The sequence below is a fragment of the Arenibacter algicola genome, from assembly GCF_018860365.1.
GTDB lineage: Bacteria > Bacteroidota > Bacteroidia > Flavobacteriales > Flavobacteriaceae > Arenibacter > Arenibacter algicola_B.
Genome location: NZ_JAHKPO010000003.1, coordinates 115,343 through 230,685 on the forward strand (window position 1 = coordinate 115,343; position 115,343 = coordinate 230,685).

Genomic DNA, 115,343 nt, shown 5'->3' on the forward strand with positions numbered 1-115,343 from the left:
AACTATCGTTGAAGCTTTCCCCGTCTATTTTGTGTTTCATACCAATGTTGCACAGTTCCATTATGGTTGGATAAATGTCTACAGTCTCAACAATGGATTCTACTTTTTTGGTCTGATGTTCTTCAAAGGGTGACCTTATTATCAATGCACTTTTTAAGGCATTTTCAAACAAGGTGTGTTTTCCCCAAACCCGCTGATCTCCCAAGTGCCAACCGTGGTCTCCCCATATAACGATAATGGTGTTTTTATCCAGCCCCAACACTTTTAGTTCATCCCAAATCAGCCCTATTTGGGCATCAATATAACTTATGGAGGCTAAATAGGCATGTCTTAATTTTTTGGCGTATTCTAGGGAAACCGGTTCGGCGAGACTTGCCTTTTCCTCACCTAGGGCATATTGATTAAACTCACCGCTCTCGTGTAGGCTTTTTAAGCTTATGTTTTCCGGAATATTGGGATTTGGGGAAACAGGTATCTGGTCCCGGTCATAAAGGTCCCAGTACTTCTTGGGTGCATTAAACGGCAGATGTGGTTTAAAAAAACCAACTCCCATAAAGAAAGGTTGTTCCTTATCTTTGAGCTCCCTAAGTTTTGTAAGGGCCAATTTGGTGGTCAATCCATCCGGGTAACCCTCGTCATTTACCTCTCCTGCCTCATATGGTTTTACCTGCTTCTTTAGGCTTTGGCGATTTTCTCCGTTCGCGTACCCGAAAAATGCATTCCAACCAGTACCCCATTTCCCGGCATCGAACAATAGCTCGTTCCAGCTATGCGGCAACTCTTTTTTTGTGGAAACAGGTTCTTCATAACCGTAGACCAAACCATCGGCAGAGTGACTAATTTTACCTATCCCAACAGTGTAGTAACCGTTCCTCTTAAGATGGTGGATAAAACTCTCGGGGACATCTTGTTCTTCCTTGTCCGATAGTAAATGTTCAATGGCACTGTTGTTCAAATGTATGGGTTTGCTGGGCCGCATTCCGGTCAATAGGGCATAACGGGAAGCCCCGCAGGTAGGTACTTGAACAAAATGGTTGGTGAAAATAGATCCTTCGGAAGCTATGGCGTCCATATTTGGCGACTTTACTAAAGGGTGACCATATGCGCCCAATTCGGTTCTTAGGTCATCTACAGCAATAAACAATACATTGGGAGGCCTTTGGGCTTGCTTGCATTGCAGATTGCTCCCTAGGAATGTTAGAATTGCGAAAAGGATAAATGGTCTTTTAAAAATGGTTGGCATAGGAGGATTACATTAAGGTGTTAAAGTGGTTTTAAATATAAAAGGCTAGTCAATATATTAAATCAATTGGCCTGAATCTTTAAGTAAATCAAAAATTAATTTATCAACTTCAGAAACTTTTTCCCTGTCCTTGTAGTGCAGCCAAAATATTTCGCCTACTTCAGGCATAATGGTGAGTGTTCCGGTATACTGGGCGGCATAACAGGTGGACCGCACTAAAATAGTAGGTTTGTTATCATCGGCCCGTGCTTCAAAAATCCCCAAATGTTCAAAGGAGGAGATTTCTAGAATTATTCCCAGCTCATTTTTTATTTCCCGTGAAAGTGTCATTACATCGGACTCTTTTGGTTCTTTTTGTCCCCCTGGAAGTATATACTTGGTGTTTCCTGCTGGTTTAATGGCCAATAGCTTTTGGTCTACAATATGGATCCATTTCAATTGGTCTATGATTTCGGTCGAAGGTTCAATATAGTAATCAATGGAATTAAGGGAGTGGTTCTTATCTATAAGATCCAAGAGTTGATCTATGGCTGATCCAAATTTGGTGAGTGTTCCCAACTTGTTGTTGCGGCCAAGGGCACTGGAAATGGTTTCGTCCCGATTACCAAATTTATAGCCGCCTTTTTTGATCCACAATACGTTTAAAAGATGTTGCATCCCAACATTTCCCAATTGATCTATAGAGATGGCTATTTCTAGAAGATACTCGGACAATCCTACAATACCCTTTTTGAATAAACCATGAAAAATACCATATATAAAACCCAAAGGGAGAGTGAGTGTGAGTAAAAATATAGAGATGAAGAACAGGAGGATCCCAATCAACGGGTTCACCTTTTTGTCTACCTTATAGACTTGTTTTTTTAGAATCATTGGTCTTAGTTGGTAGCTTAAAGGTATAAAATAATTTCTGCCGAAAGGAGGGGTTTTAAAAGTGCTATTGGAAATGGATAAATGAAATCGTATCCATAATTAAAAGTGTAGCTGTAATAATATTAAATAAATGCTATATTTGAGAAATTCTAAAATTTCGGATATTGCCAGTTGTTTGTTTTTTTAATGAGCTAAGTGCTTATGATATTCCTACTTCCAATAATTCTATGTAAAACTTAAGCTTATCCGATAGATCGAAATAATCATTTTAAAATCTTATTGATGAAAAATCACATTGCCCTTGTCCTTGGTCTTTTTATACTGTTTTTTAGTTCTTGTGATAGCAAGAAAAGGGAAGGCGAACCCCGAATTTTGGTCTTTTCCAAGACCATGGGCTTTAAACATGCTTCTATACCCAATGGTTTGGAAGCAATACAGAAGTTGGGGATGGAGAACAAAATTAGTGTAGATACGACCAAGAATGCCGATATCTTTAATGATGACGACTTAAAGAAGTACTCTGCAGTAGTATTTCTTAGTACCACTGGCAATATATTGGATGCTAAACAAGAGGCTGCCTTTGAGAGGTATATTCAGGCCGGCGGAGGTTTTGTTGGTGTTCATGCTGCAACGGATACCGAGTATGATTGGGGTTGGTATGGAAGATTGGTCGGGGCTTATTTTGATAGTCACCCAGCAGGTACTCCGGAGGCGGATTTTGTTATTAAGGACAACACTTTCAGTGCTACAAGTATGTTTAGCGATTCTATCTGGCATCGCACCGATGAACTCTATAATTTTAAGAAATTAAATCTTGAGGTAAACGTTTTAATGACCGTTGACGAAAATACCTATAAAGGTGGTAAAAATGGAGAACATCATCCTATGAGTTGGTATCACGAATACGATGGTGGCCGAGCCTTTTATACTGCCCTGGGCCATACTGCGGAAAGTTTTTCCGAAGATTTGTATTTAAAACATCTTCTTGGGGGCATTCAATATGCCATTGGGAAGAATGAAATCTTGGATTATACAAAGGTTACTACTCAGATTCCTCCAGATTCTGATCGCTTTACCAAAGTTCCTTTGAAATTTGGTGAGTTTTTTGAGCCTACCGAAATGGCTATTTTACCCAATAATGACATTTTGGTTTCCCAAAGACGTGGCGAAATAATGCTTTACAAAGCTGCTACTGAAGAATTGTCCCAGGTGGGATTTTTGGATGTGTATCATAAGACCCTAAACACACCAAATGTAAATGCAGAGGAAGGGTTAATGGGATTGCAAAAGGATCCCAATTTTGAAACCAACCATTGGATTTATGTTTATTATAGTCCAACTGGCGATAAGTGGGTCAATAGATTGTCTAGATTCAAGTTTGAGAACGATGTTTTTGATATGGCCTCCGAGCAGATTATTCTAGAAGTGGATAGTCAGCGTGAAATATGCTGCCATACAGCTGGTTCCATAGCTTTTGGTCCAGATAATATGTTGTATTTGTCAACAGGGGATAATAGTACCCCCTTTAATGAAAAAGGGGCGAAGTATACCAATAAAGGGTATGCGCCTTTAAACGATTTACCGGGAAAGGAACAGTACGATGCCCGTAGATCCTCAGGGAACACCAATGATCTCAGGGGTAAGATATTGCGTATTAAGGTAAATGAGGACGGAAGTTACAGTATCCCCGAAGGAAATTTATTCCCAGTAGGTACGGCCAAGACCAGACCTGAAATATTTACCATGGGCCATCGCAATCCATATCGGATTTCGGTAGACCCCAAGAAGGGTTATGTATATTGGGGAGATGTGGGGCCTGATGCTAGAGTAGATAGTTTGGATACTAGAGGGCCAAGGGGTTACGATGAAATGAATCAGGCCAGGGAAGCGGGCAATTTTGGTTGGCCATTATTCGTTGCCGACAATAAACCTTATCGCGACTATGACTATGCCACAGGCGAAAGTGGAGAAGCTTTTGATCCGCAAAAACCCATCAATGATTCTAAAAACAATACTGGGTTAAGGGAGCTTCCGAAGGCCATGCCAGCCTATGGTTTTTATCCGTACGTAGCATCCCAAGAATTTCCGCAAACCGGTACCGGTGGAAGGAATGCTATGGCGGGACCCGTGTATTATTCGGATCTTTACCATGGACCCAATGCCCTGCCAGAGTATTATGATGGTAAGGTGTTGGTTTACGATTGGATACGTGGCTGGATGATGGCCGTTAGTTTGTTTCCCAATGGGGAATTTAATAAAATGGAGCCTTTTGCCGATCAAATTAAGGTAAATAACCTTATAGATATGGAAGTAGGTCCTGATGGTAGGGTATACCTCTTGGAATACGGCAGTGGCTGGTTTTCTAAAAATGATGATTCTGCATTGAGTTATATTGAATATAATGGAGGCAATAGACCTCCGGTGATCGAGAATATCACTGTAGATAAAACATCGGGAAAAATACCGTTGACCATTACGGCCAAGGTTGAGGCTAGTGATAGGGAGCAAGATGTTATGACCTATCTTTGGGACCTGGGGAACGGTGAGACCAAGGAAACCACTACTCCCCAAATAACCTATACCTATGAAAATGTAGGGGACTATTTTGTTTCCGCTTCTGTTGTGGATGCTAAGAAAGCTTCTGCCAAAAGTGAGGCTTTAAATGTTGTGGCCGGAAATACCAGGCCGGAGGTTTCAATAGATATCAGTGGAGGTAGCTCATCCTTTTTTGTACCGGGAGAAGCAGTGAGCTATAAGGTTTCCGTTGTGGATCCGGATGGTTCTGTAATCGATGCGGACAATATTTTTGTTTCCGTAGATTATCTGGAAGGTATGGATGAGGCCTCACTTTCTTTGGGACATCAAGAAGTTTCAGCGGCCGTTACCGGAAAAGCCCTGACCTTGGCATTGGACTGTAAGACCTGCCATAAGGAAAAGGAAAAATCTGTTGGACCCATGTACCGCGATATTGCTGAAAAGTATAAGAACGATAAAAAGGGGCTTAGCTATCTGCAAGGAAAGATAATTTCCGGGGGTAGTGGCGTTTGGGGAGAGGTAACCATGCCTGCCCATCCCAACCTTACCAAGGATGAATCTAGGCAAATTGGGCTGTATATCCAGTCCCTTGCAAGTACTGCTGTTAAGAAGAAATCCTTACCGGCAGCGGGAAGCATAGTTCCAAACCCTACCAAGGGCGAAACAGTAATGGTTATTACGGCAAGCTATACCGATAATGGGGAAAATAATGTAAAACCCTTGACAGGTTCTAAATCGGTGGTATTGCAAAAAGACGCCAATACCGACAAAGCAGGGGCCAAGTAAGGGTCGTTTTTTGTGAATTATTTACCCCTTATGGTTGCCAATTTTGCAATCATAAGGGGTAAGTTTTGTTAAATTAGATGCCATCCGGCGGATTGATTTTACGGTCCGCAAGCTTGAAATCTATGGCCTTTGATGGATAAATGGTTTTGTCTTAGAAGTAATAATTGTTACTTTAATTTTTGGGTCAGTTATTCATCCAGTTTTTAAATTCGGCGGCTTTGGCCTTACTGACTACTACTCGCTCTTCATAAACCGGGATTACGTTTACGATAAGCTTTCCGTTGAAATATTGTTTGATGCCAGAAATAGAGTCTCTTTGAACAATGAATTGACGGTTAAGGCGGTAAAAAATGCCAGGGTCCAGGTCATTTTCAATATCTTCCAATTTTTGTTCTATGATATAAGTTTGTTTATCCTTGGTTACCGCTTTAACGATTCCGTTATCAATATATAGGTACGCAATTTTTTCTGTCTTTAATGGAATTAATTCATCCCTATGATGGACCAAATACATTGATTTGTAACCTTTTTTCTGATCTTTTAATAAATGCAGTAATCCCTCGACTTGATTGGTAATAAGGCCCTTGCCTTTTTTTTGCTCTTTAAATTGAATCAGGCTTTCTTCCAGCTCATCCTCATCTATGGGTTTTAATAAATAATCGATGCTATTTAGTTTGAAAGCTTTTAAGGCATATTGGTCATAAGCGGTAGTAAAGATTATGGGAGCGTCAATTTTAATGGCGTCAAAAATTTCAAATGACAGCCCATCGGCCAAGTGTATATCCATAAAAACCAGGTCGGCTCCCTGATTTTTCGAAAAATAATCGACAGAGGTTTTTACAGAGTCTAAAACTGCCAATACCTCAATGGTATCCTCTAAGTTTTTTAGCATATAGACAAGATTTTCACTTGCCGCCAATTCATCTTCTACAATTACTACTTTCATGTCATTTTGTTCAAAGGTAACTTTACACGGAATATATCATTTTGTTTATCCACAATAATTTGTTGCTTTCTTATCATGTAATAACGTTTGTACAGATTTAAAAGTCCGGTACCGGTACCTTCCGCCAATGTAGTCCGCGCCCGTACTTTGTTTTCAACATAAATGCATTCACCCTGTGAGTAGATTTGAACTTTTAAAGGATGTGTTTCCGAAATCTCGTTATGTTTTACTGCATTTTCTACCAATAACTGTAATGCCAAAGGTGGAATTTTTCTATCAAGATAACTTTCGTCGATTGCAATATCAATTTGAAAACGGTTCCTGTATCTTGTTTTTATTAAATAGGTATAGCTTTCTAGGAACTTAAGTTCCTCTTTTAAAGAGACCAGATCTCTATCCCCGCTTTGCAATATATAACGGTACATAAAGGAAAGCTTTTTAACAAAAATGGTAGCCTCCTTATTGTCTCGTATAAGGGAATTGAGTGTGTTTAGGGAATTGAAAAGAAAATGCGGGTTGATTTGATTCTTTAGGGCAGAAAGTTCATTTTGTAGGTTTTGTTGTTTTAAATGTTCATTTTCCAGAATACTTTCTCCCTGAATAATTTTTAGCCTTAAAATTCTGGAGATAAAAAGGATGATGATGAGGACAACGATGAATATAAAATCTTGAAAATCCTCTTCCCTGTTAGAAATGTCCTTGTCAATAAAAATAGGGTATACGAAATTTAGGATAGAAATTGTGGCCAATAGAATTCCAATATTGCCCAAGAGCCTCAATCCCCAATCCAGTAAGCGGTACTTTTTAGGGATGCGATAAATAAAATTGGTATTGAACTGCAGTGCAGACCATGAAAAAAGGAAGAAAAACCAGAATTTTAAATCAAGATCTACAAATAGCTCACTGGAAAAAATCTCTTTATTGAGACCTGTTGACCTAAATAGCGATATGGTCAGTGGAAGGGTCACTAAAACAGCAATAAGTAAGGCTATCTTTATTATTTCAAGCTGTTTTACCTGTTTTATAGTTTCCATATTACCTTTGTTGTTTTAAATATACTTCATTACACCTCCCTATCATAGTTCTCAAGATGGATTTTGTAGTTCTCCCGGTTTGGAGTGCAAAAAAGCCCCTGAATAGAGTCAAGGGCTTGTAGGTGATAAATTTATGTATTTATATTATTGTTATTTGGCATAAGCGTTAAATCCCTTGGGCAAATAGTTCATTACTTCAAAGCCAAGGTTGATCTCTTCCTCAATTTCTTCTACTACAATATCGTTAAGGTTCAGTTCCATACCGGCATAGGCATTAAAACCAAGGGGAAGATATTTTGCCGGATCAAATCCCAATACAATTTCTTCATCCAATTCCTCAACAATAATACTGTTAAGATCCAATTCCATCCCAGCATAAGCATTGAATCCAAGAGGGAGGTAGGTTGTAGTCTCAAATCCTAAATTAATTTCTTCCTCCACTTCAATAAGGTTAATTTGATCCAAACTTAAATTTCTTACTTCTTCATCCATAAGCAATCCTTCGGCAAAGGGGTTGTGTGATTCAATATAACAGTTAATGTCATCAGAGTTTAAACATTTGTCCTTTCCTGAAAATGAGAACAGTGAAAGAGATACTAGTATGGTACTTAATAAAAAAGCTGCGTTTTTCATGATATATAATTTTATGAATATTTTGATATGCAATTTATTTCTGGTGCAAAGATAAGGGGCGCATTAGTGCCTTTTAGGTGGTTATTAAGTGAAGTGGACAAAATGGTGGGTGAAGCGACTTTGGATTTAACTGAACCGAACCTGATTTGGAAAATAAAGTAATTAAAATGGTGTCTAATGGCCTATGCGCAACTAGATAAGCCAGTAATATAACCAGCTATTTTAGGTCGGTTTGATGAAGGATATGGCGGGTCTATGCCAGACTATTTTCTTTTTTAATATTTAAACTGCCCGTTGTATTACTTCAAAAACCTTATTGCCATCGCACTTTAATGTCTTGGATGGATATTTAAGAATAAGGGCATAGTCGTGGGTGGCCATAAGGATGGTCCTTCCCGTTTTATTGATGTCCTGAAGTACCTTCATCACTTCTACACTGGTCTGTGGGTCGAGATTCCCGGTAGGCTCGTCCGCCAGAATTAGGTCTGGATCATTTAATAGCGCTCGGGCTATGGCGATACGTTGTTGTTCCCCTCCCGAAAGTTCATGGGGAAATTTAAAGCCTTTTGTTTTCATGCCCACTTTATCCAGGACATCTTCAATCTTGGCGTTCATCTCACTATGGTCTTTCCAGCCGGTGGCCTTTAGTACAAAAAGGAGGTTATTGTTGACGTTGCGATCTGGTAATAATTTAAAATCTTGAAAAACCACCCCTAGTTTTCTTCTCAAATATGGAATTTCTTTTTCTTTCAAGGTGGTGAGATCGAAATCTACAATATGGCCGCTTCCCTGTTTTAATGGAAGATCGCCATATAAAGTTTTCATAAAGCTGCTCTTTCCACTGCCTGTCTTTCCGATAAGGTATACGAATTCCCCTTTTTTGATTTCAAGGCTAATATCGTTCAATACTAAATTTTCACCCTGAAATACGGCTACATCCTTCAATCGCAATATGCTTTCGCCCATAGTTTTTAATGTTGATATAAAAGTAATAAGTTCCTTTGGAATTAAGTCAAATCTTCTTTAAAAATCTTTTTCTTTATCATATACTTAGGGACAATATTTATCGTTATATAATTTAATTACGGTAATTCTTAACTTCTAGAGAACACTATGCTAAGAAAAAAAACCGCTGTAATACTGTGTTTTGTTGGGTCTTTATTTTACGTAAATGCCCAAGAATCCGAGATCTATACTTTTGACCAAAAGGACTACCAAGAAGCTTTGGCCTTGTATAACAATAAACAGTATCAGGCAGCTCAGACTATCTTTGAAAGAGTAAAAAATAATACCAGGGATGAAGAGACCCAGGCCAACAGTGCTTATTATGCCGCTACTGCTGCAATTCGCCTAAATCAGTTGGGGGCCGATAGGTTGATGGAAGACTTTGTTGAAAAGTATCCAACTTCTACCAAACGTAATTCTGCCTATCTCGATGTTGCCGATTATTATTTTGCAACCGGAAAATACCCCTACGCCTTAAAATGGTATACCAAGGTAGATCAAAGTTCCATGTCCAGAAAAGACAAGGAACGCTTCAATTTTAACAATGGTTATGCCTTGTTTTCCTCCAATAAACCAAAAGAGGCCGAACGTTACCTTAACCAGGTGACCACTTCTCCGACCTATGGTTCCCAAGCCAAGTATTACTTGGGGTATATTGCTTATCAGCAGGACGATTATGCCCAGGCCAACCAGCGTTTTGATCAGATTACCGACCAAGAACTGTTGGAAGAAAAGCTGTCCTACTATCAGGCGGATATGAACTTTAAATTGGGCAAGTTTGAAGAGGCTATTGCCTTGGCGAAAAAGCAATTGCCAAAATCTGATCGAAATGAAGTTTCTGAACTCAATAAAATTATTGGGGAGAGTTATTTCAACCTAAAACAATACGCCAATGCCATACCCTATTTGTCCGAATACAAGGGGAAAAGGGGAAAGTGGAGCAATACCGATTATTATCTATTGGGCTATTCCTACTATATGCAGGGCGATTATGCGAATGGGATACAGCAATTCAACAAAATAATCGATGGTAACAATGATGTTTCCCAGAATGCCTATTATCATTTGGCGGAATGCTATCTAAAGCTGGATAAAAAACAAGAGGCCTTGAACGCCTTTAGAAATGCCTCCCAAATGGATTTCAATCCTGAAATTCAAAAGGATGCCTATTTAAATTATGCCAGACTGAGTTATGAAATAGGGAACGCATATGAGCCTGTGCCCAAGGTGTTGACCAATTATTTGGAGAAATATCCCAATGATGCCAATAAAGGGGAGATGCAGGAACTTTTGGTGGATTCTTATATTACTTCCAAAAATTTTGCCGGTGCCATGGAGCTTTTGGAGAAAAACAAAAACTTTGCCAGTAAGGCTACCTATCAGAAAGTGGCGTTTTATCGGGGAGTGGAATTGTTCTTGGAGGGGAATTACGAGGAAGCATCAGCCGTGTTTAAGAAATCCCTGGACAATGCCGAAGATCAATACTTTAAGGCAAGATCTAGCTACTGGAAGGCGGAATCGGATTATAATATGAACCGTTTTGATGATGCCCTGACCGGATATCTTCAATTCAAATCAAATCCGAGTGCCAGAGCAACTCCTGAATTTAAGGACTTGAATTACAATCTGGCATATACCTATTTCAAATTGAGAAATTATAACAATGCCATATCTGCGTTTTCCAGTTATGTGGAGACCAATAACGGGGATAGTGAAAAACTTAACGATGCCTATCTACGCTTAGGGGATAGCTATTTTGTAAGCAGCAAATATTGGCCTGCCATAGAGACTTATAACAAGGCAATAGCACGGAATAGTGCTTCGAGCGATTATGCTGCCTATCAAAAGGCGCTGAGCTATGGGTTTGTGGACAGGAGTGCAACCAAAATAGAGGAGCTTTCCAATTTTGTGTCCAGGTATCCCAATTCAACACTTAAGGACGACGCTTTGTTTGAACTGGCCAATTCCTATGTGAGGGCCAATAATACGGAAAGAGGGTTGCAGTTATACGATCAGCTCACCATGGATTATAAGGGCAGCTCTTTGGTGCCACAGGCCATGTTGCGTCAAGGATTGGTGCATTATAATGCCAATCGCAATGAACAGGCTTTGGCCAAATTTAAAACGGTGGTAAGGGACCACCCAAACACTCAGGAAGCGCTTCAGGCCGTAACTACGGCCAAGCTTATTTATGTAGACCTGGGTAGGGTGAATGAATATGCCCAATGGGTGAAAGGTCTCGATTTTGTTGAGGTGACCGATACAGAACTGGACAATGCTACTTTTGAATCTGCTGACAAACAATATATTGAAGGCAATCAGGATGCGGCCATAAAGGGATATGAGGCCTATGTTAAACAATTTCCAAACGGATTGAATACCTTAAAAGCCAATTTTAATTTGGCACAATTGTATTTTGGAAAAGGTCAGAAGGATAAAGCATTGCCCTACTTTAAAAATGTGGCAGGCAAGGGGACCAATGAATATGCAGAACAGGCACTTACAAGGGTGTGCGAGATTTATGTAGGCAAAAATGATTATGTCACTGCCATTCCCTTTTTGGAAGAACTGGAAGTCAAGGCGGAAATTCAGCAGAATATCACCTTTGCCCAGTCCAATTTAATGAAGGGTTACTATGAGCGGTCAGACTATGCTAAGACCATTCAGTACGCCACTAAAGTGTTATCCAATTCCAACATTGATAACCGTATAAAAAGTGATGCACAAATAATGATCGCAAGATCGGCCATTAAGACCAAGGATGAGAACAGGGCGGAAAAGGCCTATTCGGAAGTGCTTAAAATTGCAACTGGGGAGTTAGCGGCCGAGGCACTTTATTACGATGCTTATTTCAAGAACAAGTCTCAAAATTACGAGGCTTCCAACGCTTCGGTTCAAAAATTGGCCAAGGATTATGCGGGGTATAAGGAGTGGAGCGCCAAAGGCTTGATCATTATGGCCAAGAACTTCTATGCCTTGGGAGATGCTTTCCAAGCAACCTATATTTTGGATAGTGTTATCGCCAATTTCGGGGATTATCCGGAAATAGTGGCCCAGGCCAAACAGGAGTCGTCCATTATTAAGGCAAAAGAAGCTCAAAGTAATTCCTCTATTAATCCAGAGGGAAATTAAAATTTCCTTGCAAAAAGAACACAATATGCACAAGCACATAAAAATATCCATTTTTGCTATTCTAGGTTTTCTACAAATCGGATTGGCACAGGACGATAAAAAAGATTTAGGTACGGAAACGGTGACAGTGGTAAAGGCCTATGCACCTACCATTTCGGACGCGTTTAAGGTGAAGTCGGTCCCCACTTTGAACGATTCCATTGTTTTGCAAAAAAAGCCAATCAAATACAGCATATTTTCTGTACCTGTTGCCTCTACTTTTACTCCTTCCAAGGGTAAAGCTTCAGGTGTGAAGAAACTGCCTCCGGAAAAAATATATAACTCCTATGCATCAATAGGTCTGGGCAACTATAATAACGCTTTGGCTGATTTTTATACCAGTAGTGCCCTAAATAGGGATGAAAGATTGGATGTAAGCCTAAACCACCATTCCTCAAGGGGAGAAATAGACGGAACTGCTTTGGATAATATATTTTATAATACCAAATTGGACGCCAATTATACCAAAAGGGACAGGGATATAAGTTGGGGAGCCAATATAGGGGCACAACATCAATTATATAATTGGTACGGAATTCCCAATGGATATTATACAGAGGAACTAGTGAACGGCATAGATGAAAAACAGAACTATTTTAATGCATTTGCAGGTGGTTTTGTGGAAATGGAAGATTCTTTTTTTAAGAGTGCCAATTTGTACTATAGACGATTTTGGGATTCCACTAAATCAGGTGAAAATAGGGCAGTGCTAAAGCCTGCCTTCGAATTCCCTTTGGGAGATGAGTTATTGACGCTTAAGGCCAAGGTAGATTATTTGGGGGGTAAGTTTAAAAATGGTCAAGTGGCCAATGATTCCAATGTTCCCGGAATAGATTATTCGCATTTACAAGTTGGTATAAATCCCAATATTAATATTTTAGGGGATGATCTTTCGCTTAATCTGGGCGTAAATTTAGTGTATGGCATGGATTTGGAAAACAGTGAGGGCAACTTTTATATTTATCCCACAATAACGGCATCCTATCGTTTGTTGGATGAGGTAGCCATAGCTTACGGTGGGGTAGAGGGTGAGTTAAAGCAAAACTCGTTCTATGGATTTGTAGAAGAGAACCCATACGTTTCCCCAACTTTGGACATGCAACCTACAGACCAACAATATGATGCCTACATAGGCTTAAAAGGACAATTATTACCTAATCTTAGCTATAACCTAAAGGGCTCTTATATGGCGGAAAATAGAAAACCACTATTTTTGCTAAATCCTGAAAATACCTCCAGGACAGACGAAAAAGGGTATTTCTATGGTAATAGCTTCCAGGTGTTTTATGATGATGTAAAGACCTTAGGAGTCTTTGGTGAATTAAACGTAGATATAAACCGTAATTTTAGCCTGGGGATAAATGCCCAAGTATATGATTACGATACGGAAACCGATAATCCTGCTTGGAACCTACCAGGTCTTACTGCCGCTATGTTTATGGATTATCAAATAGGGGAGAAGTGGTTCATGGGTGCCAATTTGTTTTATGTAGGGGAACGCGATGACCTTTATACGGTGGCCTCTCCGGGAACTTTACCGGCAGATTTTGCAATGACTCCAGTTACCTTGGATAGCTATTTTGATGCCAATGCGCATATTGGCTATCGCATAAACGAGCAATTGTCAGTTTTTGCAAAGGCAAATAATATAGCCAACCAGAATTATATGCGTTGGAATAATTATCAAGTACAGGGTTTCCAGGTTTTGGCCGGAGCCACGTACAAATTTGATCTATAGATAAAAAAGAATATTTAGAATTAGCGGTTGCTCATGATCTGCCAAAAACCCCGTGGTATTTTATGATCGCCGTAAATGTACCTTCTGCCTTTAGTTTTCTATCTCGGGAAGCAAAAAAGGCAGTAAGGTATTTTTGTTTTTAGGAGGTTTGCCATTATATGGGTGTTATATAGCGTTGGGACCTCTTGTCCCATTTTTTGAGCTGAAATTCTGCGATACAGCTGCCTGGGTTTAAGATTTTTTTCAAAGTAGTGCTGGTCTGTGTATAACTTTATTTTGTTGTCTAGATAATTATTAATTATAAAATTTTATAAGAATGAAAAATATTGGAAAATTGTTTTGCGCTTGTCTTTTTTTTGTTTCGGGTAGTACGTCGCTTTTGGCAGTAAACTCAGGTCATAGTCATTATTGTCCCAATAATTTAACCGAAGTGCTAGAAGAAGTGTATAAATCTCCAATCGGAACATGGGAATATACAGTGGAGGATGTTCCTTATGAATATAGTGCCGGTTTGTTAATTATTACTAAGGACAAAGAGGGGTATAAGGTAGTGGTAAAGGTAAATTATAATACCTTGACGGCTTCGGAAGTAAAGGTAAATGAGAATAAAGTAAACTTTTCGGTTTATATTGAAGGGGGAGAAGTGCAGGTTTCCTTGCAAGTGAAGGATGATGTTATAAATGGTAAGGCCAATTCTACAGAAGGCTCATTTTCGTTGAAAGGGAAAAGAAATAAATCCTAATAGTTATATAGATCAGACAGTTGTATTTGTCCATAGGTATTACAAACATCCCTGAATATGGGGATGTTTTTTTATTTTTGATAAAATGTACTTAAACTTTTTGTCCGTGAGGGATTCTTTCTGCCAATAAGTTTTACATACAATTTGTTCAGTATGAGGCAAATCGCTGTAGGTTGTAGAAATTGGATAGGGATTTTGTCCGTATTATGCCTCGGTAGGGCCATGTCCCAAAACCTAGTAGAAAATCCAAGTTTTGAATCTTTTTTGGAATGCCCGGATCATTTAGGGAACTTTGGGGAAGACCTTAAATATTGGTCCGTACCTACTAAGGGAACTACTGATTATTTTAATAGCTGTAGTCTTAGCATGGGGGTGCCCACCAATTTTATGGGAGAGCAGACGGCAAAATTTGGGAACGCCTATCTGGGATTCTATATGTATGCCCCTGAAGATTACAGGGAATATATCCAAGGAGAGTTAAAGGAGCCTTTAAAGCAAGGGGTTACCTATACAGTGTCCTTTTATATTAGTTTGGCCGAGAATTCGGATCATGTTGTTCGTGATTTTGATGTCCTTTTGTCTACAAAACCAATAGAGGTTAAAATAAAAAAGGGACTCACTAAATGGCAGCTTTCCAAAATAGAAGGAAATAATTTTACCATAATTGAAATTTTGGGCAACGAATTTATAACTGATGACAATGCATGGACCAAGATTTCTACCAATTTTCTTGCTGCGGGCGGCGAGCAGTTTATTACTATTGGTAATTTTAAGAACAATGCTTCTACAAGGCGACAGAGATTGGTAAAGAAAAAAAATGTGAATGGGGCCTATTATTTTTTGGATATGGTATATGTTGATGAGGGAATGCAGACCTATGCCTTGGACGAGGCCCATATTTTTGAAAATGTTCATTTTAATTTTGATGAGTCCCATCTAGGGGAAAAGGGCGCTCATGAGATAATGCGCGTCTACAATTATTTGCAATCAGACAGTACTTTGAACATTGTAATCAATGGATATACAGACAATTTGGGTACTTCTTCCTACAATACAGACCTTTCTGTTAAACGTGCAATGGCAGTGGCAAATAGGTTGATCCAATTGGGTTTGGCCGGCCAAAGAATTACCTACAATGGTTTTGGAGCAGCGCAACCACTAGGAAATAATGAGGATGAAGAGGGTAGGGCACAGAATAGAAGGGTAGAGTTTATAATTTTCAAAACCCCTGAAAAGTAAGCTTTTAAAGGGCTGAGCGATTTTTTTTTAAATACATGTTAAAATTGTTGGCTATAAATGATTGTGGTTCAAACTTTTGGAACTATATTTGATTCACAATAAGTAATTAATTTAAATTTTAGTAATGAGTAGAGGAACAGTAAAATTTTTCAACGATGCCAAAGGATTTGGGTTCATCACAGAAGAAGGTTCTAACAAAGAACATTTTGTACACATCTCTGGTTTAATCGACGAAATTCGCGAAGGCGATGAAGTTGAGTTTGAACTAAAAGAAGGAAAAAAAGGATTAAACGCAGTAAACGTTAAAGTTATTTAATATATACTTTTTTAATTTCCTAAGACCTAAGGCCTATCGTTTGATAGGCTTTTTTTTGTTCGTGAGACCCGTATTTTAAAAGCCGCAGGCGCATTGGAATACGATAGTCGAACGAACCCCGCCAAAAGGCGGGGTTTTCGGTATAATACCAGATCTTGGGAGGGTTTAATACCCCGAGCTTCGGGTACGTGCCTTATAGGAGTCCAGTGAATGGTTTAGGTTTTAATGCCATTACTGTTTCAATACTGCTTTACCCCCAATGCTATGGCCAATAATGTGATTATATATCTTTATACCTTCAGGTGGCTATGATTTTATTCTTTATATTGGATTTTGGAAACCTTAGTTGGCATTATTGGTAGACGTGCTAGTACATCCCGATAGTAATACATATGGTTTCCTTCAATAACTAAATGTAATTGTTCCTATGTTCGAATATTTGGATAAAATAAAATTACTGATCAATAAAATGTCCACTGAACAGAAGGATCAATTGGTCAGTGCCGCTAATATTGTAGCGGATGTTATCAAGAATGATGGCATAATTCACACCATAGGCACAGGTCATTCCCAAATGATAGGGATGGAAATGTTTGGCAGGGCCTCCAATTTGGCCAACGTAAATGCCATTATGGACGATATGGTGCTTATGGCCAGCGGGGCAAGAAGATCGGCTAAAATGGAACAAATTAGTGGACTTGCCGAAATACTTTGGAATAAGTATCAATTTAATAAAGGGGATGTGTTGATTGTTGTTTCAAATTCGGGAAGAAATGCCTTGCCCTTGGAGATGGCTATGAAGGCAAAGCAGAAAGGGTTAAGTACAATAGCGATCACCTCTTTGGAGCAGTCCAAAAAGTATCCTTCCAGGCATTCTAGCGGAAAGAAATTATATCAGATTGCGGATTTGGTCATTGATAATTGTGTTCCATCCGGGGATGGGGTTATCGCCATAAACGACCTTCTTATAGGTCCTGCTTCCTCGGTACTGGGAATGATCATTGTAAACATAATCTCGACCGAAGCCATAAAAATTAATTTGGACAGAGGTGTGGATGTCTCCGTTTTTCAAAGTCAGAACATAGATGAGGCGGACAATGAGGCGCTCTATCAAAAATATGAATCTAGGGTAAAACATTTATAGCATCTATTAGGGCTCCCTAAAAGAAGTCCAACAGGGCCACAATCCCATTATAAGAGATAATAATTGAAAAAAGAAAAGCGGCATATAATCCTATATTTAGGAAAACACTTGCTTTGTATTTGCCCATTAGCTTTTTATTATTAATCAGTAAAATAATTCCAAGTATTACCAGGGGTAATACAAATACATTAAAAACTTGGGACAAAATTTGCATTTCTATAGGGTTGGCGCCAAAAACAGGAACAATTAGGGCAAATAGACATGCAACGGCCGTAATTATCTTAAACTGTTTGGAAGTGGTGTCCAATTCCCCCGATTGGTAATCGGCCAATAGGATAGGAGCAATCAATAGGCAGGGAAATATAGAGGACAGACCAGCGCTTAAAGTCCCGAAGAAGAACAGGGTCAATGCGAATTTTCCAGCGACCGGTTCCAGGGTGTTTACCATATCCAATACTTTGGTTACCGGTTGACCTTGATGAAACAGAGCTTCGCTGGCTACGGCCATGACCGATGCACTAATAACAAAGACAAGACAGGCGGCTATTATGGAATCCTTTTTTTGTTGCTTAAGGTTGTTGATATTCCATCCTTTGCCCTTAACAAATAAAGGTCGGGATAAAAAAGTAGCAGCAGCCATGGTGGTACCTACAAAGGCGGCCACCATCATTTTACCTCCTTCCACCTTGGGTATGGACGGTATTAATCCTTTAGCGACTTCAATAGGCAAGGGGTAGACCATAAAAAGTGAGATAAAAAAGGAAAGTCCCATAATGGTGACGAAAATGACCAATATTTTTTCAAAGAAGGCATACTTCCCTACCATTAGGAAACCGTACATGATTATAATGACCACTATGGCAATTATTAAAACGGATTCATATTGAAAGCCTTCCAAATTGGGAAAATAGATGAGGAATATCTCGAAGATAATGTTGGCGGAAATCCCTAAAATACCCATTAAAGAATTCCATTGCCCAAATGAAATGCCAATGATTATCATTATGGCAATTAGCTTTCCCCATCTTAGGTGCTTCTTAAAAGCAAATAGGGCTGTTTCTCCGGTGACCAGGGCGAAATTACCATAGGAATACATTAAGATTCCGGAGAATAGGCAGCTCAGCAACAAAACCCATAGCAATTGCATGCCGTAGGTGCTTCCTGCAACGATCATGGAGGTTACACTTCCTGTACCGATAGTATATCCAATGGCAAAAATTCCGGGGCCAAAGGCCAGAACCAAAGCCAATAATTTTTTTAAAAGTGAATTTTTTTTGGTCTGGTTTTCCATCAATTTAGTTTCTTAGCTTTATTATAGACCCTAAAGTTTCGCGAACGGTATTTTCAAGTCCAACGAAATCCTCATTGGTCAATATTTCTTTACTAATAAGTTGGGATCCCAGTCCTACACAGGTTACGCCGGCATTGAACCATGCCTTTAAGTTGGAAACTTCAGTAGTGACCCCTCCGGTGGGCATTATGCTTGTCCAGGGTTGTGGTCCTTTAATGGCCTTTACGAATGAAGGACCATAAGTAGATCCGGGAAACAATTTTACGATTTCGCAACCCAATTCCTCAGCATTGTTAATTTCGGTAAGGGAACCGCATCCAGGAGACCAAAGGACTTTTCTTCTATTACAGGCAATTGCAATATCTTCCCTGAGGGATGGGGTTACTATAAAATTGGCCCCCATTTGCATATATAATGAAGCTGCGGCGGCATCGGTAATGGAACCTACCCCGAGAATCATGCCTGGAAGTTCTTTTATGGCAAATTTGTTCAGTGCTGAGAAAACTTCGAAAGCGAAGTCGCCCCTTGCTGTAAATTCCATTAATCTGGCACCACCATCGTAGCAGGCTTTTAAAACCTTCTTGCCAAGTGCTATGTCCGAATGGTAGAACAAAGGTACCATTCCGGTTTCCTTCATAATAGTTGCTACTTCTATTCTTGTGTATTGTGCCATATATTTTTATTACTATTTGGTAGTCTTCCGGGTACTGTAGCAGACGGTATACTTTGGCCAAGAAAAAAGAATTCAGCGTGCCGTTTGCAAAGACGTGGGCCAAGTATGTGATCTGTAAATACAAATAAATCCGGGAAGAGCCTTTCGGCCTATAAATTCCCGGATTTTAATTACTTTTTTACTTATTGTTTTCTATTTCCTTAAATCCCTAAACCTTGTCCACCACCTATTTGGATAGTTTCGGCAGTAAGGAAAGCGGCATCCTTACCAGCTAAAAACGAAATTACAGAGGCTACTTCCTCAGGTTGTCCTAATCTTCCTAACAAGATATTGTTTTTCCAGGAAGCGAATACTTCTGGTTTGGTAGATTTAATTTCGGTATGGAAAGGGGTGTCAATGGTACCCGGAGATACCGCATTTACTCTAATTCCATATTCGGCAAGGTCTTTTGCCAATGCCCTGGTTATGGCATGGACACCCGCTTTGGATGTTCCATAAATTCCTGCTCCAGGCCCTCCGGCATTCCAGCCTGCAATGGATGTGTAGTTAATGATGGTAGGAAGATCTCCTTTTTTTAGATAAGGTATAGCAGCTCTTGAAGCGAAAAATACTGAATCCAAGTTTAATGCCATCACAAATCTGTAAAATTCAGTGGTCATTTCTTCAAACCTGGATCTTCCGCCCAGTCCACCTGCATTGTTTACTAGAACATCAATTTTTCCATATTTCTTGCCAATTTTATTAATGTTTGCTGTTACTTCGTCTTCCTTGGTAACATCAAATCCGTAATATTCAGCAGTGATACCTTCGGCAGTAAGCTCTTTAATTCTTTTAGCTCCTCCTTCATCATCTATACCGTTCAATACTACTGTGTATCCGTCTTTGCCCAATCTTTTTGCTACTTCGAAACCAATGCCTCCGGTAGCTCCTGTTATTACTGCTACTTTTCCTTTTGAATTACTCATATTTCAATTTTTATATTATTAAATTTTAAATTATTCTACTGATTTTATATTCTTTGCGAAATAATAGATAGATCCTACGCCAAGAGGAACGAAAATGGCTATGGCCACAAAAATGGGTGTATAGGAAACCTTTGCAATTACAGGTACTAAAAAGTTCATGATAATTACAGAAAACACCCCTACCATGCCACCTAGACCGGCCAAAGACCCTACAGATTTACCACTAAAAAAGTCGCTAGGTAAGGTTTGGATATTTCCAATGGCAAACTGAAATCCGAATAACACTATAAATACGATCGCAACGAATTTTTCTGGGGTATCTGCAAACAAAATAGTCGCTATAAGACCCAAGGCCATTATGACGCCACCTATGAAAATAGTGGTTTTCCTACCTTTGTTTATTGAGTTCGTTTTTGAAATAATGACTCCAGAAACATAGCCGCCTGCAATACTCCCAATGGCTGCACCTACGTAAGGAACCCAGGCAAACATTCCCACTTCTTTTACATTAAAGCCATACACGTCAAATAAATATATGGGCATCCAGCCCACAAAGAGCCACCAGATAGGTTCCAAGAAGAATCTACTTGCTACAATGGCCCAAGATTCTTTATAAGAAAGTATTTCTTTTAGGCTAAGTCCTTTTTGGTCTTCAGTGGCATTTTGATCGGCTACACTTTGTCCTTCTGAAATAAATTTTTGTTCTTCTTCTGTTATCCAAGGATGCTTTTTTGGTCCCGCTTTATTGATTAACAGCCAAGGAATAATCCATAAAAGACCTATGGCCCCTACTATGATAAACGTAACTTCCCAACCATAGGCCACAAAAAGGACTGCTATTAGGGGTGGTGCTATAACCGACCCAATGGAGGCACCGGCATTGAACAACCCCTGCGCTATGGCACGTTCTTTTATTGGAAACCATTCCGCATTGCTTTTTACGGCACCTGGCCAGTTTCCTGCTTCAGATAATCCTAATGTTGTTCTGAAAAATGCAAGTGATAAAAACCCTCTTACTGTAGAGTGCAATAAGGTGGATAAACTCCAAATACCAATGCTGATTACATATCCAATCCTGGTACCTACTTTATCGAATAGTTTGCCCGAGAATAATTGTCCCAAGGCATAAGCTACCATGAAAATATTTAGGATATAGCTATAGTGATCTTTGGTTAGGCCCAAAGAATGGGATATGGAGCCTTCAACATTCTCATTGCCCCACATTATGGACAAAGCACTTCTGTCTATATAATTAATAACAGTTGCTAAAAAGATAAGACCGATAATGAACCAACGTAATCCTTTAATTTTCATAGTATTTTGCTTTGGTTTGTATTTCTGTTGCTATGTCATTTTAGGCAATAGAGGGTAAGCGGATGAATTATCCGTGCTTTTTTAATACTTGAATTATAGCTGTAAATTTTAGGAGTATTTAAATATTACTCAATTCCATAGTATTATTTCAAGTATTATTTCCCTTCAGATTATTTTTTTATAAAGCGATAAAAGTGTGCGTTTTTATCACTTAGTGATTTTTATTAATCTTTAATATTGTAACAATATTGATATAGCATTTTAAAATGTACTTTCATTTTTTCCTTGGCCAATTGGGGGTCTTGGTTCTTTATAGCTTCATAAATATCCCTATGCTCTTGAATTCCAATAAAAGCGATATTCTTGTCGCATACATGATATTTGGTAAAGTTGGTAATGATCTCTGGTGTAATAGTCAGCATAAATGTATTTATCGTACTGTTACCGCTTGCCTTGGCAATGGCCAAATGGAACAATAAATCTTCCTGTACGGCATCTTCCCCATTCATTACTTTTGCCGAATAGGCCTCCAAAGCCTCCTCTATTTCTGTCAATTCTTCTTTGGATCTTCTCAAAGCTGCCAATCTAACAGTTTTTAGCTCCAACAGTATTCTAGTCTCCACCAAGGATTTGAAATCTGGCTTTTCTAACCTTAAAATATCCGTTATCATGCCATTCAATGCCACGGAACCAATATCGGCAACAAACGTACCGCTCTGCGGCTTTGATTTTAACAGACCATAGAACTCCAAGGTCTGAATAGCCTCCCTTACGTTGCTTCTGCTTACTTCAAAATTTTCGGAAAGCTTTCTTTCCGAAGGTAATTTGTCCCCTGGCTCCAGGTTCTTGTAATTTATATAATCCCTGATCTTGGATATAATCTCTTTTTGAATGGCGTCGTTTTCGTTTTTCGGGAGAATTTCTATTTTCATGCTAATCTTGTTATGTCGTAAATTGGTTAACCAGTTTGGTGTGTCAAATTTAGGTATAAAAGGCAATCGAGAAAAATATTACTTAATTATAATTCCTGCCTTGTTACATTAACTTTGCGATAATAAAAATTTACTGGCCTGACAACAAGCCAGTAAATTTTAAAACAATAACTAACTAAAACTACCAATCCTTTATGGGTGGGGTCCCACTTGTTTATATACCTTTACTTTTAAGGCTCCACTTCCGACTTTAAAACCACAAGCTGACAAATACTTTGTTGTCCCTAGTCTGAAGATAATTAGCTGCTTTTTAATAACCATCATTTTGGGTAATAACTCCATCGCTAGCAAGAATTTCTGAGTTTGGTATAGGAAACACATAGTAATCACTGCTAATCGTTGCTCCCATTTCCGCATCTACTCTACCTGTCCTTACCAAATCGAACCATCTGTGGCCTTCTAGGGCCAACTCCACTCTTCTTTCGTCAGCAATTGCCTGTCTAACGTCAGCTTGTGAGCTTACTGTTCCAGTTAAACTATTTAAACCCGCTCTTGTTCTTATAGGATCCAATAATGGAAGTACAGTTGATGCAGGAGCGCTATTTTCATTCAGTGCTTCTGCGTACATTAGAATAACATCGGATAACCTCAATTCTATATAGTCCTGTTCCAAAGCTCCAGTATATTTCTTACTGCCATTCATATTATCCGTATCAATAGTAAGCGCCTTTCTTAAATCCGTACCTCCACCACCAGCGCTACTGTCGTCAAAAGCGGCAATTAAGCGTGGGTCTAAAGGCGTAAGGGCTTTTGTATCTGCCCCGGTAAACCATCCTACAAATGTGGTGGCTGAGCCATAGGCGTTTGGAATTGAAGTTGATAATTGGGTTGCAAATATGATTTCCGAATTACCGTCGACTACAACGTTGGCAAAGTCGCTTTCCAGACTTATCCCTGCGGCAGCAGCACCGCTTATAACAGTTCCAAGCGTTGTTGCAGCTTCCGGAAAATTACCTCTGTACATATATACCTTTCCAAGAAAACCCTGAGCTGCGATTTTGGATGCGCGCCCACTTGCCAATCCAGAATTGTCCAAACCAGCTATTGCAGCCTGAAAGTCTGGGATGATCACGTTATTGTACACGTCGGCAGCCGGTTGTCTTGTTAAAATGGACAAATCGGAAGGGCTGGGTGTAGGGGATAAATTCACGGTGACATCACCAAAAACCATCACCAATTTAAAGTAGGACAGAGCTCTTAAGAATTTAGCCTCAGCTATCTCCTTAGGCTTGGTTGAATTTTCAATGACATTATTGGCACTTAAGATTGCCTTGTACATATTGCTATAGAATGGTCTAAAAAATTGTTCCACCAAATCTAAACCTCCTAAATCTGCATTGTAGGTGTCAAATGCCGTATATGGGCTTTCTAACATCAACATATTGTCGGCCCTAAAGTCGCCCATCACACCCATTGGTGTTGAACCACCGGTCTGATAGTAATACGCCGCATTCAAAACGGGTCCAAATTCCTCCAAACCACTGGATTCAAGTAATAAAGGTGGTGTTTGATCCAAATCGTTATCACATGATGTTATCAACAACAAGGAAACTATTACTAAATATATAGATTTCATTTTTTTCATGATTTCTTTATTAAAAATTAACATTTACACCCAAAGTAAAACTTCTCACAATAGGGCTTGCACCTTCTTGGTATCCGTAGGTGGTTGGACCCGCATAACCATCATTTTCGATCTCTACACCTTCAGGGTTAAATGAGGTATAATTATCTGCCATTATATACAACAAATTGGTGGCTGCAACATATACCCTCATAGAACCTATGCCAATTTTATCCGTTAAGTCAGGATCAAGAGTATACCCTAAGGTTATGTTTCTTAGAGCGGTAAAGGAAGCATCTTGAATCCCAGAACCATGTGCATTTCTAGTCTCTTGATAAAACTTGCCACTGGCATCAGCAATACCGTCATTATTGGCATCAAAACTGGACTTTAATCTACCTCCAAATTGTGATTTCCAGTAAATGGGGTCTATATTGTAAAGTTCTGCTCCTTGAGATCCTTGGAATTGGAACGAAAAATCAAAATTCTTTATGCTCATGGAACTAGAAAGTCCCCAATAGAAATCCGGTGTTGCGGATCCTAACTTTACATAATCTCCTTCATAGGTAATTTCTCCGTCACCGTTTTGGTCTACAACATACCATTCTCCGGCACCAAATCCAACGCCTCTGGATGGATCTGACATATGTATCGTTTCAACCTCACCAGTTACTTCATAACCCCACATTTCACCAATTTCACCTCCTACATAGTTTCTAAATTCAGGACCTCTACCACTCGGTCCACCGTAAATTTGCCTGGGCAGTTCGGTCAGTTCACCTAGATTGGTAATTTCTGATTTAGCAGTTGATAAATTGGCGTTGATATTCCAAGAGAAGTTTTGATTGGTAATTATTTTTGTATTAAGTTCAAATTCCAAACCGGAACTGGTCACATCACCGCGATTAAGTTTTATAGCTGGTGTTCCAAGAACTTCAGAAACACTTTGATTGATCAACATATCTTGTACATCGGACGTATAGTAATCTACACTCAATCTAATTCGGTTATTTATAAACCCTGTATCAACCCCATAGTTTGTCTCTTTATTGGTTTGCCATGTTAGATCTGGGTTTGCTATATCCTCAGGAATTAGAAACCCTGTCCCGAAAGCGGTCGGTGAGGTACCTAGAATACTTAAGGAGTTGTATGACCCTAAGAAGGAAGCGGTTCCTAAAGACCCGGTACTAAACCTAAGTTTAAATAGGCTAAACGCATCAGCATTTCCGAAAAAAGATTCATTATGAATATTCCAGCCTAAGGATAGTGCTGGGAATACTGCGTATTTTTCATTGGCTCCAAATCGTGAATCACCATCTCTCCTAATGGATGCCGATAATAGATAACGATCATCAAACGCGTAGGCAATTCTTCCAAAAAAACCATTTCTTGATTGAGTCTCATCTATCTCGTTGGTAATCACATCTGCAGGATCAAAAAAGTCATAATTTAAAGGTAGGCCAAATGGGACGTTCGATCCATTGTTGACAATTCCCTTATAATAGGTATTTACAAACTCCATTCCCGCCACCGCAGAAATATCGTGCTTATCAGCAAATACTTTTGCATAATTTAAAGTAGTTGTACTTAACACGGTAGATTTTTTTATATTGGATATATCCAACTCTGTTTGATTGGAACGTTGTTGGCCATCCGATAATATTCCGTGATATTCGTAGGTCTGGGTATCTTCAAGATCTGCTCCAAAAACGGTTTTAATATTTAAACCCTCTATGATTTCATATTGTAGATAAGAACTTACGTTCCCAAAATATGTCTTTTTCCATCTTTGTGAATTATCAAACTTCGCCGCTACACCTGCATCTCCTGTTCCTCCAATACCATTTTGATTTCTACCGTATTGCCAATCGTGAACTACATCACCTGGTTGCAGATCATAGATACTTGTAGGATCCAGACCTATACCTCTATAATCTTGGTCAAATGATCTGCCTATGTTATTTCCTGTAAATCCAGAATTAAATAATGCCTGTCTTTTTTGATCCAATTGTTGAACGAAATCTATTGAGGCTTGCGTATGGTATATAGGACTTATGCTATATGATCTCAAAAGATCTCTCATTTCCCAAGGAACAATATCTTGCTTGCCATAATATCCGTTCATACTCAATCCGGCCTTTAATTTGGCACCCAAGTTGGCATCTAGGTTCATACGTCCGTTATATCTTTCATAACCTTGCCCTTTTACAATACCTTCAGTGTTCAGATAGCCAAGGGAGGCAAAAGCTTTTATATTTTCAGACCCTCCGCTCACGCTGAAATCATGGCTAGTTGAACTACCATTTTTGAAAAGCCAATCTTCTATACTTACTACATCAGGCGCATTAGCGTATGCATCCAGTCTGTAAGCCAATAAACCTGGGTCGGTTTCGGAAAGATCATAAGCACTAGTTTGTAACTCATTGGCCCATTCCCCTGCAGTCTTAAGCATTTCAATGTCCTTTACATACTTGCTTGAAGTGCTTGTATATGAATTGTAATTAAAATTGACTTTTCCTGCTTTACCTTTTTTGGTGGTTACCAAAATAACACCATTTGCACCCAAAGAACCATAAATAGCAGCTGAAGCAGCATCTTTTAATACCTCTAAGCTTTCTATATCGTTAGGGTTAACGGTTGCTAGATTACCTGAAATTGGATAGCCATCCACAACAATTAACGGCCCTGAGTCACCTGAAACAGATGAAGCTGCCCTTATTTGGATCTTTGGATCGGCACCAGGTTCTCCGCTTTGATTTTGAATCCTTACCCCAGACAACTTACCTGCCAGAGCATCATCCACACGGGCCACTTGAACAGCAGCAACCTCATCCCCGCCTACTTTGGCTACCGCTCCGGTAAGATGTGATTTTTTTATAGTACCATATCCAACTACCACAACCTCATCAAGTTGACTTGCATCTTCTTGCAGGGTGATATTCAATTGTTCTTGATTTGTAATTGGTATAGATTGGCTTACAAAGCCCAAAGACGAGAACTGTAGTACATCCCCATTTTTTACCTCAATTTGGTAATTTCCATCAAAGTCGGTTGCCGTACCGGTAGTAGTATTGGCTATAATTACATTCACTCCAGGCACTGGGATCTGGGCAGCATCCGTTACCGTTCCGGACAGTATTCGTCCATCTTGGGCGAACAGTGCAATATTGAATAACAATACTACTGTTAGAATTAAATTGGTTTTGAATTTCATTAGTGATTTAATTAAGTTAGTAATAAATTCTGGCTCATTTGCCGTGGGTACCTTTAATGTGATATTGTTCACATTTAATCCTTCAACTTACTAAAACACATTGCTGCACTAATATTCAATGAAATTACTTAGTTTTGCAGTAAATATGTAATTAGTATTATTTGCATGTTTTGGTATTACTTCCCTTCAGAATGAAGTAATCTTTTTACAAAAGGATGGGTGTGCGCCCGTCCTTTTTTTTTGTTAAATTCTAGGGTTTATTATTAAGTGTGTTTCTTTTAACATGGTCTTGTTGTTTTAAGTTTTTCTGGTAAACCAAATTGGTTAACCAGTTTGGTTTACCAAATATATGTTATTTAATTGTTAATTAAAAATTTAATTACAATTTTTGTGTGTTAAATTTTTCTATCTGCTAATTGGAGCTTGTAGAAATTATCAAATTCGTATTTGATCTATTCTATGAAAAGGCAAGTCCACCGTTAATATCGATGTTTGCCCCTGTAATAAAGGAAGTTTCAGAAGATGCCAGGCAGGCCACTGCATTGGCAATTTCCTCTGCCGAGCCTTCCCTGCGAAGTGGGGTCATTCCTGCTACTTTCTCCCGTACTTCATCTGTGGTGAAGGTGTCGTGAAAGGTGGTGGCAATCATACCGGGACAAAGGGCATTTACCCGAATATTTTTTGGGCCCACCTCTTTGGCCAGACCTCTAGTAAAGGTCATTATAGCTCCTTTTGATGTTGCATAGGCTATAGATCCACCGCCCCCACCATCCCTACCGGCCTGGGAGGCTATATTTACTATGGAGGCCCCAGATTTCATATGGGGCAAAACTGCCTTGGTGACCAAGAAAGTTGAATTAAGATTTAATTTAATCACCTTGTCAAAAAAAGCTTCGTCCATCTCAGCTACTGTCTTTCGGGCAACCAGGCCACCGGCATTGTTTACCAGTACGTCTATAGTATCACCATAATTGCCAATGGTTTCCTTTATGAGTCTATCTACTTCGGATTTCTTGGTCACATCCGCCTTGACAATGATGGCTTCCCCACCGGCCGATTTAATTGCGTTCAGAGTTTCTTTGGCATTTGCTTCATTGCTATAGTAATTTACTACAACCTTAGCACCTTCCTTGGCCAATTTAATGGAAATGGCCTTTCCAATATCTCTAGTGCCACCTGTAACAATGGCTATTTTTCCTTTTAAATTCATATGTGTTGTTTATGACATAAAGTCTTCCCGAAAAGGGCGTTTTTTTTATTATGACTTCTTATCTCCAAAATACGATACCTCTCCACCGCTCAAGAAATCTTCTCTTACAGGACTAAATGTGTCAATTAGTATCCCTTCTTCCAAACAAACTGCACTATGCAATAGATTAGGTTCAATATAAACTCCATCTCCTGCTTCTACAATTTTCTTTTCTCCATTAATTTCAAATTCAAATTTACCTGAAGCACAATAGGTAGCTTGTGTATGAAAATGTTTATGTGGGGAACCTAATGCTCCTTTTTCAAACTTCACTTTTACCATCATGATTTGGTTATCGTACCCCAAAAACTGTCTTGATACTCCTCCTCCAAGTTCTTCCCATTCCATTTCTTTTGTGGTGATGTACTTTTTACTAAATCGTTTCATTTTTTTATGATTTTAATATGTCTTTACTCTTTTTTAATAGCGATCAACTGCTTTATGTAAATCAATTCCATTTACTTTGGTGGTGTACCCTGACCTACTGTTGCTTCCCTAAACCATACTTCCGTATAACAGCCATTTTCATATTGTTTGGCGATATCACCTCCATAGGTTTCCGCACCTGCAAACCAAACCATATTGGTTTCGGGACTTTTTCCATTGGTCTGGTTGTACGCCCCTTGTTTAAAATAATTCAACTCTCCACTATAAGCAGTGGTACGTTCAGTTCCATCTTGACCTATGGGAACAAATAATTTCTTCATCTGTGCAGGAAAGTCCGAATTTTTTACATATTCAGATGAGATTAGATTTTTGGTAAATGTTTTAGTTTCGTGATCTTCACTTTTGAAGGTTAGATACATGATTCCCTTATAAACATTTACTTCATAACTGAATTCTTCACCCAATTCAATTCCATTTTTAGGCTCAGCGGGATAGTCGTTTTTACCTTTTCCAATGACAGACATATCGTGCCCCCAAACAGCATTGGAATATTCCCACCTTCCGGAATTGTCATCACCTTCTGGATTGATTTCATAATTCCAAAAGACCGAACCTTTAGTGTGACCAGGAAACTTCTTGTAAAATATTTTTAGTGGTTCATTTTCATGTCCTTCACCACTGTGAATTTGCCCGACAACAGTTGAATAAGAGGCAGCAACTCTGGCATCTCCAGAAATGGAGACCTGCATTACCTTGCAGGTACCTGTTAGTTTACCACCATCTTCAGGGAGCCATTCTCTTTTTTCGTGTAGTTCGGTTCTTGTATTACTGGAGTTTTTTGAAGTGACACCAGAATTTGGAGTTTTGTAGACTACCCAACGTCTTGTACCGTCAATCACGGTGTAGAAGAAATCTTTGTGTTCGAACTCCGTGATATCTTCCACCTCCGTGCCGTCACCCAACAATATTTTAAATTTATCCATAAAAGGAATTACCTCATTTGGGTAAACCGTTTTCGAACTTAAGCCATCATTCGCTTCGAAATAACCTGCATTCGAAATGGCATCATCGCTGATTGTGATATCTGCTGATTTAAACCAAACCTCGGCGTAATTGCCATCTGCATATTGTTTTTGTATATCACCACCATGGGTTTCGGCACCAGAACACCAGACTTTATTGATTTTAGGGTCTTTCCCGTTGGTTTGGTTATACGTGCCCAATTTGAAAAATAGGCCCTCGCCGGTATACGCTTCTTTGCGCTCAAGGCCATCCTGCCCTATGGGTACAAATAATTTCTTGGTTTGCTCTGGCATGTCCGAAAGATTTGCATATTCAGAGGAAATAAGATTTTTAGTGAATTTTTTGGTCTCATGGCCTTCACTCGTGAATGTTAGATACATCATACCTTCCTTAATGACTACTTCATAAGTGAATTCTTCACCTAAAGCAATTCCGTCAACCGGTTCAGGGGGATAGGTGTTTTCATCAGTACCGACAACAGAAAAGTCATAGCCCCATATAGGATATGAATAATCCCATCTTTTGGAATTATCATCACCTGCAGTATTTATTTCGTAATGCCAAAAGACAGAGCCTTTTTCATGCCCAGGAAATTTTTTATAAAAGATTTTAAGTGGTTCGTTTTCATGCCCATCTGCACTGTGAATCTGACCAACCACTACTGAATACGTTGAAGCAACGCGGGCATCGCCGGTAGTTGACACGTTCATTACCTTTAGGGTAGCTTTCATAGTAGCTTCTGTCATTGGTGACCACTTCTTTAATTGGGCCAATTCGGTTCTTGTATTGTTCGAGGTACCATGGGTATTTCCTGCATTTGGAGTTTTGAATACGACCCAATCCCCATGATCATCACTCGCAGTATAAAAGAAATTCTTGTTCTCATAGTCAAGTGCTTGGCCTACATTAGAGCCATCACCTAGGATCAAATTCCAATGTTGAAAAAATGGTATGATGTCGTTTGCACTGCGACCTAAGGCTACATTGTCAGTTTTGTCTGTAGATTCTTGTTTTTTGTTTTCTTTACAGCTAATAAATAGCAAAATGGTACTTATCATGAATAAATAATGTACCGAAACCGAATTGAATACTTTAAAGTTCATATTATATGGGTTATGTTTTCTATAAAAACCGTAAAAAGTTATTTTTTTAACGGCAAGGATAATTTCTTCAACAATCTAAAAGAAACCTTCTATCAGATGGTTTTACCTGCACTTCTACGATAACGAAAGCCATTAAAAAACATAGCGAAAGTGATTTTGTAAAAATTGGTTTACCAGATTGGTTTACCAAAAATACGCAAATTTGTGGAACCACCAAATATTTAACATTAAATCCATCTGTTTTATCTTTAATTAATAATATTCTATCTGTGAAATTGCTAATTCGGCAAATATGAATTTTGCTCTAAGAGAGTATTGTATAGGGGGTATTCAAAAAAGAATTTGGGATTAAGGTTCTTTATTCCAAAAGACCGCTAAATAATAGACCTTATAAGATCTAATCAAATTAGAAGCAATGGTATTACATCGCTTGGATAAATTGTGGTTTTTGAATCTTGATTATTGGACCTCTTAGCGGTATTAAGAGAGCTATTTATTACTGCTATATGAGCTGGTACGAATAATTTTGCAATTATGGCGGCCATTTTAATAGGTTTTAATTTTTGTTTATTTCTTTTTAATTAGAAACATTGGATGTGATCCTTGCAAAGTGGCTTAATGAAAGGGGGATTGGTTTAGTACAGTAATTTCATTTCTAAATTCTCTTCAACACGGATTTCCCCTGAATTGCTTATCTCATTGTCCGAATAGGTATTGTTTTTCGCTCCCCAAAGTAAGGCTACCAGTTTTACCGGATTGTTTTTAAAGGTGTTTTTGGAAATATCGACATTTACAATGCCATGGGAGTTGATCAGAATTCCACTTTTTTCTTGTGCCCCACAATTTGTGAAGGTGCTGTTGGTGACCAACAGATTCCCACCAATGGTAGATTCGTCATAACCTCCACGATAGTAGTCGATCACATTGCTTTTTACATTGGAGAACCGGCAATTATTTATAGTTAGGTATTCAGTGTTATAATCTCCTAGATCATTAGTTTCTTCTGATAGTTCCAAACCATTTTCGCAGTTTAAAATTGAAGTGTTTTCAAAGGTGATACGTTCTGCAAAGGACTCTTTATAGACCTTTAAGACATAATTAAAATCATTGATATCACAATCGGCAACCGTTAACCCAAAATGTGTAAACATATTTTCTTTTAAACTGGCAAATGCATGTTGGGCATTATTTCCTTTTAATGTTACATTTTTCAGATTTAAAAAGCCTTTAGGTTGAAGTTGGAATAATGGTGAATTTTCTGCTCCTGAATAATTTAGGACAACTTTTGACTTATCCAAAGATTGAATGGTCAGCTTTTTATTGATTATCAAGGATTTCGGGATATCATAATTTCCCGCTTCCAGTGAAATTATATCTCCATTATCCGCTTCATTTATTTTTGTTTGTAGATTTTCTGTTTTTGCAACAACTAGCATTTTAGGTTGAGGAGCTTCTGCTGTAGCTGAATACCAACTTGGACCATATTTGGACCGGTCCAAAATTTTTGGGTCTTTAAAATCCGTATTCGTGAAGGCTCCAATAGAATTGTTTTTGGCCCTGGAATTTCCAACTAAATCTTTCGAAATTTTTTCAAATTCAAACCCTTGGTAAGGTTCAATAGCTATTTTGGAAGAAGGGATTAGAATATTTTCACCAATTTCTTTAACATCAATATTTACAGCCTCCAATCCGTCATAAGCTTTAAAATCCACGCCTTGATTATTGATGGCGTTGCTTCTAAAGGTCACTCCATCGGCCTTATCGTGTTCCACAACCGGTGAAGCATCACCTTTTTCATTATAAATTACGTTGTTGGCAATTATTGTCCTTATGGGTCTGGCTGAACGAATTTCAGAAGAAGGCAAAACATCTTCCTGACTTAAATTTTGACCAACTCCGAATTGCCAGGGGGAATCGCAATTTATGTAGGTATTATAAGTGACCACTACATCTGTAACCTGATTGTATCTGTTTAGGGGTGATTTTGGAATTCCGTTCATCACGGCCAGGGCACTTCTAAAATTCTTCCCTTTTATATTGTAGAAGTAATTGTTGGTTACCCAATGCCCAGTATTGATTATTCTGATACCTCCTATGTTTTCGTTTTTACCATCGCCAATAAAGTAATTGCCATCAATAGTGCAATAATTACCGTGTCTTGTTACCAAAGAACCTTCGCTTTTGTAGAATACATTATTTCTGAACTCATTGAAGTTGGTTTTACTGGAAATAATTTCAACTTCGCCATTGCACTCTTCAAATAAATTATTTGCAACCTTTGTATAACTTGGGGACATTGATGAATAGCTATTGCCAATTTGAATAGTCTCGCCACTTGCCCCCCCTTTTGGAGGTCTAGGCCCAAAATGGTTGTTAATGATCTGATGGTAATTCTTTATGCTCTCATTGCCTTCCAGATCCACCCTAATAGTTGGGCCACGATTTGTTTTCCCGGCAATATAATTGTTGCTCAGGGTATTGTGTCTTCCCCAAAATTGAACCCAAAGATCCGTATCATCACGATGCATTTTATTAAAATCCTCAATAACGCAATTGGTAACGGTGCAGTGATTGCCTATCATATTTTCGGCCACCCTAAATTCCAATACTGCTTCGCTCGGGGAATGACCATTTCTAAAGTGCAGACCATCGACCACTAAGTACTTCCCTCCAAATTTTAAATCGGATACCCCTTCAATAAAAACTTTTCCAGGTGTTTCAGCTTTAATTGTAATTGGCTTGTCTTCTGTGCCTTCACCTATAAATTTGATTTGGACATCTTTCCATATACCATTGGCCATCACAATGTTATCCCCAGCCTGTGCATTTTTTATGGCTTCTTCCAATTCTTCAGGAGTGCCTACGGTTTTGGTATTAAGATTGGTCTTTTCCCCACAAGCGCCGATAATAAACAAAAAGCAAAATAATGTTACTAGTCTTGTCATAATTAATGAATTTTATGTAGCACTTATAATTATTAATTGGTTAACCAGATTGGTTAACCAAAAATACGTATATTTGTTGGACTAACAAATTTTTAACATAAAAACTGTGTAATAATCTATAAAGCAACCTATAAAATGAAGAAAAGGACAATTTATGAAAGAAGAGATTTTGTTAAACTTGCCGCAATGGCTGGTGCTGCCTTACCATTGATGGGATTTGATGAATCCATTTTTAATCCTATTTCCAAATCGAGCGGGAATCTGGAAGTGCATTTATTTTCCAAACATCTTCAGTTCCTTAACTATAAGGATATGTCCGAGGCGGCGGCGGAAATGGGTTTTGACGGATTGGATTTGACGGTAAGGCCAGAGGGGCACGTATTGCCAGATCGCGTATCGGAGGATTTGCCTAAGGCGGTCGAGGCCATGAAAAAATATGGTCTAAACCCTAGACTGATGACCACCAACGTTATTGATGTTAATAACAAGGAACATAGATCCGTGTTGGAAACAGCCAGCAAAAGTGGATTTTCCCATTATCGTACTGCTTGGCTAAGCTATCCTGAGAACAGGGAGATTTCTGAAAGTCAGACTATCTATGGCGAACAATTGAAGAATTTGGAAGTTCTAAATAAACAGCTGGGTCTTATCGGCTGTTATCAAAATCATGCAGGCAATCACGTAGGGGCGCCCATTTGGGATTTACCGCCTATTCTTCAGGCTACCAAAAATGCAAATATTGGTTGCCAATATGATATAAGACACGCCGTTGTGGAAGGGGGCAGCAGTTGGGAACTCGGGTTGCGACTTATTAGACCTTTTATTAAAACCATAGTCATTAAAGATTTTAAATGGGGAACCGTCAATGGACAATGGAAGCCCATCAATACTCCGTTGGGGGAGGGGATGGTAGATTTTGATCGCTACTTTTCATTGCTCAAAAAATATAAAATAAACGTGCCTGTTTCCCTGCACTTGGAGTACGGGTTGGGTGGTGCTGAACACGGCGCGACTGAAATCACCATAGATAAAAAAGAAGTCTTTGCACAAATGAAAAAGGATTTGACCTTCCTTCAGGAAGCTTGGCAAAGAGCGGAATAAATAGGGATAACCAGAGCATAACAATATGGACTACACAACAAATTCTACAAAAGAGAAATTAAGAAAAGTCAGTACCGCCACTATTGCTACCTGTCTTTTTAAAAAAGGATTGAAAAAACAATTTATTCAGGACATTAAACCCTTAAAATTGGGTAAGCCTACTATGGTAGGGGAGGCCTATACCTTACGTTATATACCGGCCCGTGAAGATTTAAATACTATTGAAGTGTTCAAGGACCCTAAACATCTACAACGGGTAGCGGTTGAAGAGTGTCCCAAAGGCGCTATTTTGGTTATTGATAGCAGAAAGGATGCCCGAGCTGCTTCCGCGGGTTCCATATTGGTCACCCGATTGATGGTAAGAGGGGTCTCGGGAATTGTAACAGATGGCGGTTTCCGGGATTCCGCTGAAATTGCCGAGTTGAATATTCCCTCTTATCACAATAGACCATCGGCACCCACCAATCTTACCTTGCACCAGGCCATTGCCATTAACGAACCCATTGGATGTGGTGATGTGGCTGTCTTTCCAGGAGATATTTTGGTAGGGGACGATGATGGGGTTATGGTAATCCCTGCCGCTATTGCCGATGAGGTGGCCGACGAATGTTTGCAAATGACCCTATTCGAGGAATTCGTGATGGAAAATGTACAAAATGGACGATCAATTGTTGGACTATACCCTTTAGTGGATAAAAAAATTGCTGAAGAATTTGAGGCTTGGAGGGCCAATAAAACTTAAAACAATTAAACTATAACATTCTTGAGAAGTGGTAACTAAGCAATAAAACTGTTGTACTTCTAGTGGGATTTGCTCCATCCCGGAAGTGCAAACTGAGTTTTTTTAATGTCGTGAACCCCCTTGTTCCTATGGCATTGTACTTCCTAGATCCCGAAAATCTGATTTTAGGGCATTGTGCCGGTAACCGTGTCCAGAAAACAGGTTTGCTGGTCACTAATTTAATTGCCCTGAAAAAGGAATGGATTGTTAGCCCTTAGATAATGGAATAATGTTTATTAAGATTCTAGTAAAGACTTTTAGTGGTAATGCGAAATTAAGTAATTTGTACTCCTATTCAGTTTGACTTAAAAAGGAATCAACAAAACTTGAAACTATTTCTTATGATTTTGAAGTATAAACATCGCATTATTCTTTTCCTAATTTTAAGTCTAACCGTTGGTGCAAAGGGTCAATCCAAACAACATCCCAACGTAATCTTGATCATTACGGATGACCAAGGGTACGGAGATTTGGGGATTACGGGGAACCCCCATGTGCAGACACCGGTTATTGATGCCATGGCAAGTGAAAGTGTTAGGTTCAATAATTTTTACGTTTCTCCTGTTTGTGCTCCCACCAGATCCAGTTTAATGACAGGACGATATTCCTTGCGCACAGGAATGCGGGACACCTACAATGGGGGAGCCATTATGGCTTCCAACGAAGTAACCATTGCTGAAATGTTGAAACAGGCCGATTATAGTACCGGGGCTTTTGGTAAATGGCATTTAGGCGATAACTTTCCGAGTAGGCCAAGTGATCAAGGTTTTGATGAATCCGTAATTCATCTTTCTGGGGGTATGGGTCAGGTTGGAGATATTACCACTTATTTTAAAGGGGATAGAAGTTATTTTGACCCTGTACTATGGCATAATAACCAGCAAGAGCCTTATGACGGGTATTGTTCGGATATTTTTACCGATCAAGCCATCAATTTTATTGATAAAAATAAGGAGTCCCCTTTTTTCTGTTATTTGGCATTTAATGCACCTCATACCCCTTTGCAAGTTCCTGATTCCTATTATCAAAAATACAAGGACATAGACCCCTCTTCTGGTTTTGGTAAGGACGGTAAGCCTTTTCCCGAAATGAGCGAGAAGGACAAGGAAGATGCTAGAAAGGTATACGCCATGGTCAACAATATTGATGACAATCTAGGGAAACTCTTCAAAAAATTGAAAGACTTGAAGCTCACTGAAAACACGCTTGTAATTTTTATGACAGACAATGGTCCCCAACAAACCAGATATGTGGGTGGTATGAGGGGACTTAAGGGAGATGTTTACAATGGGGGTGTCCGAGTGCCGTTTTATTTGAAATATCCAGCTCTTTCCAAAGGCAATAAAGATGTGGAAACTATGACTGCGCATTTGGATGTTCTGCCTACCTTATCCGCAATTTGTAATGTGGAAATGCCCAAAGACAGGGTAATAGATGGTAAAAGCTTGGTTCCTTTAATAAAGGGCCAGCAAGTAGAGTGGGCCGATCGTTCCTTATTTTTTTATTGGTCCCGGCGTTATCCCGAGTTGTACAATAATATGGCCATTCAAAAAGCTGGGTATAAACTAGTGGGAAAAACGGACTATAACGCCACTATTGAAGAGTTCGAATTGTTTCAGCTTACCAAGGATCCATATGAACAGTACAATGTGTTAAAGGAGAATAAAGCATTGGCCATAGACCTTAAAAAGGAATTGGATAAAATATACAATGAGTTGATCATTTCTGAAAATCTTGTGAACCCTCCAAAAATTTTGGTCGGTACCCCAAACGAAAACCCTGTCATTTTAAATAGGAATGATGCTGGTGGGGAACGCGGTATTTGGAACCAAGAGGAAATTTATGGTCATTGGGATACTGATATTGAAGAGGGCTATTATGATATTACATTTAAGTTTGTAAAGCCGGTAGCAGCCAATGGTAAAATGGTTTTGGAAGCCAATACCCTGGTAAGACAAATGGAAAACAAAGATGGGAATACCGATATAATTCAGATGGAGAAGGTTTATTTTCCAAAAATGACGGGCAAGCTTTTACCTTTTTATGCAGTGGACAACAAAAATATATTTCCGTTTTGGATGGAAATGGAAAAGGTGGATTAGGAAGCTAACGGATATTTTTATCACTCATTTTCAAGGAAGGGGATGTATTTTTTTGGTCGGAATTTTCCCGAAGAGTTACCTTAAATAATTGTTGCACAATACCTTTATTGGCGTACATTCGCGCAAAATATTTATGTCCATGGAAAGTAGGGTAAAAGCAGTTGAGGCGTTATTCGCCGTTTTGGATCGGGAGATAGCTACTTTTCAATCCGAATCGGGTCTGGGCTGTAAAGCAGGTTGCGGTAAATGTTGCACCCATCCGGATATAGATGCTTCCCCTTTGGAATTTTTGCCATGGGCTTTCCATCTCTTTTTAAATGGGAAGGCAGAAACTACCTTGGAGGAATTAAGGGTAAATAGCAGTTCTCTGTGCCATTTGTACAGGCCACTTTCTGTGCTTGATAGTAATAGCGGAAGCTGCGGCGATTACAAGTATCGTGGATTAATATGCCGACTGTTTGGATATGGGGCAAGCAGGGATAAACTGGGACAACTCCGTTTGGCCACCTGCAAGATCATTAAGGAGAATCAGGCCGAACGTTACGAGTATGCCCAAGCAGCTATGAAGAATGGACTATACGTGCCTATTTTTACGGACTACTATATGAACCTCAATCAAATAGATTTTAGGATGGGCAACAGTATTCTACCTATCAACAAGGCCATGAAGGCTGCCATTGAGGAAGTACTTCAATATTATGCCTACCGTCCCTTTCCGGAAGGGCATAAGGTTATCGCATAATCTCATACTTTATACTTAATTAGGGTATTCCAGGTCTTTTGTGGTGGAAAAATCTATTAATTCCTCCACGGATTCATTTTGTACGGTTAAAGAAGAGTGTTTTGACTTTTTTACTTAGTTTTGAAAATGCCGTATGCTGGAACATTCTTTGGGATAACTAGATATGTTTTTCCTTCATAACCGGCGGATATCAACAAACTATTTATAAGTAAAATAATTAAAAGATAATTGTATGAAAGTGAGACTATTTTTGACTACACTGTTTGTTATTGGTGCCGTACTAAGTGCATTTGCATCCCAGATAGATACCTTGAACGTCAAGAGTAGATCAATGAATAAATCCATAGCCAATCTGGTAATTTTGCCTGATAGCTATACTGAGCAAAAGCAAGGTTATCCGGTGCTTTATCTGTTACACGGAGCAGGAGGCGACCATACGGATTGGGTAACCAAGGTAGGGGCCATTAAAGGGTATGCGGACACATATAACATGATTATAGTCTGTCCTGATGGAAGTAAGACCAGTTGGTACTTTGATAGTCCTGTAGATCCATCCATGCGATATGAGACCTATGTTTCCGAAGAACTTGTTCAGGCCGTGGATAAGAAATACAATACTCTGGCCAATAGAAAATCTAGGGCAATTACGGGCTTAAGTATGGGGGGTCATGGGGCATTTTACCTAGCCTTTAAAAATCAGGAGGTTTGGGGAGCTGCTGGAAGTATGAGCGGGGGACTGGATATACGTCCTTTTCCTGAAAATTGGGACCTCTCCCTACGCTTGGGCGATTATGCCGTAAATCGGGACAATTGGGAAGATAATACGGTAATCAATATGGTGTATTTGTTGAAAAAAGACAACCTAAAGCTCATTTTTGATTGTGGAGTTAATGATTTCTTTTATGAAGCCAATAACAGAATGCACCAAAAATTGATGGAAAGAAATATTCCCCATGATTATATAGAGCGACCTGGAAGCCATAATTGGGATTATTGGGCTAATGCCATTCAATACCAACTATTGTTTTTTGATAATTTTTTTAAATCCTAAAGTGTAGGTTATAGTTCTTGTTGACTTTGATTGGGGTGTCAATTCGCCATTGATATTTTGGGAATTACGCCTTTAAATCTATTTCTTTAAGGTTCTCTATTCTGTTGCGTACCAAGAAGGCATCTATGGTCTCGAAATGTTCTATGACGCGTTTGTTCTTGAATTCGAACACCTTTTGAGAAAGTCCTTGTAGAAAATCCCGGTCGTGGGAGACCAATATAAGTGTGCCATCAAAGGCAAGTAGTGCTTCTTTAAGCACGTCCTTGGATTTTAGGTCCAAATGGTTGGTAGGCTCATCCAAGATCAAAAGATTTACCGGTTCCAATAGCAATTTAACCATGGCCAATCTGGTTTTTTCCCCTCCAGAAAGTACACTTACCTTTTTTTCCAGGTCATCACCGCTAAACATAAACCTGCCTAGAATATTTTTGATCTGTGTACGTACGTCTCCTTCTGCTACTTCATCTACGGTCTGGAAGATGGTAAGTTCAGGGTCTAACAAGGAGGCTTGGTTTTGGGCAAAATAACCAACTTTTACATTGTGTCCCAAACTGCATTTTCCCTCTACTTCAATTTCACCCAAAATGGCCTTGATCATAGTAGATTTTCCTTCGCCGTTTCTCCCTACAAAAGAAACCTTTTCGCCACGCGAAATAGAGAGATTGGCATCTTTGAAAACCACATGGTCGCCATAACTTTTGGAAAGTCCTTCGGCCGTAACCGGATAGTCGCCCGAACGTATGGAAGGAGGAAACCTTAACTTCAAGGCTGTTGTATCCACTTCATCGATTTCTATGATCTGTAATTTTTCCAACATTCTTTCCCTGGAGGTAACCTGGTTGGTTTTGGAATAGGTGCCTTTAAATCGATCAATAAAGGCCTGGTTGTCCGCAATAAACTTTTGCTGTTCCTGATAAGCCTTTATTTGATGGCTTCGTCTGTCTTCCCTCAATTGAAGGTAGTGGGTGTAGTTGGCCTTGTAATCATAGATCCTGCCCATGGTTACTTCTATGGTTCTATTGGTAATATTGTCAATAAAGGTTTTATCATGGGAAATTACAACGACCGCCTTTGCTTTGTTCAAAAGGAAATCCTCCAGCCAAATTACAGATTCGATATCTACATGGTTGGTAGGCTCATCCAAAAGGATCAGGTCCGGCTTTTGCAATAATATCTTGGCAAGTTCTATTCTCATTCGCCACCCACCACTGAATTCACTGGTAAGGCGATGAAAATCTTCACGTTTAAACCCTAGTCCCCTCAGCGCTTTTTCAACCTCTGCCTCATAGTTTATTTCCTCTAGCGCATAGAATTTCTCGCCTAGGTCCGATACTTTTTCAATGATATTCATATAGGCGTCCGATTCATAATCGGTCCGGGTTTCCAATTCCTTGTTCAGGCGTTCAATTTCATCGCGCATGCTAAAGATTTCCTTAAAGGCTTTGGAGGCTTCCTCGAAAACGGTACAGCTGTCATCTGTCAGTAAATGCTGGGGCAAATAGGCAATTACGGCGTCCTTTGGATAACGAATATGACCACGGGTCGCTTTTTGCTCCCCTGCAATTATCTTCATCATGGTGGATTTTCCAGCCCCGTTTTTTCCCATAAGGGCTATCTTATCGTTTTCATTGATAACAAAGGAAACATCACTAAATAAGGTGTCACCACTAAACTCCACCGCTATTGCATCTACAGATATCATATCTCAAATTTAAGTCTGCAAAACTATAAAAAAGGGGGATACCCAGCGCATTTTATTGGGGCATTGGACGAATGTTTTTTATAGACGCTATAAAGAAGCTGTTTAATACTTCGTTCAACCATGAAATACCTATTTTTAAGGAACAACAGCCCCAGGGCCCAAAACTTATCCCTTTGCTGTGTTAAAGCGATGGTAGCAAAGTTTTAAACATTAGGTTTTTCAGGGCTTTTATGGTGAATAGCCAATCTATTTTGGATTATTATTTCGATCTTGTCCTCTTTCGGAGTTTCATGAGTCGGTCTTTGTAGTAAGCCTTCAGTTCGTCCACAAAGCTCATTGGGTTTTTGTACTCCGTCAATACTTTGTAGGTATGCCTGTTTTTAGTCTCAGCCAATTCCTCCTGCAGTTTTTTAAGTTCCATCTTTAAGTACGCAAGTTCGGGACCTTTTGAGGGTTCTTGTATTTGGGGAGGCATTATCAAGGTGTTGCCACTAAAAATGTGCGCGTGATAGGCTTTTAGAGCGGCCAAATCCCCGGATCGGTATATTTCTATGAGCTGGGTTGTAATCTCCGTAGCCAAATCCAATTTATCGGTTTGCATAGAAAATTTATCGGGATGTACATATAACATGGCCTCTCGGTACAATTGTTTCCTTAACTGTTGTTCCCTTGAATTTTTTTCTGGAATCGGTTTCGATTGGTTGGAGGTAAGGATTCCTGTTTGGTCATAGTTTTTTCCGCGTTGTTTTTGTGCCAAACGTTTGGCCTTTTTTGCTTTTTTCTGTTGCTTATAGAGCAGTGAAAGTTCTTGTTCCTCAATTAATTCATCTTCGATTTCGGCACGAAGAAGGTTTTCAAAAACGGATGTTTTATGTATTATTTCATTGATTTCCATTTGCAGGCGGTTAATCTCCGCCTGAAGGAGTTGAATTTGGGTTGGGAGTTCACTGGGAAGGTGATTTTTACTCATGGGTTCCGGGTGATAGCAATCTTATTTTGATGGCAATTTAAACAATAAAAATTGCCTAAACGGAGTTCTTATGGTGTTGTGCCCACCAAAGGAATAAAGTAGTAAAAATATTATGGGCATGCCAGTTGCCCAGTTTTATTATAAATTTTATTGTGTATAAAACAATTTTGATTCAAAAAAATAAAGAGATGAAAAATTTTAAAGGTATTGTGAAGTTTGGATTGGTAGTATGCATCATGTTATTGGGGCATTCTTCCTTTGCTTCTCAAAATGTAAATCAATTAGCTATTGAGGTAAATAAAAGTCCCACACTTTTTGGCGAGGAAAATTTTCTGGGCAATTGGAAGTATTCTGCTGAAAATGTGCCTTACGAGTATGCTAGGGGGATATTGTTTATCTCTAAAAAGGAAGGTATACTTACGGTTATTGTTGCTTTAAGAGGTGGGGAACGCAAGGCACAGGATGTTAAGGTAGAAGAGAATACTTTGACATTTGTGCTTAATTTGGAGGGCCAATTAGTATCCGTGAGTATCACCACGGACGGAGATAAAATAAGTGGAAAGGCAAGTTCTGAGGACGGTATTTTCCAATTAACAGGAGAAAGGCGTTTGGATCCTGAATAGGATTTGGATATTTAACCTTTTTTGGGGAGGCTTAGATTCCCTTAAGTCATAAAAAAAAACCGAAGTTCTTAACTTCGGTTTTTTTCTTTTAAAAAATATTTCCCTTAAAAGGTAATTGGCAAGGAAACTCTAGTATTTCCCCATCCTAAAACCATATGGGTACCATTATCAACATCTTTATAAGCAATGGAAAAGGCGTCCAATGATTCGGATGCGTTGCTCACACTGGCGGGTACACGTACTACGTCCGCATCTTCCTGATAGGAATAGGCACCCCATTGATTTAAATTTTTGTTCAAAATTACGGTCCACTCCTTATCACCTGGGATAGTGAATAGGGAATAAGTACCAGCGGCAACAGATTTACCACCTACAGTAGCATCCTTATAAAAAATAATTTCAGGGGCTTCGTTGGCTCCAGTTCTCCAAACCTTTCCAGCTGGGGCAAGTTCAGAAATTGAACGTCCTTTTAATTGTGGGCGACTATAAGTTACCCGAACCAATTTTTCTGAAACTTTATAATCAGTAGGATAGGAGGCAATGTCCGCTGGACTCTTGTCCAATCCGCTGAATTTCTGTGCCATAGCCTCAGAACTAAAGGCCAAAGCAATAACCATAAGTGTAATCGTAAGTAAATTTTTCATTTTCTTTTGTTTTAGTGATTGTCAAATTTAAGTAGTATTCCTATTAATTTGAATTAAAAGTCGGTAAATTTTGGACACCTTACAAAATAGAGGGTTGGTGTAAGTGAATTCATTTATATTATGACAATATAGTAGTATTTGATCATTAATAGTTTTAAATTATAACTAATTATGGGTTTTGTATTTTATAATATATATATTAACTGGATATTTGCTTTAAAATTGACATAAATATTATTGTATGTGTGGAATTGTATGTGCATTTGATGTAAAGGAGAGTACAGAGGTTTTAAGGCCTCAATTATTGGAGATGTCTAAGAAAATTAGACATAGGGGACCTGACTGGAGTGGGATATATGCTAACGATAAGGCTATTTTAGCGCATGAACGTTTGTCTATTGTGGATCCGGCATCAGGGAAACAACCTTTATTCAGTCCGGATAAGAAATTGGTTTTGGCCGCTAATGGTGAAATTTATAACCATAGGGAGTTGCGTAAGCAGTTTGCAGGAACCTATAATTTTCAGACAGAGTCGGATTGTGAAGTGATCTTGGCCTTGTATCAAAAAAAAGGGGTCGACTTCTTGGATGAAATGAATGGTATCTTTGGTTTTGCAATCTATGATGCTGAAAAAGATGAGTACTTTATTGCTAGAGATCATATGGGAATCATTCCCTTATATATAGGTTGGGATGTTAATGGTACTTTTTATGTGGCTTCCGAATTAAAGGCGTTGGAAGGAACTTGTACCAAAATACAGTTGTTTCCTCCGGGGCATTACCTGCATAGTAAGGATGGGGAATTTAAAAGATGGTATTCCCGTGATTGGATGGAATATGATGCGGTAAAGGATAATGAGACTAGCATACAGGCTATTAAAGAGGCTTTGGAGGCTGCGGTGCATAGACAATTAATGTCCGATGTTCCTTATGGTGTTCTGCTCTCAGGGGGATTGGATTCTTCGGTAACCTCGGCTATTGCAAAGAAATACGCCCAGAAAAGAATTGAATCGGACGATACTACCGATGCTTGGTGGCCACAATTACATTCCTTTTCGGTTGGTTTGGAAGGATCTCCCGATTTGGCAGCGGCACAAAAGGTGGCGGAACATATCGGTACGGTGCACCATGAGATAAAATTTACAATTCAAGAAGGATTGGATGCCATAAAAGATGTCGTTTATAACCTGGAAACCTATGATATAACAACAATTAGGGCATCCACTCCAATGTATCTTATGGCCAGAGTGATAAAATCCATGGGTATTAAAATGGTTTTATCAGGAGAAGGAGCGGACGAATTATTTGGAGGTTATTTGTACTTCCATAAAGCGCCAAATGCTAAGGAATTCCATGAGGAAACGGTCCGTAAATTGGACAAGCTACATATGTACGATTGTCTAAGGGCCAACAAATCTTTGGCAGCTTGGGGTATAGAAGGGCGAGTACCATTTTTGGATAAGGAATTTATGGACGTGGCTATGAGAATCAATCCTCAGGATAAGATGATCAACGGTGAGCGTATGGAGAAATGGGTGGTTCGTAAGGCTTTTGAGGATATGTTGCCAGAAAGTGTTGCCTGGAGACAAAAGGAACAATTTTCGGATGGAGTTGGTTATAGCTGGATAGATACCCTAAAGGAGGTTGTTAAGAACGAAGTTACGGATGATCAATTGGCCAATGCCAAATACAGATTTCCTTTGCAGACACCTACGTCCAAGGAAGAGTTTTATTACCGCTCCATTTTTGAAGAGCATTTCCCATCCGATGCTGCTGCATTATGTGTTCCCCAGGAACCTTCGGTAGCATGTAGTACCAGAATTGCCCTGGAATGGGACGAGGCCTTTAAAAACATGAACGATCCGTCTGGAAGGGCTGTATCCAAAGTGCATTCCGATGCTTATGTAAAATAATGCAGCCGGAATAGGCAATAAGAATTCTATAGATCAAGTTTTTAGTTTATTAGTGTACAAGAGGCATCCTTTAGGGGGTGCCTTTTTTATTTAAGGGGGTTGTTCGGGGGTTGGTGAATTGGCGAATCCAGACCTAAAGGGGCGAAGTCCTGTAAACACTTTATTCGGCTTTCCCGGAATATCTGTGTTAGCTGGGTTCTGTCGATCAAATTTCGTGTTATTTTGTTGATTGTTATCGTTGGAATCGGGTAGGTAGGGGTGGAAGAACGCGCTTCGGTATCTTATATATCGATTGGTATTTTTTCCACAAATTTTGTTGATAACTTAGTAACTTATATTGGCTATCAACCCTATATTTCATGGGGTATTGCGTATATTTGTAGGATTGCTAAAATTATAATGAAATAAGTATTTATTTATGAGCGAAGAAGCAAATAAAGACGAGCAAAAAAAGAACAATTATTCTGCGGATAGTATCCAGGCCCTTGAGGGTATGGAGCATGTGCGCATGAGGCCTTCCATGTATATAGGTGATGTAGGGGTACGTGGTTTGCACCATTTGGTTTATGAAGTGGTGGATAACTCCATAGATGAAGCTATGGGCGGTCATTGTGATGAGATTACTGTGACGATAAATGAAGACAATTCCATTACTACCCAGGATAACGGTAGGGGTATCCCTGTAGACCTTCACAAAAAAGAAGGTGTTTCAGCTTTGGAGGTTGTTATGACCAAAATAGGTGCCGGGGGTAAATTTGACAAGGATTCCTACAAGGTATCGGGTGGTTTGCACGGTGTTGGGGTATCTTGTGTGAATGCGCTTTCTAAACACCTGAAAGCTACTGTACATAGGGATGGAAAAATATGGGAACAGGAATACAGTAAAGGTAAAGCGCTTTATCCAGTAAAAAGTGTTGGGGAAACCGATAAGAGGGGGACCATCGTTACTTTTACACCGGACGATACAATTTTTACCCAGACTGTGGAATACAGTTATGAGACCTTGGCCAATAGAATGCGCGAGCTTTCCTTTTTGAACAAGGGTGTTGCCATTACCCTTATGGATAGGAGGCAAAAGGATAAGGACAGCGAAAGTGGTTTTGTAACCGAACGCTTTTATTCAGAAGAAGGATTAAAAGAGTTTATCAAGTTTCTGGATGGTAATCGCGAGCCTCTTATACGTAGCGTAATTTCTATGGAAGGGGAGAAGAACGATATTCCTGTGGAAGTGGCTATGGTCTACAATACTTCTTATACGGAGAACCTGCATTCCTACGTGAATAATATCAATACCCATGAAGGTGGAACACATTTGGCCGGATTTAGAAGAGGTTTAACATCCACATTGAAGAAGTATGCGGATGCATCCGGAATGTTGGAAAAATTAAAATTCGAAGTTCAGGGAGATGACTTTAGGGAAGGTTTAACGGCTATTATCTCCGTAAAGGTGGCAGAGCCTCAGTTTGAGGGGCAAACCAAAACCAAATTGGGAAACAGGGAAGTATCTGCGGCCGTAAGTCAGGCAGTATCGGAAATGTTGACCAATTACTTGGAAGAGAACCCAGATGATGCCAAAACCATTGTTCAGAAAGTAATTTTGGCGGCCCAGGCCCGTCATGCGGCTACGAAGGCCCGTGAAATGGTTCAGCGTAAAACGGTGATGAGCATAGGTGGCTTGCCCGGAAAACTATCGGATTGTTCGGAGCAAGATCCATCATTGTGCGAAGTGTTTCTGGTAGAGGGAGATTCTGCGGGAGGTACTGCCAAACAGGGGAGGGACAGGGCTTTTCAGGCTATTCTTCCTTTAAGGGGTAAAATCCTTAACGTGGAAAAAGCTATGACCCATAAGGTCTTCGAGAACGAGGAGATAAAAAATATATATACGGCCTTGGGTGTTACCATTGGTACCGAGGACGACAGTAAAGCCTTGAACTTGGATAAGTTGCGCTATCACAAAGTTGTTATTATGTGTGATGCGGATGTGGATGGTAGTCATATTGAGACTTTGATATTGACCTTTTTCTTTAGATATATGCGCGAACTAATTGAGGGAGGGCATGTTTATATTGCAACCCCACCTCTTTATTTAGTGAAAAAAGGTAACAAGAAAAGATATGCCTGGACCGATAAGGAAAGGGATGAGATTGCCGAGAGCTTTAACGGAAGCGTAGGTATTCAGCGTTATAAGGGTCTTGGAGAAATGAATGCCGAACAATTATGGGATACTACCATGAATCCGGAATTTAGAACCTTAAGGCAGATAACCATTGATAACGCAACGGAGACCGATAGAGTATTCTCTATGTTGATGGGAGATGAAGTTCCACCTCGAAGGGAGTTTATCGAGAAAAATGCCGTCTATGCCAACATTGATGCATAAAAAATAGTGTTTACACAACAAAAACTCGCACCACCGGTGCGAGTTTTTTAGTTTTAACAAAAATCTAAGAGTTATGAAATATTTATTTTTAACAGGAATTTTGTTTTTTAGTGTAGCGGGTTTTTCGCAATCCAACGTCAATGAACTATTTGCTGCTGGGATTAATGATGCGGAAAAATTTTCGGATAGTTATTTTGGGCCTGTGTCCGAGGGTGCTATTTACAGTTTGTCCAATGGATGGTACAACTCTGCCGATTCTAAACCCTTGGGTGGTTTTGAGATTTCTATAATCGGTAATATGACCTCTTTTAAAAATAAGGAAGACAAAAAGAGTTTTGTATTAAACACAGCGGATTATGAAAATCTACAGTTCGTAGATGGCAGCACTTCCCAGCCGGTTTCAACTGCTTTGGGGGATATGGAAGGTATTAGGGTGTTTGTGGAAGGAGAGGTTGGCCCCATTACAACTCGGGAGGAATTTGAATTGCCGACCGGACTGGCTTCTGAAAACATTAACTTTATTCCAACGGCCTTTTTGCAACTAAGTGTAGGATTGGTCAAGGGGTTGGAAGTTAAGGCCAGATTTTTGCCTAAAATTGATACGGAGGACGTTGCTGTGGGATTATACGGTTTTGGTCTGCAATATGACTTTTCTAAATTGTTGCCTGCGGATAAAATATTGCCAGTTGCGCTTTCCGCTGTTGCGGGGTATACGCATTTAAATGCCTCCTATGATTTTACGGACAGTAATATTGTGGATGGTAGCGATCAGCAGATAGAAGTGGATATGAATGTTATAACAGTACAGGCCGTGGCCTCCACAAAGCTTCCGGTCATTAATTTTTATGGGGCTATCGGATATGTTTCCGGAAAATCCACAACAGACGTTTTAGGAACCTACCAAGTACAGTCTGGGCCATTTCAAGAAACCTATGTAGATCCTTTTTCTTTGACTAGAAAGGCAAGTGGAGTTTCAGGAACTTTAGGTGCCAAATTAAAACTTGGTTTCTTTAGGTTGCATGCGGATTATTCCTTGGCGGAATTCAATAATCTAACAGTAGGTGTAAATTTTGGATTTAGATAAATCCAAAATTTACATCTTTATTCCCTTATTGCCAATACGTTGCCTTCATTATCGGCCAATATAATTCCATTATCGGACTCTGTCATGAGTACTATATCTTCTTCTTTATCAAGACCGGGATAAGAAATAATGTATACGCTGTCCTTATGGACCCATTTAAAGTCCGAAATAACCGTTAAATTTTTGTTGTGATAGGTGTGGTATCTACCTAGGTAGGCATCATTAAATATCCACTCCTGTCTAACCGTAACATCCTGTTTTTGCGTGGTGCTTCCATCGGTAGAAATATGGGACCATATCCCAATTACCGGATCGTTGTTTTCTGTAATTCTGGTGCAATTACTGGCCAGTAGGATGCCAATTATCGCCAAGAATGAAAATAATTTCTTCATTTTGTAGGAATTTTCTTAGATTTGGGTACTTACTATTGAACGTACAGTTTCAACTTTCTATTATATTAATTCGACGTATGGAACAGTATTTTAACTTTTTTCGATAAAAGGTCTTTTTATTACGTTCAGTATAAAATTGGAATGGGCTCCAATGGCCATTACTTTTTCCAAAGCCGATATAAAAAGACAAATTCTAATTCCCAATAAAATTTAGTTGGTTTCTATGGATGGGGTGGTATTGTTCTGTTAAAAATCAGTACTTTTGAAAGATAAAATTTAACTTAAAATAACCTTATAATGAAAGTTACCGTTGTTGGAGCAGGTGCTGTTGGCGCAAGTTGTGCAGAGTACATTGCTATAAAGAATTTTGCATCTGAAGTAGTTGTGTTGGATATTAAGGAAGGTTTTGCTGAAGGCAAGGCCATGGATTTAATGCAAACAGCTTCATTGAATGGTTTTGATACCAAAATAACAGGAGTTACAAATGATTATAGCAAAACTGCAGGAAGCGATGTCGCTATTATCACTTCAGGTATTCCACGTAAGCCGGGAATGACCCGTGAGGAGTTGATAGGGATAAATGCAGGGATTGTAAAAACGGTTTCTTCCAATTTGTTGGAACATTCTCCGAACGTAATTTTGATCGTAGTTAGTAATCCAATGGATACCATGACTTATTTGGTACACAAAACTACTGGTTTGCCTAAGAATAGAATTATAGGAATGGGTGGTGCTTTGGATAGCGCAAGGTTTAAATACAGATTGGCCGAGGCCTTGGAGGCTCCAATCTCCGATGTGGATGGTATGGTCATTGGTGGTCATAGTGACACAGGTATGGTTCCTTTAACCGCACATGCCACTAGGAATAGTATTAAGGTATCCGAATTTTTGTCCGAAGAGCGCCTTGCTCAAGTGTCGGAGGATACCAAAGTGGGTGGTGCCACTCTCACAAAATTGTTGGGCACTAGTGCTTGGTATGCACCAGGTGCTGCTGTTTCTTCTATGGTACAGGCCATTGCCTGCGATCAGAAGAAGATGTTCCCATGTTCTGCATTTTTGGAAGGTGAGTACGGACTTAACGATATTTGTATTGGTGTTCCGGTACTTTTGGGTAAAAATGGTATCGAGAAAATTGTAAAAATAGATTTGGCCGAGGCTGAAAAAGCAAAAATGAAGGAAAGCGCTGAAGGCGTAAGAAAGACGAATAGCTTATTGACCCTATAGTTTATTGGGGTTCACTAATATTTAGGGCATCCGTCCCATTTGTTTCCGAGTACCATCGGAACGGGGCGGATGCCCTTATTTTATAAAACTGATAAATATATTGTTAGTTCCTATGGGAAATAATATATTTGCACGCTATTTAAGAATACCATTTTTAAATTAATATATAACCAATGCAAAATAAAGGACTTATAAAGCTTTTCGCTTTTTTGTTTGGGCTAGTTAGTATCTATCAACTATCCTATACATTTATTACCAATAAAGTAGAAAAGGATGCAACTGTCTTTGCTACCAATAAAATTTCAGAATCTGAAGAAGATTACCTTGCAAAAAGGGAAGCACTGGAAGCAAGGTATTTAGACTCTATTGGGGGGAATTCCATTTTAGGATTCACCAGTTATGACGAAGCCAAGAAAAAGGAACTTAATAAGGGTCTGGATTTAAAAGGGGGAATCAATGTTACCCTTCAAATTTCTGTAAAGGATATTTTAAAAGGCCTTGCCAATAATACCAAGAATCCTGTTTTCAACAAGGCCTTGGCCGATGCCGATGCCGCTTCTAAAAATAGTGATGCAACTTATATAGACCTGTTCTTTGAGTCTTTTGACAAAATAAAAGGGGATACCAAATTGGCCTCTCCGGATATTTTTGCAAATAAAGGTTTGAGCGATGTCATTAACTTTCAAATGACAGATGATCAGGTTAAACCAATTATTAGGACTAAGATTGATGAGTCTATCGTTTCTGCTTTTGAAGTACTTCGTGAGCGTATAGATGGCTTCGGTGTTACACAGCCCAATATTCAACGTGAAGGTAATTCTGGTCGAATTTTGGTTGAATTGCCTGGTGCAAGAGATATAGGACGTGCGCAGGATTTATTGTCCAGTACGGCCCAATTGGAATTTTGGGAAACATATAAGCAAAGTAACCCTAGTTTAAGTACCTTTTTGCAGGCCGCCAACGAGAGGTTAAAAACTTTGGTAGAGGTTGAAAAGCCGGAAGAAGTTGTTAAGCCAGAATCTGAATTGGATTCTTTGTTGTCTGATGTTGCACAGGATTCATTGGATTTTTCGCAAGATGTAAATCCACTTTTCAGTTTACTTATCCCAGCAAATCCTAACGGAAATGCCTTGGTAAGTGCCGCTATTCAGGATACGGCTAAAATTGGGGAATACCTTAGAATGAAGGAAATTCGCAGATTGATTCCAGCGGATATTCAGTTTGTTAAGTTTGTTTGGGAACGTCCAACCGAAGGTTCGGAAGTTGTTGAGTTATATGCCTTAAAATCCAATAGGGACAATACACCTAGAATTAGTGGGGACGTTGTTTCCGACGCTTCGGATACTTTTGATCAATATAACAAGCCTGCGGTTACCATGACCATGAATACCAAAGGTGCAAAGGAATGGGAAAAACTAACAGGGGATGCCTTTAATAATCAGACCGGAATCGCTATCGTGTTGGATAATAAAGTGTATACTGCGCCTGGCGTTTCTTCAGGACCTATATCTGGTGGTCGTTCAGAAATTACCGGTACCTTTACTATTAATGAGACCAAGGATATTGCCAACGTACTAAGAGCGGGTAAACTGCCTGCTTCTGCAGAAATTATTCAATCGGAAATTGTAGGACCTTCTTTGGGACAGGAAGCTATTAGTAGTGGTTTCTTTTCCTTTATGATCGCTATGGCCATTGTATTGATATGGATGGTGTTTTACTACGGTAAGGCTGGTATTTTTGCCGATATCGCTTTGCTTCTAAACATCCTGTTGATCTTTGGTGTACTGGTTAGTTTAAATGCCGTTCTTACCCTGCCGGGTATAGCAGGTATTGTATTGACCATTGGTATGTCTGTGGATGCGAACGTACTTATTTTTGAACGTATTAAAGAGGAATTGGCAAAAGGTAAAGGACAGAGCCAAGCTATTGCTGATGGTTTTGGAAATGCACTTTCTTCTATCTTGGATGCCAATATTACTACTGGTTTAACGGCCCTTATATTGTTTGTCTTTGGTTCTGGTCCTATTAAAGGATTTGCTACCACCTTATTGATAGGTATAGTAACCTCATTGTTTACGGCCATATTCATCACTAGACTTTTGGTTGACTGGTATGTGAGTGGAAAAGGAAGAAAATTGGATTTCTCAACAGCCGTGACCAAAAACTTGTTCAAGAATATCAATATCGATTTCTTGGCCAAAAGAAAGATTGCCTATATAGCTTCATCCATTTTGGTGGCAATAGGACTATTCTCATTATTTACCCAAGGTCTTCAGCAAGGAGTCGATTTTGTTGGAGGACGTTCTTATACTGTAAGATTTGAGAAGATGGTAAATCCATCGGAAATCGCTTCGGAATTGAATACTGTTTTTGGAAGTGGTACCAATGTTAAAACTTATGGGGAGGCCAATCAAATTAAAATCACTACTCCTTATAAAGTGGATGTTGAAGGAATTGAGGTGGATAATGAAATTCAGAATAAACTGTATACTTCCCTTCAAAAATATTTGCCGGATGGGACCAGTTTTGAGAATTTTACCATAGGTAGTGGTGAAAAGGCCATAGGAATCCTTCAATCTGTAAAAGTGGGTCCAACCATTGCGGATGATATTAAAAAGAATGCCTTCTTGGCTATTATTGGTTCTTTGGCGGTAGTCTTCCTTTATATCTTATTTAGGTTCCGCAAATGGCAGTTCTCTTTGGGTGCAGTTGCGGCTGTATTCCATGATATATTGATTGTATTGGGTGTATTCTCCATTTTTGGTAAGCTTATGCCTTTTAATATGGAGATTGACCAAGCCTTTATCGCTGCAATACTTACGGTTATTGGTTACTCCCTGAATGATACTGTGGTAGTTTTTGACCGTATTAGGGAGATTATAGCTGAAAAGGGATGGAAAGCAGGAGAGAATACCAACTTGGCCCTGAACAGTACCTTAAGTAGGACCTTGAATACGTCCATGACCACCTTGGTAGTGTTGTTGGCAATATTCATATTTGGCGGTGAATCCCTAAGAGGATTTATGTTTGCCATGATTATAGGTATCATTGTGGGTACTTATTCCTCCTTGTTCATTGCAACTCCAGTAATGTTCGATACTTTAAAGAAGAAAACTCAAATAGGAAAGGAAGAGTAGTATTCTCTGACCAACTATAATACAAAAGGCCGCTGATCAGCGGCCTTTTTTTATATTATTTTTCCATGGGATCCTTCGGGAGATGTTTCTAGTTCATAGATAAATTGGGGTTCCAAGCCTGGTTCTTTCCTATGGGATACAAAGACAATGGCAGACTTGCTTTCCTTTGCAATTTTATTGACAAGGGATATAAAAAGCAACGCACTTTCATCATCCAGCCCTGCGGTAGGCTCATCCAAAATTAGCAGGGGAGGGTGTTTTATCATAGCCCTAGCGGTCATGACCATACGCTGTTGCCCTGCAGATAGGTCGGCGAATAGAACGTCCCTAAGATGCCACATATCCAGTATAATTAGCCATTCTTTGGCCAAGGCCTTCTGGTTTTCAGTGGCTCTTAGATAGAGTCCAACAGAATCGTTCATCCCGGAAATGACCATGTTTAGACAAGAGTGTAGGCCCGAAAATTTATCGGTCATGGCAGGGGTGTAGTACCCAATCCTTTTCTTAATGTCCCAAACGCTTTCCCCACTGCCTTTGCGCTGTCCAAAAAGGTACAGTTGTTGTCCGTAGCCTTTGTGGTTGTCTCCGGTAATCATGGAGAGCAGTGTTGATTTTCCACTTCCGTTTGGGCCTATGAGTTGCCAAAACTCCCCTTTTTTAATAGTCCAATTAATATTGTCCAGTATTTTTTTGTCCCCATATATTACGCTTATGTCCTTGCAGTCTATCAAAATGGATTCTTCATAATCCGTAGGTGTAATGGGCATGGGAATTCTACCGGCAAAAGAAGAATCTATGGATGGGTTGTATTCCTTATTTGCTTTGGATCCACTGGTAAGCGGTCGTATTGTAGATCCTTCCAAAATCATCTCTTGGGTTATGAACGGTAAAATATCGGCTTTTCTGCTTATAAGCTGAATAATATAGGTGTTTTTTGAAATATGGTCAAGAGAGGTTTTTAGGTCCTTTTGGGCGTTCTTATCCAAATTGTCGAAGGGATTGTCCAAAACAATATAATCGGGCTTTAAATGAAAGATATATTTCAATAGCGCCTTTTTTTGTTCCCCGCTGGACATCGTCTTAAGCAACTGCTGTGAATTTTTATTGATAATCTGGATTCCGTGCCTTTCCTCTTCGTCTATAAATTGGTTTAGGGTTATTTTGGAGAATAAGGCCCCATCTAAATTCTCCAGGGCGTCAAATCCTTCAGGGAGGGGACCTTCCAATACATTTTTTATGAACTGGTCCTTATGTGAGTTGTTGCTGATAAATACGGCCCAGTGTATTCTTTTGTTCATCATTAATGGCATTTTATACAATTCAACGGAATATATGATCAATTTATTTTTTGCGATTTTTGGCTTTATTTATTGAACCAATAAGTGAATTTTAATGTCAAAGCCCAATTTCTTCCTTCAAGGGGTTCGATAAGGTAGTTGTTGCTGTACACCAAAAATAGGTCGGAGGCGGGCTTATAGCGCCATTGAAACCGCGAATTTAGATTAAAGTTTTTGGATTGCTCATTGTATTGGAACAAGGTCGCAAAGAATAATTTATTGGTAAAGGTAACATCTACCTCCGAGCCAATTAGCCAAAATTCTGTGTTGTTCCATGGCGCCGGTAGATTAATGTGGTTATAACTTAAATTACTGCTTAGACTTACAAATGGCTGAAAGCGGTAACCCAATTCGCTTATAAGGCTCGTTCTATTGCCATCGGAATAATATCCTCCAAAACGTCCGCCAAAGGAATAGGTAAACATACTTTGTGGCTTGGAAATAAAATCGAAGGTATAGGCGTTCCAATGGTGCCGGGTTCCAATATCCAAGGATTCCTTGCCCGATCTTGTTGGGTCAAAAGGGGATAGTAGTTCCACGTATTCATCGGATACGCCAAAGTTTAATTTGGAACGGTCCCTAAAGTCCAACAGGTACTCTAAAAGGTTAATATTGTCGGTACGCTCCAATTTTTCATTAAAAAAATAGCTGGTGCTTAGTTTAGGGCCATGACTTAAAATAGTGCTTTTCTTTGGAAAGAATAAAAGCCCTGCATAAGAGGTTATGTTGATATATCCATTTCGCGGAACAAAGCCAACCTCGGCTGTGTAATTGTCTTCGACGGACTCTTCCTGTATTCGCCAATTCCATTTACGGCTTTTATACTCTAGATGCGCGGCTTGGGTAAATCCGTTTCCATTTTTGTTGGGGGCGAACGACTTCAGGAAAAAGGCTTTCCCTGTCCATTGATTATTGGCGGAGGCCAAATTATATTCCAATCCCAAATTTCGATTAAACCTTGGAAAAACTGTTCTAATGGAATCCGTATCCTGAGGGTAATTAATAGACTCCTTGTTTACAAACATTAGGCCAATGCTGGAACGGGCAAAAACTTTTCTTTGTAAAGAGAGCACCCCAAAATTCTGGCTGGGAAGTCCTGTTTCCTCTATACTGGCGGTTTGCATATCCATTAACCCCATCCGCCATTTGTTACTGAGATTTCCGCTTACCCTTGCACCAGCTCTAATGGGTACACCCAATCCTATTCTCCTGGAGAAGAAGGGGCGTATGGTGGCATATCCAAAGTTGGCAAACAGATCCCCGTTCTCCAAGAAGAATTGTCTTTTTTCTGGGAAAAAAAGTTCAAATCGGTCAAGATTGGTTACCTGTCGATCTACCTCTACCTGGGAGAAATCTGGGTTTACCGTCAAGTCTAAATTCAAGGAGGTACTAAGACTGAATTTAACATCGCCTCCAATTTTTTTGTCATATTGGGTATCCGTGTTATTTTCCATGTCTTCACTAATACCGCCCAATACATATGGAATAATGGAAAAATTTGTTTTTGGGGAGGGAGGAGGGGAGTCCCATACCAAAGTTCCGGTGTAGGCTAACGATGCCGTGGGAAATTGTCGGGGAATTGGTGTCCAACTCGATTTTTCACCCGATTTTAAATCCAGTCTACTAAAGTTAATGCCCCATTCGGTAACGCCATCTTCATAACGTATGGATTTGAAGGGGATGGCCATTTCGAAGACCCATTTTTCATCATCGCTTGTTACTGCGGATACCCATTTGCTGTCCCAGTTGAGATCTACATTTCCGCCACTGTGCATGGTGCCGTCCCATTGGGCGCCTGCCGCGTTGGAGCCAAAAGAATAACCGGTGGTTTGGTTGTTAAAGGGGTCCATAAATAATAAAAAGTTGTCATTTTTTCCAAAAATAAAATCGCGTCGTAATGATTCTACATAGTAAGGGCCTTTGGTGGCGTTGTAAAAAGTAGCTAAAAGGTAGAGGTTATTGTCGTCGTAGGTCATCCGGATTTCAGAGGGTTCATTCGCCATTCCGGTATCCATGGGCAATACCATGTAGAAGTTGGTTGCCACATCGGTATCCTGCCAGGCCAAATCATTCCCAATGCCATCTATTTCTATAGCTGCAGTAGTCTTGTGGATATGGAGTTGAAAGGATTGGTTTTTTTTCTGAGCAGCAAGGGGTAAGGCCAAAACAAGGGCTAAAAGAGTTAGGGGCACTTTTTTATAGGCAGACAAAGGGTTGGTATTTTTGTTGGTTGAACTCACTAAAATAGGCATTTTATGAGGATCTAAACCATTTGGCATGCTTTACTTTCAATCCCAAATACAACAATTTTACTTGCCAATTATGGTGTTTTCCTATATGCAATGGAATCCCCTACGGTTAAAGACCATTTGTCCGACATGCCAGCATTTACTTCCAGAACATATTTTACGGGAACTTTAGAGGGCAAGCTGCTTTCATTAAAGGGCTGTGCATTTTTTTGAAAACTGGCAATTTTCAATTGGTCGTCCACAAAGATAAGGTCCAAGGGAAACTCAGTGTTTTTCATATAAAAGTAATGCATGGCAACATCATCAAAAACAAACAACATGCCCTGGTTCGGCTCCATGGAACTACGGTACATGAGTCCTGTTTCCCTTTCGTAGTCGGTATCTGCTATCTCTATGTCCAAAGTAGTTAAAACGGAATCCGATTCCTTCTTCAGTATGCGGAGATCGCCTTCTTTCTTAAAGGTAACCGGAGCTGTTTTTATAGCTTTTTTCGATTCTTCCTTGCAGGAAAGCTGAATGATAAAACAAACAACAAAAAGTAGATAGATTTTATTATTTCTCATTTTACAATTACTGTTTGGTCCAGGCGCCTTTAATCTTTTCCAGTTTACTATTTTGAGGTGCCCGATTTTGGTCTAAGGATATAATAGAATCCAACTAAAATAAATGGTATGCTCAACCATTGACCGGTAGATAGCAAACCAAGTGACTCTTCAAATCCGCCCTGACTTTTCTTTACGTATTCCACAAAGAAGCGCACCGTCCATAATAGCACCAGGAATACCCCAAAAAGATACCCAAGTTTATCCTTTTTATCGGTTTTCCAATATAAATAATACAAAATGGCAAAGACAAAAATATAGCAAAACCCTTCATAGAGTTGGGCTGGATGCCTATAGGGAATAGCCTCCAAATACTCGGCAAACCTAGGGTCTTTCTCAATTAGATTGTAAGCAGCATTTACCGTTTTTTCTTTGGTAATGGATAATGCTTTGTAAGCAGGCATGTCGTCGGAATCGCGTACGAACCTAGTGGCCAGGGCAAAAGATTTTTCCACAGGTTTACCGTTGATCTCCGAATTGAAGAAATTCCCCAATCGAACACAAAAGGCACCAATGGATACTGGAATTACAATGCGATCCAGGATCCATAGAATTTTAAATTCAGGATATTTTCTGGTGTAGAGGTACATGCCAATGATAATTCCAATGGCTGCTCCGTGACTTGCCAAACCGGTAAATCCTGTAAACTCGTAACCATTAATAAACCCGAAAAGTGTGCTATCGGCACTTTCTCTAATGGGCAGCAAAATTTCCAATAAATGGTTTTGGTAATATGGCCAATCATAAAAGAACACATGGCCTAATCTTGCCCCCAACATGGTAGCCAGAACGGTATAAATAAAAAGGGAGTCTAACTGCTCCAGGGATTTTTTTTCTTTTAAGAATATCTTCTTCATGAGATACCAGCCCAATGCGAAAGCGATTATCCAAAGAAGATTGTAATATTTTATTTGTATTACCCCAATTTTAAAAAGTGTATCGGCGGGATTCCAAGTAAAGCCTAAAAAGTACATCTACGATTTTTTAAGGGACTAAGATAAGTAAATACTGCAAAGAATTGAGGTCGGAAATAGGTTAATTTGGATCTGCGGACAGGAATATATTTAGAAAAGCTTTGCTGCCTCTGTGTGCAATTATGTTAAAATTGGCTTGATAAATTATTATTAAACCAGGAATCCGGAAATAAAAAAACTATGGTACCGGGTCGTAACCACTTCCACCCCAAGGGTGACAACTAAAAATCCTTTTTAAGGCCAACCAGCCACCTTTGAACAGGCCATGTTTTTGTAGGGCTTCCAAAGTGTATTGTGAACAGGTAGGGGAATAGCGGCAAGAGGCCGGGGTAAGTGGGGAGATGAAATTTTGGTAAAACTTCACCAACAGCACAAAAGGGGCAATTAATATTTTTTTCATCTGTTTAGAAATTTCGTATTAATCTGGAAAATGTACTCTATAAAAATTTTCCGCAAAGATTAAACGCTTCACTTTCGTATAAAAGCCAATTCTGTTATGGGTAGATATCTACTTTAGCTGAGACTAAAGGTAGTGCCGTCTTTTCCATCATTCAATTGAATGCCCATCCCTGCAAGTTGGTCCCTTATTTTGTCCGATGTGGAGAAATCTTTATTGGCCCGTGCCTCATTTCGCAACTGAATAAGAAGGCCAACTACACTGCTTAATTTATCGGAATTAAGCATAGCGCTATTTTGATTTTCCAAACCTAATACATCAAAAACAAAACCGTTCATGGCCTCTATGAAAAGTTCCTTGTCCTTTTCGGTTATAGTTTCCTTGCCCTCTTTTATTAAATTGATGCGTTTTACAGCTTCAAACAAATTGGCCGTTAGCATAGGGGTGTTGAAATCATCGTTCATGGCATCGTAACCCTTCTGTTTCCACTCCTCCACATTAAAGCTGGATGACGAACTGGTAGTTAGGTTACCCATGCTGCCAATGGCATCCATCAATTTTTGAAACCCCTTTTCGGATGCGGAAAGCGCTTCGTCGCTTAGGTCCAATATACTGGTATAGTGCGCCTGCATCATAAAAAAGCGTACTACGGATGGTGTGTATGGTTTACTTAGGATTTTATTCTCGCCAGAGAACATCTCATTGGGCAAGATATTGTTTCCGGTAGATTTGGCCATTTTTTTGCCGTTCAAGGTCAGCATGTTGGCATGTAACCAATACTTTACGGGAGCATGTCCGTTGCAAGCTTCGGCCTGGGCAATTTCACATTCATGATGTGGAAATTTAAGGTCCATACCGCCACCATGTATGTCAAAAGTTTCTCCCAGATACTTGGTGCTCATGGCCGTGCACTCCAAATGCCAGCCAGGGAAACCATCTCCCCAGGGGGAAGGCCAACGCATTATATGCTGGGCTTCCGCTTTTTTCCACAACGCAAAGTCCTGTGGACTCTTTTTTTCGTCCTGAGCGGCCAATTCACGGGTATTGGCAATCATATCCTCCAATTTTCTCCCACTTAATTTACCGTACTCATTGGTCTTGTTGAATTTTTCAACATCAAAATAAACAGACCCGTTAATTTCGTAGGCATATCCTTTTTCCAGGATATTCTTTATGATTTCAATTTGCTCAATAATGTGTCCGGTGGCGGTAGGTTCAATGCTTGGGGGCAATAAATTGAATTTTTGCAATATGCTGTGAAAATCCAGGGTATATTGTTGAACCACCTCCATGGGTTCCAATTGTTCCAATCTCGCTTTCTTGGCAATCTTATCCTCTCCGTCTTCCGCATCATTCTCCAAATGCCCGGCGTCTGTAATATTCCGGACATATCTCACCTTGTAACCCAAATGCTTTAAATACCTGAAGATCATGTCGAAAGACATAAAGGTTCGGCAGTTGCCCAAATGTACATTGCTGTAAACGGTAGGTCCACAGACGTACATGCCTACATGACCCTCGCTTAAAGGTTCAAAAACTTCTTTTTCTCCCGTAAGGGAATTGTAAACTTTTAATTTTTGAGTTTGGTACAAAGACATTATTAAGCGGGACAATTAAAATTTGGTATCGATGTTTATATAGTCTAAAAATTCTCGTCTAACGGCCTCTTCCTTAAATTTTCCACCGTATTCTGCCGTTACGGTACTACTTTCAATGTCGCGTATGCCCCGGGAATTTACACATAAATGTTTGGCGTCTATAACACAGGCAACATCTTCCGTTCCTAAAACCTCTTGAAGTTCCCTTACGATCTGAATATTTAGTCGCTCCTGGACCTGTGGTCTTTTGGCGTAATAATCCACTATCCTGTTCATTTTGGACAAGCCAACAACGGTACCTTTGGAAATATAGGCCACGTGGGCTTTCCCCACTATTGGCAATAAATGATGTTCGCAGGTGGAGTATAGTGTTATGTTTTTTTCCACTAACATTTCACCGTACTTGTATTTATTGTCGAAGGTGGATGATTTGGGCCGTCGTTTTGGATTTAGTCCCCCAAAAATTTCATTGACGAACATTTTGGCCACCCTATTCGGGGTTCCCTTTAAACTGTCGTCCTCTAGGTCGAGGCCCAAAGTCAGCATTATTTCGTTTACACTGCCTCTGATACGGGCTATTTTTTCTTCATCACTTAGCACAAATGCATCCTTACGTAAAGGTGTGTCCTCAGCAGCGGAAACGTGATCGTCCCCTAACTCTTCAAAATGCTTTTCCAATGCGTTGTCGATTTTCATTAAAATATTGCTTTTTAAGGCAGCAAAGATATACATTATATGCCACTTTATACCAAGTTTGCTTACTTACACAACATAAATTAGTGTTAACTAAACTAGGGTGTTACTTTTGAAATTCCCAAATTTTATAGGTATTCATGAACAGGTTGGTCGTCGTTTTAGGTGTTATTTGGTGTCTAGGTACTACTTTGGCCAAGGCCCAAGTGGCTCCGGATTGCTCAAATGCGGTGCCTATTTGCAACAATACACCGGTCAACGGCGGTACTAATGGCTATGGTGCTGATGACTTTAAAGGTGCCGGGAAATCCGGTTGTTTGGAAAAAACACCTTCAGGCGCAATTGAATCCAATGCTGCGTGGTATAGATTTAGGACGGGTGCCTCTGGACAATTAGGATTTAATATTGGTTTCGATTCTAACGAAGATTGGGATTTTGCCCTTTATAAGGCCAGTGATTGCAATTCCTTGGGTGACCCCATACGCTGTAATTTTTTTGATAATAGGGATGCCAATAGTTTTATTGGTGTAGGGGAGGACCCTCAAGGTGCAACGGATAATGTTCAATACGAAGAATGGTTGGAGGTTTTGCCCGGTGAAGATTACTACTTGTTGGTGAATAATTTTAGTAATATTAATTCTGGCTTTTCCATTCAGTTCACAGGTCAAATCTTTGTTACCAATCCTTATGATGCATTGGATTGTGCAATAATCAACAATCTTTTGGGGCCTCCAATTGCGGCGTGTAACAATGAAAACATTGTTTTGGATGCCTCTACTGCCGATGTAGTAAGTTATACCTGGTATAAGGATGTAGGAAATGGTTATGCTGTAATTCCAGGGGAAGTATCCGCTACCTTAAATGTGTTGGAAGCCGCTTTTTACCGAGTGGAAGTAATAACCCAGTCCCAGAATAATATAATTAGTGATGTGCAAGTGGGGTTTTCCCAAGCGCCTACAACATCTCCTGTAGATGATGAACACCTGTGCCTAGATTCCGGTTATTTTTATTTAAGTGATAAGGATCAAATGGCATTGGGCGGACAATCTGCGAATGACGTAATTATATCCTATCATAGCAGTTTGGCCGATGCGGATGCAGGGGTAAATGCCCTGCCTTTGGAATATGGGTTGCAGGCTGGGGAACAACAGATATATATCAGGGCTACCTCCGTACAGAATCCCAGATGCTATGATGCTTCAGAGGATTTTAAATTAACGGTTCATAAACCTTTGGCTCCTAATTTTCCCTTGGAGGTTTTTCTCTGCGAAGGGGAGGTCAATGCTGTAATTGGGGAGGCGGTCCCGGATCCAGAATATAATTATCTTTGGAGTACAGGTGAAATAACTTCCAGTATAACAGTTGCCCAGGGCGGGGAATATTCCTTGACGATTACCGATAAGCTTGGTGTTTCAGCATGTGACAATACCTTTATGATTAATGTTTATGCTTCAAAAACACCGCATATAAAGGAGGTGATAATAGAGGATCTGCAGGATAGCAATACCGTTACGATAGTTTCCGATAGGGAGGGCGATTTTGAATATCGTTTGGATGAAGGGACATATCAGCCAGATAATAAATTTTATAATGTACTTCCCGGTAGGCATAGCGTTACATTGAGCGATTTGAATGGTTGCGGATCTGCCACGGAAACCATTGTTGTGGTGGGGTTTCCTAAGTTTTTTACCCCCAATGGGGACGGGGCAAACGATGTTTGGAACATTGTAGGTATTTCCAGCTTGGAAGAACCTATATTAACGGTTTATAATAGGTATGGAAAGTTGCTTAAACAATTGTCCCAAAATAGCATGGGTTGGGATGGCACCTATAATGGTGTGGCATTGCCTTCGGACGATTATTGGTTCAAGCTTAGTTTTAAGGATCAAGATGGTCAGCGTATCATGGCAAAGCATATTAATAATCATTTTTCCTTAAAACGTTAATACTAAATTGGTGGGGCGGTAACTCATATCTATCCTGCCAATCTTGATGGCCATTGTCTGCAAATGCTATTTAATAATTGCGTACAAACGATGGGTATCCGGGACTGGCAAAGCCACAATGGATACATATAAAAAAGGCCAAGTTTTTGTGATAAAATATACCTCCTATATACTAAATCATTTTCATAAGAGTTATTATACTTGATTTAAGTATGTATTTAGCCCCAATTTCTATGCGGACACTTATCTGTTCTATATGTGTTATGTTACTGTTTGTCAGTAATATAGTTGCACAAAATTCACCGGATTGTAGGAGTGCTATTCCTGTTTGTGCAGATGGCCAGCCAATTATGCCAATTGTTGATGGCAGTGGTGATATAGACGACTTTGATCCTGATGTAATTCGGCAAAGTGGTTGTTTGGAGAAAGGAAGTGTAAGTTCTGCGAATATCGAAAACAACACCTCTTGGTTCGTTTTTAGAGCAGGTACAGGCGGTCAGGTAGGTTTTGACATAGAGGCTTTGCCGGTAACGGGTACTACAATAACAGCGGAGTGGGACTTTGCGGTTTATGGTCCTTATGATCAGACCAGTGGGCAAAATTTCTGTTCGATTATAGGAAGTGGATCAGAACCTATCCGTTGTAATTATGAAGCCAATAATACGCGTTTCACGGGAATAGGGATTAATCCGGAGAATGGGGATGTGGGTGCTCCTTTTTTAAAGCAAAGCCAAAACACATATGACGAATGGTTAGATGTACTCCCAGGAGAAATCTACTATATTTTCATTAATAATTTCAACACCAATTTCGATGATGATGCCGAGCAATTTTCATTGACTTTTACGGGTAGTTCGGTTGATGCCGATCAAGATAATGCGTTGGATTGTACCTTACGTGACGAATTTTTGGGATTGGATATAATTGCTTGTGAGGATGATCCGGACATCACCTTATCTGCACAAAATTCTCCTTTTGGACCTGATATTACAAGTGTTGTTTGGACTGTAGATTATGAGGACGATGGCGTTATTGATGCCACCTTGCCGGGATCCGGACCTTCCAATGCCGAATTGGTGGTCAGTAGCCCCAATTCTGGACGCTATTTTGTTGAACTGACCAACAGTTTTGGAAATGATGTAGGTGATAATATACTAATCACCTTTTTTGGAACCCCAGTACTGCAGGAGGTAATCGTTAGGGATGACCTTTCTGATAACAACATTGTAGAAATAGTAGTGGCCAACCCGGACGGTAATTATGAATATGCCATTAACGGAGGCGAATTTCAGGATGATCCTGTTTTTAATAATGTGCCACCCGGGGTAAATACGGTGATTATAAATGATAAAAATGGTTGTGGAACTACGGAGCCTATAGAGTTTTTAGTGGTCGGGTATCCCAAGTTCTTTACGCCCAATGCCGATGGTATCCATGACCGTTGGAATGTATATGGAATCTCCACCTTGATAGATCCGGTGGTATTTATATTTGATCGTTACGGCAAACTCCTTAAACAGATTGATGAAACCACAATAGGTTGGGATGGTACCTTTAATGGAAGGCCAATGCCTTCATCGGACTACTGGTTTAGGATGGACTATTCACGGGACGAAGACGGAATCATTGTTGCGCGTTCTGTAAGGACCCATTTTACTTTGAAGCGATAGCTATTTATTTCAAAACAAAAAAGACGGGTAAATCCCGTCTTTTTTGTTTCTAGCCTATTGTGTTCTTTAGAAATTCAGGGTATAGCCCAAACTTACTACGGAGTTTTTATTGGTTATGTTGGCCGGTGTTGGAAGGCCAACATCAAACAGTTGTTTGTTTATGTCCTGACTGGAGTAGTTGTAGGATAGGTCTAGCCTGCTTCCTCCAAAATTATAACCGATACCACCTGAATAGCCATTTAAATCGCCTATGGTACCCCCATTGGCGTACGGACTCTGTTCAAATCTATATCCTGCCCTTAAACTTAAGGCTTCAATGCGGTACTCACCACCTAATCTAAAAGTTGAAACGGCACTTAACTTATCGGAAATGAAATCGTTTTCTGAGGCAAAACTAGGATCCGAACCTGGTCTTAACTCTGCTTTTGACATGTCTTGATAGCTATAGTCGAAACTTAAAAGGCCATTCTGACCAAATATCATAGCCAAACTTCCTGTTAATTTCCCTGGTATTTTAATGGTATAGTCCTCAAAAACATTAATGATATTAAAGTTGATAAATGAAATATCGCTATCCGCCAGATCCGAATATATTTTTTGAGAGGTTTCGTCTGATAAATTGTACCAGGTTGGGGATTGATAACTACCACCTATTCTAAAATTTTCATTTAATTTCCCAATGGCCCCCAGGCTAAAGGAAAAACCATTTCCTTGGGTCCTAAGTAAATTATCGAAGGTTATAGTCTGAATTTCCGAATCGGAATCAAAGCCTCTTTCGGATAATCTGGTAAGTTTGTCCAGAAATACACTATGAATGTTCAGGGAAGCACCCAAATACAGATTGTCACCGTACTGTGAGGCTAAATTTGCGGTAAACTTACTGTTGTATCCAGCAGTACTCTGAGAGTAATCTTGGTTAAGGGTACTGTATTTCGCATTGGAGATATAATCGGTATTATTGTCATCCGAGAAATCTACAGGGTCTATTATACCACCGTAATATCCCAAAAATGCTTGCTGGTCCACAAAACCTAAGGTGGATCCTATGTCCAGGTAGGCTTCTTCTATGTACTCGCCGTCTTGTATTAGAAGTGGACCAAAAGGTACTCCGTTGGCCAAATCCAAAAAGTAATTATCTATGCCCTGATTACTATTACCGGAAACAAAAAGGTCATCGTCAAAATTTTTGATCAGGTCATAGTTAAATGCCAATGCTAATTTTCTCCATGGAGAACTGGCATTGGTGCTTTTAAATACAAAAACACCCCCAACTTGATTAAGATCCAACGAATTTAAGGAGGTGCTGGAGCTACCATTGAAATAAAGGGCATCATTTTTAACATTGTAATTGGATCCGGTTATGGATAACAAGCTGTTGTTGAAAACAGCCGAACCGGCAGGATTTACGTTTAGGGAGGATAAATCTCCCCCCAATGCACCAAATGCGCCATTTAATCCTTGAAAACGTGCTGTACCATAGGAACCTTCTCCGCTAAGCCTTAAAACATCATTGATGTTCTGAGCACTCGCAAATGCACATACCAATAGTAGAATGAAAGTGTAATTCCTTTTCATTTTATTTAATTTTGAAAGTTTTTATTGAAATAAGGGACCATGTTTTTTAGTTGCGCCTTCCGCTACTTCTACTACTGGATGACGAAGATCTTGAAGAAGAACTGCTAGAGCTTCTAACGCTACCACTGGAACTGCTGGAGCTGCTAGAACTTCTATAGGTACTACTCGATGATCTGGTTGGAGTGCTGCTGGAGCTACTTCTGTAGTTTCCACTTGAAGACCTTGTCGGAGTTGAGCTTCTGTAGGTTCCACTGGATGACCTTGTAGGCGTACTACCGGAACTTCTATAAGTAGAGGTTCTGGGAGCTGTGCCCTTATAGGTTCCGCTAGAGCTGTTGCTCCTGTATGTCTGATTGCTTCTGGAGCTACTATTGTAATTTGGTACCGTCCTGGTGCTTCTGCTGGTGCGGTATGATCTGTTTCTTTCCAAAGCATCTACCCCAACATTACTGCGCGATGTAGTTCCAGTTCTATTGACATTACTGCGGCCGGTGGTGCTTCTATATCTGCTAGTGCTTGTTCGGTTTGCAGTGCCTATATTGGATCTTCCGTTTAGAGCAGTGCTCCTAAGATTGGTATTGGAGTTGTAAACACCTCTCCTGCTAGCGCTGTAGGCGTAATTTCTATTGTAGTAATTGTTGCCGAACCTACTGCGGGAATAGTAATATGGGTAGTGTCGGTAAGGAGAATAGAAGTAAGGGCTGTAATAACCGCTCCATCCGTAGCCTCCCCAGCCCCAGTTGTTCCATCCGTAGCCACCCCAGCCCCAATTGTTCCAACCATATCCATATCCGTAACGGTTCCATCTCCAAGGGTTGTAATATCCGTAATAGCCTCCGTAGAAGCCGCCGTAAAAACCACCATATCCCCATGCAAATGGAGAGCCGCCCCAACCCCAATCGTCATAAATGTTGATGTTCACATTGGTGGCATTATCCCCCCATGATCCGTACCCATTATAGTCGTTGTTGGTGGCATTATAGCCTAGATCCTGGTTATAGTCAAGGCTGTCGGATTCCATGTCACTATAATATCCATCAACATCGGTGAATACCTCGCTATCCAGAATCTCTCCATATTCATCGGCCTTTTGTCCAAAATAATCGCCATAGGCATTTGGTTTTTGGGTGGGCTGTTGTGTTCTTGGCCGTTGTTCGGTTACCCGAACTTGCTCGGTCCTATTGGAATAGATGCCATCATTATCATAATACGAGGCTTGCTGGTAAGACCCGCAAGATGCCAATACTATGCTAAGGAGTACAACAGTTGCTGCTATATGTATTCTTCGGTGGGGTAGAGAATGTATCATCGCTGTAAATTTAATTGTTGAACATTGTAAAAATAGTTAGTTTTGCCGAACTATTTCATTTAAATATAAGGTCGCAAGTTTTGTGCCAAACTTACTGGTATGGGTAAAAATTTAACGAAAAGAGCAGAGGATTATTCCAAATGGTATAATGAACTTGTTGTAAAAGCGGATTTAGCTGAAAATTCGGGAGTTAGGGGTTGTATGGTCATTAAACCTTATGGCTATGCCATATGGGAAAAGATGCAGGCCCAATTGGATATAATGTTCAAGGAAACTGGGCATGAGAATGCCTATTTCCCATTGTTTATTCCTAAGTCCTACTTGAGCAAAGAGGCCAGTCATGTGGAAGGTTTCGCCAAGGAATGTGCCGTGGTGACCCATTATAGGCTAAAAAATGCCGAGGATGGTAGTGGTATTATTGTGGACCCCGATGCCAAGCTGGAGGAAGAGCTTATTGTTAGGCCTACATCCGAAACAATTATATGGGATACCTATAGAAGATGGATTCAGTCTTATCGGGATTTGCCACTGCTGATCAACCAATGGGCCAATGTGGTGCGATGGGAAATGAGAACCCGACTTTTCTTGAGAACTGCGGAATTTTTATGGCAGGAAGGCCATACTGCGCATGCTACCGAAAAGGAAGCCATTGCCGAGGCAGAACAGATGATGGATATATATGCGGAATTTGCAGAAAATTACATGGCGGTACCTGTTATTAAAGGAACCAAAACGGCCAGCGAACGTTTTGCGGGTGCATTGGAGACCTACTGTATAGAGGCCTTAATGCAGGATGGTAAGGCCTTGCAGGCCGGTACCTCGCATTTTTTGGGACAAAATTTCGCCAAGGCTTTTGATGTGAAGTTTGCTACCAAGGAAGGGGTGCAGGAATATGTGTGGGCAACATCTTGGGGAGTCTCTACCCGCTTGATGGGGGCGTTGATCATGACCCATAGCGATGATAACGGTCTGGTATTGCCACCCAAATTGGCTCCAATACAAGTCGTAATTGTACCTATTTATAAAGGTGAAGATCAATTGGATGCTATTTCGGAAAGAGTGGCTCCTCTGGTAAAGGAATTGAGATCCAAAGGAATCTCTGTAAAATATGATAACCGGGATACCCATAAGCCTGGATTTAAGTTCAATGAGTACGAGTTGAAAGGAGTGCCTGTTCGTTTGGCGATAGGGCAGAGGGATATGGATAATGGTACTTATGAAGTGGCACGTAGGGATACTTTTGAAAAGGAAACCGTCAAGGGCGATGAGGTAGTGGCTAAAATTGAGTTTTTGTTGGAGGATATTCAGGCAAATATTTATAATAAGGCCCTGGATTATAGAGAAACACATATAACCGAGGTAAATTCTTATGAAGAATTTAAAGAAGTTTTGGAAAGTAAGGGTGGATTTTTATCGGCACATTGGGATGGGACCTCGGAAACGGAAGAATTAGTGAAAGAGCAAACAAAAGCTACTATTCGCTGCATTCCTATAGATGTCAAAGAAGAGGCCGGAGTCTGCATGGTAACGGGAAAACCCTCCTCCAAAAGAGTGCTTTTTGCTAAGGCGTATTAAAAGATTTTAAAAAATTTTATTTAGGTCTTGCGATAGTAAAAAATAATTGTATTTTTGCATCCGCAATTATGCGATTTGATGGTCCGTTCGTCTAGGGGTTAGGACGCCAGGTTTTCATCCTGGTAACAGGGGTTCGATTCCCCTACGGACTACTAAAGGTTATTTTGAAATTTTGGGGTACTGATGGCAACTTATAAGTTCTGTCCGTACTTGAAACCAAAAAATGGTCCGTTCGTCTAGGGGTTAGGACGCCAGGTTTTCATCCTGGTAACAGGGGTTCGATTCCCCTACGGACTACACAGTATGTTTAGGGGTGTAACCCAATAAAAAAATTAATTAAATAGAAAATGGCAAATCATAAGTCAGCATTAAAGAGGATTAGAAGGAACGAAGCGGTAAGGTTACGTAACAGGTACCAGCATAAAACGACCCGTAACGCTATCAGAAGATTGCGTACAGAGGAGGATAAGAAAGCTGCTGAAACTTTGTTGCCAAGCGTGGTAAGTATGATCGATAGATTGGCTAAGCGCAATATTATTCATTCCAACAAAGCTGCAAACTTAAAGAGCAAGTTGACTAAGCAAGTAGCTGCACTATAAGTTTTATAATTTATATTAAGGAACGCCCTTCGTTAGAATGGGCGTTTTTTTGTTTTTGCTATCCACCATATTTCTCTTGTTATAAAAGTGTTTTATATAGGATAAATAATGGGGGATATCAATTTGGGTTAAGATATATAATGAAATTATCAAGATACCGTAAGGTTAAAGATATGCTTCTGAAAACCGTAGGTAATTCAATGAAATCATATTATATTCGGATTTCATTTTTTTTAATCCAAACGAATTGAAACAGAAAGTAATGGGAAAACTACGCTTTACACAAAAATTAGGGTTTATTGTATTCACGATTCTCTTAGGCTGTAAGTCGCAACAGGAAAAAGTACCACATAGTCACTCCCATGAAACTGAACACTCCCATTCCCATGCACACAGCCACTATCCGGAACATGATTCCATAACGGCCCATAAACTAATGTTTCCTTCCCAAGTACCGGACAGGGTGATTGCCAATTTAACGGCGGATCCAGCCCATAGCATGGCCGTGAATTGGAGAACGGATCAACAGGTGGAAGCTGGATTTGTCGAAATTGCCATAGCGACCGATGGACCGGAGTTTTTGTTGAAAGACGTAAGACGAGTGGAAGCGAAAAGTGAAATTTTTCAAAATCAGAACAGAAAGGAGCCCCTTGTAAAAGCGGTATACCATTCAGCTTTAGTGAAAAATTTACAGCCAAAAACCACCTATGTGTATAGGGTTGGTAATGGAAAGGAAGGCAACGATGGTTGGAGCGAATGGTTCCAATATACCACGGCTAGTGCCACTTCGGGAGACCCTTTTAGCTTTATTTATTTTGGGGACGCCCAAAATAATGTGAAATCGCTCTGGTCCAGGGTAATACGAAATTCTTACCGAAAATTTCCAGAAGTTGATTTTATGTTACATGCTGGCGATCTAATAAATGACAGGGATGCCAATCTGGAATGGGGAGAATGGTTTTATGCAGGTAGCTTTATTCATGCCACGGTGCCAAGTGTTATGACGCCGGGTAATCATGAATACAGGGATGGTGTATTGACCTCCTTATGGAAACCACAATTCACTTTGCCTGAAAATGGACCAATTGAGGAATTAAAAGAAACGTGTTTTGTAATTGATTATCAAGACATGAAATTGATTTCTATCGATAGCGAAGGTTATGATGAAAGTTTGGAAGCCCGTTCGGCACAGATAAAATGGCTAGATTCCGTATTGCAATCAAACACTAAAAAATGGATAACCATTTTCACGCATTATCCAGTTTATTCTACCAAAGAAGGGCGAGACAATTGGGAGCTGAGAGAAGGTATAAAGCCTTTGATAGATAAATATGGGGTAGATTTGGTATTACAAGGGCATGATCATACCTACGCAAGAGGCTATCCTGATAACGAAGGTAAGGGTCTGACACTTCTGGACGATGCCGGTACCGTTTATGCAGTTTCTATTAGTGGCCCTAAAATGTACGAATCCGCGGACCAGGATTGGATGGTACGAAGGGGGGAATACACCCAATTGTTTCAAATAATTACCGTTACTAAAGATACCATTAAATATGAGGCGTATACGCCTATAGGCAACCTGTATGATGCCTTCGACCTTATTAAAAAGGACGGCAGGAAGCAGCTTATCAATAGAGTGCCGGATAGTCCCATCCGATTAAAAAAGGACTTTGTGAGAGAAGATAAATAGAGAATTCTATTTACGTTGTTGTTCAGTTAAGTCGTAATAAATGGTCTTTTTATTGATGTTGACCATAATTTAATGGTTAATTAATTTTATCGCTGTCTACGATAATCTGTAGGAGTAACGCCTTTAATTTCTTTAAACTTCCTGTTGAAATTGGCTATGGTTCTAAATCCGCATTGTTCGGATATCATGGAAATTGAAAGGTCGGGGTTGCTATTGATAAGTTTACAGGCATTTTCAATTCGTATTTCAATCAAAAATTGAAAAAATGTTTTGTTGGTTCGTTTTTTAAAATAGCGGCAAAAGGAATTCTTGTTCATATGGGCCTTGTCCGCAATCTCTTCCAAAGTAATAGGTTCGTAGAACTTTTCCATGGCATATTTAAACACATCGTTCATGCGTTTTCCCTCGTCGTCCGTATATTTCTTTTTATAAACAAAGGACGATAGCGGAGTCGTTTCCGCTGTACTTATCAAATTTATTATTTTTAAAAGCGTAGCTACCCTTTCTATCTTATTCTGATGACTAAGTTTATTGAATTGCTTCGTGATTTTCTGTTTTTTGGAAAGTACCTTCAATCCGTATTCCGAACCCTTAAAGAATTCCTTGGTTTCTGCCATATCTGTTAACTCGAAAAAATGCCTTCCAAACGCGTCCTTTTTAAAAAATAAGGAGCACATGATAGATTCATCACTTTTGTGGGAATCACTTTTAAAAACATGGGGAACATATCCTCCAATTACCAAAATGTCGTTTTCCTTGTATTCGTTTATGGTGTCTGCGACAATAAAAGATCCAGACCCTTTTACGACAAGGCTTATTTGTATTTCCTGATGTTGGTGAAGTTGGCCATAAAATATCCTTTCGCGATCTTCTTGGTAGATGAGGGCTTCGTTTTTTGGTTTGGGTATTTTAAAGGGAAGTACCTTCAAGAATTGTTTTTGCAAATATTAGGTAAAAATATAATATTATGCAGTTTTTGGGGTAATATAGTATAACAATATGCTATTCTGAAGGAATTATAGCTCTTTAAAGGGTAATCCGCTTAGCCCAAGAACCGGAAAAGTTTCGCTTGGAAGTCGGGTAAAAAAATAAAGGCAGAGTTTCAAGTTAAATATCCTGTGGCTTGGGTTTTTTTGAAATAGAACAGGATTGATTCCAGGATCTAGTAGTATTAATTTTCATGCCAAAATTTTGAGCAAGCCCAATTTTTCCGCAAAAAAAAAGAACCACGCCTAAAAGACGTGGTTTCTTGCTTGTGGTGACCTCGACTGGAGTACCTTCGGTTTTCCATTGAGCTCCGTTTTGCAAATAAGAAACCCCGCAGTTATCGCTGCTGGTTCTTTGTTTTACTTCAAAACCTCAAACTGCGTTTGGCTTTTTCCGCAAAAAAAAGAACCACGCCTAAAAAGACGTGGTTTCTTACTTGTGGTGACCTCGACTGGATTCAAACCAGTAACCTTCTGAGCCGTAATCAGATGCGCTATTCAGTTGCGCCACGAGGCCATTGTAAAAATTCATTTTTCCCGTTTAACGGGCTGCAAATATATTTCTTTTTAAATTTACCACAAAATTACAGCAACCAAAATAAATGGATTTAAAGAAATATATTCGGGATATCCCGGATTTCCCAGAAAAAGGAATCTCCTTTAAGGATATTACGCCCTTATTACAGGATGCTAACGCCTTGGCGAGCGCAGCCGAGGCCCTGTTTGAAATGATCAAAAATAAAAAGGTAGATAAAGTAGTGGGTATGGAGAGTCGCGGGTTTTTCTTCGCACCCCTATTGGCAACCCGACTCAATGCCGGCTTTGTCCCCGTTAGAAAGCGCGGAAAGTTGCCGCATCAAACAATTAGTGAGCCCTATGCCCTGGAATATGGTACGAATGTTCTGGAAATTCATGTGGATAGTATAATAAAAGGGGAGAAGGTACTTATTCATGATGATGTACTGGCTACCGGAGGGACAGCAAAAGCTGTTTGTAAACTTATAGAAAAGTTGGGTGGAGAAGTAGTGCAGTGCAACTTTTTGTTGGAACTAAAGTTTTTAAAGGGCAGGGACAAGTTGTCCGATTACCCCATTGAGGCCCTTATACAATATTAATCCAAGGCATTCGTGGTTACTAAGTAACGCCAACCTATAATGGCCATTTGTATTTTTGTGGCCTTTGAAAGGTCCAGCTGTTTTTTTGAATAGGACGGCAATACCAACTTATTTAATTTTGCCAGAAGTTTAAAGAAATTTTTTTTCATCCGTTACAATTGTTTTTGGGATTGGATCCTAAAGTTAGTGGCTTATGTTCATATTGGTACAAATATAGGGACTAAGTGGAAAAAAGGTATATGGTTTTGATTTGTAGGTTCAAATGCATCTTGAAAAGGGTGTCATCATCGATAAAGTGTATTATAGATCATAAGATGTACCCCAAATATTGTGAGTTTTAGAATAAAACGTATTTTTGCGCAAAATTTAAGAGTAATGAGCACAAATAGAACATTTACCATGATTAAGCCCGATGCCGTTGAGAATGGACACATCGGTGGAATTTTGGACAAAATAACTTCGGCCGGATTCAAGATCGTGGCAATGAAATATACGCAATTGAGCAGAAGGGATGCACAAGCGTTTTATGCAATACATAAGGAACGTCCTTTTTTTGGGGAATTGGTTGATTTTATGACCAGAGGGCCAATTGTATCCGCTATCCTGGAAAAGGATAATGCGGTTGAAGATTTTCGCGCCTTGATCGGGGCAACAAACCCTGCAGATGCTGCAGAAGGGACTATACGAAAATTGTTCGCTACCTCAATAGCTGAAAATGCGGTACATGGTTCTGATAGTGACGAAAATGCTGCCATAGAAGGTGCATTTCATTTTGCTGGAAGGGAAATTTTCTAAGAACCTATTTTCATATTATTAAAAAACACGCCCAAAGGCGTGTTTTTTTTGTGTTAATGTAAAACGGAAACTTATCTCAGAACAATTTTTGTGATTAGATCCTTTCCCAATTCCTCGTTCAATAATTTTATGATCTTGGATTTGCCCAAGCTTAGCTCCTCTCTAAGTACGGATGAAGATAGCGAAACAAAAAGGGTGTCGCTCCGTAATTCTATGGCCGTAGTATAGTTGTTAACACCATTGCCCATGAGATTTATCCAAGCTTCACGAGCATTTACACGGTCCATTCCCTTTTGTAATTTATTTTCAGAAATAAATTCCTGTAGGGCTTCACCAAGCCTAAGGTTGTCGTTTTTTCTCTTAGCCATTTTTACTCAATATTAATGGGTTCAAATCTTTTGTAGTGGTATTTTATGTTTTCCTCACTTAGAACTGTAAAGTTATTCTCCGATAGATTCACAATTTTTTCATGCCATTCGCTCAGATCTGTTGCGTAGTTTATGGTAAAAACACCGTCTTTCTCATAAATAGTAAACAATTCCGCATCATTGGAAGTATCGTAGGTTCCATTAAATTTTGGTTGTACCTTTTTTCGATATCCCTTTAGGTCGTTTATTTCAATGTAGTCTATACTGGTATTAACTGTGTATTCCTTTTCGCTGCCATCCGGGAAAGAAACTTTTTCTATCTCCCAGTAGCCGTTCAAATAGGGTAAATCCAGTTTATCCACTTTATTTTGGCAGCCAGCAAGGCCAATTAAGATAACTATAATATAAACATATCGCATACTACAATTTAAATATTTTATAGGATTGATGTATTTTTTTTACAACTTCCTCCGTTCTATCGGCATGGGTATCACTAAGGAATATTTGTCCAAAATTTTCTTCATCTACCAAATTAATGATATGGGCCACCCGGTTTTCGTCCAATTTGTCAAAAATATCATCTAAAAGTAACAAGGGCGTAGTTCCGGCCTGTTTTTTTATAAAGTAAAATTGTGCCAGTTTTAAGGCGATCAAGAATGATTTCTGCTGCCCTTGGCTACCAAATTTTTTTATTGGGTGACCATCTATCTCAAAGTTGAGGTCATCTTTATGTGTGCCAACACTGGTGTATTGAAGGGCTTTATCCTTTTCCAGACTCCGTTCCAATAAAGTTAAGAGATCGTTGTCCAATAACTTGCTGTCATACGTTAAGTTTACGGGCTCTTTTCCGCCCGAAATGGCAAGATACTGTTCCTTGAATATAGGTATGAACTCTTCCAAGAATTTGGCCCTTTTCGAAAAAATTGTACTTCCGTATTCCTGAAGCTGTTCATTATAGATGGCCAAAGTGGTTTTGTCAAAAGTCTGGTTAACGGCAAAATACTTTAGAAGGGAATTTCTCTGACTTAGGGTTTTGTTATACTTGATCAGATTTTGTAAGTAGTCCTTATCGGACTGTGAGATTACGCCATCCATAAACTTTCTTCTGGTTTCACTGCCTTCAATGATCAGGTCCCGGTCTGCCGGCGAAATAATGACCAAGGGCAGAAAGCCAATATGGTCAGAGAATTTATCGTAAGCCTTGCCATTGCGTTTGATGATTTTTTTCATCCCCTTTTTTAGGCTGCAGAGAATCCTTTCTTCCCTGTCATTTTTTTGAAATTCCCCATCGATCACGAAAAAATCCTCTTCGTGCTTTATATTTTGGGTAGCAACTGGATTAAAATAACTTTTTCCAAAGGAAAGGTGGTAAATGGCATCCAAAACATTGGTTTTACCAACCCCATTATCGCCCACGAAACAATTTATTTTGGCATCGAATTCGAAATTTTCGGACGCAAAGTTTTTATAATTAATAAGTGATAATTTCTTTAGAAACATTCTGACTTGTAAAATATTTAATTTTATTCCTCCCGGAAACTATAAAATATCCAAAAATAACGAATAAATACCCGTTCGGTTTTGGATAAAAACTTTATTTTTGCGCGATTAATAAAATTCAAAAATGGCAACATACAAGAAAAGAGGTTTTAAACCTAAAAATAAAGAAGAGGAGATTTTGTTGGATGAGCAGGAAAGTACAACTGCAGAGGTATTTAGTTCGTTGGATGAAGGAGCTTCCAGATCGGAGGAATGGGTTTCCAGAAATCAAAATTATATTCTTGGTGTAATTGGGGTGATTGCTGTGGCTGTTTTGGGTTATATGGCGTATTTTCAATTTGTGGAGAAGCCAAAGGAAGCAAGTGCTGCCAATGAAATGTTATATCCACAACAATATTTTGATCAAGCATTAGCGGCTACCGCTGAAAAGGATTCCCTATTTACCCTAGCCTTGAACGGGGCAGAAGGTAAGTATGGATATTTGGATATAATTGAAGAGTACAATGGTACTCCTGCAGCCAATTTGGCCAAATATTCGGCTGGGATGGCTTATTTGAATATGCAGAAATATGACGAAGCCATAAAGTATTTGGAAGGATTTTCATCCGATGATTTAATTTTGGGTGCCTTGGCAAAAGGTGGTTTGGGTGATGCTTTTCTTCAATTGAACCAGCCTAGTGATGCCTTGGGATATTATGAGCAGGCTTTTGCCCATAGTGCCAATGACTTTACTACTCCTAAATTTTTGTATAAAGCTGGTGTTACCGCTTTGGAATTGAAGGAAAATAGTAAGGCGCTAAAATATTTCCAAAGAATAAAGGATGAATACCCAAGCTCGGATGAAGCTAGGACTATTGATGCATTTATAGGTAAGGCAAAAAACAACTAGTATGGCTACGGCTAATAAAAATTTATCGGCTTACGATAAAACAACAATCCCAAACGCGAAGGATCTTCGGTTTGGGATTGTTGTTTCAGAGTGGAATGAGACAATTACCGAAGGACTTTACGATGGGGCTATGGAGGCGCTTTTGGATTGCGGTGCCAATGCGGAAAATATTATTCGATGGAACGTTCCTGGGAGTTTTGAACTTACCTTTGGCGCCAAGAAAATGATAGAATCCAAGAAGGTGGACGCTGTTATTGCCATAGGAAGTGTAATTCAGGGGGAGACCAAACATTTCGATTTTGTATGTAGCGCTACTGCACAGGGCATAATGGATTTGAACGTAAGGACCCAAGTTCCTGTTATTTTTTGTGTTCTAACGGATAACAATATGCAGCAGGCTATAGACCGTAGTGGGGGTAAACATGGTAATAAAGGAGCCGAGGCGGCTATAGCGGCCATAAAAATGGCAAGCCTTCGCTAGTTTCCAAAAATTTTCTTTATTGAGCTTGTTGGTTTTGATGAAAAATAGGCGTATTTCCTGTAATTGTTAACATTTTTTGGCAAGGGATTTAAGGCATGTTTTTTGTTTTTGAGTAACTTTGAAACAATAAGGATTATGGGAAAGTTTTCGAAATTACGCAAAAATAAAAAGTTCAATTATACACCTCGCTACTTCAACGATAAAGGTGAGGGAAGTCCGTACAAAATAGAACATAAACTAGACAAATTTAGACCTACTATGGACGGTCGTAGCGGGCTTAAAGGCAAGTTCGGTAGGGCTATGGACGATCTGAAACAATCCGGAAGCCGAAATCAAAAAATTAGAACCCTTATAATAATTGCCGTCCTGATTCTTATTTTTCTTTACATCATAGATTTCGATCTATCTATCTTTATAACTCGATAATGGCAGATATTATTAAGCTTTTGCCAGACCATGTTGCCAACCAAATTGCCGCAGGGGAAGTAGTTCAACGTCCGGCCTCGGTAGTGAAGGAGCTTATGGAAAATGCTATAGATGCAGGGGCTTCTACCATAAAATTAGTGGTGAAGGACGGTGGAAAAACACTTATCCAAGTAATTGATGATGGCGTAGGAATGAGCGTTACCGATGCCCGACTAAGTTTTGAGCGGCACGCAACATCCAAGATTCAAAAAGCGGAAGATCTTTTTCAGCTGAATACCAAGGGTTTTAGGGGAGAGGCCTTGGCCTCCATTGCCGCTATTGCCCATGTGGAAATGCAGACAAGAACGGCTGATGATGAGGTGGCTACGCATATTAAGATTGAGGGCAGTAAGATTATATCACAAGAAGTGACCGTGGCTCCGAAGGGGACCTCTATGATGGTGAAGAATTTGTTTTTTAATATTCCCGCCAGACGAAATTTCCTTAAATCCAACAATGTGGAACTGCGTCATATTTTGGATGAATTTCACAGAGTAGCCCTGGCCCATTCATCTATCAATTTTCATTTTTATAATAACGGAAGTGAATTGTTCAACCTGCCCAATTCCAATAGTAGGCAGCGAATTGTGAATATTTTTGGTGCCAAGACCAATGAAAAGTTGGTCCCGGTAAATGAGGATACACAAGTAGTACAGATAAGCGGTTATATAAGTAAGCCGGAATACGCAAAAAAAAGTAGGGGAGAGCAGTTTTTTTTTGTAAACAATAGGTTTATAAAAAGCCCATACCTGCATCACGCTATTTTGGGAGCTTTTGATGGACTTATCAAAAAGGAAAACCATCCGGGGTATTTCTTGTATTTAACCGTGGATCCGGGTTCTATCGATATCAATATCCATCCTACCAAAACGGAAATTAAGTTTGATGATGAGCATACCCTTTATGCCATTTTAAGGTCTACCGTGAAACATAGTTTGGGACAATTCAACGTAATCCCGTCCTTGGATTTTGAGCAGGATCAAAATCTGGAAACGCCATATGACTACAAGAATAAATCTGCGGAATTGCCCAGAATTAACGTGGATTCGAGTTTTAATCCTTTTAAGGAAGGCTCAGGAACCGGTACAGCACAACGGCCAAGCTTTCAAAAACAGAATACAAAAAGTTGGGATAGCTTATATGTTGGAATGGAATCCAATATAGGGAAGAATTCTGGGTTTAGTAGTGTAAGCTTTGAATCCGATACTATTACAGGTTCTATTTTTGAGAATAAAAAAGAGACCATTGACACTGGTACGACCACTTTTCAATTAAGGAGAAAATACATTGTGACCACAATTAAATCCGGCATGGTGGTCATAGATCAGAGTAGGGCGCATCAAAGGGTACTCTATGAAAAGTTTTTGAAAAATATAACCATCAAGGAGGCAGTTAGCCAACAACTGTTATTTCCCTTATCTTTGACGTTTTCCAAATCCGATTGCGCTATTATTGAAGAAATTCAGGATAGTTTAACCACGGTAGGGTTTGTTTTTGATAGTATTAGTGGGGAAGAGGTAACGGTAACAGGGGTGCCCTTGTCCGTCCCGGAAAGTGAGGTAGGGATTATTCTAGATCAATTGATATCGGACTATCAGCAGGATTTTGTGGTTGATGGCTTTTCGCAGACCGATATATTGGCAAAAACCTTGGCCAAATCCTTATCGGTAAAAACAGGAGAGATATTGGACAGCGATTCCCAGTTGGCTCTGGTAAACGATTTGTTTGCCTGTAAGGAATCTGGGGTAAGTCCTTTTAATAAACCAATATACGTCACCATTACCGAGGACGATATTGATAAAAAATTTATATAAATGGGTAGGATTACGGACGCAGTAAAGCATTTGATAATTATAAATGTGTTGTTTTTTGTGGCAACTCAATTATACGGTGATCAAATGTACCAATGGTTTTCCCTTTGGTTTCCGAAAAATGAAAATTTTGGGTTTTGGCAGGTTATATCGCACATGTTTATGCATGGTGGATTTATGCATATTTTGTTCAATATGTATGCGCTATGGGCCTTTGGTTCACCACTGGAGCGTATGTGGGGAAGAAATAAATTTTTCTTCTTTTATTTCTCGGCAGGAATCGGGGCTGCCTTGATCCACACAGGCGTGAACTACTATTATTTTAATCAAGGGTTGGACGCTCTAGTAAGTTCAGGAATTCCCAAAGAACAGATAATGGAAATTATTACTGGTGGCAAATACAGTCCCAGTTGGTACGATGTAGCCTCCAAGAGTACCATAGATAATTTTTTGGGTGCTTATAATACTCCTGCGGTAGGAGCTTCCGGTGCCATATATGGTGTTTTGGTGGCCTTTGGAATGTCTTATCCCAATAGTGAACTTTTTTTAATGTTTATTCCAGTCCCTGTAAAGGCCAAATATTTTATCCCGGTATTAATTGGGCTTGATTTGTTTTCAGGTGTAACTGGGTATTCAATTTTTGGAAATGGAATAGCTCATTTTGCCCATGTCGGCGGTGCGTTATTTGGGTTTATAATGATGTGGTATTGGAAAAAAAATCAGTTTAACAACAATCGCTGGGACAGGTAATGGGCAATCAGAATATTAGGTATTATTACAACAGGTTAAATATTGCTGAAAGGCTTATAGTCATTAATGTGGCGGTATTTATTCTTAGTGGATTGCTAAAGATATTGTTTGGTTTTTCTGGGGATAGCATTATTGGATGGTTTGAACTTCCAAAGGACTTTTTTCATTTTCTAACCCAGCCATGGTCCATTGTCACCTATTCTTTTTTTCATTCCGGGTTGGGCCATATCTTTTGGAACATGTTGATGCTGTATTATGCGGGTAGAATATTTATGAACCTCTTTGATAATCGCAGGTTTCTCAATGTGTACTTTTTAGGGGTAATTCTTGGGGGAATGATATTCTTATTGAGTTATAATATATTTCCCGCCCTATTGGGTATAAATACATCCTTGATAGGTGCCTCTGCCGGGGTTACTGCTGTACTAATATTTGTTTGTTCCTATTTGCCCAATCAGGAGGTGAGAGTTATTTTTTTTAATGTAAAACTGTGGCATATAGGGGTCTTTGTTGTGCTGTTGGATCTTATTCAAATTTCAATGGGAGGTAATGTAGGAGGCCGTTTGGCCCATTTGGGCGGTGCCGCATTGGGTTATTTTTATGCACGCCAGCTTATTAACGGCAACGATATAGGTAGCGGTTTTGCCAAGTTTTTGGATGCCATTGCCAATTTATTTAAGCGAAGTGAACGAAAAGCACCCTTAAAAACGGTTTATCGCAAAGAGAACCGAGGAGGGGCCAGTACAGAAAATTATGATAAAGAAAGTCGGCAACGTAAAATAGATGCTATTTTGGATAAGATTAGCAAGTCTGGTTACGAAAGTCTTTCCAAAGCTGAAAAGGATTTTTTATTTAAGGCAGGAAAAGAATAAAACGTGAAGAACCTTAATTTTATTGATAAATTCTTGTTCTTCATAAATGCGATTTTTGCACTTCTGTTGTTTATTTCTTGTTTTGTGCCACAAATTTCTGTGACACATTTTGCTTATTTTTCTATTCTTAGCCTTACGGTACCTGTATTGGTTCTTTTCAATTTACTTTTTTTGACCTACTGGCTGTTTAAAAGAAAGAGGCAATTATGGCTATCTGCCTTTGTATTGGTGCTTGGTTATTTCTTCTTGGGAAATTTTTTCAAGTTTAAACTGGCCGAAGAGGAAATCAAGGAAAAGGACCTTAGTATCATGAGTTACAATGTTAGGGGATTCAATAAGTACGACTTGCTTAATGACCCGTCGGCTGAAGGGCGTATAATGGAATTTATTACCTCTGAAGCCCCTGATATATTAGGTATTCAGGAGTTTAGCCGTATTAAGGATAGGCAGCTAAAGAAGATGTATCCCTTTAAATTTATTACCGGCTATAAATCTAGTGAAAAGAGATCCGTTCAAGCCATTTATTCAAAATTCGTAATAATCAATAGTGGATCCTTGGATTTTCCCGATAGTGGAAACAATGCCATTTTTGCCGATATCGTTGTTAATAAGGACACCTTAAGGCTATATAACCTTCATTTGGAGTCTCATAGGATCATACCTAGTGTAAGGCGATTATCAAATGAACCCAAGGGGAGGTTGCTGAAAAGGTTGAGCAAATCCTTTGCAAAACAGGGAGAGCAGGCGCAATTGGTGGAGAAGCATATGGAAGCCGCGCCCTATAAGAAAATCGTATGTGGGGATTTTAACAACACCCAATTTTCCAATGTCTACAAGGTAATCAAAGGGGATATGAACGATTCCTTTACCGAACAGGGAACAGGTTATGGCCGGACCTTTAATTTTAGATATTACCCTGTTAGAATAGATTTTATTTTGGCCGATGAAGCTTTTGAAATTACGGCCCATAGAAATTTCGACATAAAATTATCGGATCATTTCCCGGTAATGGCATCGATTAAAATAGACTCCAATTAGTTTGTTTCCCACAAAATAAGAACCCTAACTTTTTTACCCTTTACGGTTCCTACTTATTATAAGCGCTAGGAACTGTTCCAATCGTCAACGAGCCATTAAAATACTTTCTTGGCAGTTTGTTCCTCCGATGTAACACCGGGTGGTAATTCTATTATTTTAAAATTTTTAAACTGGATTTCTGCACCTTCGGACTCCAGGCATAAGTAACCTTTTTTGATGGACGATTTGCTTATGCCATTTACAAATTTCCCATTTACGGAGAGTTTTATGGTTCCATCTACACATACCACTTTGTAACTGTTCCATTGCTCCTTGCCAAGTGCCCTATTTTCGATGGATTTACTTCTGGTGCCCCTAGGGTTGTCGGGTGTTGTTTTAACTCCGCCAACGCCAAAAAGTTCGCCGTGTACGTATGCTATGGGAGGCTTTACCCCATCACGTATATTTTGGTTTACCCAATCCAGTTCCAGCATTTGCACTTCCACGCCTCCCGGTAAGCGATCTTTTTCGCCTGGTATGGCATCGCTCCACACAAATACTCCAGAATTTCCACCTGCTTCCATATGTCGCCATTCCACAAGCATGATAAAGTTCTCATATTGCTTTTCTGAACGCATAACGCCAATGGGCAGACCAGAACAAATAAGTATGTCCTTTTCTTTTCGCCAAGTTTCCGGATCTGTATTTACATTGATCCAGTTAATGGGTTTCTCTTTTACCTTTTCCTTGCTGGCCAATTGTTCCAAAGTGGTTTCGGTACCAAAGCTTATTGGTTTGCTTTGGGCCAAGGCATTTAAACTTGTTGCCAAGGTAAACAACAGGCAAAGGTTTGTAAATATCTTCATTGGGTTGTTTGGTTTATGTTAATTGATTGAATGCCTTGGCTCATAGTACTATTTTGACAGGATGTAGCGTCTTAAGTACGTTTGGGTAAATTATATAAATTTAGTTTTGCCGGGAACGGCCACGGGTTGTGTTGGCCATTTTAAATCCCAATTATATTCATCCACTTTGGGACCTAGGCTTTCCTGTGAATTAAAGGCCTGTTCCCAGCTAATGGTCTGGCCGGTATAGCCAACCATACGTGCCCATATGGCCAGCATGGTACTTGTGGCCATCCATTCGCCATTGTTGATCGGATTTCCATTTCTGATGGAAGCGAAAAGCTCATCGTGCTCTGTCTGGAACATATTATTTCTTTCACCGTCATATGTCCATTTGTTCTTTCCTGTTATTTCGTACCTACGACCAATATGTACTATGGCACTACCCTCACTGCCAAAAACTTCAACACTATTTTTGTGGGACGTATCACTTTGTTGTCTAGTAAAGTGGTACCCTTTAGCCCCGTTGTCGTATTCGAATTCCACGGCAAAATGATCAAATATATTACCGTATTTTTTGTCTACCCTAACTTGTCTTCCCCCAGTTCCAGTGGCACTTATGGGCATTTTATCTCCCATCACCCAAGACATCATGTCTAAACTATGAACGGCCTGTTCCACGACAAAATCCCCCGATAACCAATTGTAATAATACCAGTTGCGCATGTTGTATGTCATATCGGTCCAGTCTGGTTGTCGTTCCTTGTACCAGGCTTCCCCTCCATGGCGGAAAGTGGTAACGGTTCTAATATCTCCAATAGCTCCATCCAAAACGCGGCCATATACTGCCCTATTGGGATAGTCATACCTAAAACAGAAGCCGGATACCAGGGATAGTTTTTTTTCTTTGGCCATTTTTGCTGCAGCAAGCACTTTGTGCACGCCGGGAGCATCCACTGCCACCGGTTTTTCACAGAAAACATGTTTTCCAGCATTAACAGCTGCGGTTAGATGGTCTGGTCTAAATGCGGGTGGTGTAGTTAATAAGACCACATCTACGCCAGATTCGATTACTTTTAGATAGGCATCGAAACCTATAAACTTGTTCTGCTTGTCCACTTTTATTTTGTCGCCTGCAATCTTCAACAGCGCGGAATGCGCTTCCTCCAGTCGATCTTCAAAAACATCGCCCATGGCATAGAGAACTACATTGGGGTCGGCTTCCAAGGCTTGGGCGGCAGCTCCGGTTCCCCGTCCGCCACAACCGATGAGGCCTACTTTTAGAGGGGAGTCCTTATATGCAGTTGTAGCTCCAAAAGAAATAGCAGGATATGTCAGCGAACTCCCTATAATTGCTATCCCCGATTTTTTTATAAAATCCCTTCTTCCTGGGGTAGGAGAGTGCGTAGATGTATGGTCTTTCATTTTATTGTTGTCAATTAGATTTACTCTTGTTTAAAGTTCATACAAAATAGCAATAATTTTCTTAAGTCCTTAAAATGGTCTTTTCCCGGTTTTTTATTGTGGTAGTCTTATTATTAGGAAGAATATTGAGTGGTAATGGGTAGTGAGGCCAATTAACGATATATGGATAAAACAGGAGGCAGGTGTAGTTTGCCAACCGTAAATGGGTGTCATGAAAGGACCTTACATTAAGTAGCAGTCTACGGTGTCTGCCAATATGTGTATTAAAAAGGCAATTCCGAAGATCCTGGTTTTTGTAAAAAAAAGTAATAGGAAGTAACCGGCAATGGCCCAATACATATGTAAGGGGTGAAAGTTGATACTGCATCGGCCTGGGTCAAAAATGGGGTCTGCCAATAGGTGATCTAAATCCAAAAGAATTCCAGCCAACAGTATCAAGATTATTTTTAGGCGGTGTTCCTTAAAGAAAACCAGACCAATAATAATTGGAAGTATAAAATGAATTCCATAATGCAAACAAAACCTAAGCATTGGATAGGTTTAGGTTCAAGTTTTTTAGATGGGTCAAGGCGTTGGTACCTTCATTGAACAAAAGGTCCAAAATACTTAGATTAGGAATAAAGTCATTTCTGTCCTCAAATACTTGTACATATTGTGGCTGTTGAAATTGAAGCTTTGTTTTGGAATTGATTAAAGTCCTCCCGTCAATTTTGTCGGTAACATCAACCTCAAATACTTTGGTCCTGTCCAAGGGCATTTTAATTTGCAAACATTCGCATATGGTCTCGATTGTTTTCAAATTAAAATCCATTAAAGAGTGGAATGTATTGTGGTACAATGGGGCAATATCATCTTCATAGAACTCGAAGAAGGGAGAGGTTCTATACGCTGTTTCCAAGGTTCGCCAATGTTGTCTCTGCCAGGGATAATCGTTGTCCATTTGTACATCACTGTACCTTTGCTTCCCTTTTCTGTTACCAACGTGTTTTATGGGTATAGTGAGCATGTGCATCCCTAGGTCCGTACAAATATAACACCTGTTTCGAAAAGTTTGTTTTTGAAAATTGTCCATTACTTCCCAACAAATATCATTTTGAACAATAGCGGCAAAATTGGCGATATTGGGAAAATAACCAGGATGAAGCAGAAGTGTCATAGTTTCTATGATTGATCAATGTAATAATTGATTAATGTATCAATGGGATATGGGATATATGATAAGTTTGTATTGAACAATTGGTACATTTAATTGTTTTTTAATGGATGCTTTAACCATCCACTTTCTTCTTTTTCCTAAAGAAATCAAATATGAACCAGGCGGCCAATAAGATCAAGAAATACTTAAAGTAGGAGGTAGGCTCACCATCTCCGTTTACAGTAGTAAATACCCTGTCCCATCTTACCTTCCAGTTACTCATGCCATCGTTGATGCCATCAATACTCATCCATATAAAAATAGGGGTACCTACAATATGGTCTTCAGGGACATAGCCCCAGAATCTACTGTCTTCGGATCTATGTCTGTTATCTCCCATCATCCAATAGTAATTCTGTTTAAAAGTGTAGGAATCGGCAACTTCGCCGTTAATGAGGATTTGATTTCCGTTCACTTTAATGTCATTTCCTTCGTATTCCTTAATTATCTTTTCATAAATGGGGAGTACCTCTATGTTAATGGGAACCGTTTTTCCTTTTTCGGGAATATATATCGCACCCATATTGTCTACAGTACCTGCATGCGCTGCATTTTGTGGAAATACGGAGGTATCGGGATTTTTATAGGAAAATTTGTTGATAGAGGTAATTCCATCCTTGCCTGTATAGCTTTTGGCCTCTGCCTCGGTTAAATTAAAGAGCGCCATATTCTTCATGTCCTCGGACTTTAAATAGTCCTTCACTTTTTGGTTGCCCACATTGCCCGCGTAATAGGTATAGGATGAATCGGATTTTATTTTTTCCAAATTCATGGCTTGTATTACCTCGGTAGCCCGTTCCTGTTGGAGAGAGCTGTTGGGAACGCGTATTACATTTCCGGATAGGTTCTCCCTGCCCAAAAGTTCTATAGCGGCATTCGAAAATTGTCCGTCTACGGTAACCGTATGCAAGAATTCTGGCTTTGCCCTATAAGGTAAAACGGTTTTTTCCCCGTTGATGTAAACATAGCCATCTTTAATGGTCAACGAATCTCCGGGTACCCCAACACAACGTTTTACATAGTTGGATTTTTTGTCGATGGGTTTGCGTACCCCTTGCTGTTTTTTAAAGAACTGGTATACGGTATCTGCCGGCCAACTAAATACAACAATATCGTTTCGTTTTACTTTTTTAAACCCGGGAAGTCTTAAATATGGTAATTGTAATTTATTCCAAATAGAAGTTTTGTAGGTAGCAGGGTCAACATCCGCAACATAGGATCTGGTCTTTAGTACGGGAAGCGTATCGTGGACCATGGGTGCGGCAACAGTGGTCATTGGTATCCTTGCCCCATAATGAAATTTACTTACAAAAAGGAAATCACCGACGAGCAGGGTTTTTTCCAAGGAACTGGTGGGGATAACAAAGGGCTGTATCAAATAGGTGTGGACCAAAGTAGCGGCTACAATTGCAAATACAATAGAGCTAACCCATTCACCGAGTGCGGTTTTGGGATGAATGTCCCTGTTTTCAATATATTTTACGTCCTCAAAATAGTTTACGTAATAGATATACAGTCCTAAAGTTAATATGGCCAGCCAGGTATCCAGCAAACTATTTTTCCCAAAACTTCTAAGGGTTTCGACCCAGACCACGGGAAACATCAATAAATTAATGATCGGGATAAAAAGTAAAATAACCCACCATTTCGGCCTATTGATAATCTGCATCAGCACAATGGCGTTGTAAACTGGGATTGCAGCTTCCCATGCTTTTCTTCCTGCTTTTACATATAATTTCCAGGTACCTAAAAAATGTATCACCTGAATAATTAAAATAAATATAATCCACTGAGTGCCGTTCATATTGGTAATTATTATCTAAAGATTGATAGTTGTAAAAGTATTGATCAATCGTTAGGTCATTTTAAGTCGTTCTTTGTTACGTTATTTAACTAAGGTTTAACACGTCCTTCATTGTGAAAACCCCTGTTTTTCCAACGATCCACTCCGCAGCAATCACTGCTCCTAGAGCAAAACCTTCCCTATTGTGGGCGGTATGTTTAATTTCAATGCCATCCACTTCGCTTTCATATGAAACGGTGTGGGTTCCGGGAGTATCGGCGATACGCTTGGCCGTTATGGGAATTTCCTTGTCCCCCGCACTGTCCAATTTCCAATTGGTGTAATTAGTGTTGTCAATAACACCTTCGGCGAGAGTAATGGCCGTTCCGCTAGGGGCATCCAATTTTTGGGTATGGTGGATTTCTTCCATGGCAATCTGATATTGCTCTTGGGATGCCATCAATTTTGCCAAATAGGAGTTTAGCTCAAAAAAAAGGTTGACACCCAGACTAAAATTGGAGGCGTAAATGAATGCTCCATTATTTTTTTTACATAATTCCACGGCTTTTTGGTAATCCTGAAGCCAACCCGTAGTGCCGGAAATTATGGGAACATTGTGTTCCAGACAGTTTTTAATGTTTCCATAAGCGGCGTTGGGCATACTAAAATCGATAGCAACGTCTATTTCGGAAAAATTTATATCAGTAGCGTCCAAATCAATTTTAGCTACAATATGATGGTTTCTTTTTAGGGCGATCTTTTCAATCATTTTACCCATTTTACCATATCCGAACAAGGCAATATTCATAAATTAAAACTTAATGGTTAATGCCATACCATAAACTGGTTTGGCGGTAATAGCGTCCATGTCCAAAAATGGTTTAAAATCCATACTAAGGTCATCATCCACGTTAAATTGTTTTAAATGCGAATCCACATTGGCATCCACAATATTCAGGGCGTACATCCCAATGGTGACAAGAAGCCATAAATCCCGGTCTTCCTGATATCTTTCCTGTGCACTTTCCAACGCTGCTTCCGAAAAATCAGGATCTGCCCCAGGGGCATTGGGTGTTCCCAGATCATAAAATTCATCATCCGTAAAACCGGCCTGGCGGCGTTTGAATGCCGTTCTAAAACGGTCATAGAGGTCGTCGTTGTATATATAGCCATATATTCCACCACCAATAATGGCATAAACAATGGGGGCTTTCCAATAACGTTTGTTATATATTTGGCCAAGTCCGGGGAACACAGCGGAGTAGAAGGCAGCCTTACTTGGTGCCAAAGGATTAATGGCTTTTTTTTTGACTTTAAGGGTGTCGACCACGGTAATCCCCTCTTTTTTAAGAGAGGTTGTAATAGAATCGGATACCTGGGTATTGTTTTCTTCCTCCTGCCCTAGTCCAAAGGTGATAAAAAGAAAATATATAGCCAGTGATACAAGATATTTACTCACCCGTAATCAATTTTTTTAACCGATTGAATTCTTCCTTGGAGTGAAAGGGGATGGTGATTTTGCCTTTACCTTTTTCAGAGGCCTTAATGTCTACTTTTACGGATAAATAATCCGAGAACGTACCAAGATTTTTGCTAATAAAATCTGGGCTTATGGCTGCTTTCTTTGAATCTTTGCCAGATGGGGCCACTACCGGTGCTAAGTTGGTGTTGCCTTCCTGATAATCCTTTACAGCTTTTTCCGTATCCCTCACCGATAGATTTTCGCCTACAATTTTTTCGTAAAGGGCAATTTGGTCCTGTTTTTTTTCCACATTGACCAATGCCCGTCCATGGCCCATGCTAACAAAACCGTCACGTATACCGGTTTGTATAATGGGATCCAATCGTAACAAGCGCAAATAGTTGGTAATCGTAGAGCGTTTTTTGCCAACCCTTTCGCTCATCTTTTCCTGGGTCAATTGTATTTCATCGATCAATCTTTGGTAGGATAGTGCAATTTCAATGGGATCTAAATCCTGTCGTTGAATGTTTTCAACCAAGGCCATTTCCAGGGATTCCTGGTCGTTGGCAATACGGATATAGGCGGGTATGGTTTCCAGTCCAATTAATTTGGATGCCCTGTACCTACGTTCCCCTGAAACTAATTGATATTTGTTGAAATCCAGCTTTCTTACCGTTATTGGCTGTATTACTCCCAATTCTTTGATGGAAGAGGCCAATTCCTGCAGTGCTTCATCATTGAAATTGGAACGGGGCTGAAATGGATTCACATCTATGGAGTCCATATCCAATTCCACAATATTGCCCACAACCTTATCGGCATTCTTGTCGGTGGCCGACTGAATATCGTTTTCCGGGTCTTTCAATAGGGCTGATAATCCGCGGCCCAACGCTTGTTTTTTTATTGCTTTCGCCATTATACTGTCTCCTTGTTTTTCACAACTACTTCATTTGCCAAATTTAAATAATTGGCAGCTCCTTTGCTACTGGCATCATATTTAATAATGCTTTCCCCATAACTAGGGGCTTCGCTCAACCTTACATTTCTTTGAATTATGGTATCGAAGACCATTTCGGAAAAGTGCTTTTTTACCTCTTCCACTACTTGGTTGGAAAGCCTTAATCTGGAATCGTACATGGTAAGTACCATACCTTCTATATCCAATTCAGGATTGTGTATTTTTTGAACACTTTTAATAGTGTTCAATAATTTGCCCAATCCTTCCAATGCAAAATATTCACATTGTATAGGAATCATAACAGAATCGGCCGCAGTAAGGGCGTTTAATGTTAAAAGACCTAGGGATGGCGCACAATCTATAAGAATATAATCGTACTTGTCCTTAAGATGGCGAATGGCATTTTTCATCATATATTCCCTGTCGTCCTTGTCTACCAATTCAATTTCGATGGCCACAAGATCTATATGTGCCGGGATAAGATCTACATTTGGGGAGGAGGTCTTAACGATGGTTTCTTCGGCTGTTTTGGTGTGTTCCAATAGTTGGTAGGTTCCCAATTCAATACTATCCACATCCAATCCTAGTCCGGAAGTTGCATTAGCTTGGGGGTCAGCGTCTATTAGTAATACTTTTTTTTCCAATACACCCAAAGAGGCGGCTAAATTTACCGAAGTAGTAGTTTTTCCTACACCACCCTTTTGATTAGCAATAGCAATTATTTTGCCCATTATCATAGTAAGTTAGGGGGTAAAAATACGATTATTTAAGTTGTAATAAAATGTATTTTGTTAACACTGGGTGAATAACTGTAGTCTTTGAAGTTAAAGTACGTTAAAGTTGTATGGGATTTGTTGTCAGGCTATTAGAGGTTTATTGTTTTTTCACGAATCACTTATACACAACTTATTAATGGGACCCAATAATTAAAATCGTGGGTCACCTAGTAGGAAAATTGTAGAACTAGGCCCCAAAAAGGCAGGGACATTGGTGGAATAACCCAACTCTTGAGCTTATTTCCTAATTGTGGTCCAAGCTTAACTTTGAAGTTTAAACCCATTTTGTCCGTTCAAGGACTACAGATATTATGTGCTTAGGATTTTCAAAATTTCGATGGCCGTATCGCTTATTTTTGTGCCCGGACCAAAAATTGCCGCGGCACCTGCTTCATACAAAAAGTCGTAATCCTGTTTGGGTATTACCCCGCCCACAATTACCATAATATCGTCTCGCCCATAGGCTTTTAATTCCTGTAGTACCTGTGGTACGAGGGTCTTATGGCCGCCGGCCAAGGAAGAGATTCCCAGAACATGGACGTCGTTTTCCACGGCTTGTTTTGCCGCTTCCGCTGGAGTCTGGAACAAGGGGCCAATATCCACATCAAAACCCAGATCGGCATATCCCGTTGCCACAACTTTAGCACCACGGTCGTGACCGTCCTGCCCCATTTTGGCAATCATTATTCTAGGCCTACGGCCTTCCTGCTCGGCAAAACTGTCGGCCATTTCCCTAGCTTTGCCAAAGCTGTCATCCCCTTTTAATTCTTTTGAATACACCCCGGTAAACGAATTTATAATTGCCTTGTGCCTCCCAAAGGCATTTTCCAAAGCTGTGCTGATCTCACCCAGTGTAGCTCTTGCCCTGGCGGCCTTTATAGCTAAAGCTAGTAAATTTTCCTCTTCCAGAGCATTTATGTTGGTAGTTTTGGATGAATTGGGCTTCATTCTTTCTTTTGCAACATTGGTAAGTGCCAAAAGTGATAGTTGCACTTCATGTTCATTTCTATTAGCCTTGACCATTTCTAAACGTGCCAATTGCTGTTTTCTGACCTCGGCATTATCCACCTCCAATATTTGAAGGACATCTTCTGTTTTGGACAAGTATTTGTTAACACCAACAATGATATCCCTACCGCTATCTATACGGGCTTGTTTTTTTGCGGCGGCTTCTTCTATCCTCAATTTTGGAATTCCAGCGTCGATTGCCTTGGTCATTCCCCCCAATTCTTCCACTTCTTCTATAAGGGTCCATGCCTTTTGTACAATTTCGTCCGTTAATTTCTCTACATAATAACTTCCGGCCCAAGGGTCTACAGTGTTAGTGATTTCGGTCTCCTTTTGCAAATATAATTGAGTGTTTCTGGCAATACGCGCAGAAAAATCCGTCGGGAGGGCTATGGCCTCATCCAAGGCATTGGTATGTAGGCTCTGTGTGCCGCCAAAAACTGCTGCGGCCGCCTCAATGGTCGTTCTGGTGATATTGTTGAACGGGTCTTGTTCGGTAAGGCTCCATCCGCTGGTTTGGCAATGGGTCCTTAGGGTGAGCGACTTCTCATTTTTTGGATTAAATTGTTTTACCAATTTGGCCCAGAGCATTCTGCCGGCCCTCATTTTGGCAATTTCCATAAAATGATTCATCCCAACACCCCAAAAGAAGGATAATCTTGGGGCAAAATCATCAATACTCAATCCTGCTTTTAAGCCGGTTCTGATATATTCCAGGCCATCGGCCAAGGTATAGGCCAATTCAATGTCGGCAGTGGCCCCGGCCTCGTGCATGTGATAACCGGATATACTTATGCTATTGAATTGGGGCATGAACTTACTGGAATATTCAAAAATATCGGCAACGATCTGCATAGATGGGGCAGGAGGGTAGATGTAGGTGTTCCTTACCATAAATTCCTTAAGAATGTCGTTCTGTATGGTTCCCGAGAGATCTTTTGGTAAAACTCCCTGTTCCTCTGCAGCTACGATATAAAAAGCCATAATAGGCAACACTGCTCCGTTCATGGTCATGGAAACAGACATCTCATTCAATGGAATATCCTGGAATAAAATTTTCATATCCTCCACGGAATCAATGGCAACGCCGGCTTTACCAACATCGCCCACCACTCGGGGGTGATCACTATCATATCCTCTATGGGTTGGTAGATCAAAAGCTACGGATAATCCTTTTTGACCAGCCTTAAGATTTCGTCTGTAAAATGCATTGCTTTCCTCTGCTGTTGAGAATCCTGCATACTGCCTTATAGTCCAAGGTCTACTGACATACATGGTGGAATAGGGTCCGCGGAGAAAAGGAGGTATGCCCGCGGCGAAATTTAAATGTTCCATACCCTCAATGTCTTCCTTGGTATAATTTTTTTTCAGTATTATTCCTTCCGCGGTCTCATATGGCAAAACGGAGTCTTGATCCAGAATATTCTTTTCTGGAACGGACTTCAGTTGAATATGTTGAAGATTTTTTCTTGCCATGTTTTTGTTCGTCTTGTCCTAATCTATACTTGTCTGTTTGGAAATAAAATAGTCCTTTGAAAATAGTCTTAACAGCTTTATTCAGTTTTCAATCGCTCCTGTTCCCATTCTTCGGCCAATCTTTTTTCTAATATTGGTTCTATCAAAGTTTTGCGGGTATTGGTTTTTACAAAGGGGTATAATTCCAATTCCTCCTTCATTTTATCCAATCTGGATGCATATTTATTGGTGCCTACGAGGATTTTATCGCGACTGTTAAAACTTTCTTGTTCTTTGGTGGCGCTTTCCTTTATTTTTTTCTGAATTAGATGTTCCTTCAATTGTACAAGAAATCCACCACCTGCTTCAATTTGTTTAAATAATTCCAATGCTTTGGACGAGAGTTGTTGTGTTACGGACTCAATATAATAGGCCCCGTCGGCCGCATTGTTCGCCTTGTCCAAATAACTTTCATTTTTTAAGATCAACAGTTGATTTCTGGCCATTCGCTCCGCAAATTCATTGTCCTTATGGTAAATGGCGTCATATGGCGTATTCAATATCGTGTCGGCTTCCCCTAAAATGGCCGACATACATTCCGTTGCAGAGCGCAGCATATTAGTATTGTAATCGTACAAGGTTTTATTTCTTAGAGTGGGCGTCGCTATAATATGGCAATGCTCCAAAGCTCCATATTCACTTGCAAGGGTCGCGAACAAAATCCGTAGGGCCCTCAACTTTGCTATTTCAAAGAAATAGTTGCTCCCAACCGGGACTTTAAAGGTTATAAATGCACTTTTTAGTTTGTCCTTATGGTGGTCGTTTAAGTGATTCAGGTATTCATTGGCATGTGAAAGGGCATAAGCCAATTGCTGTACCATATTGGCTCCGGCATTACCATAGAGTGTCACATCCACTCCCAGGGTTTGGTCGTGATTTAAATTTAGAATTTCCCCTAATATTTTGTGATCTTGATCAAGGTTGTATTGCCAGTTTCCATTTCTGGCCAAATGACCAATAATGTCGATGTTGGTAAAGATCTTATGATGATGGTTTACGGTAGCCGCCAAAAGCGTTTCAACAAAAGTGAAGGATAGAAATTGAAGGTTAAAATGGATAAAGGTTTGGCCGAGGTCTATTTCATTAAGAAGTTCATGAATATTTATTTCCGTGGAAGGTATGGTTAAATAGATGCATTCAGCGCCCCTACTTATGGCATCCAAGGCTTTTTTGTTGGCCATTTGGGCATTCCCAGCGTATATGCCCTGTGCAATGTTCCAGCCATTATCTCTTGGTAAAACGGATATCTCGAGCGACTTTAGGTCTTCGGAGTTGTAGAACGGTTTTACCTTAATGCCTTCGGGAGATTCCCAAACCAATTTATTGTTGTAATCCTCACCTTGCAACTCGTACTGGATCTTTTGCTTCCAAGCCTTGGAAGAAATCTCATGAAAATCGCTAAAGAGTTCGGAGTTACTCATCTTCCTTGGTTTTTACACTATCCTCATATTCAATTAAATAAATTTCTTCATTTTTCTTTTTTAGATAGTATTGTTCCCTCGCAAATTTTTCCAATTCCTCGGGGTCCGATAGCTTCTCTATAATTTTTTTATCCTTGGCTATCTCTTCATGCAGAAATTCTTTCTGCTTTTCCAGATTGTTTATTTGTTTTTTAAGCTCCCAATGTATGAGAAGGGAGTTGGTGTCAAAAAAAACCATCCAAACCACAAAAACCGTCAATACCAATACATACATATTGGTGACCACCCCAAACCATTTTTTCTTTCTTATCCCTTTTATTCCCATTGGTGATTAACTTAACTTTTCGTTGATTATGGTCCTTACAATGTCTATCGCCACGGTATTGTACTTATTGTTTGGAATTATAATGTCCGCATATTCCTTGGTAGGCTCAATAAACTGATTGTGCATAGGCTTTAGCGTATTTTGATAACGAGTTAAAACTTCATCCAAATCCCTGCCACGTTCGGTGATGTCCCTTTTTAAACGCCTAATCAATCTTTCGTCCGAATCGGCATGTACAAAGATTTTAATGTCGAACATCTCCCTGATCTGGGGATTTGTCATGATAAGGATACCCTCTACGATCATCACCTTTCTTGGATGGGTTAGAATGGTATCGTTGGTGCGGTTGTGTTTAACAAAAGAATAAACGGGTTGGTGAATAGGGATACCCTTCTTCAAATCTTGCAAGTGGTTGCCCAACAATTCAAAATCTATGGCACGGGGATGGTCAAAATTTACCTGTGTACGCTCGTCATAAGATAAATGGGAAAGATCGCAATAATAGGAATCTTGGGAAATAACCCCAACTTCCTCATACGGCAATTCATTTATAATTTGATTTACAACCGTAGTTTTTCCACAACCTGTTCCACCGGCAATCCCAATAACCAACATGTATTTCTAATTTGTTCCAAAAATAACAATTTGCAAGCAAACCGTAATGATTAAAATAGATGGCTTGCCCATATGCACGTAAACTTTTTATCCACCTCCAACGTAAGTATTGGAAGTGCTAGTGATGTCAATATTTTTTCTTTAGACTATTGGGATAATTTTTTGATATTCTGTGATTAATTTAACAGATAAAAATCAGATAATGATAAATTTAGCGTTATATTCTTTGGGTGTAATTTAATTTTTTGAAGTTTAAAAAATTAACAAATACCCAACACAAATATGAAATATATTTGATTGTTTTTTTTGGGTAGTTCTTTTTCTAGGATTCGTATTTTTTTCTTAACAAACAGTATTATAGTATTTATATGATGGGTAAAACTTATTCTCAATTGCAGGCACGTATTATTGGAATATTATGTGTTGTTTTTTGTTCTAGTTTCGCTTTGGCGCAAAAGGACTTACCCATTAGTATAGACGATGCCAAAATAAGGCCCCTTCCCAGTTTGGTAAATAGCGACTTACAAAAAAGTTTGGAAAAGGAGCTCATGTCCAACCCTAATTGGAAATCATTAATGAACAACAACAAGATGGCTGTTGGGATCGTAGACCTGTCAAATCCTGAAAATGCAAAATACGCTAGTATAAATGGTGATTATATGATGTATGCTGCCAGTTTGCCAAAAATAGCGGTGCTCTTATCCTCTATGGATGCCATTGAAAAAGGGGAGCTAAAGGAAACTCCGGAAATAAAGAAGGATATGCGATCTATGATCAGCAAATCCAACAATGAAGCAACTACCCGTATGATCGATCGTTTGGGATATAATAAAATACAGTCCGTTATGACCGATCCAAAATATATGTTCTATGATGAAAGTCGGGGCGGCGGATTATGGGTTGGTAAAAGATATGGAAGTGGTGGGGATACGAATAGGGAACCCTTAAAGAATTTGTCTCATGCTGCCACAGTGAACCAAGTATGTAGGTATTATTATCTATTGGCCAATGGTAAATTGGTGAATAAGGGTAGGTCCAAACAAATGTTGGATATCATGGGAGATCCCGAATTACATCATAAATTTGTAAATACCTTGGATAATATTGCTCCCGATGCCAGATTATATAGAAAGTCGGGCTCTTGGAGAACTTTTCATTCCGATTCTATTTTGGTTTGGGGAAATAATCCCAATCGCCGATATATTTTGGTCGCCTTGATAGATGATGCAGGAGGTGAGCAAATCATTAGGGACTTGGTAAGGCCTGTAGAAAAGGTGCTGAAGGCAGAGCGGGTACATTTTGCCGTTAACTAGGTCCATTTAGTATATTTACTTTTGTTTATTCGTATAATGTTTGCCAATGAATTAATTTTGGCCCTAATCTTCTATGGATTGGTTTTTGATAGGAGTGCTGTTGGATATTACTAAAACGTATGAAAATTGAACTACCTTATTTCATTTATTAAAACGTTCCAAACCTACATACTAAAGGCATTTGATTTAAAAGAGGAGGAACTCACCAAAACACTTCTACTTCAATTAAATATATTCCTCATTATAACGGTTTTATTGATAGTAAAACCTACTATAAACTCACTTTTTCTTTCTGAACTTTCTTCGGATGCACTGCCATTGGGCTATGTTTTAACTGCTATAATGGCCGTATTGGGCTCGTTTTTTTACGACAGGGCCTTAGAAAAGTATCCTTTGAATATTATTGTGGATCGCACCTTGATCGGATCTGTTATTTCTTTGGTAATATTTGGAGTAGCCTTAAATTTTAACCTTGGGTATGGATTTGCATTGTATATACCCTACGTCTGGGTGGCTATTTTTGGGTTGTTGACCGCTTCTCAATTTTGGGTAATGGCAAATCTGGTCTATAATGTTAGGGAAGCCAAACGCGTATTTGGGTTTATTGGTGCCGGTGCCATTGGCGGGGGAATATTTGGGGGGTACTTAACCTCTTTATTGACCACTATTCTTAACACTGAGGATTTATTGTTTGTTGCTGCAACTCTCTTAATGTGCTGTTTGCCCATTACCCGTTATATCTGGAAGAACGAAGTGTTGAAACTCAACCCTTTTCAAGTTTCCAGTCGCTCCAATCCCAAAGCCGAGTCCCCTTTTAGGTTGATAAAACAATCCAAATTACTTAGCCTAATTGCGGTAGTCATCGGAATAAGCGTTTTGGTGGCCAAATTGGTAGATTACCAGTATAGTGATTACGCCTCTAGGTTCATTAAAGATCAGGATGAATTAACATCCTTTTTTGGATTTTGGTTTTCTACCTTGAGCGTTATTTCACTTTTGATTCAGTTGTTCCTTACCAAACGTATAGTAGGTACTTTTGGTGTTGGTAAATCCTTATTATGGTTGCCTTCGGGCATATTGTTGGGATCTTTTTTGTTATTGATAGTGCCGCAACTTTGGGTGGTGGTATTTATTAAAATTGTGGACGGAAGTTTAAAGCAATCGGTTAATAAGGCAGCCACGGAATTACTTTCCATACCTATCCCCATAGAGATTAAAAAGAAGACCAAGACATTTACGGATGTGGTGGTAGACAGCATAGCTACAGGGATGGCGGGTTTTATTCTGATCTTTTTTATTAATGGACTGGATATATCATCTACCTACATTAGTATAATTATTATAGGGCTAATTTTGATCTGGTTGTACTTTATATATCATTTGAGGAATGAATATATAATTTCCTTTAAGAGCTTGTTGGAAAATAACCCCACAAGAAAAGAGAAGGCCACCAAATCGGAAATAAAGGTCACATCCATTATAGAAACGGTAATCAGGGTATTTGAAACAGGGAACGAGAATCAGATATTGCATATGTTGAACAAAACATTGGAAGTAAAGGATGAGCGTTTCTTTTTTGCCATTAAAGGCCTGTTGAACAATCCGTCTGCCAAGGTGAGGGCATTGGCCATCGAAAATCTCTATTTTTTGAATACGGAAAATTTATGTCCAGCTGTAGAGCCCATGATCTATGATAAGGATCAACAAGTGACCACCTCTGCCTTTCGGTATTTGTTGAAGCGCTATCAACAAAACCCTGTGGAACTTTTGGACAAGTATTTATCGGTAGAGGACAATACCATTGCTAATGCGACCCTGATTGGCTTGTCCATGGAATTGCGAAATAATAGGGTAATGCAGGACCGATTTAGTTTGGAACAAAGAATTGATAATTCCCTTGCCCAATTATCGCAAACCAATACAGAGCAGGAAAGGGCCAATAAGATACTTGCAATTCTTGAAACCATTGGGAATGCCAAGGTTGAAACCTTTTACCCTGTAATAAAGACACATATATATTCCGATAATGTTCTAATTACAAATACGGCTATTTTGGCGGCATCAAAAACATTGGACAAACAGTTTATAGATCTAATTGTTTCCAGGCTATCCGGTAAGGATACCAGAAAATCGGCAATGGAGGCCCTCTACTTTTATGGGGAGCCCATTATTGATATTTTGTTTGAGGGATTAAGAAGTGAAAACATTGACCCGGACGATAGCGCCTACGTGGTTATGGTTATTGGAAAGTTCGATTCGCAAAAGGCCATCAATATCTTGATGAAACTTACAGAGGATATGGAACATACGGTGAAAATTGAAGCTATTGAAGCCTTAAAACACCTCAAGTGGAAGTATCCCCACCTTAAAATTAGGGATCAGTTTATTGTGGATAAGATCTTGGACGAGTGTCACCTGTACCAAAGTACCCTGTCCGTAATCCATACCCAAATAGTACTGCAGTATAAAAAGAACCCCGAGAAACTGGAGACCAAGGAGGAAAATGAAGCCAGAAATGGCCTAATCCATTTGCTGGAACTGAGGCTGGACAGGCAATTAAAACGAATTTTTCAATTTTTGGGGGTAAAATACCCGCCCCAGGATGTGGATCCTATCTTAAATGCCATACTTAAAGGTCAGGAGGAGCAACGTATACATGCCATTGAATTTTTGGATAATATTCTGGACATTCAACTCAAAAAGGAATTGATTCCTGTTGCCGAATCCATTATACAAGTTGGTGTTATTTCCGAAGAAAATCTAAAAAATCTGAACGTAAAGGTCCTTAGTGAATCCGAAAGTTATTTGGCCCTATTAAAACGAAAGGATATTAAGCTGAAACTGGCGGTACTTTACTTAATTGAGAAAACAAAGGATCCCAAATTTACCCCCCTTTTGGAAATGGTTTTGGAGGATTCCAATGAGAAGGCCAGAACAAAGGCGGCCGAAATCTTGAGTAACTTTAAAAAATTTAGCGTTTAATAATTTTGTCGATACTGCTGGCCAAGGTCATGTGGTCCGTTGCGGAATTCTTTCGCAGTACATTGGTCATAAGTACCACCATATATTTGCAATTGTCCGGATGTTCTACAATGGCCACAGAATTCATATAGTTGGTAACATTGCCCATATATTTTCCACAGGCTTCACCTGTACTTCTATCACATTTATACAAACTCCCCGATTTAAAATAAACGGCAGCCGGCTTCAGGGCCGGGGATTGTGCATATCTTATCCTTCGGTCCGTCATATACATAAGTCGCTTCATTTCCAAGCTGGAGGCTTCATCCACCACCTTGCCCTGCTCCAACTGTATCAAGAATTTCATCAGTCCTAAGGGAGACCCTATACTGCCCCCTTTATCGCCTACATAGCGGTTGGGACCTGAAGTAAAAAAGCTCCCTAAGCGCCATTCGTCTGTTGTAATTCCCAGTTCCCGTAGGGGCAGGTTTACCACGTCATTGGCCAAATCTGTCAATTCTTTTTTTGGGGTTGTGGTGAAGTAGGTATCCGCTTCCTCCTGGGTCAAGGTGGGGTAGGATTCTCCGAAGGCGGCCATCAATAAGGCTTCCCGCCATACAATACTCGCTGCTCCGTTGTTACTAACGGATAGCATATGGTCTGCCCATTCAAACAAGGTAAAAACATCACTGGCTATAACTTGCCTTTTAAGCAATTTATTCGTTTCCAGATTGAAAATGGGAACAGTGTGTTCATCTGTCAATCCCCAAACGCCCGATTTCACGGATTTGGATCGTAAAAGCTCCAAACGCTTTTCAAAGGAATCCGGATATATATTTTTCAATTGGGTAAACAAAGCTGCCATTACGGCCAGCTTGCCTACACTTCCAGGTTGATAACCAGCGGTTTCGTTTCGCTTGGCATATCTAACACTGTCAATATCCGAAATATCCAATACGGCTATGGAGTAACTCTTGTCCAACCCTCTAAAAAGAGCGTTGATGTCCTTTTGGAATTGCTCATCCACACTTAGGAAGGCGCTAGTGCTGTCCTCTTTTTTTGATATTAGGTTCAGTTCAATATCCATGTAGGACTTTTGTGCCCCTGGAGGGATAACAGTGGTCGACTTAAGTTCCCCGCTTTTAACGAGCTCCAGATACTTCAGCCGTTTAATCCCTGTATGCAAATAACCATCAATGGGGTAATAGCTCATGGTGGTAAAGGCCGAACATATTAGTAATAAAACAATATATTTAATATTCTTTCGCATCTTATATTTTTTTAGAAAGGGGAATGCTTTTGTCCAAATCGATTTTTGGCGTAATAGATTCCAAATAATTGGAACTCAAGGCTTTTTTATTCTCTACAAAAGGGCGTATTTGAAACAGCCACAACTTGTTGTTTTGGAATCCCAATTCCACATCATAGGCCCCTTCGTAATCCGATTTGGTTTCGGTAGCCATAGTTTCACGAATTGTTTTGGCAAATGCCCTTATTTCATCAATGTTTTTTTGGTTTAGGATGAAATTCTCAAAGGTGGACATTCTTTTTTCTGTTCCCCCAGCAGCCGGAAGTCGATTGTGGTACATTTCCCTGGCGGGTGCCAAAAGTTGAATGCCACCAATATCCTTAACCAGATAAGTTTCTGCCGATTGGCCATCTACAGCGCCGCCGGCACCCCTGCTAAAGGCAATGGTAAGATCAGCCGGATTGCCGGAACTGATGCCCTTGGTGATCAATACCCCGGAATAATCCACATCCACACTGGGGATTACCAAAATGGAGGGGAATACATTTTCGGGGTTTAGGAGGTACTTTTGACGCCACTTAAAACTGCGTTCGGAATAGGGGGAAGCCCAAACATCCTTAATTCCTGATATAATTTTTTCCTTGGCGGCAACATTGAATATAGTGAGGTTTAATCCGGCCCCTGTGAAATTCTTCAAATCTTCCATGTTGGTGTCACTTCTTAGAAAAACCGGGATTTCGCCAATTTCCTTCCCTAGTACATCTTTGAACCCTTTTTCCAATTGTGTAATGAATTGGGGTTTCATTGGCATTTTCTTTATGGCCTCCCTTAAGATTTCCAATTGCCTCAATTGGTAGTTTTCTACCTCGCCTTCCGCAATACCTTGGGCGCGCATAGTCTCTGCCTCCTTGAAGGTGGAATTTAAAAATTCCCAATAGCTGCCCTGCTGATCGGGCATACGTTGGTCCATATGGTCCCTAAAGATTCCGAAGGGAATCACCAGACCTTCGACCACCATATCCGGGAACATTTTTTTTAACTGTCCCAAATTGGCCGCCTTTGGACCACAAAGTTTTCCTGAATCTTCGGCGTCCACTGCCCTTAAATTTAATATGGCATTTTCGTCCAAACGTATATTTTCTATTGGCACTTCAATTCTTTCTTCTTTACGTTCTATCTTAATAAATAAATTGCGTTCCTCCTCGGACATGTCTTTTTCCAACTTCATAATAACGTTGCCCTTGTTGGACACCGCATAGAATACTTTTTCCCCATTATATTTTTGAAGACTTTTAAGATTTTCATCGCCTAGGGCAGCATTGGGGATGCCCATATTCCGTGCCAGCAATTGTACGTGAGACACCATATTTCCTTCGGATACCGTCGCAATACCTGCAACCGGTTTAAGATCGGACGGGGGGCGCTGAAAAATATAAATCTTGTCGGAGGATACCTCTATTTCATCAGGGGAGCCACCGGTTACAACCAATTCGCCAAGGGCATAACCAGGATTTAGACCCCGCAGGCCACTTTGATTGTCTATGTCCATGACCTTATTGGTCAAGGCAGATTCCTGGGCGATGATATCGCCTAGCTCTCCCACGGTTTGGCCTAAATAGAGGGCAATGGAACCTCGAATTTTATCATCTATAAATCCATATGCCTTAGGTTCAAAACCGGTATAAATGTCCACGATCTCCTGATAGTTGGCCTTTACCATGGAAGAGCTCCATTCCACTTCCCTGCGTGCATTTTCCAATACTGTGGTAAGTTGACCAAGGGACATGGCATTGCTGTTGGATCCCTTTAACGACAGATTAAGTTGTTCCCATTCTGCCAGCTCTATATATCCTGCACCGGCATTCGCCATTCCTAAATAGCAAACCTTGTCCAACAAGCCGTTTAGATCTTCCGGCTGCCATTGGGGAGAATTTTTAAATATTACTTCTTCCAACTTTAGGGAGGCGTCCAATAGCTGAAGACGGGCGGTTGCATTTTCCTCCTTTAGGACGGCCTGCCTTATCTCCAAAAGCAATTCGGCCGTAGCGGGAATAAGCACTGCTGCATTTGTTTCTCCACTGTAACTGGCCGCAAAGGCTTTTATGGAAACCCCTATAGGGCTATCCTGTACAAGAGGTGTATTTTTTTGTATTTGAGCAATATCAACCGGTTTGTAGAAATTGGCCATGGTAGACACCAAGGCATCTATTTTTGCTTTTGCCTCGTTGGTCAGTTTGTTACTGTTTTTAGACTTAAAGTCCTTTACTTTATTAATATCCCCGGCATCTGGCTGACTATGGATTTTAACCCTTAAATCCATGAATTCTGGGACCATGTCCGATATTACCTTAGAATCGCTCCTTATTTTTTGGGCCAGATTGTCATCGCCATTATGTGGAATATCCTTTAAGGACTGTCTAATGAGGTAAAAGTTTTTGGTTAAATTTTCGGTGTTGGATAACAGCCATTTATAAAAATCTACACCCCAGGCCTCTTCGTCCTCTGCCTGTGTAGCCCCACGATAGTACTGCCCCCTTTCAAGGATCCAGCCATTATCAACAGTTCTTAAATATTTGTCCAATTGGTACTGTTTAAGACGGGAATGATTGTTTTCGGCGTCCCATAATTCCTCTTTGGAGGTGTAGGACAAAATTTGACCCAAAAAGAGGTGGTTGCTCTTTCCTAAATCTATAACAGAGCTTTTATAGGTAGCATGCTGTACTCCAGGACCAATATTATCGGGACAAGGATCTTTGGGTTGGCGTATGCTTCCATCCGTACAGAACCAGCGAATTTCTTTGTAAGGTCCGCGGATATCCTTTTTGTAAGAGTTGATCAAATCCTTTATTTCCTGATTGCTTAATTTTTGTCCAGGACTTATTAATGGAAAGAAAAATATTAGGATATATATAAATAGATGTTTTTTCATAGGGTTGTAATGGTAGTTCCAAAGTGTAATCAAATGTAATACCAATTTTAATGCAAATATATATTTAAGCCTAGTTTCGATGGCATAATCATAAAAACCTTGCTATAAAGGCGGGAAATGGTAATTGCCCTGGCAATATAGCCTGTATGGCTTTAGAATGTAAGCAATTGAAGGAAGATTTACAAATGAATTTTTTGGGGTTACTGTGTCCAAGTATCAGTTTAGAGTCGGTGGTCTATCACAATAACGGGTTTTCTGCTCATTTTGGGAAATCGCAATTCCTGAAGGGTTTTAACATCGTGGAATTCAATTTTAGGGAGTACCCTTAGTTTTGCCCTAAAGTGATCCTTGATGGTCTGCAATAAGTCATTTGTAGGGTTGGAAGTAGCTATTTTAATACATATTTCATCGGTACCTATGTCGTTATGGTCAATTTCGATTACAAAGGCGTCTATTTCATTAAAATAGTTAAGTACGTTGTACATGGCCGGAGGATATAGGGTAGTGCCCTTGTATTTTATCATTTGTTTCTTCCTACCAATAACAGGGCCTAAGCGCGGGGTATTTCTTCCACAGGAACATTTGGAGGTATGTGCCTGGACAATATCACCGGTTTTAAATCTCAGCAGTGGCATACCTTCAACACCCAAAGTAGTAATGGTAAGTTCTCCCGGCATTCCATCTTCAACTTGTTTTTCCTCATCGTCCAGAATTTCGATGATGATCAATTCGGGGTGATGGTGACCGCCTTGCCTTGCGGCACATTCGGTAAAGGCCGTACTCATTTCTGTGGAGGCATAGGTGGAATAAAGGGGAATGTTCCAATCCTTCTTTATTTTGGCAGCGAGGGTGTTCAATGAAAAATCTTCGTTCCGCAGTGATTCCCCTATGCAAATAGCCCCTTTTATCCCGGCTTTATTGGGGTCTATTCCATGTTGATGGGCGTATTCTATGAGTTTTAATAAAAAAGACGGAACCACAATAAGGTAAGTTGGTTTAAACTTAAGGATGGAATCCCATTGAAGTTCAGGAATTCCGGCACCAACCCTTATAATTCCAGCACCCAGTTTTCGGGCTCCCAGAAAATAGGCCAAACCGGCCATAAACCGTCTATCTATAGTGGTCGTTAATTGTAAAATATCGTCTGCGGTAACACCGGCACAGTCAAAGGAGATGGCCTCGTTATATGCCAAACGATCAAGGTCATTATCTGTAAGGGCAAAGGTTACAGGTTCACCCAAGGTACCGGAGGTAGTTACGTAATCTATTATCTTTTTCCTATCTACGCATAAGAAATCATCATTATATTGTTGTAGATCCTCTTTGGAGGTTGTGGGGAGTTTGGTTAGGTCGTCCAAGGTCTTTATATCACTGGCCTGTAGATTATTTTCCTTGAAAATTCTTTTATAATAGGCAGAGTTTTGGGTAGTATATTCTATAATCTCCCTTAAACGCTGTTCTTGTAACTGTTGAATTGCCTCTGCCGATGCTTTTTCGATTTCAGGGATCATTATTTTAATTTACGTTTTAGTCTTCGAATATACGAATGTACCACAGCTTTCTCGGGAACTGTGGTAATTTCTTTTGTGCTTGCTTCTATAAAGTTGTTTAAGGCTGCTCTATAATATTTTCTATTGTAGTTGTAAAGGCCTAGCCAATAATGCGTTTCCCAAAATTCGGGATTCAATCTTTTAAATTCCTCAAGAAATTCGGGATTCAAGTGCTTATTATCTGCAACGGCTTGTTTTATTTGATGAATTTCTACACGGTACTTTTCATAGTTGTGATAGGCTTGGGTATAAAGAAAACTATCCTTTTCAATATTTTTACTAGGGATGGAAAGCGTTGATCCAATGCTATGATTTAAACTGTCCTTGAAAATTTTGTTTAGATCATAGGCCACAAATTCTCCTAATTGGTACGGATTTGAAGAAACCCAAACCAATCGCTGCTCTGGCTTAAAAACAATGCCGTGATGTGCCAATAATTGGTTTAACGCCTTTTCATTGCCGTAACCAATGTCGTTATCCTCGAGACCTTGCTTATTTCTAAGTATGTCCACTGCAATCGTTGGGGTTATTTTATTATGATCTCCCAAAAGTTCTTCCATACGCTCATATCTGTATTTGGAATGACTTTCAAAAATGTGTTTTTGGTTGTTTTTGTCTTCGGCATAGGCATTACTTTGAAAGTGATTGGAGCAGATCAATTCATTGGAATTGGGAATTTCATATACCCCAAAATTATCGGGAGAGACTTCGATTACGATCGCCTTTTTATCCTTGGCACTGCCAACCAGAATAGATTCGGATACAAAAACCTGTCGTTTTTTTGCGATGGTAACGGCCTCCTCCAAAGTAGATGCATACTGTAAAATTTCTCTGGTAAGGATACTGATGGGCGTTTTTGCCACCAAGGGAATTTTGGATTTTCCTGCATTGATGGTAACCGTTAATCCATGCTCGTTCATTCCAGAGACCACTCCCGTCATTCCAGCCCAGGTCACGGACATAAATTTGTGGCCCTCTGTAGGGTCCAGGAAGGAAATTATTTTGTTTTTGGCAAAATCATCCCCGGCGTAAAAGTCAAAATTCCTGCCAATTATCAAACTTCCGTCTTCGGATTTATTGCCCCAGACGGCAAAGGAAGAACAGCCAACAAGGGCCAGATCTTGAAGAGCATGCCCTATATCGTGGGCGCCATGAAGGTAAAGTACCCTTGAATATGGATCTGCTATGTCGTTAAAGTTTTGGGACGCGTAACGGGAAAGCCCCCAAATTTCTGCTTTAATTTCCTCGGGAATGTTTTTGTACATTTTTCTATTGTACCAGGCCAGGAATTTTCTCAGGAAATATCTTTTGGTTTTGGAAGGGACCAATTCCTCTACCTTGGATAAAAATATTGCTTCCTGTTTTTGAAACAGGTCTTCCGTAAGGGCTCCGGTTATTAAACCCCTTTGCAATGGGTCTCCTGATACATAAAGTTCCCAAAGCCCTTGTTTGTTTTTGGCCAGGGAGTTATTGGAATAAACATAGGAAGTATCAGAGGTTTTTGTTATTTCTGGAATTTGATGGTTGTAGTTACTTAAATTAGGCCTATCCTTCAGGGATTTTGAAACTCCACAAGAACCAAAAAGTCCAAGCAAAACAACAACACATACAATCCATTTTATCCGGTACATCCTAATTGTTTAATTTATTCTTTTCCAAACCTATTATTGGTTTTAACCAGCATCCTTTTTTCTTTAAAGTCTACCCACTTCTGACCCCAAATTTTCCTCATGGTATTCTCAAAAGGTCTCATAAAAAATAGATTTCCAAACATTTTGGACAACAATACAGGATGTTTTGGCAGGGCCCTTAAGGTAATGGAAAACCCCCCATCCAGATATTTAATATAGTGCCAGTATCCACTGGGCATGTAGAGGGCTTCCCCATGTTTCATTTCTACATATAATCCTTCTGCTTTTTTTAAGGCGGGATAGCGATCAAAATCGGGATCATCCATATTTATGGATTCTAAATTATGTACGGAAAAGGGAACCTTGTACAGGTATTTCGTCTGTTCGGGTGGGAATAAAAGCACACTTTTGTGTCCGTGAAAATGAAAATGAAGTAGGTCTGATAAATCCATGTCATAATGGGGCAGTACTACAGAACCTTCACCCCCAAAAAACATGACAGGCAGACGTTTAAAAAATTTTAATCCAATATCCGGGTAACTAATATCCTTAATTAGTTCTGGCATTTTATCCAGGATATTATAGAAAAAAATACGAAGGTCCGTTGGTTTGGTTTTAAGGATTTCAAGGTAGTCGTATAGTTTCATTTCCGTAACCGGGGCAGCGGAGTTTTGTTTCCCTTTGGTAGGTTCATTGTTGTACAGTGGAACCACTTGGTCGCCCGCCTTTTTCTGTATGTAATCTATATTCCATTTCTTGCGTGCAGGCCAATCCGAGGTGAGGTTTTCAATTAAAACTGGGCGTTGGGTTTTGTAATACTGATTAATAAAATCCTCTTTGCTAATAGAACTGACCCTTGTAATAGGAATTGTTTTAATCTGTCCCATATTAAACTTCTTGAGCTTTATTGACTTCCAAAATTTTTTCCAATAAATAATCCTTTCCTACTAACTCGGAACAGGTAATAATTGCACCAATGGTCACTCCCAAGATTCCGTGCATATTTAAACTTTGGCCCGTAAATAGCAGGTTTTTGATTTTTGTTCTGGGAGAAACAAATGAGTGTAGGGGATTGTTTACGTCTTTAACATAACCGTACATAGATCCATTATGGGACCCTATATAATCCCTGTAGGACAATGGGGTGGAGGCATATACGGTTTGAATGCAATCTCTTAGGTTGGGGAATTTTTTTTCCAATTCAGCAATAAAAATTTCTGTTTTGTATGCTTTGAACTCTTCATATGTTTGTCCTCTATCATTTTTGGAGGCAACTGTATTAAAAGTGTTCTCCCAGTACTTAACCTCATCAAAATTCATATAGGTCATAGCTATTAAACTATCTCCCCATCCATCATCCTTTTTATTAATACCCATAGAGACCATATACCCCTCTGGCCAACTTTCCTGAGTATAATTCTGTGCATCCCAAACACGATCTCCATATTTAAAATGATAAAAATTCTTATTGTGATATTTAAAGGATTTGGGTTTTAGGACAATGTAAACGCTAAAGGCCGAAATAACACTTTCAATGTTATTTATTCTGTTGGTGTAGGATTTTCTAAAATTTTCCTCACCGACCATTTTTAAAGTAAGCTTGGGTTCTATATTCGAAATGAATATATCACCGTTTATCTGCTTTCCATTTTTTGTTTCCACCGAAGTGATTTCACCATTTTCGACATTAAATTTGGAAACCTCATGATGTTTGAAGGTGTCGCCCCCAAATTTCTTTAATTGTCTAATAAGTACTTTGGTTATCTGACTTCCCCCGTTAACACATCTGTAGGCACTTTCTATATAGGAATTTACGGAAAGGGCATGTACATAAAAAGGGGAACGTTCCCCGTCGCCGGCATAGAGAAAATTGGTCCCCGCAAACACGGCTTGTAATTTCTTATTGTTGGTAAGGGAATTGATATAGGTTTTGGCATTCAGCTTAAAAACCTCATCTTGTCCATAGGAAGGATTGCCCTTGTTCAAATTGTAAAGGGGGAACTTGGAACAAGTTTCCCTTAATTTTTTACTGTATGTTTTTATCGCCTTTTCCTCTTCCGGAAATTGGCTCAGTAGACTTTTTTCAAAACGCTCATAGCCTTGGGCGTGTTTGTACTCCTTTGGGTCCCCTTCAAACGTGATTACATCAAAACCGTCTTCATCCAATTTTTTAAGCTTCAATTGGTCCATTATACCCAGATACTTAAAATATTGGTTCAGGTTTTGTCCTTCCGAAAGTCCGCCAATATAATGCACCCCTGTATCAAAGATGGTTTTGTCCCGGACAAAGGTTTGTAGGTTGCCTCCAAATTGATTGTTTTTTTCCAAGACACAGACACTATAACCTTCTTTGGCCATTATTAGGGCAGAAACCAATCCCCCTAATCCGCTTCCAACAATTACAATGTCGTAATGTTCTTTCATAAATGGTATTCTTTACGATTTTCAAAACCAATGTTCAATACTTGGTTTTGTTGGGTGTTACACCCATATAATAATTAATATAACTCCCTGATTCAATACGGGGATTTTTTAGAATCCTCCATATACAGCTTATTCCAGGTCCTTGTTTTTTTCTAAGATAATAAGATTATCATTTTCAAAGACATTTTTAAAGCCTGTGGACAATATAATTCTTTCCAACAATTTTGCTCCGTCCTTTACCAATATCAGTAGCCTGATATTATTTTTTATTGTTGGTGCCAGGCTATCCAGGTCCTGTATTTCCAAATCAATGATCATTATATCAGCTGGCTGTGCCACAGCCTCATCAATGGATTCTGCCAGGTTTAACTTGGCTATTTGTTGGGAAATAAAACTGTTCTCTACAATAGGCCTTATCTCCTCATCCTCCAAATAGGCGTAAATTTTGCGATCTACGGCATTTAAAGATAATAGAAAATCCAGTTGCCCGTAATCTTTTGAAAGATGAATTATAGAATCGGAGATTCCAATACGTTTTGAGAGGAGGGCGTAAATTTTTGAGTTTATTTTTAAATCTTTTTTTACTGCACGGTAGATATTATCCCCTTTGTATCGATAATCCTCAAGAATTGTTCTCATGAAATAGGTATCCCTTTCCACATCATTCCTTAGTGTCTGGAATTCGGACCTGAAATGGGCTGCGATTTTTTTATTGCGCTCCCTGTAAGTTTTGCCGTAGTCTAGTTGCTCGGGTGAAATTCTATCCAAGATCTTTACGGTTATACTGCCATTTTTTATAACAAAACTTCCTTTGGGAAGCACTTCCGAATTTCCGTGTATCAAAACAGGAACAATATCCATGTTAAACTTCTCCGCCAAATAAAAGGCTCCTTTATGGAATCGTCTTATTTTGTTGGTCCGAGACCTTGTGCCTTCAGGGAAAGCCATTAATGAGTATCCCTGGGCAACCTTGTTTCTTAAATGTTCAAGGCCATTATCTATCCCTTCGGACACCGGATAAAATCCGGCCAGTTGCACGGCCTTTCCAAAAATGGGTGATTTATACACCCAGTCGTTTACCAAATAAATAATCTTCGGATACAACATACCTACGGCCAAAATATCTAAAAAGGAGGTGTGGTTTGCTATGATTATGGCAGGTTTATTAAAATCCTCCCCTGATGTATTGATAATTTTTTTACTTACAAAGGGATTGGTATATAGTACCGATTTCATGAATTTAGAAATGGTCCTATGGAACCATTTCATTTTGACTTTTTTCTTAAAGGGCAGTATTTTCATAAAGGTAACACTCCATATGGACAAGAGTAGTCCGCCGGAACCATAATAACCAAAGGAAAGGACGGAATGAATAAGTAAACGAAGACTAATAGGACGTTTTTCCTTACTCCCAATAAAGAGTAAAAATAACAGTGGTTGTATGGTGAAAGCTACAAAAACCGCAGATAGGATACCTATGAGGGATACGAGGCTAATGGAATGTAAGGCAGGGTGTTTGGCAAAAATTAGCACGCCAATTCCCAAAACTGTAGTAATGGCCGAAAGAAGAATAGAGGTTCTGTGTGTTCTGAGTACTTTTTCCCCTTTACCATACTCCTTGAGCAGCCCGGTTGTTATGAATATGCTGTAATCTATTCCCAAGCCAAATATAAAGGTTGAAATAATGATGTTAAAGATGTTGAATTCTATATGGAACATCCCCATAATACCAATGGTCAGCCACCAGGTCAGCAATATGGGGATACTAGTGACCAAAACCAGGGAAAAGCTCCTAAAGAAAAAGAACAGGATCAGTACTACTATACCAAGGGAGTATCCAATTAGTTTATTGAAATCATTTTTGAGGTTGCCCAAAAACATCTCGTTCATTTCCTGCCTGTCTATTACCAATGTTTTGGGGTAAGCTCTAAAAATTTGCTTTATTTTTTCCTCATTTCCCTCCTTTAATTTAATCAGTGAGGTAACAGTGGTAAAATTATTGTCGGTAACCAGGTAGTCATCAATTGGCAAGGCAGCTACACTACTGTAATCTTCAATATTCAACAGTTTAAAATCTTTGTTGAGAAAGGAATAGAATTGATCGAAAGAGCTGGGCTTAAATCCTAATTCAGTGCCACTTTCCACAAGATTTTTCTTAGTATTTTCAATGATTTCCTTGTTCCAAAATTCCTTCCAAAGCTCAATTTTTTCTTGCTGATTTTTTTGGGACAGGACTAGGTTGCCTATAGAGCTAAAACTTAGTATTTCTCCATTATTCTTTAGGCTGTCCAATTCATGGGATATGGTATTGTTGTTTTGAAGGACCTTTTCGCCATCTTCCCCATAGGAGGCCAAATAAATGGATTTGGAAGACATATTGGTAAGGGCATCCAGTCTTTCCCTAGCTTGTACCAAGGCTGCAGGCTCATAGTTGAGTTTGGCAATATCCTTATTGAAAATCACCTTATCATGAAAAAATATACTGGCAATCAAGAGACCTACAAGGATAGATATGCTCCATTTGTTTTTATGAAGGTTGTAGGAGGCTATTTTATCCAAGAGGGTGTACTTTACTTTAAGATTGTCAGTATTCCTATAGACATGGGGTATGATAAGGAGTGCGAAAATACAGGAGCCAATTACGCTGACAGCAGCAAATATACCAAGGTCATGTAGGGCTTGCGAGTCTAGGAAAAGAAGGCACAAAAAGGCTAGGGCAGTGGTAATACTACTCATAATAACGGGCTGGGCCACATCTGAGTAGAGTGTCTTTACAGAGGGGTTATTTCTTATTTGGGTTAGTATGTGTAAGGAATAATCCAAGGTAACCCCTAGCAGTACGGAACCTATCCCCAGGGAAATGGCAGAAATCTTCCCCCTGGTCAAATAGAGTACGGCAACGGATAGTGTTGCACCAAAAAGGGTAGGGGCGAATAGTATAATGGGAATGGTTAATTTTCTGTAAAATAGGATAAGGATTCCCATTAAAATAGATAGGGCAATAGTGACCGTAAGGCGAATATCCTTTTTGATCTGTTGTGCGTTGGCAACAGCTATTAGGGTGGCCCCATAATATTCACTTTTAACCCTGTCTTGAAACAACTGGTCCAATTGATCCTGGGTTTCATAAAGTTCCGTCACAAATTTGGTGTTTTCCACGGTTTCGCTGGAAGGGTGGGCAGGAGTAATAAATAATAATATATTTTGAAGATCCTTGCTCAGAAGAAAACCATCCTTTAGGGTAAACTGATCCCCTATGCCCAAGCGACTTAATTTTTTTAAGGCGATAAAAGAAATGCCGAGGGGGTCTTTCAGAATCATTTCCTTGGCAACGATTCCGGAAGGGGAAATTAATGTTCTGTAGTTTTTTTGTGTGATTTTGGCAATGCTGTCCTTGTCAAGTTTTTTTGAAATGGTATTGTAATCCTCCCTGTCCAAAAGCAGAGGAGCATTGTCATAGACAAACCCCATGGTGTTTCCCAGATCTCCGTCATCTAATTTGCCCTGGATTTTTTTTATATGTGAAGAAGATTTTTTGGCTATACTATCCAGGAAATCATTTGCATACCTTGTTAGTTCTTCAATAGGCGCCCCTGGTTGTCGCACAATATTGACGATGATCTTATCTGAAAAATTTACCGATTTTAATACTTTTTGAACTTCTTCTGTCTTGCTATTGCTGGGGATAAGCTTGGTTATGTCTTCCTCGAATTCAATTTTGAAAGCAAAATATATAAGGATTAAAAAAAGGACCAACAGACCAATGCCGCTAAGCAGTCTTTTCTTGGCCACATATTGATAAACCCTATATAAAAAACTACCCATTTTTAAGTGCAATTTTTTTCCTATCAAAAATATTCAAAATAATATAACCGCATATTCCTGCGGTAAAAGATCCAATAAGGGAAAGGGTTATGCTACCGATTATATAGGATTTTAGATGTTTTATTACTTCAAAATTGGCGCCTGCCTCCTCAAACGTAAAATTGAACTCGGTACCCAGGACCCAGTGGCCAATTTTAAGGCTGATAAATAGCACAAAGGGTATAAAAGGAGCGAAGCTTACGTTGGAAAAAGCGAAGGCAATGGTCTTGTTTAGTTTAAATAAAACCGCCAAGAAAATAACTATCAAGGTCTGAAAGCCCCATAAAGGCGATAGACCAATAAGCACTCCCAATGCTATGGAAAGCGCCTTTTTTTCATGGGAATCATTACTGCCTAGAAAGTCTTCATGGAAAAATCTTTTAATTCCTTTTTTTTTTATTTTTCGAATTAAATCACGTGGAAAAATATAGAGAAGGGTCAGAATTACCAAGTAGGTGTTTAACAGGCTAATTCTTGAAAAATCGGTAAAGGGTCTAAAATGGGATACCCTTTCGGTAACATCATAGGTTACTTTTATGGGAATATTCTTCACTTCTATTCCGTTCCATGCAGCCTTCACGATTGCTTCGATTTCAAACTCGAATTTTTTTGTAAAGAATTTGATATCCTTTAAAGCCAGTATGGGATATAGTCTATATCCGGATTGGGTGTCCTGTAGTCTAATACCAGTTTCGACCCAAAACCAGAAATTGGAAAATTTGTTGCCAAAACTACTTTTTTTAGGAACGCCTTTTTGTCCCATATTTCTTGCTCCTATATACAGTACGTCTTTGGACGTTTCCTGGCTTAGGTTGCCAATAAGTACAGGTATATCATCCGGAAAGTGTTGACCGTCGG

General features: G+C 39.6%; 90 protein-coding genes and 3 tRNA genes (2 of these 93 running past the window's edge). 36 read left to right on the top strand and 57 right to left on the bottom strand.

Annotated elements, in window-relative coordinates:
- A protein-coding gene (locus tag KO529_RS02455) for a sulfatase (RefSeq protein WP_215946349.1) crosses the window boundary here: on the bottom strand, positions 1-1,243 show its 5' portion. It extends 245 nt beyond the left edge of the window; the window shows 1,243 of its 1,488 coding nt (coding positions 1-1,243); it begins with the start codon at positions 1,241-1,243; its stop codon lies beyond the left edge, outside the window.
- Between the two features lie 57 nt (positions 1,244-1,300).
- Positions 1,301-2,116, bottom strand: a complete 816-nt coding sequence (locus KO529_RS02460) for an NUDIX hydrolase (protein WP_215946350.1) — start codon at positions 2,114-2,116, stop codon at positions 1,301-1,303.
- 282 nt (positions 2,117-2,398) lie between these two features.
- Here KO529_RS02460 and KO529_RS02465 point away from each other — a divergent pair, with 282 nt between their 5' ends.
- Positions 2,399-5,437, top strand: coding sequence for a ThuA domain-containing protein (locus KO529_RS02465; protein WP_215946351.1), 3,039 nt, complete (start codon positions 2,399-2,401; stop codon positions 5,435-5,437).
- 184 nt (positions 5,438-5,621) lie between these two features.
- Here KO529_RS02465 and KO529_RS02470 read toward each other — a convergent pair whose 3' ends face one another.
- The 4 genes from KO529_RS02470 to KO529_RS02485 form a co-directional block, all read right to left on the bottom strand.
- The gene (locus tag KO529_RS02470; RefSeq protein ID WP_215946352.1) at positions 5,622-6,383 is read right to left on the bottom strand and encodes a LytR/AlgR family response regulator transcription factor; all 762 of its coding nucleotides are present in this window, start codon (positions 6,381-6,383) and stop codon (positions 5,622-5,624) included.
- Positions 6,380-7,417 carry a sensor histidine kinase gene (locus KO529_RS02475; RefSeq protein WP_215946353.1) on the bottom strand — a complete coding sequence of 346 codons (1,038 nt, stop codon included), beginning with the start codon at positions 7,415-7,417 and terminating at the stop codon, positions 6,380-6,382. The genes KO529_RS02470 and KO529_RS02475 overlap by 4 nt, the downstream gene beginning before the upstream one ends.
- Positions 7,418-7,567: 150 nt before the next feature.
- Entirely contained in the window at positions 7,568-8,050 is a 483-nt protein-coding gene (locus KO529_RS02480) for a hypothetical protein (RefSeq protein ID WP_215946354.1), read from the bottom strand.
- 282 nt (positions 8,051-8,332) lie between these two features.
- Complete coding sequence (locus tag KO529_RS02485) at positions 8,333-9,016, bottom strand: cell division ATP-binding protein FtsE (RefSeq protein ID WP_215946355.1); 684 nt, start codon at positions 9,014-9,016, stop codon at positions 8,333-8,335.
- Between the two features lie 147 nt (positions 9,017-9,163).
- Between KO529_RS02485 and KO529_RS02490 the strand changes: the two genes are divergently transcribed.
- From KO529_RS02490 to KO529_RS02515, 6 genes are all read left to right on the top strand, one after another.
- Complete coding sequence (locus KO529_RS02490) at positions 9,164-12,187, top strand: tetratricopeptide repeat protein (protein WP_215946356.1); 3,024 nt, start codon at positions 9,164-9,166, stop codon at positions 12,185-12,187.
- Between the two features lie 25 nt (positions 12,188-12,212).
- The gene (locus tag KO529_RS02495) at positions 12,213-13,964 is read left to right on the top strand and encodes a TonB-dependent receptor domain-containing protein (RefSeq protein ID WP_215946357.1); all 1,752 of its coding nucleotides are present in this window, start codon (positions 12,213-12,215) and stop codon (positions 13,962-13,964) included.
- Between the two features lie 316 nt (positions 13,965-14,280).
- Positions 14,281-14,706, top strand: coding sequence for a hypothetical protein (locus KO529_RS02500; RefSeq protein WP_215946358.1), 426 nt, complete (start codon positions 14,281-14,283; stop codon positions 14,704-14,706).
- A 153-nt stretch (positions 14,707-14,859) separates the two neighbouring features.
- Entirely contained in the window at positions 14,860-15,945 is a 1,086-nt protein-coding gene (locus KO529_RS02505) for an OmpA family protein (protein ID WP_252734283.1), read from the top strand.
- A 124-nt stretch (positions 15,946-16,069) separates the two neighbouring features.
- Complete coding sequence (locus KO529_RS02510) at positions 16,070-16,261, top strand: cold-shock protein (RefSeq protein ID WP_031442744.1); 192 nt, start codon at positions 16,070-16,072, stop codon at positions 16,259-16,261.
- A gap of 427 nt (positions 16,262-16,688) precedes the next feature.
- On the top strand, positions 16,689-17,405 hold the full coding sequence (locus KO529_RS02515) for a sugar isomerase domain-containing protein (RefSeq protein ID WP_215946359.1): 717 nt from the start codon (positions 16,689-16,691) through the stop codon (positions 17,403-17,405).
- 16 nt (positions 17,406-17,421) lie between these two features.
- Here KO529_RS02515 and KO529_RS02520 read toward each other — a convergent pair whose 3' ends face one another.
- The 11 genes from KO529_RS02520 to KO529_RS02570 all read right to left on the bottom strand — a co-directional run bounded on the left by KO529_RS02520 (position 17,422) and on the right by KO529_RS02570 (position 34,125).
- Positions 17,422-18,696 carry an Nramp family divalent metal transporter gene (locus tag KO529_RS02520; protein ID WP_215946360.1) on the bottom strand — a complete coding sequence of 425 codons (1,275 nt, stop codon included), beginning with the start codon at positions 18,694-18,696 and terminating at the stop codon, positions 17,422-17,424.
- A 4-nt stretch (positions 18,697-18,700) separates the two neighbouring features.
- Positions 18,701-19,369: a bifunctional 4-hydroxy-2-oxoglutarate aldolase/2-dehydro-3-deoxy-phosphogluconate aldolase gene (locus tag KO529_RS02525; protein WP_215946361.1), complete on the bottom strand. Its 669-nt coding sequence runs from the start codon at positions 19,367-19,369 to the stop codon at positions 18,701-18,703.
- A 200-nt stretch (positions 19,370-19,569) separates the two neighbouring features.
- Positions 19,570-20,334 carry an SDR family NAD(P)-dependent oxidoreductase gene (locus KO529_RS02530; RefSeq protein ID WP_215946362.1) on the bottom strand — a complete coding sequence of 255 codons (765 nt, stop codon included), beginning with the start codon at positions 20,332-20,334 and terminating at the stop codon, positions 19,570-19,572.
- A gap of 30 nt (positions 20,335-20,364) precedes the next feature.
- Positions 20,365-21,648 carry an MFS transporter gene (locus KO529_RS02535; RefSeq protein ID WP_215946363.1) on the bottom strand — a complete coding sequence of 428 codons (1,284 nt, stop codon included), beginning with the start codon at positions 21,646-21,648 and terminating at the stop codon, positions 20,365-20,367.
- A 224-nt stretch (positions 21,649-21,872) separates the two neighbouring features.
- Entirely contained in the window at positions 21,873-22,580 is a 708-nt protein-coding gene (locus KO529_RS02540) for a FadR/GntR family transcriptional regulator (protein WP_215946364.1), read from the bottom strand.
- 310 nt (positions 22,581-22,890) lie between these two features.
- Positions 22,891-24,225, bottom strand: a complete 1,335-nt coding sequence (locus tag KO529_RS02545; protein ID WP_252734284.1) for a RagB/SusD family nutrient uptake outer membrane protein — start codon at positions 24,223-24,225, stop codon at positions 22,891-22,893.
- Between the two features lie 10 nt (positions 24,226-24,235).
- Positions 24,236-27,418 carry a SusC/RagA family TonB-linked outer membrane protein gene (locus KO529_RS02550; RefSeq protein ID WP_215946365.1) on the bottom strand — a complete coding sequence of 1,061 codons (3,183 nt, stop codon included), beginning with the start codon at positions 27,416-27,418 and terminating at the stop codon, positions 24,236-24,238.
- 457 nt (positions 27,419-27,875) lie between these two features.
- On the bottom strand, positions 27,876-28,628 hold the full coding sequence (locus KO529_RS02555; protein WP_215946366.1) for an SDR family NAD(P)-dependent oxidoreductase: 753 nt from the start codon (positions 28,626-28,628) through the stop codon (positions 27,876-27,878).
- A 48-nt stretch (positions 28,629-28,676) separates the two neighbouring features.
- Complete coding sequence (locus KO529_RS02560) at positions 28,677-29,054, bottom strand: cupin domain-containing protein (protein WP_215946367.1); 378 nt, start codon at positions 29,052-29,054, stop codon at positions 28,677-28,679.
- Positions 29,055-29,125: 71 nt separating this feature from the next.
- On the bottom strand, positions 29,126-31,180 hold the full coding sequence (locus KO529_RS23635; RefSeq protein WP_354667760.1) for a polysaccharide lyase family 7 protein: 2,055 nt from the start codon (positions 31,178-31,180) through the stop codon (positions 29,126-29,128).
- Positions 31,181-31,815: 635 nt separating this feature from the next.
- Positions 31,816-34,125, bottom strand: a complete 2,310-nt coding sequence (locus tag KO529_RS02570; RefSeq protein WP_215946368.1) for a chondroitinase-B domain-containing protein — start codon at positions 34,123-34,125, stop codon at positions 31,816-31,818.
- 135 nt (positions 34,126-34,260) lie between these two features.
- Here KO529_RS02570 and KO529_RS02575 point away from each other — a divergent pair, with 135 nt between their 5' ends.
- From KO529_RS02575 to KO529_RS02595, 5 genes are all read left to right on the top strand, one after another.
- Entirely contained in the window at positions 34,261-35,226 is a 966-nt protein-coding gene (locus tag KO529_RS02575) for a sugar phosphate isomerase/epimerase family protein (RefSeq protein ID WP_215946369.1), read from the top strand.
- 25 nt (positions 35,227-35,251) lie between these two features.
- The gene (locus KO529_RS02580; RefSeq protein ID WP_215946370.1) at positions 35,252-35,968 is read left to right on the top strand and encodes a ribonuclease activity regulator RraA; all 717 of its coding nucleotides are present in this window, start codon (positions 35,252-35,254) and stop codon (positions 35,966-35,968) included.
- A gap of 380 nt (positions 35,969-36,348) precedes the next feature.
- On the top strand, positions 36,349-38,109 hold the full coding sequence (locus KO529_RS02585) for an arylsulfatase (protein ID WP_215946371.1): 1,761 nt from the start codon (positions 36,349-36,351) through the stop codon (positions 38,107-38,109).
- 139 nt (positions 38,110-38,248) lie between these two features.
- The gene (locus tag KO529_RS02590) at positions 38,249-38,851 is read left to right on the top strand and encodes a YkgJ family cysteine cluster protein (protein WP_354667761.1); all 603 of its coding nucleotides are present in this window, start codon (positions 38,249-38,251) and stop codon (positions 38,849-38,851) included.
- Between the two features lie 232 nt (positions 38,852-39,083).
- A complete protein-coding gene (locus tag KO529_RS02595) occupies positions 39,084-39,902 on the top strand; it encodes an alpha/beta hydrolase (RefSeq protein WP_215946372.1) in 819 nt (272 codons plus the stop codon).
- 64 nt (positions 39,903-39,966) lie between these two features.
- Here the strand turns inward: KO529_RS02595 and KO529_RS02600 are convergent, their stop codons facing one another.
- Both KO529_RS02600 and KO529_RS02605 read right to left on the bottom strand, forming a co-directional pair.
- A complete protein-coding gene (locus tag KO529_RS02600; RefSeq protein ID WP_215946373.1) occupies positions 39,967-41,604 on the bottom strand; it encodes an ABC-F family ATP-binding cassette domain-containing protein in 1,638 nt (545 codons plus the stop codon).
- A 259-nt stretch (positions 41,605-41,863) separates the two neighbouring features.
- Complete coding sequence (locus KO529_RS02605; protein ID WP_215946374.1) at positions 41,864-42,574, bottom strand: hypothetical protein; 711 nt, start codon at positions 42,572-42,574, stop codon at positions 41,864-41,866.
- Positions 42,575-42,762: 188 nt separating this feature from the next.
- Here KO529_RS02605 and KO529_RS02610 point away from each other — a divergent pair, with 188 nt between their 5' ends.
- Positions 42,763-43,197: a hypothetical protein gene (locus KO529_RS02610; protein ID WP_215946375.1), complete on the top strand. Its 435-nt coding sequence runs from the start codon at positions 42,763-42,765 to the stop codon at positions 43,195-43,197.
- Between the two features lie 104 nt (positions 43,198-43,301).
- Here KO529_RS02610 and KO529_RS02615 read toward each other — a convergent pair whose 3' ends face one another.
- Positions 43,302-43,841, bottom strand: coding sequence for a DUF2911 domain-containing protein (locus KO529_RS02615; RefSeq protein ID WP_215946376.1), 540 nt, complete (start codon positions 43,839-43,841; stop codon positions 43,302-43,304).
- A gap of 241 nt (positions 43,842-44,082) precedes the next feature.
- Between KO529_RS02615 and asnB the strand changes: the two genes are divergently transcribed.
- From asnB to KO529_RS02630, 3 genes are all read left to right on the top strand, one after another.
- Positions 44,083-45,753 carry an asparagine synthase B gene (asnB, locus tag KO529_RS02620; RefSeq protein ID WP_215946377.1) on the top strand — a complete coding sequence of 557 codons (1,671 nt, stop codon included), beginning with the start codon at positions 44,083-44,085 and terminating at the stop codon, positions 45,751-45,753.
- 418 nt (positions 45,754-46,171) lie between these two features.
- On the top strand, positions 46,172-48,133 hold the full coding sequence (gene gyrB / locus KO529_RS02625; protein ID WP_215946378.1) for a DNA topoisomerase (ATP-hydrolyzing) subunit B: 1,962 nt from the start codon (positions 46,172-46,174) through the stop codon (positions 48,131-48,133).
- 73 nt (positions 48,134-48,206) lie between these two features.
- Entirely contained in the window at positions 48,207-49,217 is a 1,011-nt protein-coding gene (locus KO529_RS02630; protein ID WP_215946379.1) for a DUF6588 family protein, read from the top strand.
- 17 nt (positions 49,218-49,234) lie between these two features.
- Here the strand turns inward: KO529_RS02630 and KO529_RS02635 are convergent, their stop codons facing one another.
- Positions 49,235-49,609 (bottom strand): hypothetical protein, encoded by a 375-nt coding sequence (locus KO529_RS02635; protein WP_215946380.1) that lies wholly within the window; start codon positions 49,607-49,609, stop codon positions 49,235-49,237.
- A 297-nt stretch (positions 49,610-49,906) separates the two neighbouring features.
- On the opposite strand from KO529_RS02635, the gene mdh reads away from it, so the two are divergent.
- Both mdh and secDF read left to right on the top strand, forming a co-directional pair.
- Positions 49,907-50,833, top strand: a complete 927-nt coding sequence (mdh, locus tag KO529_RS02640; RefSeq protein ID WP_215946381.1) for a malate dehydrogenase — start codon at positions 49,907-49,909, stop codon at positions 50,831-50,833.
- 173 nt (positions 50,834-51,006) lie between these two features.
- Positions 51,007-53,970 (top strand): protein translocase subunit SecDF, encoded by a 2,964-nt coding sequence (secDF, locus tag KO529_RS02645; protein ID WP_215946382.1) that lies wholly within the window; start codon positions 51,007-51,009, stop codon positions 53,968-53,970.
- Positions 53,971-54,020: 50 nt separating this feature from the next.
- Here the strand turns inward: secDF and KO529_RS02650 are convergent, their stop codons facing one another.
- From KO529_RS02650 to folE, 7 genes are all read right to left on the bottom strand, one after another.
- Positions 54,021-55,271, bottom strand: coding sequence for an ATP-binding cassette domain-containing protein (locus tag KO529_RS02650; RefSeq protein ID WP_252734285.1), 1,251 nt, complete (start codon positions 55,269-55,271; stop codon positions 54,021-54,023).
- A gap of 62 nt (positions 55,272-55,333) precedes the next feature.
- Complete coding sequence (locus tag KO529_RS02655; RefSeq protein WP_354667762.1) at positions 55,334-57,547, bottom strand: carbohydrate binding family 9 domain-containing protein; 2,214 nt, start codon at positions 57,545-57,547, stop codon at positions 55,334-55,336.
- A gap of 80 nt (positions 57,548-57,627) precedes the next feature.
- Positions 57,628-58,119: a DUF192 domain-containing protein gene (locus KO529_RS02660; protein WP_215946384.1), complete on the bottom strand. Its 492-nt coding sequence runs from the start codon at positions 58,117-58,119 to the stop codon at positions 57,628-57,630.
- Between the two features lie 47 nt (positions 58,120-58,166).
- Entirely contained in the window at positions 58,167-59,132 is a 966-nt protein-coding gene (gene lgt, locus KO529_RS02665; RefSeq protein ID WP_072862167.1) for a prolipoprotein diacylglyceryl transferase, read from the bottom strand.
- Positions 59,133-59,310: 178 nt separating this feature from the next.
- Complete coding sequence (gene yidD, locus KO529_RS02670; RefSeq protein ID WP_034248263.1) at positions 59,311-59,532, bottom strand: membrane protein insertion efficiency factor YidD; 222 nt, start codon at positions 59,530-59,532, stop codon at positions 59,311-59,313.
- A 113-nt stretch (positions 59,533-59,645) separates the two neighbouring features.
- Positions 59,646-61,127 (bottom strand): cysteine--tRNA ligase, encoded by a 1,482-nt coding sequence (gene cysS / locus KO529_RS02675; protein ID WP_215946385.1) that lies wholly within the window; start codon positions 61,125-61,127, stop codon positions 59,646-59,648.
- Between the two features lie 15 nt (positions 61,128-61,142).
- Complete coding sequence (gene folE / locus KO529_RS02680) at positions 61,143-61,823, bottom strand: GTP cyclohydrolase I FolE (RefSeq protein WP_110355841.1); 681 nt, start codon at positions 61,821-61,823, stop codon at positions 61,143-61,145.
- A 137-nt stretch (positions 61,824-61,960) separates the two neighbouring features.
- On the opposite strand from folE, the gene KO529_RS02685 reads away from it, so the two are divergent.
- On the top strand, positions 61,961-63,766 hold the full coding sequence (locus KO529_RS02685; protein WP_215946386.1) for a T9SS type B sorting domain-containing protein: 1,806 nt from the start codon (positions 61,961-61,963) through the stop codon (positions 63,764-63,766).
- 263 nt (positions 63,767-64,029) lie between these two features.
- Positions 64,030-65,436 carry a T9SS type B sorting domain-containing protein gene (locus KO529_RS02690; protein ID WP_247096496.1) on the top strand — a complete coding sequence of 469 codons (1,407 nt, stop codon included), beginning with the start codon at positions 64,030-64,032 and terminating at the stop codon, positions 65,434-65,436.
- 66 nt (positions 65,437-65,502) lie between these two features.
- On the opposite strand, the gene KO529_RS02695 is transcribed toward KO529_RS02690, so the two are convergent.
- Positions 65,503-67,011 (bottom strand): OmpP1/FadL family transporter, encoded by a 1,509-nt coding sequence (locus KO529_RS02695; protein ID WP_215946388.1) that lies wholly within the window; start codon positions 67,009-67,011, stop codon positions 65,503-65,505.
- 46 nt (positions 67,012-67,057) lie between these two features.
- Entirely contained in the window at positions 67,058-68,320 is a 1,263-nt protein-coding gene (locus KO529_RS02700; RefSeq protein ID WP_215946389.1) for a hypothetical protein, read from the bottom strand.
- Positions 68,321-68,419: 99 nt separating this feature from the next.
- On the opposite strand from KO529_RS02700, the gene proS reads away from it, so the two are divergent.
- The 5 genes from proS (at position 68,420) to KO529_RS02725 (ending at position 72,187) form a co-directional block, all read left to right on the top strand.
- Positions 68,420-69,895 (top strand): proline--tRNA ligase, encoded by a 1,476-nt coding sequence (gene proS / locus KO529_RS02705; protein WP_215946390.1) that lies wholly within the window; start codon positions 68,420-68,422, stop codon positions 69,893-69,895.
- An 80-nt stretch (positions 69,896-69,975) separates the two neighbouring features.
- A tRNA-Glu gene (locus KO529_RS02710) sits at positions 69,976-70,047 on the top strand.
- 73 nt (positions 70,048-70,120) lie between these two features.
- Positions 70,121-70,192 (top strand) — tRNA-Glu (locus tag KO529_RS02715).
- Positions 70,193-70,242: 50 nt separating this feature from the next.
- Entirely contained in the window at positions 70,243-70,494 is a 252-nt protein-coding gene (gene rpsT / locus KO529_RS02720) for a 30S ribosomal protein S20 (RefSeq protein WP_031442787.1), read from the top strand.
- Between the two features lie 247 nt (positions 70,495-70,741).
- The gene (locus KO529_RS02725) at positions 70,742-72,187 is read left to right on the top strand and encodes a purple acid phosphatase family protein (RefSeq protein WP_252734286.1); all 1,446 of its coding nucleotides are present in this window, start codon (positions 70,742-70,744) and stop codon (positions 72,185-72,187) included.
- Between the two features lie 86 nt (positions 72,188-72,273).
- Here KO529_RS02725 and KO529_RS02730 read toward each other — a convergent pair whose 3' ends face one another.
- The gene (locus KO529_RS02730) at positions 72,274-73,116 is read right to left on the bottom strand and encodes an AraC family transcriptional regulator (RefSeq protein WP_215946391.1); all 843 of its coding nucleotides are present in this window, start codon (positions 73,114-73,116) and stop codon (positions 72,274-72,276) included.
- Between the two features lie 497 nt (positions 73,117-73,613).
- Positions 73,614-73,690, bottom strand: a tRNA-Arg gene (locus KO529_RS02735).
- An 85-nt stretch (positions 73,691-73,775) separates the two neighbouring features.
- Here KO529_RS02735 and KO529_RS02740 point away from each other — a divergent pair.
- Complete coding sequence (locus KO529_RS02740; RefSeq protein WP_215946392.1) at positions 73,776-74,288, top strand: adenine phosphoribosyltransferase; 513 nt, start codon at positions 73,776-73,778, stop codon at positions 74,286-74,288.
- On the opposite strand, the gene KO529_RS02745 is transcribed toward KO529_RS02740, so the two are convergent.
- A complete protein-coding gene (locus tag KO529_RS02745) occupies positions 74,285-74,437 on the bottom strand; it encodes an SsrA-binding protein (RefSeq protein ID WP_215946393.1) in 153 nt (50 codons plus the stop codon). The genes KO529_RS02740 and KO529_RS02745 overlap by 4 nt on opposite strands.
- A gap of 226 nt (positions 74,438-74,663) precedes the next feature.
- Here KO529_RS02745 and KO529_RS02750 point away from each other — a divergent pair, with 226 nt between their 5' ends.
- On the top strand, positions 74,664-75,083 hold the full coding sequence (locus KO529_RS02750; RefSeq protein WP_031442810.1) for a nucleoside-diphosphate kinase: 420 nt from the start codon (positions 74,664-74,666) through the stop codon (positions 75,081-75,083).
- Between the two features lie 71 nt (positions 75,084-75,154).
- Here the strand turns inward: KO529_RS02750 and KO529_RS02755 are convergent, their stop codons facing one another.
- Genes KO529_RS02755 through recF form a run of 3 tightly spaced genes read right to left on the bottom strand, consistent with a single transcriptional unit; the run spans position 75,155 to position 76,951 of the window.
- Positions 75,155-75,451, bottom strand: coding sequence for a DUF721 domain-containing protein (locus KO529_RS02755; protein ID WP_215946394.1), 297 nt, complete (start codon positions 75,449-75,451; stop codon positions 75,155-75,157).
- Positions 75,452-75,453: 2 nt separating this feature from the next.
- Positions 75,454-75,870, bottom strand: a complete 417-nt coding sequence (locus tag KO529_RS02760) for a lipocalin family protein (RefSeq protein ID WP_215946395.1) — start codon at positions 75,868-75,870, stop codon at positions 75,454-75,456.
- A gap of 1 nt (position 75,871) precedes the next feature.
- On the bottom strand, positions 75,872-76,951 hold the full coding sequence (gene recF, locus KO529_RS02765) for a DNA replication/repair protein RecF (RefSeq protein ID WP_215946396.1): 1,080 nt from the start codon (positions 76,949-76,951) through the stop codon (positions 75,872-75,874).
- Positions 76,952-77,075: 124 nt separating this feature from the next.
- On the opposite strand from recF, the gene KO529_RS02770 reads away from it, so the two are divergent.
- The 7 genes from KO529_RS02770 to KO529_RS02800 all read left to right on the top strand — a co-directional run bounded on the left by KO529_RS02770 (position 77,076) and on the right by KO529_RS02800 (position 83,257).
- Entirely contained in the window at positions 77,076-77,840 is a 765-nt protein-coding gene (locus tag KO529_RS02770; RefSeq protein WP_215946397.1) for a tetratricopeptide repeat protein, read from the top strand.
- 1 nt (position 77,841) lies between these two features.
- Positions 77,842-78,321: a 6,7-dimethyl-8-ribityllumazine synthase gene (gene ribH, locus KO529_RS02775; protein ID WP_215946398.1), complete on the top strand. Its 480-nt coding sequence runs from the start codon at positions 77,842-77,844 to the stop codon at positions 78,319-78,321.
- A 135-nt stretch (positions 78,322-78,456) separates the two neighbouring features.
- A complete protein-coding gene (locus KO529_RS02780; RefSeq protein WP_215946399.1) occupies positions 78,457-78,747 on the top strand; it encodes a riboflavin synthase subunit beta in 291 nt (96 codons plus the stop codon).
- On the top strand, positions 78,747-80,600 hold the full coding sequence (gene mutL, locus KO529_RS02785; protein WP_215946400.1) for a DNA mismatch repair endonuclease MutL: 1,854 nt from the start codon (positions 78,747-78,749) through the stop codon (positions 80,598-80,600). Before KO529_RS02780 ends, mutL begins: the two co-directional genes overlap by 1 nt.
- Positions 80,601-81,347 (top strand): rhomboid family intramembrane serine protease, encoded by a 747-nt coding sequence (locus KO529_RS02790; RefSeq protein ID WP_215946401.1) that lies wholly within the window; start codon positions 80,601-80,603, stop codon positions 81,345-81,347.
- Complete coding sequence (locus KO529_RS02795) at positions 81,347-82,219, top strand: rhomboid family intramembrane serine protease (RefSeq protein WP_215946402.1); 873 nt, start codon at positions 81,347-81,349, stop codon at positions 82,217-82,219. Before KO529_RS02790 ends, KO529_RS02795 begins: the two co-directional genes overlap by 1 nt.
- A 99-nt stretch (positions 82,220-82,318) precedes the next feature.
- Positions 82,319-83,257 carry an endonuclease/exonuclease/phosphatase family protein gene (locus KO529_RS02800; RefSeq protein ID WP_354667763.1) on the top strand — a complete coding sequence of 313 codons (939 nt, stop codon included), beginning with the start codon at positions 82,319-82,321 and terminating at the stop codon, positions 83,255-83,257.
- Positions 83,258-83,352: 95 nt separating this feature from the next.
- On the opposite strand, the gene KO529_RS02805 is transcribed toward KO529_RS02800, so the two are convergent.
- From KO529_RS02805 to udk, 13 genes are all read right to left on the bottom strand, one after another.
- The gene (locus KO529_RS02805) at positions 83,353-84,102 is read right to left on the bottom strand and encodes a 3-keto-disaccharide hydrolase (RefSeq protein ID WP_215946404.1); all 750 of its coding nucleotides are present in this window, start codon (positions 84,100-84,102) and stop codon (positions 83,353-83,355) included.
- 90 nt (positions 84,103-84,192) lie between these two features.
- Entirely contained in the window at positions 84,193-85,506 is a 1,314-nt protein-coding gene (locus KO529_RS02810) for a Gfo/Idh/MocA family protein (RefSeq protein ID WP_215946405.1), read from the bottom strand.
- A gap of 222 nt (positions 85,507-85,728) precedes the next feature.
- Positions 85,729-86,037 (bottom strand): DUF6122 family protein, encoded by a 309-nt coding sequence (locus tag KO529_RS23395; RefSeq protein ID WP_247095737.1) that lies wholly within the window; start codon positions 86,035-86,037, stop codon positions 85,729-85,731.
- Positions 86,030-86,662 (bottom strand): WbqC family protein, encoded by a 633-nt coding sequence (locus tag KO529_RS02815; RefSeq protein WP_215946406.1) that lies wholly within the window; start codon positions 86,660-86,662, stop codon positions 86,030-86,032. The genes KO529_RS23395 and KO529_RS02815 overlap by 8 nt, the downstream gene beginning before the upstream one ends.
- 112 nt (positions 86,663-86,774) lie before the next feature.
- A complete protein-coding gene (gene lepB / locus KO529_RS02820; protein ID WP_215946407.1) occupies positions 86,775-88,505 on the bottom strand; it encodes a signal peptidase I in 1,731 nt (576 codons plus the stop codon).
- A gap of 85 nt (positions 88,506-88,590) precedes the next feature.
- Complete coding sequence (gene dapB, locus KO529_RS02825) at positions 88,591-89,292, bottom strand: 4-hydroxy-tetrahydrodipicolinate reductase (protein ID WP_215946408.1); 702 nt, start codon at positions 89,290-89,292, stop codon at positions 88,591-88,593.
- 3 nt (positions 89,293-89,295) lie between these two features.
- On the bottom strand, positions 89,296-89,943 hold the full coding sequence (locus KO529_RS02830) for a DUF5683 domain-containing protein (protein ID WP_354667764.1): 648 nt from the start codon (positions 89,941-89,943) through the stop codon (positions 89,296-89,298).
- Entirely contained in the window at positions 89,936-90,862 is a 927-nt protein-coding gene (locus KO529_RS02835; protein ID WP_215946409.1) for a ParB/RepB/Spo0J family partition protein, read from the bottom strand. Before KO529_RS02835 ends, KO529_RS02830 begins: the two co-directional genes overlap by 8 nt.
- Positions 90,862-91,635, bottom strand: a complete 774-nt coding sequence (locus KO529_RS02840) for a ParA family protein (RefSeq protein WP_215946410.1) — start codon at positions 91,633-91,635, stop codon at positions 90,862-90,864. Before KO529_RS02840 ends, KO529_RS02835 begins: the two co-directional genes overlap by 1 nt.
- A gap of 354 nt (positions 91,636-91,989) precedes the next feature.
- Positions 91,990-94,164 (bottom strand): methylmalonyl-CoA mutase, encoded by a 2,175-nt coding sequence (scpA, locus tag KO529_RS02845; protein ID WP_215946411.1) that lies wholly within the window; start codon positions 94,162-94,164, stop codon positions 91,990-91,992.
- Between the two features lie 77 nt (positions 94,165-94,241).
- Entirely contained in the window at positions 94,242-95,624 is a 1,383-nt protein-coding gene (locus tag KO529_RS02850; protein WP_215946412.1) for a methylmalonyl-CoA mutase subunit beta, read from the bottom strand.
- Complete coding sequence (locus tag KO529_RS02855) at positions 95,617-95,949, bottom strand: FtsB family cell division protein (protein WP_215946413.1); 333 nt, start codon at positions 95,947-95,949, stop codon at positions 95,617-95,619. Before KO529_RS02855 ends, KO529_RS02850 begins: the two co-directional genes overlap by 8 nt.
- 6 nt (positions 95,950-95,955) lie before the next feature.
- Positions 95,956-96,564 carry a uridine kinase gene (gene udk, locus KO529_RS02860; protein WP_215946414.1) on the bottom strand — a complete coding sequence of 203 codons (609 nt, stop codon included), beginning with the start codon at positions 96,562-96,564 and terminating at the stop codon, positions 95,956-95,958.
- Between the two features lie 368 nt (positions 96,565-96,932).
- Here udk and KO529_RS02865 point away from each other — a divergent pair, with 368 nt between their 5' ends.
- Positions 96,933-97,877, top strand: coding sequence for a serine hydrolase (locus KO529_RS02865; protein WP_252734287.1), 945 nt, complete (start codon positions 96,933-96,935; stop codon positions 97,875-97,877).
- A 126-nt stretch (positions 97,878-98,003) separates the two neighbouring features.
- Positions 98,004-100,859 (top strand): Npt1/Npt2 family nucleotide transporter, encoded by a 2,856-nt coding sequence (locus KO529_RS02870; protein ID WP_252734288.1) that lies wholly within the window; start codon positions 98,004-98,006, stop codon positions 100,857-100,859.
- On the opposite strand, the gene KO529_RS02875 is transcribed toward KO529_RS02870, so the two are convergent.
- The 8 genes from KO529_RS02875 to KO529_RS02910 all read right to left on the bottom strand — a co-directional run.
- The gene (locus KO529_RS02875; protein WP_215946415.1) at positions 100,849-102,108 is read right to left on the bottom strand and encodes a serine hydrolase; all 1,260 of its coding nucleotides are present in this window, start codon (positions 102,106-102,108) and stop codon (positions 100,849-100,851) included. The genes KO529_RS02870 and KO529_RS02875 overlap by 11 nt on opposite strands.
- 1 nt (position 102,109) lies before the next feature.
- Positions 102,110-105,016, bottom strand: a complete 2,907-nt coding sequence (locus KO529_RS02880) for a PEP/pyruvate-binding domain-containing protein (protein ID WP_215946416.1) — start codon at positions 105,014-105,016, stop codon at positions 102,110-102,112.
- A 221-nt stretch (positions 105,017-105,237) separates the two neighbouring features.
- Positions 105,238-106,527 carry a phenylacetate--CoA ligase family protein gene (locus tag KO529_RS02885; RefSeq protein WP_215946417.1) on the bottom strand — a complete coding sequence of 430 codons (1,290 nt, stop codon included), beginning with the start codon at positions 106,525-106,527 and terminating at the stop codon, positions 105,238-105,240.
- Positions 106,527-108,197, bottom strand: a complete 1,671-nt coding sequence (locus KO529_RS02890) for a C45 family autoproteolytic acyltransferase/hydolase (RefSeq protein ID WP_215946418.1) — start codon at positions 108,195-108,197, stop codon at positions 106,527-106,529. Before KO529_RS02890 ends, KO529_RS02885 begins: the two co-directional genes overlap by 1 nt.
- Positions 108,198-108,211: 14 nt before the next feature.
- Entirely contained in the window at positions 108,212-109,084 is an 873-nt protein-coding gene (locus KO529_RS02895) for a cupin-like domain-containing protein (protein ID WP_215946419.1), read from the bottom strand.
- 1 nt (position 109,085) lies between these two features.
- Positions 109,086-110,621 carry a phytoene desaturase family protein gene (locus KO529_RS02900; protein ID WP_215946420.1) on the bottom strand — a complete coding sequence of 512 codons (1,536 nt, stop codon included), beginning with the start codon at positions 110,619-110,621 and terminating at the stop codon, positions 109,086-109,088.
- A 129-nt stretch (positions 110,622-110,750) separates the two neighbouring features.
- Positions 110,751-114,446: an MMPL family transporter gene (locus KO529_RS02905; protein WP_215946421.1), complete on the bottom strand. Its 3,696-nt coding sequence runs from the start codon at positions 114,444-114,446 to the stop codon at positions 110,751-110,753.
- Positions 114,439-115,343, bottom strand: partial view of a DUF2062 domain-containing protein gene (locus tag KO529_RS02910; protein ID WP_252734289.1) — the 3' portion only. 325 nt of this gene lie beyond the right edge of the window; 905 of the gene's 1,230 nt are visible here — the last part of the coding sequence; the start codon falls outside the window, past its right edge; it ends in the stop codon at positions 114,439-114,441. Before KO529_RS02910 ends, KO529_RS02905 begins: the two co-directional genes overlap by 8 nt.

Excerpts from the sequence above, each read along its gene's own strand:
- KO529_RS02780 (WP_215946399.1), top strand. The coding sequence starts at position 78,457 with ATGGGAAAGTTTTCGAAATTACGCAAAAATAAAAAGTTCAATTATACA.
- KO529_RS02840 (WP_215946410.1), bottom strand. The coding sequence starts at position 91,635 with ATGGGCAAAATAATTGCTATTGCTAATCAAAAGGGTGGTGTAGGAAAA.
- KO529_RS02805 (WP_215946404.1), bottom strand. The coding sequence starts at position 84,102 with ATGAAGATATTTACAAACCTTTGCCTGTTGTTTACCTTGGCAACAAGT.
- KO529_RS02875 (WP_215946415.1), bottom strand. The coding sequence starts at position 102,108 with ATGCGAAAGAATATTAAATATATTGTTTTATTACTAATATGTTCGGCC.
- lepB (WP_215946407.1), bottom strand. The coding sequence starts at position 88,505 with ATGAACGGCACTCAGTGGATTATATTTATTTTAATTATTCAGGTGATA.
- KO529_RS02605 (WP_215946374.1), bottom strand. The coding sequence starts at position 42,574 with ATGAGTAAAAATCACCTTCCCAGTGAACTCCCAACCCAAATTCAACTC.
- KO529_RS02595 (WP_215946372.1), top strand. The coding sequence starts at position 39,084 with ATGAAAGTGAGACTATTTTTGACTACACTGTTTGTTATTGGTGCCGTA.
- KO529_RS02470 (WP_215946352.1), bottom strand. The coding sequence starts at position 6,383 with ATGAAAGTAGTAATTGTAGAAGATGAATTGGCGGCAAGTGAAAATCTT.
- KO529_RS02750 (WP_031442810.1), top strand. The coding sequence starts at position 74,664 with ATGAGCACAAATAGAACATTTACCATGATTAAGCCCGATGCCGTTGAG.
- KO529_RS02850 (WP_215946412.1), bottom strand. The coding sequence starts at position 95,624 with ATGAGTAACTCCGAACTCTTTAGCGATTTTCATGAGATTTCTTCCAAG.
- KO529_RS02615 (WP_215946376.1), bottom strand. The coding sequence starts at position 43,841 with ATGAAAAATTTACTTACGATTACACTTATGGTTATTGCTTTGGCCTTT.
- KO529_RS02525 (WP_215946361.1), bottom strand. The coding sequence starts at position 19,369 with ATGGCACAATACACAAGAATAGAAGTAGCAACTATTATGAAGGAAACC.
- cysS (WP_215946385.1), bottom strand. The coding sequence starts at position 61,127 with ATGTCTTTGTACCAAACTCAAAAATTAAAAGTTTACAATTCCCTTACG.
- udk (WP_215946414.1), bottom strand. The coding sequence starts at position 96,564 with ATGTTGGTTATTGGGATTGCCGGTGGAACAGGTTGTGGAAAAACTACG.
- KO529_RS02685 (WP_215946386.1), top strand. The coding sequence starts at position 61,961 with ATGAACAGGTTGGTCGTCGTTTTAGGTGTTATTTGGTGTCTAGGTACT.
- KO529_RS02815 (WP_215946406.1), bottom strand. The coding sequence starts at position 86,662 with ATGACACTTCTGCTTCATCCTGGTTATTTTCCCAATATCGCCAATTTT.
- KO529_RS02535 (WP_215946363.1), bottom strand. The coding sequence starts at position 21,648 with ATGAAAATTAAAGGATTACGTTGGTTCATTATCGGTCTTATCTTTTTA.
- gyrB (WP_215946378.1), top strand. The coding sequence starts at position 46,172 with ATGAGCGAAGAAGCAAATAAAGACGAGCAAAAAAAGAACAATTATTCT.
- KO529_RS02650 (WP_252734285.1), bottom strand. The coding sequence starts at position 55,271 with ATGATGAACAAAAGAATACACTGGGCCGTATTTATCAGCAACAACTCA.
- KO529_RS02475 (WP_215946353.1), bottom strand. The coding sequence starts at position 7,417 with ATGGAAACTATAAAACAGGTAAAACAGCTTGAAATAATAAAGATAGCC.
- KO529_RS02790 (WP_215946401.1), top strand. The coding sequence starts at position 80,601 with ATGGGTAGGATTACGGACGCAGTAAAGCATTTGATAATTATAAATGTG.
- KO529_RS02505 (WP_252734283.1), top strand. The coding sequence starts at position 14,860 with ATGAGGCAAATCGCTGTAGGTTGTAGAAATTGGATAGGGATTTTGTCC.
- KO529_RS02570 (WP_215946368.1), bottom strand. The coding sequence starts at position 34,125 with ATGACAAGACTAGTAACATTATTTTGCTTTTTGTTTATTATCGGCGCT.
- KO529_RS02880 (WP_215946416.1), bottom strand. The coding sequence starts at position 105,016 with ATGAAAAAACATCTATTTATATATATCCTAATATTTTTCTTTCCATTA.
- KO529_RS02865 (WP_252734287.1), top strand. The coding sequence starts at position 96,933 with ATGATGGGTAAAACTTATTCTCAATTGCAGGCACGTATTATTGGAATA.
- KO529_RS02590 (WP_354667761.1), top strand. The coding sequence starts at position 38,249 with ATGGAAAGTAGGGTAAAAGCAGTTGAGGCGTTATTCGCCGTTTTGGAT.
- KO529_RS02745 (WP_215946393.1), bottom strand. The coding sequence starts at position 74,437 with ATGAAAAAAAATTTCTTTAAACTTCTGGCAAAATTAAATAAGTTGGTA.
- KO529_RS23395 (WP_247095737.1), bottom strand. The coding sequence starts at position 86,037 with ATGCTTAGGTTTTGTTTGCATTATGGAATTCATTTTATACTTCCAATT.
- KO529_RS02485 (WP_215946355.1), bottom strand. The coding sequence starts at position 9,016 with ATGGGCGAAAGCATATTGCGATTGAAGGATGTAGCCGTATTTCAGGGT.
- KO529_RS02495 (WP_215946357.1), top strand. The coding sequence starts at position 12,213 with ATGCACAAGCACATAAAAATATCCATTTTTGCTATTCTAGGTTTTCTA.
- KO529_RS02520 (WP_215946360.1), bottom strand. The coding sequence starts at position 18,696 with ATGGAAAACCAGACCAAAAAAAATTCACTTTTAAAAAAATTATTGGCT.
- KO529_RS02490 (WP_215946356.1), top strand. The coding sequence starts at position 9,164 with ATGCTAAGAAAAAAAACCGCTGTAATACTGTGTTTTGTTGGGTCTTTA.
- folE (WP_110355841.1), bottom strand. The coding sequence starts at position 61,823 with ATGAAAATCGACAACGCATTGGAAAAGCATTTTGAAGAGTTAGGGGAC.
- KO529_RS02600 (WP_215946373.1), bottom strand. The coding sequence starts at position 41,604 with ATGATATCTGTAGATGCAATAGCGGTGGAGTTTAGTGGTGACACCTTA.
- ribH (WP_215946398.1), top strand. The coding sequence starts at position 77,842 with ATGGCTACGGCTAATAAAAATTTATCGGCTTACGATAAAACAACAATC.
- KO529_RS02585 (WP_215946371.1), top strand. The coding sequence starts at position 36,349 with ATGATTTTGAAGTATAAACATCGCATTATTCTTTTCCTAATTTTAAGT.
- KO529_RS02695 (WP_215946388.1), bottom strand. The coding sequence starts at position 67,011 with ATGAAAAGGAATTACACTTTCATTCTACTATTGGTATGTGCATTTGCG.
- KO529_RS02755 (WP_215946394.1), bottom strand. The coding sequence starts at position 75,451 with ATGGCTAAGAGAAAAAACGACAACCTTAGGCTTGGTGAAGCCCTACAG.
- lgt (WP_072862167.1), bottom strand. The coding sequence starts at position 59,132 with ATGTACTTTTTAGGCTTTACTTGGAATCCCGCCGATACACTTTTTAAA.
- KO529_RS02740 (WP_215946392.1), top strand. The coding sequence starts at position 73,776 with ATGGATTTAAAGAAATATATTCGGGATATCCCGGATTTCCCAGAAAAA.
- KO529_RS02480 (WP_215946354.1), bottom strand. The coding sequence starts at position 8,050 with ATGAAAAACGCAGCTTTTTTATTAAGTACCATACTAGTATCTCTTTCA.
- KO529_RS02660 (WP_215946384.1), bottom strand. The coding sequence starts at position 58,119 with ATGAGAAATAATAAAATCTATCTACTTTTTGTTGTTTGTTTTATCATT.
- KO529_RS02895 (WP_215946419.1), bottom strand. The coding sequence starts at position 109,084 with ATGGGACAGATTAAAACAATTCCTATTACAAGGGTCAGTTCTATTAGC.
- dapB (WP_215946408.1), bottom strand. The coding sequence starts at position 89,292 with ATGAATATTGCCTTGTTCGGATATGGTAAAATGGGTAAAATGATTGAA.
- KO529_RS02810 (WP_215946405.1), bottom strand. The coding sequence starts at position 85,506 with ATGAAAGACCATACATCTACGCACTCTCCTACCCCAGGAAGAAGGGAT.
- recF (WP_215946396.1), bottom strand. The coding sequence starts at position 76,951 with ATGTTTCTAAAGAAATTATCACTTATTAATTATAAAAACTTTGCGTCC.
- secDF (WP_215946382.1), top strand. The coding sequence starts at position 51,007 with ATGCAAAATAAAGGACTTATAAAGCTTTTCGCTTTTTTGTTTGGGCTA.
- KO529_RS02760 (WP_215946395.1), bottom strand. The coding sequence starts at position 75,870 with ATGCGATATGTTTATATTATAGTTATCTTAATTGGCCTTGCTGGCTGC.
- KO529_RS02890 (WP_215946418.1), bottom strand. The coding sequence starts at position 108,197 with ATGTACCGGATAAAATGGATTGTATGTGTTGTTGTTTTGCTTGGACTT.
- mdh (WP_215946381.1), top strand. The coding sequence starts at position 49,907 with ATGAAAGTTACCGTTGTTGGAGCAGGTGCTGTTGGCGCAAGTTGTGCA.
- KO529_RS02905 (WP_215946421.1), bottom strand. The coding sequence starts at position 114,446 with ATGGGTAGTTTTTTATATAGGGTTTATCAATATGTGGCCAAGAAAAGA.
- KO529_RS02855 (WP_215946413.1), bottom strand. The coding sequence starts at position 95,949 with ATGGGAATAAAAGGGATAAGAAAGAAAAAATGGTTTGGGGTGGTCACC.
- scpA (WP_215946411.1), bottom strand. The coding sequence starts at position 94,164 with ATGGCAAGAAAAAATCTTCAACATATTCAACTGAAGTCCGTTCCAGAA.
- KO529_RS23635 (WP_354667760.1), bottom strand. The coding sequence starts at position 31,180 with ATGAACTTTAAAGTATTCAATTCGGTTTCGGTACATTATTTATTCATG.
- KO529_RS02550 (WP_215946365.1), bottom strand. The coding sequence starts at position 27,418 with ATGAAATTCAAAACCAATTTAATTCTAACAGTAGTATTGTTATTCAAT.
- KO529_RS02630 (WP_215946379.1), top strand. The coding sequence starts at position 48,207 with ATGAAATATTTATTTTTAACAGGAATTTTGTTTTTTAGTGTAGCGGGT.
- KO529_RS02540 (WP_215946364.1), bottom strand. The coding sequence starts at position 22,580 with ATGAAAATAGAAATTCTCCCGAAAAACGAAAACGACGCCATTCAAAAA.
- KO529_RS02510 (WP_031442744.1), top strand. The coding sequence starts at position 16,070 with ATGAGTAGAGGAACAGTAAAATTTTTCAACGATGCCAAAGGATTTGGG.
- KO529_RS02835 (WP_215946409.1), bottom strand. The coding sequence starts at position 90,862 with ATGGCGAAAGCAATAAAAAAACAAGCGTTGGGCCGCGGATTATCAGCC.
- proS (WP_215946390.1), top strand. The coding sequence starts at position 68,420 with ATGGGTAAAAATTTAACGAAAAGAGCAGAGGATTATTCCAAATGGTAT.
- KO529_RS02465 (WP_215946351.1), top strand. The coding sequence starts at position 2,399 with ATGAAAAATCACATTGCCCTTGTCCTTGGTCTTTTTATACTGTTTTTT.
- KO529_RS02770 (WP_215946397.1), top strand. The coding sequence starts at position 77,076 with ATGGCAACATACAAGAAAAGAGGTTTTAAACCTAAAAATAAAGAAGAG.
- yidD (WP_034248263.1), bottom strand. The coding sequence starts at position 59,532 with ATGAAAAAAATATTAATTGCCCCTTTTGTGCTGTTGGTGAAGTTTTAC.
- KO529_RS02500 (WP_215946358.1), top strand. The coding sequence starts at position 14,281 with ATGAAAAATATTGGAAAATTGTTTTGCGCTTGTCTTTTTTTTGTTTCG.
- KO529_RS02580 (WP_215946370.1), top strand. The coding sequence starts at position 35,252 with ATGGACTACACAACAAATTCTACAAAAGAGAAATTAAGAAAAGTCAGT.
- KO529_RS02515 (WP_215946359.1), top strand. The coding sequence starts at position 16,689 with ATGTTCGAATATTTGGATAAAATAAAATTACTGATCAATAAAATGTCC.
- KO529_RS02555 (WP_215946366.1), bottom strand. The coding sequence starts at position 28,628 with ATGAATTTAAAAGGAAAAATAGCCATTGTTACAGGTGGCACTAGAGAT.
- mutL (WP_215946400.1), top strand. The coding sequence starts at position 78,747 with ATGGCAGATATTATTAAGCTTTTGCCAGACCATGTTGCCAACCAAATT.
- KO529_RS02795 (WP_215946402.1), top strand. The coding sequence starts at position 81,347 with ATGGGCAATCAGAATATTAGGTATTATTACAACAGGTTAAATATTGCT.
- KO529_RS02885 (WP_215946417.1), bottom strand. The coding sequence starts at position 106,527 with ATGATCCCTGAAATCGAAAAAGCATCGGCAGAGGCAATTCAACAGTTA.
- KO529_RS02690 (WP_247096496.1), top strand. The coding sequence starts at position 64,030 with ATGTTACTGTTTGTCAGTAATATAGTTGCACAAAATTCACCGGATTGT.
- KO529_RS02560 (WP_215946367.1), bottom strand. The coding sequence starts at position 29,054 with ATGAAACGATTTAGTAAAAAGTACATCACCACAAAAGAAATGGAATGG.
- asnB (WP_215946377.1), top strand. The coding sequence starts at position 44,083 with ATGTGTGGAATTGTATGTGCATTTGATGTAAAGGAGAGTACAGAGGTT.
- KO529_RS02900 (WP_215946420.1), bottom strand. The coding sequence starts at position 110,621 with ATGAAAGAACATTACGACATTGTAATTGTTGGAAGCGGATTAGGGGGA.
- rpsT (WP_031442787.1), top strand. The coding sequence starts at position 70,243 with ATGGCAAATCATAAGTCAGCATTAAAGAGGATTAGAAGGAACGAAGCG.
- KO529_RS02610 (WP_215946375.1), top strand. The coding sequence starts at position 42,763 with ATGAAAAATTTTAAAGGTATTGTGAAGTTTGGATTGGTAGTATGCATC.
- KO529_RS02545 (WP_252734284.1), bottom strand. The coding sequence starts at position 24,225 with ATGAAAAAAATGAAATCTATATATTTAGTAATAGTTTCCTTGTTGTTG.
- KO529_RS02530 (WP_215946362.1), bottom strand. The coding sequence starts at position 20,334 with ATGAGTAATTCAAAAGGAAAAGTAGCAGTAATAACAGGAGCTACCGGA.
- KO529_RS02575 (WP_215946369.1), top strand. The coding sequence starts at position 34,261 with ATGAAGAAAAGGACAATTTATGAAAGAAGAGATTTTGTTAAACTTGCC.
- KO529_RS02635 (WP_215946380.1), bottom strand. The coding sequence starts at position 49,609 with ATGAAGAAATTATTTTCATTCTTGGCGATAATTGGCATCCTACTGGCC.
- KO529_RS02460 (WP_215946350.1), bottom strand. The coding sequence starts at position 2,116 with ATGATTCTAAAAAAACAAGTCTATAAGGTAGACAAAAAGGTGAACCCG.
- KO529_RS02700 (WP_215946389.1), bottom strand. The coding sequence starts at position 68,320 with ATGATACATTCTCTACCCCACCGAAGAATACATATAGCAGCAACTGTT.